The organism is Paenibacillus woosongensis (assembly GCF_030122845.1).
GTDB classification, from domain to species: Bacteria; Bacillota; Bacilli; order Paenibacillales; family Paenibacillaceae; genus Fontibacillus; species Fontibacillus woosongensis_A.
This window is the reverse complement of the sequence record NZ_CP126084.1, coordinates 5,189,215-5,289,572: the sequence shown is the minus strand read 5'-3', so window position 1 is coordinate 5,289,572 and position 100,358 is coordinate 5,189,215. Positions and strand designations below refer to the sequence as shown.

The 100,358-nt window shown below is 48.7% G+C and carries 109 protein-coding genes, 1 tRNA gene and 1 pseudogene (1 of these 111 running past the window's edge); 90 read left to right on the top strand and 21 right to left on the bottom strand.

Going from position 1 to position 100,358, the window contains the following annotated elements; all coding sequences use genetic code 11:
• Nucleotides 1-525: 525 nt before the first annotated feature.
• From gntK to gnd, 3 genes are all read right to left on the bottom strand, one after another.
• The gene (gntK, locus tag QNH46_RS24405; RefSeq protein ID WP_283926416.1) at nucleotides 526-2,067 is read right to left on the bottom strand and encodes a gluconokinase; all 1,542 of its coding nucleotides are present in this window, start codon (nucleotides 2,065-2,067) and stop codon (nucleotides 526-528) included.
• Between the two features lie 73 nt (nucleotides 2,068-2,140).
• Nucleotides 2,141-2,824, bottom strand: a complete 684-nt coding sequence (locus QNH46_RS24400; RefSeq protein WP_283928546.1) for a GntR family transcriptional regulator — start codon at nucleotides 2,822-2,824, stop codon at nucleotides 2,141-2,143.
• A 94-nt stretch (nucleotides 2,825-2,918) separates the two neighbouring features.
• Nucleotides 2,919-3,824, bottom strand: a complete 906-nt coding sequence (gnd, locus tag QNH46_RS24395; RefSeq protein WP_283926415.1) for a phosphogluconate dehydrogenase (NAD(+)-dependent, decarboxylating) — start codon at nucleotides 3,822-3,824, stop codon at nucleotides 2,919-2,921.
• Between the two features lie 339 nt (nucleotides 3,825-4,163).
• Between gnd and rpmH the strand changes: the two genes are divergently transcribed.
• The 12 genes from rpmH to QNH46_RS24335 all read left to right on the top strand — a co-directional run bounded on the left by rpmH (nucleotide 4,164) and on the right by QNH46_RS24335 (nucleotide 16,728).
• Nucleotides 4,164-4,298: a 50S ribosomal protein L34 gene (gene rpmH / locus QNH46_RS24390; RefSeq protein WP_040735642.1), complete on the top strand. Its 135-nt coding sequence runs from the start codon at nucleotides 4,164-4,166 to the stop codon at nucleotides 4,296-4,298.
• 422 nt (nucleotides 4,299-4,720) lie between these two features.
• Nucleotides 4,721-5,071 (top strand): ribonuclease P protein component, encoded by a 351-nt coding sequence (gene rnpA, locus QNH46_RS24385; protein ID WP_283928545.1) that lies wholly within the window; start codon nucleotides 4,721-4,723, stop codon nucleotides 5,069-5,071.
• A gap of 75 nt (nucleotides 5,072-5,146) precedes the next feature.
• Nucleotides 5,147-6,025: a YidC/Oxa1 family membrane protein insertase gene (locus QNH46_RS24380; RefSeq protein WP_283926414.1), complete on the top strand. Its 879-nt coding sequence runs from the start codon at nucleotides 5,147-5,149 to the stop codon at nucleotides 6,023-6,025.
• Nucleotides 6,022-6,735 (top strand): RNA-binding cell elongation regulator Jag/EloR, encoded by a 714-nt coding sequence (gene jag / locus QNH46_RS24375; RefSeq protein ID WP_283926413.1) that lies wholly within the window; start codon nucleotides 6,022-6,024, stop codon nucleotides 6,733-6,735. The genes QNH46_RS24380 and jag overlap by 4 nt, the downstream gene beginning before the upstream one ends.
• 809 nt (nucleotides 6,736-7,544) lie before the next feature.
• The gene (mnmE, locus tag QNH46_RS24370; protein ID WP_283926412.1) at nucleotides 7,545-8,924 is read left to right on the top strand and encodes a tRNA uridine-5-carboxymethylaminomethyl(34) synthesis GTPase MnmE; all 1,380 of its coding nucleotides are present in this window, start codon (nucleotides 7,545-7,547) and stop codon (nucleotides 8,922-8,924) included.
• A gap of 125 nt (nucleotides 8,925-9,049) precedes the next feature.
• Complete coding sequence (mnmG, locus tag QNH46_RS24365) at nucleotides 9,050-10,936, top strand: tRNA uridine-5-carboxymethylaminomethyl(34) synthesis enzyme MnmG (protein ID WP_283926411.1); 1,887 nt, start codon at nucleotides 9,050-9,052, stop codon at nucleotides 10,934-10,936.
• A gap of 4 nt (nucleotides 10,937-10,940) precedes the next feature.
• On the top strand, nucleotides 10,941-11,663 hold the full coding sequence (gene rsmG / locus QNH46_RS24360) for a 16S rRNA (guanine(527)-N(7))-methyltransferase RsmG (protein WP_283926410.1): 723 nt from the start codon (nucleotides 10,941-10,943) through the stop codon (nucleotides 11,661-11,663).
• A 586-nt stretch (nucleotides 11,664-12,249) separates the two neighbouring features.
• On the top strand, nucleotides 12,250-13,068 hold the full coding sequence (gene noc / locus QNH46_RS24355) for a nucleoid occlusion protein (protein WP_283926409.1): 819 nt from the start codon (nucleotides 12,250-12,252) through the stop codon (nucleotides 13,066-13,068).
• A 238-nt stretch (nucleotides 13,069-13,306) separates the two neighbouring features.
• On the top strand, nucleotides 13,307-14,068 hold the full coding sequence (locus QNH46_RS24350; protein ID WP_155613253.1) for a ParA family protein: 762 nt from the start codon (nucleotides 13,307-13,309) through the stop codon (nucleotides 14,066-14,068).
• Nucleotides 14,061-14,900, top strand: a complete 840-nt coding sequence (locus tag QNH46_RS24345) for a ParB/RepB/Spo0J family partition protein (RefSeq protein WP_213591789.1) — start codon at nucleotides 14,061-14,063, stop codon at nucleotides 14,898-14,900. The genes QNH46_RS24350 and QNH46_RS24345 overlap by 8 nt, the downstream gene beginning before the upstream one ends.
• Nucleotides 14,901-15,121: 221 nt before the next feature.
• Entirely contained in the window at nucleotides 15,122-16,204 is a 1,083-nt protein-coding gene (locus tag QNH46_RS24340) for an aminotransferase class V-fold PLP-dependent enzyme (protein ID WP_283928544.1), read from the top strand.
• 23 nt (nucleotides 16,205-16,227) lie between these two features.
• Nucleotides 16,228-16,728, top strand: coding sequence for a DUF4446 family protein (locus tag QNH46_RS24335; RefSeq protein ID WP_283926408.1), 501 nt, complete (start codon nucleotides 16,228-16,230; stop codon nucleotides 16,726-16,728).
• On the opposite strand, the gene yyaC is transcribed toward QNH46_RS24335, so the two are convergent.
• Nucleotides 16,700-17,308, bottom strand: a complete 609-nt coding sequence (gene yyaC / locus QNH46_RS24330; RefSeq protein WP_155613257.1) for a spore protease YyaC — start codon at nucleotides 17,306-17,308, stop codon at nucleotides 16,700-16,702. The genes QNH46_RS24335 and yyaC overlap by 29 nt on opposite strands.
• A gap of 147 nt (nucleotides 17,309-17,455) precedes the next feature.
• Here yyaC and QNH46_RS24325 point away from each other — a divergent pair, with 147 nt between their 5' ends.
• From QNH46_RS24325 to QNH46_RS24290, 8 genes are all read left to right on the top strand, one after another.
• On the top strand, nucleotides 17,456-17,707 hold the full coding sequence (locus QNH46_RS24325) for a putative Se/S carrier protein (RefSeq protein WP_283926407.1): 252 nt from the start codon (nucleotides 17,456-17,458) through the stop codon (nucleotides 17,705-17,707).
• 10 nt (nucleotides 17,708-17,717) lie between these two features.
• Entirely contained in the window at nucleotides 17,718-18,617 is a 900-nt protein-coding gene (locus QNH46_RS24320) for a mechanosensitive ion channel family protein (protein ID WP_283926406.1), read from the top strand.
• 100 nt (nucleotides 18,618-18,717) lie between these two features.
• Nucleotides 18,718-18,954: a DUF951 domain-containing protein gene (locus QNH46_RS24315; protein WP_283926405.1), complete on the top strand. Its 237-nt coding sequence runs from the start codon at nucleotides 18,718-18,720 to the stop codon at nucleotides 18,952-18,954.
• A gap of 112 nt (nucleotides 18,955-19,066) precedes the next feature.
• Nucleotides 19,067-19,157: transfer RNA gene (locus QNH46_RS24310), tRNA-Ser, on the top strand.
• A 141-nt stretch (nucleotides 19,158-19,298) separates the two neighbouring features.
• Nucleotides 19,299-19,718, top strand: a complete 420-nt coding sequence (locus QNH46_RS24305) for a phage integrase SAM-like domain-containing protein (RefSeq protein WP_283926404.1) — start codon at nucleotides 19,299-19,301, stop codon at nucleotides 19,716-19,718.
• A gap of 10 nt (nucleotides 19,719-19,728) precedes the next feature.
• A complete protein-coding gene (locus tag QNH46_RS24300; RefSeq protein WP_283926403.1) occupies nucleotides 19,729-20,340 on the top strand; it encodes a tyrosine-type recombinase/integrase in 612 nt (203 codons plus the stop codon).
• Complete coding sequence (locus QNH46_RS24295; RefSeq protein ID WP_283926402.1) at nucleotides 20,340-21,128, top strand: helix-turn-helix domain-containing protein; 789 nt, start codon at nucleotides 20,340-20,342, stop codon at nucleotides 21,126-21,128. The genes QNH46_RS24300 and QNH46_RS24295 overlap by 1 nt, the downstream gene beginning before the upstream one ends.
• A 577-nt stretch (nucleotides 21,129-21,705) precedes the next feature.
• Nucleotides 21,706-22,314, top strand: a complete 609-nt coding sequence (locus tag QNH46_RS24290) for a hypothetical protein (RefSeq protein WP_283926401.1) — start codon at nucleotides 21,706-21,708, stop codon at nucleotides 22,312-22,314.
• A 266-nt stretch (nucleotides 22,315-22,580) separates the two neighbouring features.
• Here the strand turns inward: QNH46_RS24290 and QNH46_RS24285 are convergent, their stop codons facing one another.
• The 3 genes from QNH46_RS24285 to QNH46_RS24275 all read right to left on the bottom strand — a co-directional run bounded on the left by QNH46_RS24285 (nucleotide 22,581) and on the right by QNH46_RS24275 (nucleotide 23,569).
• Nucleotides 22,581-23,051, bottom strand: a complete 471-nt coding sequence (locus tag QNH46_RS24285) for a DUF3102 domain-containing protein (RefSeq protein ID WP_283928543.1) — start codon at nucleotides 23,049-23,051, stop codon at nucleotides 22,581-22,583.
• A 165-nt stretch (nucleotides 23,052-23,216) separates the two neighbouring features.
• Nucleotides 23,217-23,423: a helix-turn-helix domain-containing protein gene (locus QNH46_RS24280; RefSeq protein WP_283928542.1), complete on the bottom strand. Its 207-nt coding sequence runs from the start codon at nucleotides 23,421-23,423 to the stop codon at nucleotides 23,217-23,219.
• Complete coding sequence (locus tag QNH46_RS24275; protein ID WP_283926400.1) at nucleotides 23,381-23,569, bottom strand: hypothetical protein; 189 nt, start codon at nucleotides 23,567-23,569, stop codon at nucleotides 23,381-23,383. Before QNH46_RS24275 ends, QNH46_RS24280 begins: the two co-directional genes overlap by 43 nt.
• 110 nt (nucleotides 23,570-23,679) lie before the next feature.
• On the opposite strand from QNH46_RS24275, the gene QNH46_RS24270 reads away from it, so the two are divergent.
• Genes QNH46_RS24270 through QNH46_RS24260 form a run of 3 tightly spaced genes read left to right on the top strand, consistent with a single transcriptional unit; the run spans nucleotide 23,680 to nucleotide 24,839 of the window.
• Nucleotides 23,680-23,889: a hypothetical protein gene (locus QNH46_RS24270; protein ID WP_283926399.1), complete on the top strand. Its 210-nt coding sequence runs from the start codon at nucleotides 23,680-23,682 to the stop codon at nucleotides 23,887-23,889.
• On the top strand, nucleotides 23,873-24,460 hold the full coding sequence (locus QNH46_RS24265; protein ID WP_283926398.1) for a hypothetical protein: 588 nt from the start codon (nucleotides 23,873-23,875) through the stop codon (nucleotides 24,458-24,460). Before QNH46_RS24270 ends, QNH46_RS24265 begins: the two co-directional genes overlap by 17 nt.
• A complete protein-coding gene (locus QNH46_RS24260) occupies nucleotides 24,453-24,839 on the top strand; it encodes a phBC6A51 family helix-turn-helix protein (protein ID WP_283926397.1) in 387 nt (128 codons plus the stop codon). The genes QNH46_RS24265 and QNH46_RS24260 overlap by 8 nt, the downstream gene beginning before the upstream one ends.
• Nucleotides 24,840-25,298: 459 nt before the next feature.
• On the opposite strand, the gene QNH46_RS24255 is transcribed toward QNH46_RS24260, so the two are convergent.
• A complete protein-coding gene (locus tag QNH46_RS24255) occupies nucleotides 25,299-25,496 on the bottom strand; it encodes a YjzC family protein (protein ID WP_155613260.1) in 198 nt (65 codons plus the stop codon).
• A 199-nt stretch (nucleotides 25,497-25,695) separates the two neighbouring features.
• Between QNH46_RS24255 and rpsF the strand changes: the two genes are divergently transcribed.
• From rpsF to QNH46_RS24140, 23 genes are all read left to right on the top strand, one after another.
• Entirely contained in the window at nucleotides 25,696-25,980 is a 285-nt protein-coding gene (gene rpsF / locus QNH46_RS24250; RefSeq protein ID WP_155613261.1) for a 30S ribosomal protein S6, read from the top strand.
• Nucleotides 25,981-26,061: 81 nt separating this feature from the next.
• Complete coding sequence (gene ssb / locus QNH46_RS24245; RefSeq protein ID WP_283926396.1) at nucleotides 26,062-26,541, top strand: single-stranded DNA-binding protein; 480 nt, start codon at nucleotides 26,062-26,064, stop codon at nucleotides 26,539-26,541.
• A 20-nt stretch (nucleotides 26,542-26,561) separates the two neighbouring features.
• Nucleotides 26,562-26,831, top strand: a complete 270-nt coding sequence (gene rpsR / locus QNH46_RS24240; protein WP_018750422.1) for a 30S ribosomal protein S18 — start codon at nucleotides 26,562-26,564, stop codon at nucleotides 26,829-26,831.
• A gap of 175 nt (nucleotides 26,832-27,006) precedes the next feature.
• Nucleotides 27,007-27,228 (top strand): uberolysin/carnocyclin family circular bacteriocin, encoded by a 222-nt coding sequence (locus QNH46_RS24235; protein WP_213591781.1) that lies wholly within the window; start codon nucleotides 27,007-27,009, stop codon nucleotides 27,226-27,228.
• 348 nt (nucleotides 27,229-27,576) lie between these two features.
• On the top strand, nucleotides 27,577-29,022 hold the full coding sequence (locus QNH46_RS24230) for a hypothetical protein (protein ID WP_283926395.1): 1,446 nt from the start codon (nucleotides 27,577-27,579) through the stop codon (nucleotides 29,020-29,022).
• 67 nt (nucleotides 29,023-29,089) lie between these two features.
• A complete protein-coding gene (locus QNH46_RS24225) occupies nucleotides 29,090-29,548 on the top strand; it encodes a stage II sporulation protein M (protein ID WP_283926394.1) in 459 nt (152 codons plus the stop codon).
• Nucleotides 29,549-29,561: 13 nt separating this feature from the next.
• On the top strand, nucleotides 29,562-30,239 hold the full coding sequence (locus tag QNH46_RS24220) for an ABC transporter ATP-binding protein (protein ID WP_283926393.1): 678 nt from the start codon (nucleotides 29,562-29,564) through the stop codon (nucleotides 30,237-30,239).
• A 1-nt stretch (nucleotide 30,240) separates the two neighbouring features.
• Nucleotides 30,241-30,513 (top strand): hypothetical protein, encoded by a 273-nt coding sequence (locus tag QNH46_RS24215; RefSeq protein WP_283926392.1) that lies wholly within the window; start codon nucleotides 30,241-30,243, stop codon nucleotides 30,511-30,513.
• A gap of 246 nt (nucleotides 30,514-30,759) precedes the next feature.
• On the top strand, nucleotides 30,760-31,764 hold the full coding sequence (locus tag QNH46_RS24210) for an ABC transporter ATP-binding protein (protein ID WP_283928541.1): 1,005 nt from the start codon (nucleotides 30,760-30,762) through the stop codon (nucleotides 31,762-31,764).
• 12 nt (nucleotides 31,765-31,776) lie between these two features.
• Nucleotides 31,777-32,712 carry an ABC transporter ATP-binding protein gene (locus QNH46_RS24205; RefSeq protein ID WP_283926391.1) on the top strand — a complete coding sequence of 312 codons (936 nt, stop codon included), beginning with the start codon at nucleotides 31,777-31,779 and terminating at the stop codon, nucleotides 32,710-32,712.
• Between the two features lie 5 nt (nucleotides 32,713-32,717).
• Nucleotides 32,718-33,680 (top strand): oligopeptide ABC transporter permease, encoded by a 963-nt coding sequence (gene opp4B, locus QNH46_RS24200; protein WP_283926390.1) that lies wholly within the window; start codon nucleotides 32,718-32,720, stop codon nucleotides 33,678-33,680.
• A 29-nt stretch (nucleotides 33,681-33,709) separates the two neighbouring features.
• The gene (locus QNH46_RS24195; protein WP_283926389.1) at nucleotides 33,710-34,618 is read left to right on the top strand and encodes an ABC transporter permease; all 909 of its coding nucleotides are present in this window, start codon (nucleotides 33,710-33,712) and stop codon (nucleotides 34,616-34,618) included.
• 15 nt (nucleotides 34,619-34,633) lie between these two features.
• Complete coding sequence (locus QNH46_RS24190) at nucleotides 34,634-36,463, top strand: oligopeptide ABC transporter substrate-binding protein (RefSeq protein WP_283926388.1); 1,830 nt, start codon at nucleotides 34,634-34,636, stop codon at nucleotides 36,461-36,463.
• Nucleotides 36,464-36,746: 283 nt separating this feature from the next.
• A complete protein-coding gene (locus QNH46_RS24185; protein WP_283926387.1) occupies nucleotides 36,747-37,799 on the top strand; it encodes an LCP family protein in 1,053 nt (350 codons plus the stop codon).
• 155 nt (nucleotides 37,800-37,954) lie between these two features.
• Nucleotides 37,955-38,383 (top strand): CBS domain-containing protein, encoded by a 429-nt coding sequence (locus QNH46_RS24180; RefSeq protein ID WP_283926386.1) that lies wholly within the window; start codon nucleotides 37,955-37,957, stop codon nucleotides 38,381-38,383.
• A gap of 86 nt (nucleotides 38,384-38,469) precedes the next feature.
• Nucleotides 38,470-38,772, top strand: a complete 303-nt coding sequence (locus tag QNH46_RS24175; RefSeq protein WP_196427303.1) for a MazG-like family protein — start codon at nucleotides 38,470-38,472, stop codon at nucleotides 38,770-38,772.
• A gap of 6 nt (nucleotides 38,773-38,778) precedes the next feature.
• Complete coding sequence (locus QNH46_RS24170) at nucleotides 38,779-39,705, top strand: DUF2232 domain-containing protein (RefSeq protein WP_283926385.1); 927 nt, start codon at nucleotides 38,779-38,781, stop codon at nucleotides 39,703-39,705.
• Nucleotides 39,706-39,716: 11 nt separating this feature from the next.
• A complete protein-coding gene (locus QNH46_RS24165; RefSeq protein ID WP_283926384.1) occupies nucleotides 39,717-41,705 on the top strand; it encodes a DHH family phosphoesterase in 1,989 nt (662 codons plus the stop codon).
• The gene (gene rplI, locus QNH46_RS24160; RefSeq protein WP_283926383.1) at nucleotides 41,702-42,145 is read left to right on the top strand and encodes a 50S ribosomal protein L9; all 444 of its coding nucleotides are present in this window, start codon (nucleotides 41,702-41,704) and stop codon (nucleotides 42,143-42,145) included. Before QNH46_RS24165 ends, rplI begins: the two co-directional genes overlap by 4 nt.
• Nucleotide 42,146: 1 nt before the next feature.
• Complete coding sequence (gene dnaB, locus QNH46_RS24155) at nucleotides 42,147-43,508, top strand: replicative DNA helicase (protein WP_213591763.1); 1,362 nt, start codon at nucleotides 42,147-42,149, stop codon at nucleotides 43,506-43,508.
• A gap of 246 nt (nucleotides 43,509-43,754) precedes the next feature.
• On the top strand, nucleotides 43,755-45,041 hold the full coding sequence (locus QNH46_RS24150; protein WP_283926382.1) for an adenylosuccinate synthase: 1,287 nt from the start codon (nucleotides 43,755-43,757) through the stop codon (nucleotides 45,039-45,041).
• Nucleotides 45,042-45,211: 170 nt separating this feature from the next.
• On the top strand, nucleotides 45,212-45,958 hold the full coding sequence (locus QNH46_RS24145; protein WP_283926381.1) for a hypothetical protein: 747 nt from the start codon (nucleotides 45,212-45,214) through the stop codon (nucleotides 45,956-45,958).
• Between the two features lie 239 nt (nucleotides 45,959-46,197).
• Complete coding sequence (locus QNH46_RS24140; protein ID WP_283926380.1) at nucleotides 46,198-47,739, top strand: peptidoglycan DD-metalloendopeptidase family protein; 1,542 nt, start codon at nucleotides 46,198-46,200, stop codon at nucleotides 47,737-47,739.
• 95 nt (nucleotides 47,740-47,834) lie between these two features.
• Here the strand turns inward: QNH46_RS24140 and QNH46_RS24135 are convergent, their stop codons facing one another.
• The 4 genes from QNH46_RS24135 to QNH46_RS24120 all read right to left on the bottom strand — a co-directional run bounded on the left by QNH46_RS24135 (nucleotide 47,835) and on the right by QNH46_RS24120 (nucleotide 54,134).
• On the bottom strand, nucleotides 47,835-48,887 hold the full coding sequence (locus QNH46_RS24135; protein WP_283926379.1) for an efflux RND transporter periplasmic adaptor subunit: 1,053 nt from the start codon (nucleotides 48,885-48,887) through the stop codon (nucleotides 47,835-47,837).
• Entirely contained in the window at nucleotides 48,884-51,997 is a 3,114-nt protein-coding gene (locus QNH46_RS24130) for an efflux RND transporter permease subunit (protein ID WP_283926378.1), read from the bottom strand. Before QNH46_RS24130 ends, QNH46_RS24135 begins: the two co-directional genes overlap by 4 nt.
• Before the next feature lie 104 nt (nucleotides 51,998-52,101).
• Entirely contained in the window at nucleotides 52,102-53,451 is a 1,350-nt protein-coding gene (locus QNH46_RS24125) for a sensor histidine kinase (RefSeq protein ID WP_283926377.1), read from the bottom strand.
• On the bottom strand, nucleotides 53,448-54,134 hold the full coding sequence (locus QNH46_RS24120; protein WP_283926376.1) for a response regulator transcription factor: 687 nt from the start codon (nucleotides 54,132-54,134) through the stop codon (nucleotides 53,448-53,450). The genes QNH46_RS24125 and QNH46_RS24120 overlap by 4 nt, the downstream gene beginning before the upstream one ends.
• A 215-nt stretch (nucleotides 54,135-54,349) precedes the next feature.
• Here QNH46_RS24120 and yycF point away from each other — a divergent pair, with 215 nt between their 5' ends.
• From yycF to QNH46_RS24095, 5 genes are all read left to right on the top strand, one after another.
• Nucleotides 54,350-55,063: a response regulator YycF gene (yycF, locus tag QNH46_RS24115; RefSeq protein ID WP_213591755.1), complete on the top strand. Its 714-nt coding sequence runs from the start codon at nucleotides 54,350-54,352 to the stop codon at nucleotides 55,061-55,063.
• A gap of 1 nt (nucleotide 55,064) precedes the next feature.
• A complete protein-coding gene (gene walK / locus QNH46_RS24110) occupies nucleotides 55,065-56,888 on the top strand; it encodes a cell wall metabolism sensor histidine kinase WalK (RefSeq protein ID WP_283926375.1) in 1,824 nt (607 codons plus the stop codon).
• Nucleotides 56,885-58,165: a YycH family regulatory protein gene (locus QNH46_RS24105; protein ID WP_283926374.1), complete on the top strand. Its 1,281-nt coding sequence runs from the start codon at nucleotides 56,885-56,887 to the stop codon at nucleotides 58,163-58,165. The genes walK and QNH46_RS24105 overlap by 4 nt, the downstream gene beginning before the upstream one ends.
• Before the next feature lie 90 nt (nucleotides 58,166-58,255).
• Complete coding sequence (gene yycI, locus QNH46_RS24100) at nucleotides 58,256-59,005, top strand: two-component system regulatory protein YycI (RefSeq protein ID WP_283926373.1); 750 nt, start codon at nucleotides 58,256-58,258, stop codon at nucleotides 59,003-59,005.
• A gap of 8 nt (nucleotides 59,006-59,013) precedes the next feature.
• Nucleotides 59,014-59,820, top strand: coding sequence for an MBL fold metallo-hydrolase (locus QNH46_RS24095; protein WP_213591748.1), 807 nt, complete (start codon nucleotides 59,014-59,016; stop codon nucleotides 59,818-59,820).
• Here QNH46_RS24095 and QNH46_RS24090 read toward each other — a convergent pair.
• Nucleotides 59,789-59,992, bottom strand: coding sequence for a hypothetical protein (locus QNH46_RS24090; RefSeq protein WP_283926372.1), 204 nt, complete (start codon nucleotides 59,990-59,992; stop codon nucleotides 59,789-59,791). The genes QNH46_RS24095 and QNH46_RS24090 overlap by 32 nt on opposite strands.
• Before the next feature lie 336 nt (nucleotides 59,993-60,328).
• Between QNH46_RS24090 and QNH46_RS24085 the strand changes: the two genes are divergently transcribed.
• From QNH46_RS24085 to rlmH, 4 genes are all read left to right on the top strand, one after another.
• Entirely contained in the window at nucleotides 60,329-61,636 is a 1,308-nt protein-coding gene (locus tag QNH46_RS24085; protein WP_283926371.1) for a S1C family serine protease, read from the top strand.
• Between the two features lie 163 nt (nucleotides 61,637-61,799).
• The gene (locus QNH46_RS24080; protein WP_283926370.1) at nucleotides 61,800-63,755 is read left to right on the top strand and encodes a glycerol-3-phosphate dehydrogenase/oxidase; all 1,956 of its coding nucleotides are present in this window, start codon (nucleotides 61,800-61,802) and stop codon (nucleotides 63,753-63,755) included.
• A 133-nt stretch (nucleotides 63,756-63,888) separates the two neighbouring features.
• Nucleotides 63,889-64,056 (top strand): CxxH/CxxC protein, encoded by a 168-nt coding sequence (locus tag QNH46_RS24075; RefSeq protein ID WP_019639440.1) that lies wholly within the window; start codon nucleotides 63,889-63,891, stop codon nucleotides 64,054-64,056.
• A 378-nt stretch (nucleotides 64,057-64,434) separates the two neighbouring features.
• On the top strand, nucleotides 64,435-64,914 hold the full coding sequence (gene rlmH, locus QNH46_RS24070) for a 23S rRNA (pseudouridine(1915)-N(3))-methyltransferase RlmH (RefSeq protein WP_019639441.1): 480 nt from the start codon (nucleotides 64,435-64,437) through the stop codon (nucleotides 64,912-64,914).
• Between the two features lie 127 nt (nucleotides 64,915-65,041).
• Here the strand turns inward: rlmH and QNH46_RS24065 are convergent, their stop codons facing one another.
• The 3 genes from QNH46_RS24065 to QNH46_RS24055 form a co-directional block, all read right to left on the bottom strand.
• Complete coding sequence (locus QNH46_RS24065) at nucleotides 65,042-65,905, bottom strand: CPBP family intramembrane glutamic endopeptidase (RefSeq protein WP_283926369.1); 864 nt, start codon at nucleotides 65,903-65,905, stop codon at nucleotides 65,042-65,044.
• A gap of 155 nt (nucleotides 65,906-66,060) precedes the next feature.
• Entirely contained in the window at nucleotides 66,061-66,273 is a 213-nt protein-coding gene (locus QNH46_RS24060; RefSeq protein ID WP_283926368.1) for a response regulator transcription factor, read from the bottom strand.
• Between the two features lie 195 nt (nucleotides 66,274-66,468).
• Nucleotides 66,469-67,320: an aldo/keto reductase gene (locus QNH46_RS24055; RefSeq protein ID WP_283926367.1), complete on the bottom strand. Its 852-nt coding sequence runs from the start codon at nucleotides 67,318-67,320 to the stop codon at nucleotides 66,469-66,471.
• A 176-nt stretch (nucleotides 67,321-67,496) separates the two neighbouring features.
• Here QNH46_RS24055 and QNH46_RS24050 point away from each other — a divergent pair, with 176 nt between their 5' ends.
• The 17 genes and pseudogenes from QNH46_RS24050 to QNH46_RS23970 all read left to right on the top strand — a co-directional run.
• Complete coding sequence (locus QNH46_RS24050; RefSeq protein WP_283926366.1) at nucleotides 67,497-67,946, top strand: MerR family transcriptional regulator; 450 nt, start codon at nucleotides 67,497-67,499, stop codon at nucleotides 67,944-67,946.
• Nucleotides 67,947-68,053: 107 nt separating this feature from the next.
• Entirely contained in the window at nucleotides 68,054-71,755 is a 3,702-nt protein-coding gene (locus QNH46_RS24045) for an AAA family ATPase (RefSeq protein ID WP_283926365.1), read from the top strand.
• Nucleotides 71,752-72,207 (top strand): hypothetical protein, encoded by a 456-nt coding sequence (locus QNH46_RS24040; RefSeq protein WP_283926364.1) that lies wholly within the window; start codon nucleotides 71,752-71,754, stop codon nucleotides 72,205-72,207. The genes QNH46_RS24045 and QNH46_RS24040 overlap by 4 nt, the downstream gene beginning before the upstream one ends.
• A gap of 14 nt (nucleotides 72,208-72,221) precedes the next feature.
• Entirely contained in the window at nucleotides 72,222-72,854 is a 633-nt protein-coding gene (locus tag QNH46_RS24035; protein ID WP_283926363.1) for a hypothetical protein, read from the top strand.
• 264 nt (nucleotides 72,855-73,118) lie between these two features.
• Nucleotides 73,119-73,349: an IS3 family transposase gene (locus QNH46_RS24030; RefSeq protein ID WP_283926362.1), complete on the top strand. Its 231-nt coding sequence runs from the start codon at nucleotides 73,119-73,121 to the stop codon at nucleotides 73,347-73,349.
• Between the two features lie 165 nt (nucleotides 73,350-73,514).
• The gene (locus QNH46_RS24025; protein WP_283926361.1) at nucleotides 73,515-74,969 is read left to right on the top strand and encodes a methyl-accepting chemotaxis protein; all 1,455 of its coding nucleotides are present in this window, start codon (nucleotides 73,515-73,517) and stop codon (nucleotides 74,967-74,969) included.
• Nucleotides 74,966-75,229, top strand: coding sequence for a hypothetical protein (locus tag QNH46_RS24020; protein ID WP_283928552.1), 264 nt, complete (start codon nucleotides 74,966-74,968; stop codon nucleotides 75,227-75,229). The genes QNH46_RS24025 and QNH46_RS24020 overlap by 4 nt, the downstream gene beginning before the upstream one ends.
• A complete protein-coding gene (locus QNH46_RS24015) occupies nucleotides 75,219-75,485 on the top strand; it encodes a GNAT family N-acetyltransferase (protein WP_283926360.1) in 267 nt (88 codons plus the stop codon). The genes QNH46_RS24020 and QNH46_RS24015 overlap by 11 nt, the downstream gene beginning before the upstream one ends.
• Nucleotides 75,486-75,822: 337 nt before the next feature.
• Nucleotides 75,823-76,173: a GNAT family N-acetyltransferase gene (locus QNH46_RS24010; protein WP_283926359.1), complete on the top strand. Its 351-nt coding sequence runs from the start codon at nucleotides 75,823-75,825 to the stop codon at nucleotides 76,171-76,173.
• 17 nt (nucleotides 76,174-76,190) lie between these two features.
• On the top strand, nucleotides 76,191-76,346 hold the full coding sequence (locus QNH46_RS24005; RefSeq protein WP_283926358.1) for a hypothetical protein: 156 nt from the start codon (nucleotides 76,191-76,193) through the stop codon (nucleotides 76,344-76,346).
• A 194-nt stretch (nucleotides 76,347-76,540) separates the two neighbouring features.
• Nucleotides 76,541-77,512 (top strand): hypothetical protein, encoded by a 972-nt coding sequence (locus QNH46_RS24000; RefSeq protein WP_283926357.1) that lies wholly within the window; start codon nucleotides 76,541-76,543, stop codon nucleotides 77,510-77,512.
• 28 nt (nucleotides 77,513-77,540) lie between these two features.
• Complete coding sequence (locus QNH46_RS23995) at nucleotides 77,541-78,263, top strand: ABC transporter ATP-binding protein (protein ID WP_283926356.1); 723 nt, start codon at nucleotides 77,541-77,543, stop codon at nucleotides 78,261-78,263.
• Nucleotides 78,260-78,985, top strand: coding sequence for an ABC transporter permease (locus QNH46_RS23990; RefSeq protein ID WP_283926355.1), 726 nt, complete (start codon nucleotides 78,260-78,262; stop codon nucleotides 78,983-78,985). Before QNH46_RS23995 ends, QNH46_RS23990 begins: the two co-directional genes overlap by 4 nt.
• A 3-nt stretch (nucleotides 78,986-78,988) precedes the next feature.
• Complete coding sequence (locus QNH46_RS23985; protein WP_283926354.1) at nucleotides 78,989-80,455, top strand: sensor histidine kinase; 1,467 nt, start codon at nucleotides 78,989-78,991, stop codon at nucleotides 80,453-80,455.
• A gap of 14 nt (nucleotides 80,456-80,469) precedes the next feature.
• Nucleotides 80,470-81,186 carry a response regulator transcription factor gene (locus QNH46_RS23980; protein WP_283926353.1) on the top strand — a complete coding sequence of 239 codons (717 nt, stop codon included), beginning with the start codon at nucleotides 80,470-80,472 and terminating at the stop codon, nucleotides 81,184-81,186.
• Between the two features lie 203 nt (nucleotides 81,187-81,389).
• Entirely contained in the window at nucleotides 81,390-81,620 is a 231-nt protein-coding gene (locus tag QNH46_RS24675) for a MerR family DNA-binding protein (protein ID WP_283926352.1), read from the top strand.
• A pseudogene (locus QNH46_RS23970) lies at nucleotides 81,584-81,676 on the top strand (DUF4260 family protein); the annotation flags it as partial. The gene QNH46_RS24675 and the pseudogene QNH46_RS23970, both read left to right, overlap by 37 nt.
• A gap of 107 nt (nucleotides 81,677-81,783) precedes the next feature.
• Here QNH46_RS23970 and QNH46_RS23965 read toward each other — a convergent pair.
• The 3 genes from QNH46_RS23965 to QNH46_RS24480 form a co-directional block, all read right to left on the bottom strand.
• Nucleotides 81,784-81,975: a VOC family protein gene (locus QNH46_RS23965; RefSeq protein ID WP_430691862.1), complete on the bottom strand. Its 192-nt coding sequence runs from the start codon at nucleotides 81,973-81,975 to the stop codon at nucleotides 81,784-81,786.
• A gap of 324 nt (nucleotides 81,976-82,299) precedes the next feature.
• Nucleotides 82,300-82,917, bottom strand: coding sequence for an NAD(P)-dependent oxidoreductase (locus QNH46_RS23960; RefSeq protein WP_283926351.1), 618 nt, complete (start codon nucleotides 82,915-82,917; stop codon nucleotides 82,300-82,302).
• Between the two features lie 223 nt (nucleotides 82,918-83,140).
• Nucleotides 83,141-83,338, bottom strand: a complete 198-nt coding sequence (locus QNH46_RS24480) for an antibiotic biosynthesis monooxygenase family protein (RefSeq protein ID WP_347342943.1) — start codon at nucleotides 83,336-83,338, stop codon at nucleotides 83,141-83,143.
• Nucleotides 83,339-83,709: 371 nt separating this feature from the next.
• Between QNH46_RS24480 and QNH46_RS23950 the strand changes: the two genes are divergently transcribed.
• Both QNH46_RS23950 and QNH46_RS23945 read left to right on the top strand, forming a co-directional pair.
• A complete protein-coding gene (locus QNH46_RS23950) occupies nucleotides 83,710-84,306 on the top strand; it encodes a TetR/AcrR family transcriptional regulator (RefSeq protein WP_283926350.1) in 597 nt (198 codons plus the stop codon).
• 534 nt (nucleotides 84,307-84,840) lie between these two features.
• Entirely contained in the window at nucleotides 84,841-86,967 is a 2,127-nt protein-coding gene (locus tag QNH46_RS23945; RefSeq protein WP_283926349.1) for a bifunctional metallophosphatase/5'-nucleotidase, read from the top strand.
• A 209-nt stretch (nucleotides 86,968-87,176) separates the two neighbouring features.
• Here QNH46_RS23945 and QNH46_RS23940 read toward each other — a convergent pair whose 3' ends face one another.
• Together QNH46_RS23940 and QNH46_RS23935 are read right to left on the bottom strand one after the other, a co-directional pair.
• Nucleotides 87,177-87,467, bottom strand: a complete 291-nt coding sequence (locus tag QNH46_RS23940; RefSeq protein ID WP_283926348.1) for an alcohol dehydrogenase catalytic domain-containing protein — start codon at nucleotides 87,465-87,467, stop codon at nucleotides 87,177-87,179.
• Nucleotides 87,464-87,805, bottom strand: coding sequence for a winged helix-turn-helix transcriptional regulator (locus QNH46_RS23935; protein ID WP_283926347.1), 342 nt, complete (start codon nucleotides 87,803-87,805; stop codon nucleotides 87,464-87,466). The genes QNH46_RS23940 and QNH46_RS23935 overlap by 4 nt, the downstream gene beginning before the upstream one ends.
• 107 nt (nucleotides 87,806-87,912) lie before the next feature.
• Between QNH46_RS23935 and QNH46_RS23930 the strand changes: the two genes are divergently transcribed.
• The 16 genes from QNH46_RS23930 to QNH46_RS23855 all read left to right on the top strand — a co-directional run.
• Complete coding sequence (locus tag QNH46_RS23930; RefSeq protein WP_430691861.1) at nucleotides 87,913-88,302, top strand: RidA family protein; 390 nt, start codon at nucleotides 87,913-87,915, stop codon at nucleotides 88,300-88,302.
• Nucleotides 88,303-88,330: 28 nt separating this feature from the next.
• Entirely contained in the window at nucleotides 88,331-88,558 is a 228-nt protein-coding gene (locus tag QNH46_RS23925; RefSeq protein WP_283926346.1) for a hypothetical protein, read from the top strand.
• A gap of 477 nt (nucleotides 88,559-89,035) precedes the next feature.
• Entirely contained in the window at nucleotides 89,036-90,652 is a 1,617-nt protein-coding gene (locus QNH46_RS23920; RefSeq protein ID WP_283926345.1) for a hypothetical protein, read from the top strand.
• A 3-nt stretch (nucleotides 90,653-90,655) separates the two neighbouring features.
• The gene (locus QNH46_RS23915; RefSeq protein ID WP_283926344.1) at nucleotides 90,656-91,405 is read left to right on the top strand and encodes an ABC transporter ATP-binding protein; all 750 of its coding nucleotides are present in this window, start codon (nucleotides 90,656-90,658) and stop codon (nucleotides 91,403-91,405) included.
• 2 nt (nucleotides 91,406-91,407) lie between these two features.
• A complete protein-coding gene (locus QNH46_RS23910; protein ID WP_283926343.1) occupies nucleotides 91,408-91,560 on the top strand; it encodes a hypothetical protein in 153 nt (50 codons plus the stop codon).
• Nucleotides 91,561-91,609: 49 nt separating this feature from the next.
• Nucleotides 91,610-91,816: an uberolysin/carnocyclin family circular bacteriocin gene (locus tag QNH46_RS23905; protein WP_283926342.1), complete on the top strand. Its 207-nt coding sequence runs from the start codon at nucleotides 91,610-91,612 to the stop codon at nucleotides 91,814-91,816.
• A 74-nt stretch (nucleotides 91,817-91,890) separates the two neighbouring features.
• On the top strand, nucleotides 91,891-92,406 hold the full coding sequence (locus QNH46_RS23900) for a stage II sporulation protein M (protein ID WP_283926341.1): 516 nt from the start codon (nucleotides 91,891-91,893) through the stop codon (nucleotides 92,404-92,406).
• A 19-nt stretch (nucleotides 92,407-92,425) separates the two neighbouring features.
• Nucleotides 92,426-93,136, top strand: coding sequence for a YIP1 family protein (locus QNH46_RS23895; protein WP_283926340.1), 711 nt, complete (start codon nucleotides 92,426-92,428; stop codon nucleotides 93,134-93,136).
• A 15-nt stretch (nucleotides 93,137-93,151) separates the two neighbouring features.
• Nucleotides 93,152-94,270 carry an efflux RND transporter periplasmic adaptor subunit gene (locus QNH46_RS23890; RefSeq protein WP_283926339.1) on the top strand — a complete coding sequence of 373 codons (1,119 nt, stop codon included), beginning with the start codon at nucleotides 93,152-93,154 and terminating at the stop codon, nucleotides 94,268-94,270.
• A complete protein-coding gene (locus tag QNH46_RS23885; RefSeq protein WP_283926338.1) occupies nucleotides 94,263-94,940 on the top strand; it encodes an ABC transporter ATP-binding protein in 678 nt (225 codons plus the stop codon). Before QNH46_RS23890 ends, QNH46_RS23885 begins: the two co-directional genes overlap by 8 nt.
• Nucleotides 94,940-96,148, top strand: coding sequence for an ABC transporter permease (locus QNH46_RS23880; RefSeq protein ID WP_283926337.1), 1,209 nt, complete (start codon nucleotides 94,940-94,942; stop codon nucleotides 96,146-96,148). Before QNH46_RS23885 ends, QNH46_RS23880 begins: the two co-directional genes overlap by 1 nt.
• A 195-nt stretch (nucleotides 96,149-96,343) precedes the next feature.
• A complete protein-coding gene (locus QNH46_RS23875) occupies nucleotides 96,344-97,303 on the top strand; it encodes a sigma-70 family RNA polymerase sigma factor (protein WP_283926336.1) in 960 nt (319 codons plus the stop codon).
• A gap of 65 nt (nucleotides 97,304-97,368) precedes the next feature.
• Complete coding sequence (locus tag QNH46_RS23870; RefSeq protein ID WP_283926335.1) at nucleotides 97,369-97,794, top strand: SRPBCC family protein; 426 nt, start codon at nucleotides 97,369-97,371, stop codon at nucleotides 97,792-97,794.
• Nucleotides 97,795-98,133: 339 nt separating this feature from the next.
• A complete protein-coding gene (locus QNH46_RS23865) occupies nucleotides 98,134-99,525 on the top strand; it encodes an MATE family efflux transporter (protein WP_283926334.1) in 1,392 nt (463 codons plus the stop codon).
• Nucleotides 99,526-99,660: 135 nt separating this feature from the next.
• On the top strand, nucleotides 99,661-100,182 hold the full coding sequence (locus tag QNH46_RS23860; RefSeq protein WP_283926333.1) for a hypothetical protein: 522 nt from the start codon (nucleotides 99,661-99,663) through the stop codon (nucleotides 100,180-100,182).
• 110 nt (nucleotides 100,183-100,292) lie between these two features.
• A protein-coding gene (locus QNH46_RS23855) for a hypothetical protein (RefSeq protein WP_283926332.1) crosses the window boundary here: on the top strand, nucleotides 100,293-100,358 show its beginning. The gene runs 129 nt beyond the window's last position; 66 of the gene's 195 nt are visible here — the first part of the coding sequence; the start codon lies at nucleotides 100,293-100,295; the stop codon falls past the right edge of the window.

Here is a 100,358-nt window from a genome sequence, read left to right as displayed (position 1 = left end):
AGACTGTCACTCCTTTTAAATCTCACATTTGTGGCTTGAGCCATGCAGAACGAGTCGAAAAAAAGCATAAATAAAGGGGACTGTTATCCCCATTGGTCAGAAGGCTATAATAATTATAAACGTGGATAATTTAAAATTGTTCACAATGTTATCCACAGTCTGTTGATAATTATGTTGTTAACATCTAGATATTCACATCAAAAGCAATCTAATCATAGCAAAATAAGCCTTGTATTTCAATGTTCAGCACCAAATTATCCACAAATTCAATAACTTGTGTATAATTTTAATCCACACCACTACATATTGTTTATAAATTGTTCAGTATTCGACATAATGAGTGAATTATCGCTAAAAATTATGCACAAGTTGTTAAATAAAAGGTTGGAATTTGTGGAATCAATTTCTGGGGAACTTGTGAGTTACTCTGAACGATCCTCTTAATACATATGAATGTCGAGAAAAAAATAGGGAATGAGCAGGGGGGACCCTGATTCATTCCCTATTTTGCGTGCTGGTTTGTTGTTAGTTATCTGACGGGCTTGAAGAGCAATTTCTTTGAAAACGGGCGATCGCCTCGTAATCCTCCTCCAGCTTACGCGAAATGCGGATATAGATCGGCAGCAGCTCCTTATACACGGCAGCATGGTCTTTATTAGGCGCATGTTCATGCGTATCGCCGATCATTTCTTTGACGACGTTGAAAGAATCGATTTTGCCCAGAGCATATAAACCGAGAATTGCCGCGCCCAGGCAGGAGCTTTCGATGCTTTCCGGGATGACAACCTTCTGGTCAAAAATATCGGCCATCATTTGACGCCATAGCGGAGAACGTGCGAACCCGCCAGTGGCCTGAATTTTCTGCGGCTGGCCGATTTGTTCTTCCATAGCGAGAAGAACTGTATATAAGTTGTAAATAACACCCTCTAGTACGGCCCGGATCATATGCTCCTTCTGATGATTGAGCGTTAGGCCAAAGAAAGAGCCGCGGGCGTTCGGATTCCACAGCGGAGCCCGTTCCCCGGACAGAAAGGGGTGAAAGAGCAGCCCGTTTGACCCTGGACTTACCCGTTCGGCAATTTTCGTCAATACATCGTATGGGCTGATCCCCAGCCGGTTGGCCGTTTCGATTTCCGAGGCGGCAAACTGGTCGCGTACCCAGCGGAAAATGACGCCGCCATTGTTGACCGGGCCGCCGATGACCCAATGTTTGTCTGTCAGCGCATAGCAGAAGATCCGTCCTTTGGGGTCGAACACAGGCCGATCGACGACGGTGCGGATGGCTCCGCTTGTGCCGATCGTAACTGCTACGACCCCAGGATCAATGGCATCGACACCGAGATTGGACAATACTCCGTCGCTTGCGCCGACAATGAATGGGGTAGAAGCGGAAAGACCCATCTCCCGTGCATAGGCTTCCGACAGTCCCTGGACCACATGCGTGGTCGGCACGAGCTCAGAGAGGCGGTCGGCCGTAATTCCGGCCAGGGCAAGTGCTTCGGTATCCCAGTCCAGCTTGTGCAAATTCAGCAGTCCTGTTGCCGAGGCGATGGAATAGTCCACAATATATTGATTGAACAGCTTCTTAAATACATATTCTTTAATAGAAATAAATTTATCGGCCGCTTGAAAAATTTCCGGCATATCATGACGAAGCCACATCAGCTTTGTCAGCGGCGACATCGGATGAATTGGCGTTCCGGTACGCATATAAATGTCGTGACCGCCTAGCTCGTTCTTCAGCTTATCGGACCAAGGCTGGCTGCGGTTGTCAGCCCAGGTCAAGCAGCGCATAAGCGGTTTACCGGCCTGATCTACCGGAATAACGCTGTGCATGGCCGAACTGAACGAGACGAACATGATCTGATTGGGGGAGATTTGGCTGTGCGCCATAATTTGCTTGACGGATTGAATGACAGCCGCAAAAATCTCCTCGGGATCCTGCTCTGCGACGGAAGCGGATGGGGTATAGAGGGGATACCCCTCGTTGCTGGAAGTGATAATCCGGCCATTTTGCTCGAATAAAACGGCTTTGGTGCTAGTTGTTCCGATATCTATACCGATCATATACAAGGGATGATCCATAATAATTACCTACCCTCTATTATTAATGACTTGAAAGCTGGAAAATAAGTTCTTTCTAATTAGTATTACCCTTAATGCTGGCCTGCAAAGTTCGCCGCGAATCTGCGAAATAGTCCTCGATGCCGGATTGAATGACGGACTTGTCCCGGGTCTGCAAACTGCTTAACAGTTTCCGGTGCTTGTTGATTACATATTTCGTCTGTTCTTCACCGCGCGAGAGCACTTCCTCGTTCGTGATCAGCATGACCGTAAGGACGATAGGGCGTATGCTCGCCCATAAGTGCATAATTCGGGCATGCTGCGAAGCCTGAATCATCGTCTCATGGAAGCTGATATCCTGGGAAGTGAATTCTACGTAGTCCAGGTGCTTTGCCGCAAGCTCCATTTTGTCAATCATTTGTTCCATACGGGACAGAAGATCCGCGGAATTCGTCAGGTCCGGCTGCTGCCAGGCAAAGCTCTCGATCAAGTAACGCACATCATACAGCTCGATAATATCTTTGAGCTGAAGGCCCGTGACGACGGCACCCATCCGCTGCAAGGCAATGAGGCCTTCAGCGGACAGCGTCCTTAGTGCTTCACGCACTGGGGAGCGGCTCGTTCCGAAATCGGAAGCGATGCGGTTCTCGGATAAAATCTCGCCACTTTTGATTTGACCCCGGATAATTTGCAGACGAAGTTGGCTGGCGATGGATTCGCCCAGTGAATTTCCTTTTAACCAAGCAGCAGGATATTTCATCATACATTTAACCCCTATCTTAAAGAGAAAATTTCCATTTTAAGCATTCTTAAGCTTAATCATAGCATGGTTTTCCTTAAGCGGGCCCGCATATTTATGGTTTGTCGGCGGTTACTACTGCATGTCCACCGAATTCATTGCGGAGTGCAGCCACTACTTTGCCATGGAACGCATCCTGATCAAGGGAACGGTAACGCATAAATAGGGACAGGGCGATGACCGGTGCGCTTGCCTGCAAGTCCAGGGCGGTTTCGACCGTCCATTTGCCTTCGCCGGAGGAGTGCATGATGCCGCGGATATTTTCAAGTTTGGGATCTTTGGCAAAAGCTTGCTCCGTGAGCTCCATCAGCCAGCTGCGAATGACCGAGCCGTTCGACCAGACTTTGGCGACTTGTTCGTAATTGAATTCGAAATTGCTTTTGTCCAGAATTTCGAAGCCTTCGGCGATGGCCTGCATCATTCCATATTCGATCCCGTTATGCACCATTTTGAGAAAATGCCCGCTGCCGGCTTTGCCGGCATATAGATAGCCGTTTGTGACGGCAATATCCTTAAATATTGGTTCAATATTCCGAAAAATTGCTTCATCGCCGCCAACCATGAAGCAAGCCCCGTGCTCGGCGCCATCCACTCCGCCGGATGTGCCGACGTCGAAGAAATGAATTCCGTGCTGCGAAAGCCTGGCAGCTAGCTTTACGGAATTTTTATAATGAGAGTTCCCTCCATCGATCACGATATCTCCTGGACTCAACAGGGGAGTTATAGCAGTAATAGTGGATTCCAGCGGATCGCCGGCGGGAACCATAACCCAAATGATGCGCGGAGTCTGAAGAGAAGCGACCATATCCTCTAAAGTAGACGCAGGAATGGCTCCATTGTCAGCCGCTTTTTTAACAGCCTGTTCATTTACGTCGTAGGCTACAACCTCATGCTGATGCCGCAGCAAATTAAGCACCAGATTATATCCCATTTTGCCAAGACCGATCATGCCAAGTTTCATTGTTGTGTTGCTCCCTTCCTCAATTGGTATACTTGTATACAACTTGAATCTGATTATACTTCTCCATCTGCGAAACTGTAAACATTATTTCAAAATAGTTTTCCACATGTGTATAACTATTATTCGAAAAATGGAGGATTTGAAGCTGTGGACAAGAAATTTTTGTTTCGGGCTTGGGGATTGTGCATAATTTTAAAATAGCTCAAAAAAGATGATCAAAAAGAAATGCCGGGCCCGGTTGACTTTACTCAGGGTTTTATGGTTAAATGAAAAAAGGCATTTTCTGTGGATAATGAAAATGGTGAATATAGAAGTTAGACCTGTAAGGGGGTGCGATAAATGAAACCGACTTTCAAACCGAATGTGAGCAAACGTAAAAAGGTTCACGGTTTCCGTAAGAGAATGAGCACGAAAAATGGCCGTAAAGTTCTGGCTGCTCGTCGTCAAAAAGGCAGAAAAGTACTCAGTGCGTAATGACAGCGTGAAGACCACTACGGTGGTCTTTTTTTAAAATTTAATGCGCTGGATTGCTGAAGAGTTTATGTGAAGTATATTGCTCGTTAAGGCTCCCTGCAGTGAACGTTCCGCTTGTTCGTTTCCGTCCTTCGGTTGTGGTACCGCATGATATTTGCCGGAAGTGATTTCGAAGCGCTCTTGTTGCTGCGGGGTATTTTTGTTGCTGTAATATCGCACAAAGACATATGGAAATTCCCTCGGAATCCATCGGCATTGCGATGAACATTATGATTTTCACGTGCAGAATCAGGAATATGGTTTATTCATGGAACGGGACACCTATTTGAAAATGAGGTTTACCGTTTTTGGCGTTGGTTTATAATACAAAGAAAGTGAAGCCCTGCATCCTCTTTCGCAGGGTTCAGAGCAAGGAGATTGTCGTGCATAAGAAGCTGCGATTAAGGAACCGGGCTGATTTCAGCCGAGTGTATCGGTTCGGAAAGTCATTTGCGAACCGCCAGCTTGTCGTCTATTGGTCGAACAAACCGGAGGTAGAGCGATTTCGGCTTGGCGTCTCAGCCAGCAAGAAAATCGGAAACGCGGTCGTCCGCAATCGGATGCGCCGGTTGATCAAAGAAATCGTTAGACTGCATGAATCAAAGATCAGGGATCATGTGGACATTATTTTCATCGTGAGAAAAGGCGCTGTCGGGATGGAGTATCAGGAACTGGAGAAAAGCGTGCTTCATGCTCTGCGTAAAGCCTCGCTGCTCAAGCCTTTCAGACCTTAGGGATGCTTGTTTATTTGTCCTTTTAAATATGTTATGATTTACGATGAATGGATAGGTTAAGAGAGGGGTTTTGAAGTGTCGCGTTTTAACAAGAACAGAAGCAAGTGGCTTCTCCTCATTTTAGCGATCGGCCTGGTTGTCGTGCTTGCCGGTTGCGGACAAGTTACGAATAATGCTACGACGACTGAAAATATGCGTAACAGCGGTTCCTGGTGGACGGCGAATGTCGTTTATTACTTCTCGCTTGCTTTGGATACGTTTGCGGATTGGTTTGGCGGGGAATACGGGCTAGCGATTCTCGTCCTAACTATTATTGTACGTACGCTGATTTTGCCGCTGACGCTCAAACAGGTCAAGAGCTCGAAAGCGATGCAAGCCATTCAGCCTGAATTGACGAAGATTAAAGAAAAGTATAAAGATAATCCGGAAATGCAGCAGCAGGAGACGATGAAGCTGTTCCAGGAGCATGGCGTCAATCCGATGGCCGGCTGTTTCCCTTTATTAATTCAAATGCCGGTATTTATCGCGCTGTATAATTCGATTTACAATAACTCGGCGATTTCGACACATTCATTCTTGTGGCTGCAGCTCGGGGAACCGGATAAATTATTTATTTTGCCTGTCATTGCTGCATTAACGACATACATTCAAACGAAAATGATGTCGAGCATGAACCCAGCAGGCATGCAAGGGCCGATGCAGTTCATGATGCTGGTCTACCCAGTGTTGATTTTCATCATGGCCTACAACTTCCCTGCAGCACTCCCTCTTTACTGGGTGTACAGTAACCTATATACGATTGCGCAAAACTATTTCATTTATCGCAAGAAAGACCCTGTCGTTGCTACAGCGGGTAATCAAGGCGGCGGTGGAACGAAGTCGAAAAAGGGCGGTTCCAATTTGAAAGCCGGTCATCCCGGCAAAGGAGCCAAGGAGGCCAAAAAGTCGAAATGAATAAAATTGTGACGTCAGGAAAAACCGTTGAAGCAGCTGTAAAACAAGGATTGGCCAAGCTCGGCACTACCGAGGATAAAGTCGCCGTGAATGTGTTGGAGCAGCCATCAAAAGGATTCCTGGGGCTGATCGGTGTCAAGGAAGCCAAGGTAGAATTGACCTTGCTGGAGGAGACCGTATCAGAACCGCTTCAAGGAAGCCGTTCGAGCCATACTGTTCCTGTAGCTGATCTAGAGGATGAGGTTAGCAACGAACGGGATCCTTATGAGGAGGCGGCGTCATTTGTTCGAGACGTCGGCGAGAATATGGGTCTTCAGGTAAATGTGGAAATTGAACATAACAAGGATAACACCGTATTGAACATTTCCGGCAGTGACTTGGGATTACTGATCGGGCGGAGAGGACAAACCCTTGATGCCCTGCAATATTTGGCGAATATTATCGCTAACCGTTATTCCGATAGCTTCGTTCGTATCGTACTTGATGCGGAGAATTTCCGGGAACGCCGGAGAAAGACGCTCGAGGATTTGGCCGTCAGGCTTGCTGGCCGGGTGGTTCGAACCCGAAAAGAGCTAGCGCTTGAACCGATGTCGCCGCAAGAGCGCAAAGTGATTCATTCCAAACTTCAGGACCATCCGGAGGTTAAGACTTACAGTAAAGGTGAGGAGCCTAACCGGCGTGTGGTGATCGCCCTGAAGCAGAGCAAATGAATGGGGACGCAATGACGTTGTTTCGGCAAATGTCATTGCGTCTTGTTTGTTGTTTAGGGATCTCAACCCTCCCAAACCCTCCCTTACCGTAAGGGAGGGCCCCCAGGGCTCGCAGCCCTCGGGACTCCCGCAAACTGGAGTAACGTGGGAGGTACAGAGGCGCTCCTGCCCGCTGTCCCCTTCGGGGATGCGCTCTACTTTTGGTGCGTGGAACGCTTTTCCCCCTTCGGGTACGTCTTACTTTTGGAGCTCCCGGGCAGCCTGAAAACACGTTGCAGACACTTCTGCTGTCGGTGCACCCGAGTTGGGTTGGCTGAAGGAGTCGCTTTCGCCCTATCGGGCACGCTTTACTTGCGGCGCTCCTGCGGGCGTAGGAGTGGGGTTGGTGTTGTATGTGGCTAGTGCGTGCAAGGAGGCGCTGTCCCTCCGGGATGCGCTTTAGGCTGGTGCAAGGCAATGTTGGCGGCTCTTGGGAGCAGAAATGGTAGTTAGGGTAGAGGCCATTTATTGTTGCGGGCTGCAAGGAGCGCCGCTGTCCCTCTGGGATGCGCTTGGGTTGGTGCGGGAATTATAGTGTTTGAATGTGGTAGGTGAAAAGAGTAGCAGAGCAGGCCGTTTGAATTCGGAGAAGCGGTAGCGGTCGCCTTTGTCGGCGGATTATGACCTCTTACGAATTTATCAGATCATCATAATCTGGCGACAACAGCGATCGAAGGATCAAACGGAATGCGGCGCGGCTAAAGTTTTCATCACGGGTTTTTTAGCTAAACAAGCGAATTTTATTCTATAAATCATGAGGTGAATGAACCATGTTGAGCGATACAATTGCTGCCATATCGACGGCAGTAGGTGAAAGTGGGATTGCGGTAATCCGGGTCAGCGGGCCGGAGTCGATTGCTGAAGTGGGAGCATTGTTTCGCTCCAGGAAGCCGCTGACTGAGGCAGAAAGCCATACCGTTCATTACGGCTTTATTATCAATCCTAAAACACAGGAGAAGCTGGAAGAGGTTCTGGTTTCGGTGTTCCGTGCGCCTCGCTCGTTCACGACGGAGGATGTCGTGGAGATCAGCACGCATGGCGGGATTATTTCCGTAAAACGGGTGATGGATCTGCTTCTGCTGCAGCCAAATATCCGGCTGGCTGAGCCGGGGGAGTTTACCAAACGTGCATTTTTGAACGGGCGGATCGATTTGTCGCAGGCAGAAGCGGTCATCGATTTGATCCGCTCGAAGTCGGATCGGGCGTTCTCGCTTGCTCTCAAGCAGGTGGAGGGCAATTTGTCCCGGAAAATTACGGCGCTGCGTCATACATTGGTGGAGACGCTGGCGCATATCGAGGTTAATATTGATTATCCCGAACATGACGTAGAGTCGATGACGACGCAGTTCATCAAGTCGAAATGCGCGGAAGTGACGGAGGGGATCGATGAGCTGCTGAAGACGGCCAACCAGGGTAAAATTTTGCGGGAAGGCATTACGACAGCGATTGTCGGACGGCCCAATGTCGGCAAATCGTCGCTGCTGAACGCATTGGCGAGAGAGAATAAAGCAATCGTCACCGATATTCCGGGGACTACTCGGGATGTGATTGAGGAGTACGTGACGATTAACAATATTCCACTGAAGCTGCTGGATACGGCGGGCATCCGCGAAACGATCGATGTTGTCGAGCAAATTGGGGTGGAGCGTTCTCGGGCTGCGGTGCATGAAGCGGATTTGATTCTGCTCGTACTAAACAATGCTGAGCTGCTGCATGAAGACGAGATCCATCTGATGGAGCAGCTTAGAGGGCGGCAGACGATCGTGTTAATCAACAAAATTGATTTGCCTTCGCAGTTGAACAGGGAAGTAGTCAACCGATATTTCCCGGAGGAAGCGATCGTAGAATTGTCAGTGAAGACGGAGGAAGGCCTCAATCACCTGGAGGATGCCATCTCGAAGCTGTTCTTCGGCGGACAGCTGGAGTCGGGGGATTTGACCTACGTCAGCAATGTGCGTCATATTGCGTTGTTGAACAAGGCGAAGCAATCGCTTGCGGACGCTTACGAGGCAGCTGATACGGGTATTCCGATCGATATTCTGCAAATTGATGTGCGGCTCGCTTGGGAGCAGTTGGGTGAGGTGATCGGCGATGCTGCGCCGGATGCGCTGATCGATCAAATTTTCTCCCAATTTTGTCTCGGAAAATAAGATCACTTACGTATGGACGGCGTTCATTCATGGTATGATGAAAAAGAACGTTTTAAGTAGTTGAAATTTTAATGAATATGACGTTTCTCTACTATATAATCATGGATTTTAAAGGGGGTTTTAGGATGGGATTTGAAGCAGCAGAATACGACGTCATCGTCGTCGGTGCTGGACATGCCGGCAGTGAATCTGCCTTGGCCGCAGCACGCATGGGCTGTAGAACATTGCTGGTGACGATTAACCTGGATATGGTGGCATTTATGCCGTGCAACCCTTCCATTGGAGGGCCCGCCAAAGGTCATGTCGTTAGAGAAGTTGATGCAATCGGCGGGGAGATGGGCCGCAATATCGATAAGACATTCATCCAAATGCGGATGCTGAATACGGGAAAAGGCCCCGCTGTTCATGCGCTTCGCGCGCAGGCGGACAAGGTGCTGTATCAGCATACGATGAAAGAGACGCTGGAGAAGCAGGACAACTTGACGCTGCGTCAAGGCATGGTTGAGGATTTGATTGTGGAGGATGGCAAGTGCGTAGGCGTCATTACCCAGTCGGGCGCGAGATACCGCAGCAAGGCAGTCGTCTTGACGACGGGAACTTATTTGCGCGGCAAAATCATCATGGGCGAGCTGGCCTACGAGAGCGGGCCGAACAATCAGCAGCCGGCCGTAATGTTGTCTCATAGCCTGAAGAAGCTTGGCTTCGAGCTAGTTCGCTTCAAGACGGGAACGCCGCCGCGGGTTCATCGCGATTCGATTGATTTTTCCCAAACGGAAATCCAACCGGGGGATGACAATCCTAAATTTTTCTCGTATGAAACGAAAAGCTCGGATAACGAGCAGCTGCCATGCTGGCTGACTTATACTTCGCCTGAGACGCATGAAATCATCAATGCTAATTTACATCGCGCACCGATGTTCTCGGGGATTATTGAAGGAACGGGAGCCCGGTATTGTCCATCCATCGAGGACAAAATCGTTCGATTTGCCGATAAGCCGCAGCATCAGGTGTTCCTTGAGCCGGAAGGCAAGAATACGGCGGAATACTATGTTCAAGGTTTGTCGACGAGCATGCCGGAAGAGGTACAGGAGCAAATCGTTCGCTCGGTTCCTGGGCTGCAGAATGCCAAAATTATGCGAAACGGCTATGCGATCGAATATGATGTTATCGTTCCGACGCAGCTATGGCCGACGATGGAGACGAAGCAGCTTCCCGGCTTGTTTACAGCAGGACAAATTAACGGGACGTCAGGTTATGAAGAGGCGGCAGCTCAAGGCGTCATGGCGGGCATCAACGCCGCTCGCAAGGTTCAGGGCAAGGAAGGCGTCGTACTGGATCGCTCCCAAGGATACATCGGGGTGCTGATCGATGATTTGGTGACTAAAGGCACCAATGAGCCGTACCGCCTGCTTACCTCGCGCGCAGAATACCGTCTCCTGCTTCGCCACGATAATGCGGATCTGAGATTAACGCAAATCGGCTATGATATCGGACTAATCTCACCGGAGCGGTATGCGGCATTCCTCGACAAGAAGGAAAAGGTAGAGCAAGAGGTAGAGCGTCTGCGTACGAGCAAGGTACGCCCTGCGGATATCAATCCTTTGTTGGAATCAATCGGTTCGGCGCCAATCCAGGATGGCAGCAATTTACTGGCGATTTTGCGCCGTCCAGAAGTGACCTATGATCTGATCCATCAATTTTCCCCGGCCGGGGTGGATTTGGATGAGGAGATGAGGGAGCAGGTCGAGATTCAAGTGAAGTATGCCGGATATATCGAGAAACAGCTGCTTCATGTTGAAAAATTGAAAAAAATGGAAAAGAAAAAACTGCCTGAAAATATTAAATACGAGGATATTCAAGGTTTGGCCATTGAAGCTCGCCAAAAGCTGGCCAAAATCCGGCCGCTTTCCATCGGGCAAGCCTCACGAATTTCCGGAGTTTCGCCAGCTGACATTTCCATTTTGCTCGTTTATTTGGAACATTATAATCGGGTTACCGCTGCAGGAGGGTAAGTGATTGGATCAAGTACAATCTGAATTTCAATCCATGCTCCGCGATCATGGGATCGAGGTGAATGTGGAGCAGTTGACCCAGTTTGAAACGTACTTTAAGGAATTGGTGTCTTGGAATGAAAAAATGAATCTGACGGGAATCACCGAACGTGAACAGGTATATGTGAAGCATTTTTATGATTCGATCTCCTTGGCATTTCATATGAATATGAGGGATATTCAATCTTTGGCGGACATCGGCTCTGGAGCAGGATTTCCAGGCATTCCTTTAAAGATATGCTTTCCCCAATTGAAGTTGACCATCGTAGACTCGCTGAATAAACGAATTCATTTTTTGCAAAATATCGTGGATCAGCTTTCGTTGGACGGTGTAGAGCTCATCCATGGCCGGGCTGAGGATATTGCACGCAAACCACAATATCGCGATCAATTCGATTTAGTTACAGCCCGTGCTGTTGCTAGGATGGCTGTACTAAATGAGTTCTGCCTTCCATTTGTTAAGGTGGGCGGCGTGTTTGCAGCGATGAAGGGAAGCGATCCTCGAGAAGAGGTAGAGGAAGCGGCCCGAAGCATGAAGGTGCTTAACGGCAAGCTGATTGGCAATCACCACTTTAAGTTGCCCATGGAAGACGCTGATCGCCATATTATTCTCGTCAAGAAAACTGCTGCTACGCCAAAGGCTTACCCTCGGAAGGCAGGCACACCTTTAAAATCACCGATTGTTTAGTTCATTGGTTTTTTATTGCGTATTTTGATCCTTCCAGCAAATTGTTCCACGTGAAACAATCTATGCTGGGGGATCTCTTATTCATGTCAAGAAAAGCGAAAAAAATGCTGAATAAGAGAATAGGATTATAGAGAAAAAAGTGGTAGAATAGATATATCGATCATCATTTGCCCGATGTAGTTGAATTCTACGATCAAGCACCATTCTATCTGTTTATTGTAGAATGAATTTTTCTGAGAATGTTGCTCGAGAATTCACCTTGAAATATAACCAGCTATGAGATAATTCACCTTGAAGGTATACATAGGTGATCGATTTTCTCGGTGGGACTATTTCAAGAAGAAAATTACCGCTACTTGCGGTTCTGTCTTCTTAGAGAGTACGTCGATAGACGTTTTTCTCCGTTTATTGTGCAGCTTTCCCGTTAATTTTGAAGATTATAGAATTAGCAGTTTATCAGTTATGCTAATCCTCTATGATCGAAAAGGAACACAACCGTAAGTAGCGGTCTGTCTTCTTAAGCAAGGAAATGCAGCCCATAAGGCTTCGCCTTATGACACTATCAAATTAGGTGGTAATTTACGGAATGAAAGAACAATTTTCTAAATTGTTTGGTTTTACCGAACGAAGCAGCGGAGATGAAGTGAAACAAATTCCGGTTGGTGAAATCGTAAGCAGTCCATACCAACCCCGGACTATTTTTGACGATGAGAAAATCGAAGAGCTGTGCCAAACGATCAAGACGCATGGGGTAATTCAACCTATCGTAGTTCGTTACCGAAATGATAAATATGAACTGATCGCAGGGGAGAGACGCTGGAGGGCAGTCATAAAGTTAGGCTATGAGACAATCCCGGCTATTTTGCGGGATTTCAACGACTCACAGGCTGCTTCGATTGCTTTGATCGAGAATTTACAGCGGGAAGGGCTCACATCAATCGAAGAAGCTCTGGCCTACCAGAATTTGATTGATCTGCATCAGCTCACCCAAGAGAGCTTGGCTCAGCGGCTGGGGAAAAGTCAATCCACGATTGCCAACAAAATTAGGCTGCTTCAATTGCCTGAACAAGTAAAAACTGCGCTAATGGAACGTAAAGTTACAGAGCGTCATGCACGGGCATTATTGTCTCTCGATACCGAGGAACTGCAATTGAAGGTACTGGATGAAATCATCAGTAAAGAGTTGAATGTGAAGCAGACCGAAGCCCGGGTAGCCTTTTACAAGGAGGTTGCCAAGAATAAGAAGTCGCCAAGACGAATTTCGTTCTCGAAGGATGTCCGGCTGGCTCTGAATACGATCCGCCAATCCATTGATATGGTAACCGGATCGGGAATGCAGATTAAGACTTCGGAGAAAGACCATGAAGATCACTATGAAATTGTGATTCAAATTCCTAAAAGATAATGTATGTTGCTCGCTGACCATGACCGCGAGGTTAAGAGGTCAGCTTCTTTTTCGGCAAAATGGCTTGAGTCTTCCAGGGTCATTTCCATCTAACCGAACTCGCAGCTAGCGGGAATGATCATTCATGCAGAGTGCATGCATAGGATGACTTTGTTGTCTTTTTGTAGCTTCAGCTTAGTTGTAACTGCCTAGAAATACACTACAAGAAGATTTTTAACGGATACTGAGGTGAAATAGATTGTCTAAAATCATTGCCATTGCTAACCAAAAGGGAGGGGTCGGTAAAACGACGACTTCCGTCAACCTCGGGGCAGGACTTGCTGCGATCGGTAAAAAAGTGCTGCTCATTGATATTGACCCACAAGGAAATACGACAAGCGGTGTCGGGATCAATAAAGCTGATGTTGCCAATTGTATTTATGACGTGCTGATTAATGAAGTAAATCCAAAGGAAGCCATCGTTTCGACGGAGGTTGAAGGATTGGATATCATTCCTGCTACTATTCAATTAGCAGGGGCGGAAATCGAGCTTGTGCCTACGATCTCGCGTGAGGTCCGGCTTAAGAAGTCGATTCAACAAGTGAAGCATATGTACGATTATGTTCTTATTGATTGCCCGCCATCGCTTGGTATTCTGACCATCAATTCGCTTACGGCGGCTGATTCTGTATTGATTCCGATTCAATGCGAATATTATGCCCTGGAGGGTTTGAGCCAACTTCTAAATACGGTTCGTCTCGTTCAGAAGCATTTAAATACGTCTCTGCAAATTGAGGGTGTGCTGCTTACGATGTTTGATGCCCGTACTAATTTGGGGATTCAGGTCATTGAAGAGGTCAAAAAATATTTTCAGCAAAAAGTTTACAAAACAGTTATTCCACGTAACGTTCGCTTAAGTGAAGCACCATCGCACGGTCAATCCATTATAACCTACGATCCCCGGTCTAAGGGAGCGGAAGTATATTTAGAGTTGGCAAAGGAAGTGGTCTCTTATGAGTAAACGATTGGGGAAAGGTCTGGATGCGCTGATACCATCACTCTCCATTCAAGAGGATGATAAGGTGGTAGATATTCCACTGAATCAGCTCCGTGCCAACCCGTATCAACCACGAAAAACATTTGACGAGGATGCAATTCGCGAGTTGGCGGAATCGATTCGCCAGCATGGTGTAATTCAGCCAATCATCGTTCGCAGCGTGTTAAAGGGATATGAAATTATTGCCGGTGAGCGGAGATTTCGGGCTTCTCAATATTGCGGCAATGAAACGATTCCGGCTGTTGTAAGATCTTTTTCCGATCAACAGGTTATGGAGATTGCTTTAATAGAGAACTTGCAGCGTGAAAACTTGAACGCCATGGAAATAGCGGTGGCTTATCAAGGGTTAATGGATCAGTTCCAGCTTACACAAGAAGAACTGTCGATGAAGGTTGGCAAATCTCGTTCCCACATTGCAAACTTTTTAAGGCTGTTGTCTTTGCCGGAGGAAGTGAAGGAATATGTTTCACGTGGAACATTATCCATGGGACATGCCCGGGCTTTGGTTGGATTGAAGGATTCGGCAATGATTAAGGACCTTGCCAAGCAATGTATCGATCATGAATGGAGCGTAAGGGAGCTAGAGGATGCTGTCCAGCAGCTGGATCGTAAGAAAAAGGATAAACAGAAGCCGGCATCGCAAAAACGTGATCCTTATATTGAAGAGGTTGAAGGAAGCTTAAGAGAAAAGTTCAAGACAACAGTAAAAATCAAAGCGAGTAAAGAAAAAGGTAAAATAGAAATCAACTATTATAGTCAACAGGATCTGCAAAGATTACTTGATTTACTCTCTTAATTCAGGGTTCATTGCGAATGACATATTCGTCTTGCCTGAGAGATGATTAATCTCTGCAGCGGAGGGATATGTCATTTGTTGATCTATAGGAAAATATGCGTAGATGATGAATGAACATATACAGCTTGATTTAGGAGGGGAGTTCACTGAAAAAGCAAGCCGTCATTTATTTGGATCATGCGGCAACGTCTTGGCCTAAGCCGCCAGCCGTAGGGGAGGCCATGATGTCGATTCTCAATGGCCAGGCCGCCAGTGCCGGGCGAGGAAATCATAATATGGCGCTTCAAGCAGGGCGGATTATGTTTAATGCTAGGCAAGCATTGGCAACGTTGTTTCATGTTTCTAATCCAAACGATATCGTATTCACCTCCAATACGACATCCGCTTTGAATTTGGCCATCAAAGGATGGCTGAAACCCGGAGATCATGTGATTGCAACAATGGTGGAGCACAATTCGGTTAGAAGGCCGTTGGAGTTTTTGAAAAGAACCATCGGGATTCAAGTGGACTATATAGCGATAAATGAATGGGGACAGCTTGATTTGAACGAGGTCAGGAACTCATTCCGTCCGGAGACGACGCTGGTTGTTTGTTCACATGGATCAAACCTGCTGGGCAGCATTTTGCCGCTGCAGGAGCTTGGGCATCTAGCTCACGAGCATGAGGCGATTTTTCTAGTTGATGCGGCACAATCTGCAGGGACGTATCCGATTGATGTTGCTGAGATGGGAATTGATTTGCTGGCTTTTCCTGGACATAAGGGTTTGCTCGGCCCACAAGGCACAGGAGGGTTATACATCGCTCCCCAGGTAGATTTGGAGCCTTTGCTGCATGGAGGGACAGGAAGCCAATCCGAGGAGCTTGAACAACCTGCTGTGCGCCCTGATCGCTTTGAAGCCGGGACGGCAAATACGGTCGGCATAGCGGGGTTGGCTGCAGGTGTACATGCTGTGCTTGAATATGGGGTAAAACAAATATATGAACGGCAATGGATGCTTATCCAGACGATGATGAAGGAGTTAGCGAAATTGCCAGGCATATCCTTGATTGGGCCAAAGCTTGGAGAGCCGCGAATGGGGCTTGTGTCCTTTAATTTGGAAGGCCGGGATGCTGCGGAGATTGCTTTTGTATTGGATAGAGAATATGGAATAGCTGTGCGCGCCGGTTATCATTGTACGCCCTTAGGACATATGACAGCGGGGACATCGGCCGGCGGGGCGGTTAGAGCCAGCGTAGGGTTTGATACGACGGAGGAAGAGGTTGAGTCATTCGTACTAGCCATGCGGCAAATTTCGGCTCAATGATTTGAACATAGGGGAGAGGAAGCATGCAAGAATGGAATGAGCTCATTCTGGAGCAGTTGGTTTGGGTTGTAATCGGGTTAGTTATCGTCGTGGTTTGGCTGCTCATATGGAATTTGCTTCAAGGCAGCAAGCTCCGGAAGATCCGTCGGAAATATGAATTAATGATGCAGGGAACAGGTGTTGAGGATTTGGAGGGCTTGCTCATCGATTTGAAGCTGCAGCAGGGCAAGCTGGAGGATGCACAGGAACACCAACAACAGATACTCAAACAGCTTCAAAGTCTGTTGCCAAAACAAAAAGCAAAAATCGGCATAAAGCGTTATAATGCTTTTGCCGAGCGTGGAAATGACCTGAGCTTCTCCATCGCATTTATCAATGATGAGAAGGACGGAGTGGTCCTTACTGGTATTTATAATCGGGAAGGCTCTTATGTATATGCCAAACCGCTGACCAAAGGGGAATCTTCGCATGCTCTCTCGACGGAAGAGCTCGAGGTTATTGCTCTTGCCGCGCAAGGGGAATAAACCCTTTGTTCCATTCTTTAATAGCGGAATAGAGGCTGCTGGCAATGATCTCAGATAAACGCATGACTAGGCTGAGCCTTGTATTCTGTAATACAAAATATTCCATGAAACCGCCGACGTTAACGATGCCTGTCAGATGGATATCGCCAACCGGCGGTAATTCTTTATTTACGCCCGCACCGGGACGAAGCGGCCCTTGAACGACTTGAATCGAACCTACGCTGGTCGTTTGGCCAAGGCAAGCGTCAATACCAATGATATAAGGGTCTATAAATGTGGTATTAATTTGGTGGAGGGTATCCTTCAAATTCATGGCATGGACCGGATCTTCCAATGTACCATACAAGTGAAAGTATGGGCATTTGTATTTAGCTAAGGCAGTTCCTACAAGAGGACCCAGGCAATCGCCGGTTGAGCGGTCGGTGCCAATACAAACGACAACGATTTCCTGACCAGGCTCGACCTGGGCTAGATGAAGCAGCAGTCGATGAATAATGGCGGAATGTATGCCCGGTTCGGTATGGGGTATTTTTAAATAGGGAATTTCTTGTCCTGAGAAAGAAGGGTTTAGCTGAGACATAGAAATCTTCCTTTCCGCTTGAAATTATCGTTATAGCTGCCGGGTTCGGTATATCTGCTATAAGGAATAATAGATAGTATATGGAAAAAAGAGCATTTCTATACTCCGACTAAAGTATCGCTTATATTAGGGGAGGGACTAAAAGCTGTGGATGCATGGTTAGTGATGGCATTTGATTCGACGCAGCAAGCATTGCGAGCTGAGATGCTGCTGGAATATGCAGAAATAGAAATCGACCTGTTTCCGACACCGAAGGAAATCACGGCAGGCTGCGCTCTATCGATTCGTTTTCCTGAGGAGTCCTTATCCGCCGTAAAGGGGATTGTGATTCAGGAGAACGTAGTCATTCGGGGGATCTACTCCCAATCGGAATCAGGTTATGATAACATCGAATTATAGGAGGGAGCAGATGACATTTCTAACAATGAAAACAGATAATGCTATTGATTCCCCCGAAGATGCAATTAAAGCCGCAATAACCTGGAAAGATAAGCTGTGGGCATGGGTGACGAACATCGATATGTGGGAAATGGTCATGTTCTCGGCCTTGCGGATTATTCTTATTTTCATCCTTACTCGAATATTTATAAAAGTCATATATCGGATTATCGACCGTTCTCTGGAGAAGAGAGAAAAAAGTCGTTTAAAGGTCAATCCTCGGAGGTTCATAACTGTAGGCGAGCTTCTTAAAAATGTTACCTGGATTACTAGCAACTTCATTATGGTGATGCTCGTGCTGGGTGAAGTCGGCTTCCAGCTTGCGCCGCTGCTTGCCGGGGCCGGGGTACTGGGGCTGGCCATCGGTTTTGGCGCTCAGAGCCTGGTGAAGGATGTGATCACAGGATTTTTCATTATATTAGAGGATCAGTTTGCCGTAGGCGATGTCATTCAAACCGGCAGTCTTAAAGGCACGGTCGAGATGATTGGACTCCGTTCCACGCGCCTTGTCAGCTGGACAGGGGAGGTGCACATCATTCCAAATGGCATGATCACTAATGTGACGAACTATTCGTTGAACAATGCGATGGTCGTTGTGGATTTTCCATTCAGCAATGCTAAGAAATTGGAAGAGAGTATTGGCTTGTTGAAAAGGGCGATGCTAAAAATGAAGGAAGATCATCCCTATGATCCGGAAGTGCCGCATGTGCTTGGCATTCAGTCGCTGTCAGCCAGCGAGTTCGTCATCCGAATAGCGATGGAATGTCTGCCTGCGGCCAGAGAAGAAGTCGAGCGGCGAATACAGACATATGTTAAGCAGGCACTGGAAGAAGCTGAAGCGGATAATCTGGCTTTGACTGAGGGCAAATAAATCACAGAGTTAAGCTGTTATGCAGCATAGGAACGATTTAGTCAATCCAAATTGACTGATGGGATAGAATAATTATGGAAGAAGTAGGAGAGGGATATACATGGAGCGTAAATCGTTTGGGCTGGGCGATATTGTGTTGATGAAGAAAAATCATCCTTGCGGCAGCAATGAAATGGAAATCATCCGAATGGGTATGGATATCCGAATTAAATGCGTGGGCTGCAAGCACAGCGTACTCGTTCCAAGAGCAAAATTTGAGAAAAATATGCGTAAGGTGATTCACTCGGCAGCATCAGCCGGGGAAGAGGCCACGGACTCGCAGAACCAGTCATCATAACCTGTGAAGTGACGGATAACTCACCATGCTTGAGGTTCAGCATTATACCGATCAAAGGAACATAAGTTCCCTTGATCGGTGGCGTGTTTTATGATATACTCAATTGTGCTGTGGAAAGGTACCCAAGAGGTCCAAGGGGGCTGACTCGAAATCAGCTAGGCGTGTCAAAGCGTGCGTGGGTTCGAATCCCACCCTTTCCGCCATCTCTCGTAAACCGCGTCATTATCACGTTTTCAGTACGTTATGTGTACGGAAACTGGACGCAGAGAGCGCTAGATGATCCGAACATACCTGAATGATTCCGAAGTCTTCTACGTTAATAACGCGTAGGAGGCTTTTTTGTTATGGATAAACGTACGGGCAAGAAAACGGTAGGTCAGCGGACTCCAATTGCGGAGGTAGGCCTGCCGTCTTATACGCTTGATGAGGCGGTTGATTTCGTAGTTAAGGTAAAGCGCGCCAATAACTTAAAAGAACGGACTATCGAAGGTTACGTTAAGAATATGCGCTATTTTATCGAATGGGCCGAGGATCGTCACGGGGAGGTAACGATTATGGACGTTACTGCGGACATGCTTCGCGACTATGTAATTTGGTGCGCGAACGATAAAGAATATTACGCTGGTCATCCTTTTAAGGCGGAATTTATGAAGGGAAAGCGCGGCCTGTCTCCGGCATCAGTAAACGTGCGTATTCGCGTTCTAAGGACGTTCTTTGCCGTGTTGTACGACGAGGAGGTAATAGAACCGCAATCCAGCCGCTAACCTGTCTCTAATGCGCCAGGACGTCGATACAGTTACGCCGTTAACCGATGAGGAGCTGTACCGCTTCTTAAAGGCACCGGATCGGCAACAGTGGGCACAGTGGAGAGACGCGATTATTATGACGTTAATTTTGGATACCGGTCTCCGCCTGAATGAAATCTGCGCATTAGAAAAACCGGAGATTGATTTCGTGCGGAAACTTATTGTACTTCCAGCCGCGAAGAATAAGAACCGCAAGTCTCGCGTATTGCCTCTCTCAACTGAGACGGCGCGCCTATTGAAGCAACTAATTACGGAGTCCGAGCAACACTTCGAAACTACATATGTATTTACGACCAACTATGGCGAGCAATTGAGCGAGAAGACGATTCAAAAGGCGTTTGATAAATACGCGGAAAAGGCGAAGCTCGGCCGTAATGTATCGCCACATGTCCTGCGACACAATTTTGCAACGATGGCCGCGGAGAATGGAATGAGTATCTTTCACCTTCAAAAAATTATGGGTCACGCGGATATAGCGACGACTCGCAAGTACGTCCAGATTAGCGAGGAAAGCATTACGGACGAGCACCGGAAGCATTCGCCTCTTGCGCGGATTATGAAACGGGAGGGCATGCGCTAATGTCGACGTCCAACAAAGGCGGTATTGTCCGCGTCTCGAAGCGCGACTCGTCATACGCTATCATTGACCCGTTCTTCTTATCGGACGAGCGGCTGTCCTGGAAAGCGAAGGGACTGCTCGGTTATTTGCTATCTAAGCCCTACAATTGGCGTTTATATGTATCGGACCTCGTTAAACGTTCAAAAGACGGCAAAGACGCGGTTTATTCGGCGTTGAAGGAATTAGAGGCCGCCGGCTATATTGAACGTCGTCAGATGCGCGATCCAGAGACGCAGCGCATTACCGGATATGAAACGGTCGTATTCGAGAGACCGGTCGACCCGATCGAGCCAGAAGGGCCGGAGCCAGGTACGGCTATTCCACATACGGAAAATCCGGATATGGAAAACCCATCTACGGCAAATCCGCCCCTAGTAATTAATGATTTAAATAATAATGACTTTAAGGATGGTTGTATGAATGACGCGCGGGAAGATGACGGGTCAGATTTCGTTATGGCTGCGCTCTACCGCCGTCTATCTGCGATCCCCTTAAACGACACGCACGCGGTCGGTGATTTCTACTTCGCGGACATATATGCGGCACTGCTGCGCCATTTTCCCGGTCGCCTCGATCCGGAAGTTATCGACCTGGCTGCGGAACAATACGCTATGATGACGGTTGACATAAGCACTAATTTGCCGCGGATCAACGTTGACAATCCGGTAGGCTTATTTGTTGACGCATATAAGACAGCATTAGCGCAATATAAGGCGCTCCGGTACAAGCAGAAGAGAGTTGCGAAATGAAAAAATAATTAAATCTCGTAAGTTATCAACAGGTGGTCCTTTAACGTTACATTAACATGGTATAGTCTGGTATAATATAACTGCAAGGTAAGAGGCTCGGTGGTGATACCCTGGACACTTATCAAGTTATAACTTTAATTATAGCAGCAATGATGTTAATGCTATCATTAATGAAGTTTGTTCTCGATTTGATTAAGGCATTAGAAAAGAAAAAGTAGCCGGTCTCTTGGCGGAGAAACCGACTACTATGCGTCTTGCACTCTACGTTTTTTAAATCTAATACCCTTACCTTGCAAACCTGCCGATAGCGATAAATTCGTTATCGGTTTTCCTATGTTCATTGTAAACTTAACCTTTACAGATGTAAAGCAATTTGATATATTTTTATGTTGGCACAAGCATAGACAGGAAATTACGGCGCTGAGTGAGGCGCAGATTCGCGGGAGAGATTCCGTTGAGTCTGCGCCTTTTTTTGCGTTAACGTGTTTAGATCCGGATAGTTACCCGCGCTTAGTATGTAGCATTGAGACAATAAATTTATTTGTCTAATCTGATATACTATAATGGAGGTGATATTATGAAAGCCATTGTTTCACATAGAGAATCTAAAGAACCCCTTTCGGAACAAGAACTGAGGATAATTGCATTGGTAATGAACTTAGAATACTGTTCTGTCTTTTTAAAACTCTTTCAACAGTCACCAAAAGGCACGCCCCTTTTGGTATATATGTATATTTCCAATGCACTCTCTAGTCTTTATGAATCTTTAAAGATATTTGACGTAATAAAAAAAGATATTATTTTGCTAATTCAGGATAAAAACATGCCGGATGAGGTTGTCGAAGCATGGAATTACTTAACCTCAAAAGAAACCAATCACTTTAAAAGTAAAACCCTTGCAAACATCCGAAATAAAATTACATACCACGTTGATCTTTTAAGTATCCGAAAATATTATGAAATAGCAGGTCGAGGGAACTTGCCTCCTCTTTGGGAGTACAACAATAATGATGAATTTCATTGGCACTCACCTATTGCTCATGAAATAATAAAAGTAAGTTTAGGTACATACCTTGTTGAAGAAAACGATCATATTGATCGGATATTAACTACTTATTCCAAGCTTTCTTTTTTGACACTATCTATATCAACCCTATGGGTCGGCGACCGCTTTCAAAAAGAATAAGTACGATGGGTATTATCACTAATATTGCCAGCCAAGCGGAACCCCCCCGTAAGCTGGCTTTTTATTTACGCAATTTTACCGCTTCAACTCGGCAACCCTTCCGTTTATACTCCTCCGCAACCAGAATGCCTAATTTCCCGTGAATTTTGCGTAAAACGCGCGGTAAAAATAGACTTGATATGTTATGATTGAGGAGAGGGGAGTCAGCCCCTCCGTGGAACCTATTTGCGTTTGGTTCCGATAAAAATTTAACGTTACCCAATCTTTCAGGCGCAGGCCCGCGGATGTCCTCCGTGGGTTTGCGTCTTTTTTGCGAACCTCAACGTATTCAATTTGCGGAGCCTGGTCGCGCATTGCGCTAAGAGTGCCGCGGACCAGTTCGTAGTCAGCTTCCGCTTTCTGTGCGCGTACTTCCGCTTGTTCCCGCGCTCACGTTCTTTCTTTAACGCCGCTTTTACTTCGCGTAGCTCTCGTACGGTCATTTCGTCTACCGTTTTTGTGACTCCGGACTTGAGCGTGTGTTCTCGCGTGCGTTCTTCGGGTGGGAGCGTTGCTATGAGATACAGAGCATCCAACCCCATTTGCGAGGACGTCCTCGTTTTTAGACCGGGAGTTTCCGCAACCTTCATATGCATTTGAGCGACCCTCGGGTGGATGTCGACTTCCTCCCGCAACCAACGTTCCCACTGTCCGTGCGCCAAGTCGTTCTCCTTAACGTGTTTGAGGCGTCGTCCAATCTCGAATATGGCTTCGCCGGCGACGCGCTTGTATGCGTTGATTTCGGCGGTGATTGTTGGTAGGTCGGAACACGAACAGTATTCGGGTTTGGGACGTCGCGAAAACGAAAAAAGGCCGCAAACCTCAACGGTCGGCGGTCGGTATGTGTTCGGTGCTCTGTCGCGTTAGATATCGTCAGAAATATACTCGATTAAATCCCCTACTTCACAAGACAGCGCCTTACAGATTTTATTTAACGTATCAAATTTCACACCGTCTGTATCCTCGTTATAAAGCTTAGTAATTCCGTTTCTATGTAGTCCTGTAATACGCGAAAGCTCCGCGATATTTACTCTTTTCTCTCCCGGGCTTCTTCGTCTTTGATTTCGGATTCAAGCGTCTTAATGTACTCATTCTCTGCAGCTAAAAACTGCTTGTAACTGTTTATATCTCCTTGAAGCTTCGCAATTCGGTTTGTCAGCTCCAGTGCTTCGTCGCTTAACGCATTCCCTTCCGACCTAACCGTTTGAGTTCCCATAGTTATCGTCTTCCCTTCAACGTTTAACGGAATCCCTGTCGCATATAACGCAACGAAACGTAAGGAGCTCGCTAATACAGCGGGCTCTTTTCTATTACGGAGGGATCGAAATGGAACAACGCAATTTAATCGAATGCACGATCGATGTCGCGCAGCGACTATCGGAACTAACCGCAGTAATCAGCGCGGTATTGGGCGCGGTACCTGACGTTGAGGCGCGTCTTGCCGTGTTACAGGCGCTTAATGACGAGATTACAACCGCACTATTTACGATTGAGGATGAGATCGAAGGGGGAGACGCGGATGACTCACATGACTAACGATGAGCTGCGCGTCGATATCGCGGCATTAACGGAGTGCTTGCGTCAAATACGGATCGAGAAGGGACTGCCGCCGGACCCGCCAGAACGTAAACAACGCGTCGAAATGCCGCTATCGCTTGCGTTGGTCGAGCGTCTGCAGCCGTTTCGGGCAATTGCGGTCAAATATGCGTCGATTATAGCGGCCGGCCAGGTTACGCGGATTGATACGGACAGGCTTGCGGAGTATGCGGAGCTCGCGCGGCTCCTTAGTCACTCGGTCGGATTCTTCTCCGGGATACATGCGTTAGGCGCTAGGGCTGCGCTGGACATAATGAATCACATTAACGAATTGATAGACGCGGGGAAAAGTGATGAGATCAACATTAGCGATGAAATGCGAAAGCTTCATATATATATCGGCTTCATGACGAAGGATGACGGCTTAGGTCACGACCTGTTCGATCAAGGCGGTAAACACGATATGGATGCGCGGAAAGAGGCCGAACGCTTAATATCCGATCCGGCCGCGTTACAGGCTGCGATTGATGCCGCGAATAAGATTATAGAGGAGGACGTTATTTATGAGTAGACAACGCAAAGTATTAGAAGCGCAACTAACACCGCAACAGCAGAGAGCCGCGCAGTTGTTCGTACTGAACGAATGGGGCGAACTGTTAGGCGCGGAAGGAAAGAAGAAGACAATGCAGGAGCTCGCGGATGAGATTGGGATCGCGCGGTCAACACTGTTCGAATGGAAATCGCAGGAACATTTCGCTGCTTACGTTAATTATTTATCTGAGCGAAATCTTGACGCGATGAGATCGGAAGCTTACATTCAGTTAATGCGGTTGATTCGCGGAGGAGCAAACGGAATTCCTTCCGTTAAGGCGCTCGATTTATTCTTCCGTAGATACGGATTGCTCACCGATCGAACCGTCGTTGAAGATATGCGACTCGAAATCAGCTAGGCGTGTCAAAGCGTGCGTGGGTTCGAATCCCACCCTTTCCGCCATCATAGTCATCAATTGAAAACAAGAATAAATCCAAGAATCCCCTGATATGTGTAAGGGGATTTTTTTGATGTTAAATTTAGGCCTGTAGACCTGTCTTTACAACAAAGGAGAACCCATACGGGTTCTCCATTTGCAGACGGGATGCGGATTGGAATTCTTCTCTCACGACTAAGAAACATCTGATCTTCGCCTAGGCTTTAACGAAGTGATAAAGAGGGGTCTTTCTCAATTCGCGATCGTTTGCTTCTAACGGGTAGTGAATAAGACTCCAGGCAGCTGTGTTGCTCGTGGATGATCCAACGGAACCACACCTCTCTTTGCATCGCCGTCTGAGTGTATTATGTGCAGAGACTTGTGTTTTATACACCGGATTTGTAATTAATATTTTCGTGACTAAGGGTTGGTACGATTGGATTAGTGAACGCGGGCTTTTTCGGCTTTTTTCCACTTGCGGTTCTTGTTTGTCGTCTCGGGGAATGTGTCGCCGCGTTCCAATTTGACTCGCTTGGGGTTGTTGATTTGCGTATGGAAGCTGCGCGCCTCGCCTACTTCCGTGTAGATGCCGGGATTTGGTGCTTTGTCCCCAGGCTCGAATTCGGTTTGTTCACCCATGGGTAAGGCCTCCTTTCGGTTTAAAATGGGGAAGCTGCGATAAAAGGCATGAAGCACGTTTATTGTATGGAGTTCCTTTAGGTTTCATACTTGCAGGGAGTACGCGGATTTGATATAATATTTTGGTGCGAGTTGAAGCTCGCTCCTTGCTCCCATGGGTAAGAAGGTGGGGGCCATAGTCCAAGAGGAGGTGACATATATGCGCAAATATGAAGTGATGTACATCATTCGTCCTGAACTTGAACAAGAAGCTGTTCAAGCCGTAGTTGACAAATTCCAAGGCATCATCCAAAACGGCGGTGAAATTACAAAGCACGACCTAATGGGCAAACGCCGGCTTGCGTATGAGATCAACAAAATCCGTGACGGTATTTACGTCCTGGTGAACTTCACAGCGACTCCTGATGTCGTTGCTGAGCTCGAGCGGATTCTGAAGATTTCCGACGAGGTTATCCGTTATCTCATTACGAAAGACGTAGCCTAATTTTAGGGTGTTCAAGAGGTCCCTGGGACTTGCTTGAACTCTGAGTACTTTGTAAGCATTAGCCCGGAGGAGGGGATTGGATTGTTGAACCGTGTCATTCTGATCGGACGTCTAACTAGAGATCCCGAGCTGCGTTATACGCCGTCTGGCGTAGCGGTTACTCAGTTCACGATAGCCGTGGACAGACCGTTTACATCGCAAGGAGGAGAACGCGAAGCGGATTTTATTCCGGTCGTAACTTGGAGACAACTGGCTGAGACGTGCGCGAATTACTTGCGTAAGGGCCGCCTCACAGCTGTTGAAGGACGCATTCAGGTACGGAATTACGAGAATAACGAAGGCAAACGTGTATACGTAACCGAAGTCATTGCTGATAATGTCCGTTTCTTGGAGTCTAATCGTGAAGGTGGCAGTGGTGGCGGACAGCGCGAGGAGAATCCATTCGGTGGAAGCAGCGCGGGCGGCAATAGCAACCGCAGCAGCAACTTCTCACGCAGCCAAGATCCATTCTCTGACGATGGGAAACCGATCGATATATCGGATGACGATTTGCCATTTTAATATAGGAAGGACTGAATAGCATGAGCTTCAAGCAAAGAGAAGGCGGAGACGACAAAAGACCGGCACGCCGCGGCGGCCGCAACAAACGTCGTAAAGTATGTTTCTTCACTGTGAACAAAATTACTCACATTGACTATAAAGATACTGAACTGCTTAAGAAATTCATCAGCGAGCGGGGCAAAATTCTGCCACGTCGCGTGACAGGAACAAGCGCGAAGTATCAACGTCTCTTGACGATTGCGATCAAACGCTCCCGTCAAATCGCATTGCTTCCGTACACTACGGAGTAATCGCCAATCATTAAAAAGCCAGTTGCCGAAATTTGTCGGTGACTGGCTTTTTTGTTATGAAATGAAGCAAATTGTCCTTTTGGGGACAAATTGACTTGATAGAGTACCTATGCTAAATTTTGAAACGAGAGGTATATGTATATATTTCCATATAAACCAATAAGAAGGTGCTTTTATGTTTGATATTATGGCTTATTTAAGTATCGATAAGTCGCTTGCGACACAAATTGTAAATCTGATCGATACGATGGGTTATGCGGCAATTGCAGTATCTGCAATTATGACTCTTCTATCTGCTGGTTCGCTCGCCGTAACTAGCGTGATGATCGACGCTGCAATTCTTTATGTAAAAGACCTCCTGAAGAAGAACCTGAAGGCTCAAGCTATCGCTTGGTAATATAGTAAAGGACGGAAGAGACTGGCCATCTCTTCTTTCTTTCATTACTTGAACTTAATGCTACTGATATACATAAATTAGAGGTGAGTTCGTGCGTAAATCCTTTGGCATTTTATCGAAGAGTATGATCCTTGATCAATTTAGACAGGATTTTGCAGGTGTCACTCAGAAAATAAGGGAGAACTTGGGTATCAAGCTTCCTAATGCGCTTTGTTGGGTCATTGCAGGAATTCTTCAGTTAACTTTACTATTTTTATTTGCCATTTTTTAGAGAGCATTTCCCATGAGAAGATCCGAAATATTATTATTTTTTTCGTACTATTATTCAATGTGCTACTTCCTCGAGTTATGGCCCGACAAAACTCGAGCCGAGTCAGCAATCACCCGATTCAGGAATTACTTTGGCAATCCGGACGCAATGGGCATCAGCTCTTAAATGTCGTTTTAGTGACAGAAACCATCATGTTTTGGATCCATGAATTTATGTTTGAGGCTATCGCCATTTATGCAATTCTTAAATCTCCTCTTCATTGGGCGTCTTCCTTACTGCTAATTGCATTGTGGATACTACTGGTATCGACGATTTATTATACAACTCTGAAAAGAAGCGTATTAAGAAATTGGGGAGTAACGGCTATGCCGGCATTTCACCAAAACTTCCCGCTATATATCCTGAAGGTGGTATGTTTGACAGTACCCATTTATTTTATAAGCAAATTGCTTTTTTCACCGTTAATCAATCATCCCATTCCCGCTGAGCGCCTTGGACAAGGGTTAGGTGCAGTGCTGCGTGAATTTTCGGCAAATATCAAAGCAACGATAACATCACGTTTTAATCATATACTGGATTGGTTTCAGTATGAGTGGATCTATATCATTTTGGCGGCCTCCTTGGTCGTTTATGCCATGTTTACACTTGGTTATCTTTATTATTCGTCAAAGCTATCATTCTATCGAAAGAGACTTTCCCCTCAACTAGACAATACCAGAAGCTTATATTTTAAGTTTTATCATGGAATCGTTAATATGCTTTGGCGTAAAAATCCTTGGCTCAGCAGAGACTTATGGATTATGGAAAGAACGATCGGACAAACAAAGCTGCCACAGAAATTCATACTTGTATTTCCTCCGGCGATCAGTTCTATTGTGGGGCTATCTTTCTTTTTAATCCATGGGTTAGAGTCGTTCACTAATTTTGTTCTTGCCTTTTGGTTCATTTGCTGTTTTGCGTTATACCAGACCGCTTGGCTATGGGTATGGAACTATCCGATTCTTCATCCTTCCAGTGAATTAAGACAGATTGACTTAGTGAAGTTGTCTGCAGAGTATTCTGTTCAAAAATATATGCGCAGCAAAACGATGTTGCTGCTAGTTCTGTTAGTTCCACTTCAGCTTATTATGAACCTTATTCTGGTGGTTGGGGCGATCAAGCTTAAGGGAAGTCTGCCTGAAATAATAGTAGGAATTATAGGGACATGGCTGCTGTTTGTCATGATAGGCATAATGTCTTCATATTGGCTAAAATACTGCAGCCGGTTTGACTATGCGAACATGTTTTTAATTCGGATGGACACTTACGAGACTAGAATCGTTCAACAGTTCTATACCATTCCCAAAAGGTTTATCACGGGGGCCATGTTTGTATTGTTCTTTGTTGCCGTTTTTTTTGAAACCTCAGTTGGCCAAAAGCTGGTATACGACGCAATCTTGGTTTTTGTAATTGTAACGGGATTTACTCTGTATTTTTTCTTTAAAAATAAAAAAGGAAAGAGAGCGTCTTTAGTGAGTGAATAATTTAATCATTAGGCCATTTCGGCACACAATATTTAACTTGTATCGGGGGAAATTAATTTTTATATCCTTGGTATTTCTGGCATCTGTTATTTTCGGATTTATTGTCCAGAGTTATGATAAACCGCTCCCTTTTGAGGCTTCAGGCATTGTGTGGTGGAAATATCTTTTTCAAAACTTAAAGCAGTCTGTAATCGTTATATTGATTGGAACGGCCACTTACGGGATTGGGAATATTATTTTGCTAGCTTTAAATGGGATGGTTGTAGGGGTTGGGCTGGAGTTAACCATTCAGAACGGACGGGCTGACACGATCATCACGGCTTTCCTTCCGCACGCGGTGTTCGAAATACCCGCCATACTCTTGGCCTGCATTTGCCCGTATATTATTTGGGGAATAATAAAGGAGTCTATTCGACAGCATAGAATACAGACCCATTTAATTAAAAGCCAGCTTATGCCGGTGCTATTAGCAATTATCGTCTTTTTGGTGGTCGCTGCTGTATTGGAGGATGTATTCAGTTTGTAGAAGGGGTGAGATGATGCTGGCAGTACGCAATTTGAATTTTGGCTATGAGAAAGATAAACCCCTTTTTAAGGGAATATCCTTTGAGGCTCATGAGGGAGATATTATATGGCTAAGAGGACCAAATGGATGCGGCAAAACGACCTTATTACGAATCATTGCCCAGCTAATCGAAGCGGATTGCGAAATATATTATGAGGGCCGTAACTTAACGGATGGAAGACAAATTTTATCACAGCTAAGTTATATTCCTGTGGAGCCTTACTTATTCGACTATTTAACCGGTCAAGAGAATGCTAATTTCATTCGGGCATTGTTCGATATACCCGAGGAACAGTTCAACCAGGAATTCGGCAGAATGATTGACGGGTTCCAGATGAACCATGCCCTTAAGCAGTTTGTTCAAGAATATTCGTTAGGCATGCGGCATAAATTGTATTGGTCTTCCGTATTGGCCCGGAAAACGTCCATTATCCTGTTGGATGAGCCTTTCTCTTCCTTTGATCCAGAAGCTCAAGCCATGGCCAGCCAAATGCTTACCGACCGGGCAAAGGCTGGAGCACTAATCATATTTATTTCGCATCTTAAGGATTTAAGCCGTGAAATTGCAACCCGCACTTTGGAAATACAAAACGGTCTATTATATGAGTCATCTAAAGAATACGCCAAGAAAGAGGCAGAAAATTATGTTTAAGATGAAACAATGGATTGGATTACTTGCTGGATTGATTATGCTGTTAGCCGTCTTATCCAGTATAAAAATAGGCGAGGACCGATATATCGCCAGTTACGCTTCTGATCTGCTTGGATTAACCCATAATCGATTCGCCATCATTTTGATTTTTATAGCAGCCTGGTGGGTATGGGGAAAGACGATGAAGGATGTTAAAGCCATATGGCTGAATTGGTCGCGGCTTTTGCTATCGCTCCTGTTTCTCATTGCCTTTATATCATTTTTTATTGTGTAACTTAATATAGCACCAAACGGTGCTTTTTTAATTTAGGCGCCTAAATTTACTGACTTTGGAAAAAATGCTTGGAAAAAAAGGCTCAATAGGATATATTTATAGAAAATAAAGTATTTTCCATTAAATCCACTTTATATACATTATTCTCACAGAGGACAAAAATTAAAACCGAGTAAATATATGCGCTTTGTTTGCAATGATTGCCATTCTTATAATGTCATTAAATAACTTGACAGGGTGATGAATGTGAATGAAGAACTCTTGAAAATCGAGAATTTATCGACCTCATTTCGCATATCCGATGAATGGTATGCCGCTGTGGACGACCTTAGTCTAACGGTTAAGAAAAATGAAATATTGGCTATCGTCGGTGAATCTGGCTCGGGTAAAAGCGCGTTGGCTTTTTCCATTATGGGGCTGCATACGCGTGCTCGTATGGAGGGCAAGATTTACTACCATGGCCAGAACCTCGCAGCAATGTCTCCTGCTGAACTGAACAGGCTTCGTGGTAACGAAGTCAGTATGATCTTTCAGGATCCTCTATCTGCACTTAATCCTCTAATGATTATTGGAGAGCAAATTGAAGAAGTGCTGCTTCTTCATGAATCCAAACCATCTTCGTCAACTAAGAAATCCAGAAAACACAGAAGAGAACAAGCTATCGAATTATTGCATAAAGTAGGGATCCCCCGCCCGGAATATACATACGGGCAATATCCTCATGAATTATCCGGCGGCATGCGGCAGCGGGTAGTCATTGCGATCGCCATCGCAAACGAGCCGAAGCTGTTAATTGCCGATGAGCCGACGACGGCTCTTGACGTTACGATTCAGCTGCAAATTTTAGAACTGATCCGGCGCCTTAAAGAAGATATGGATGCAGGAATTATTCTCATTACGCATGATTTGGGTGTTGTGGCGGAGATGGCGGATCGGGTAGCGGTCATGTATGCCGGCCAGATTGTTGAAATCGCTTCAATTTATGCGCTGATGACAAATGCGAAGCACCCCTATACCCGTTCCTTAATGAGCTCCATACCTACCGCGAGCGACGAGAGGACGAAGCTGCATGTGATCCATGGCGTGGTACCGTCACTGAAGCACTTGCCCCGTCAAGGCTGCCGCTTTAGATCACGTATTCCATGGATCAGTGAATCGAAGCACGAGGCAGATCCTCAGCTGCATGAGGTCGAACCGGGCCACTATGTGCGCTGTACATGCTATAAGGATTTTCACTTTCTCGATCACTAAGGAGGAATACGTATGGCACTTCTTGAGGTTAGAGATTTGAAGGTGTATTTTCCGGTCTACGGCGGGGTGTTCAGAAGGGTCATCGATCGGGTAAAGGCAGTGGACGGCGTCAGCTTGAGTATAGAGCCTGGGCAGACCTATGGTCTCGTTGGAGAGTCCGGCTCAGGGAAGACAACGACAGGGCGAGCGATTATCGGTTTGAATCCGGTCACCGCGGGACAGATCTTATTTCAAGGGGAGGACATCGGCAAAGGCATGCGCCGAAGCCGTTCAAAGTTCCGCAGAGATATTCAGATGATCTTCCAGGATCCGTATTCGTCATTGAATCCGAAGAAGCGGGTGCTGGATATCGTGGCGGAACCGCTGCGCAATTTCGAGCGATTGTCGGCTGGGGAGGAGAAGCGCCGCGTACAGGAGCTTTTGACCCAGGTCGGCTTAAGCGCAGAGACGATACATAAATATCCGCATGAATTTTCCGGAGGACAGCGTCAGCGGATCGGCATAGCCCGGGCAATCGCTTTGAAGCCTAAGCTCATTATAGCCGATGAACCGGTATCTTCGCTGGACGTCTCCGTGCAGGCCCAGGTGCTGAACTTCATGCAGGACATCCAGAAAGAGCTTAATCTCACCTATTTATTCATTAGCCATGATCTCGGGATAATCCGCCACATGTGCGATTATATCGGCATTATGTACAAGGGGCGGCATGTAGAACAGGGCACTACGAGGGATATTTTTGAGCATCCTCAGCATATTTATACGAAGCGTCTCCTGGCAGCCATTCCGGATCTGGATCCGAGGCAGCGGGAGAAGCGTCAGCGGCTGCGTCAAACGATCCGTCTGGAATATGAGGAGGCGTATTCCCGTTACTTTGATCAAGAAGGACTGGCTTATGATTTAAAACCGCTCTCCACCACTCACTTTGCGGCATTGCCCGAAAGGGGGTGAAGCTGATGTGGAAAACGATTCTGCGCAGGCTGCTGATCATGATTCCGCAAATTATCCTGCTGAGCGTTCTCGTTTTTATTCTTGCGAAATCATTGCCGGGGGATGCCTTGACTGGAATGCTTGATCCTAGTGTCGATCCGTCGATGTTAGCCGAGCAGCGAGAGAAGCTTGGGCTGAACAATCCTTGGCATATTCAGTATTGGGATTGGGTGAAGAGGGCAGTTCAGGGCGATTTTGGCCAATCTTTCCGGTTCAAAATGCCCGTGACAGATTTAATCGGACAACGGATCAGCAATACGATTTGGCTGTCTTTGGTTACGTTAGTAATTACTTATCTCATCGCCATCCCGCTTGGGATCATTAGCGGTCGTTATAACGATACCTGGGGAGACCGGATTATTACCGGTTATACCTATCTGGGATTCGCTGCGCCTTTGTTCATTTTCTCGCTCCTTATGCTGTGGATTTTCGGATTTCATTTCCGGGCGTTCCCCACGGAAGGAAGCGTAACTCCCGGGCTTGTTCCGGGCAGCTTCGACTACATGGCCAGTAAACTATACCATTTACTGCTCCCCGCATTGTCTATGGCTCTGATAACTACCGTGTCTACTGTACAGTATTTACGCAGCGAGATTATTGATACGAAGCAGAAGGATTTCGTTTTGCTGGCTAGAGCGAAGGGAGCATCGGAATCTCGCGTGTATACGCATCATATTTTGCGAAACTCGCTTTTGCCAATCGCCGCATTTTTTGGTTATGAAATAACGGGGCTCATCGGGGGAACTGTGTTCATCGAATATATTTTTAGTTATCCGGGGATGGGACAGCTGTTTCTAAATTCTATTTTGATCCGTGATTTTAGCGTCGTTACTGCCCTGGTTCTTCTTTATGGCATTGCTTCCATTTTAGGTTCTTTAATTTCCGATATCATTCTGGGCATCGTGGATCCTCGCATTCGTATTAAATAATGCTTAGAACGCATAGGGGTGATGATGAAATGAATAAGGCAAGCGGGCTAGCGGAGGACGGAGCCTATGAGCCAGCGGCCAGCCCCTCAAGCTGGCAGATTTTATGGCGGGAAATCAAGCGGGATAAGCTGGCTTTGGGATCCTTGATTTTATTGGGGCTCGTCGTCGTTGCGGTCTATGGCATATCTTTGATCCTGGATCAAAAACAGATTGTTACGGTCGATCTATTTGCATTGTATCAGCCACCGTCCTCCAAGTTCTGGTTAGGCACAGACTATGGCGGGCGGGACGTCTTCGGGCAATTGATTATCGGTACCAGAAACTCGCTGTCGATCGGGATTATTGTAACCTTACTCACCGGATTGATCGGTATTTTGGTTGGACTTATATCCGGTTATTTCGGCGGGACGGCAGATAACATCTCGATGCGCGTGGTTGATTTTTTTATGATTCTGCCAACGCTGATGATCGTCATTGCCTTTGTGGCTGCAGTTCCGAAATACAGCATTATATCTTTCTCCTTGATCATGACGGCATTTCTATGGATGGGGATAGCCCGTCTCATAAGATCGAAGGCATTGCAGGAGAAGGAGCTTGAATATGTGAAAGCCTCAAGGACGCTCGGTTCATCCCATCTAAAGATTATGTTCACCCAGGTCCTGCCCAATTTAAGCTCCATCATCATTGTGACGATGACGTTGAATTTAGCGGCCAATATCGGCCTGGAGTCAGGTTTGTCTTTTCTGGGATTCGGTTTTCCGGAGAGCACCCCTAGTCTCGGAACCCTGGTCAGCTACGCCCGGAATCCGCAGACGCTGGAATATCGGTGGTGGATTTGGTTGCCGGCATCACTACTCATTCTTGTATTGATGCTTAGCATAAACAATGTCGGTCAAGCGCTCAAGCGTGCGACGGATGCAAGACAAAGAAGAGGATAAAAGGGAGGAAATTTGATGAAAAAAAGGGTTAGCTCCAAAATGCTGCTGCCGTTATTGTTTGCATTCATGATTGTTCTTTCCGCCTGCACATCCGGCAAAGGGAACGATGTGACTCTGCCCAGTCCCACGAACACGCCAAACCAGACGGACGGCAACAAGAAGCAGACAGAGGAAGGCTTATACTCCATTGAGGATTTCAGCAATGTGAAGACGAATGAAGGGGAAGCAATCAAAGGGGGGACGATTACATATGGCCTTGTCTCCGATACGCCGTTCGAAGGCATCCTCAACTATGTTTTCTCCTCGGGTATTCCTGACGCCAAGGTTCTTGGGTGGTTTGATGAAGCGTTATTAACATGGGATAAGAACTATGTGTTCACGAACGATGGTGCAGCGACCTATGAGGTATCGGAGGATGGAAGGACTTTTACCTTCACGATTCGCGACAATGTCAACTGGCATGATGGTAAGCCTGTAACTGCGGAGGACTGGGAGTTTGCCCATGAGGTCATCGCTCACAAGGATTATGATGGCCCGCGCTACGGCGCTGATTTCACGAATATTGAAGGGTTGGTCGAATACCGGGAAGGCAAAGCAGATAAGATTTCCGGCATCAAAGTGCTGAGCGATAAGAAGCTGCAAATTACGTACATTAAATCAACGCCATCATTATTGACGGGCAGCATCTGGACGTATCCGCTAGCGAAGCACATTTTCGGAAATATGGAGGTCGCTAAGATGTCATCCTCTTCCGCAGTGCGCGAGAAGCCGATCAGCTTCGGTGCCTTCAAGGTGGAGAGTATCGTACCGGGGGAATCCGTGGTTTTTGCCAAGAACCCGGATTATTGGCGCGGCGAGCCCCATCTGGATAAAGTCGTGCTCAAGGTGATCAATCCGACGACGATCGTACAGCAATTGAAATCGGGCGGGGTTGATCTGGTGGATTCGTTCCCGATTGACCAATTCCCTGACAATGCAGACATGTCCAATGTAGAATATTTAGGAGTTGTCGATCGGGCATATACGTATATCGGCTTTAAGCTGGGCAAGTGGGATGAAGCCAATAAGGTCGTCGCCCCGGACCCCAATGCCAAAATGGCCGATGTGAACCTGCGCAGAGCCATGTGGCATGCCGTGGATAATGACCAGGTGGGCAAACGCTTCTACCATGGTCTGCGCTGGAACGCAACGACACTGATCCCTCCGTCGCATCCGGAGTTCCATGATGCCAGCAATCCAGGAATTGCGTATGACGTGGAGAAGGCCAATCAAATTCTGGATGAAGCCGGTTATAAGAAAAACGGTGAATTCCGCACCAAACCGGACGGCAGTGAGCTGGTGATCAATTTCATATCAATGACGGGCGGAGATATTGCGGAGCCGTTGGCCCGTTATTATGTGCAGTCCTGGAATGCGATCGGGCTGAACGTTAACATGGAACTGGCTGAATTCAACTCATTCTATGATCGCGTAGGAAACAACGGAAAGGATGATCCAAACGTCGATGTTTATATGGGCGCGTGGAGCGTGGGCATCGACGTTGACCCGACGGGCATGTATGGGCGGGATGCGCTGTTCAACTTTCCGAGATACGCCAGCGAAGAGAATGACCGCCTGCTAGCAGAGGGGATCTCCGAGAAGGCTTTCGATGTGGCTACTCGCCAAGCCATCTATAAAGAGTGGCAGCAGTTAATGGTCAATGAAATTCCGGTATTCCCGACGTTATACCGTTCCGTAATTGTACCCGTCAATAAACGTATTCTTAATTATGCCATCGGCGACGGCACCGGCCTCTATCTTCATGAGCTTGCCGTATCGCAGGATAAGCCATTTGTAGCGGAGTAGAAGAGTTTACGGCTATAAGTGATGTAATGAATCAATCCCCCCGGGCAGGGGGGATTTTTTTGATGCTCTTCCAACAACATATTTGTGCGGAAAAACCCGTTTATGGTATAGTACGAAGCGATAGAGTTATTTGTTTTGTATCTGTTAAATTACTATTTTGTAGTTTTTTGCCGAGGGCAACGGTTTACAATTAATTGAAGACGCCTGGTATTGCGGCTATTTCCCGTGAAGAGAAAGACACTGCGAAGGAGAGCCGTATAGTACAAACCATGGGAGGCATATGATGTTAGAACGAGGAAATAGAGTAAAGGATATAAAGAAAAAGCGCAGCAGACTTAAGGGCCTGCTCATCACGCTGCTGGTTCTGATTATTGTCGGAGCCGGCGCATATACATTCCGCAAGCCATTGGCTCTGATGGCCTTTGATTTGTTCCTGTCTGGGCAGGTGGAGGAGAAGCTGGAGAAGTCGTATTCCCCTATCGATGGAGAGAAGCCCAAGCCCGTTGCAGCGAAGCAAACGGAGCCGTTCACCGCTTTGCTGCTGGGAGTTGACCAGCGTGACAACGAGCCGGCTCGCTCCGATACGCTGATCTACGCCGTCGTACGTCCGGAAGATTCCAAAGTACTGCTGGTTTCGATTCCGCGGGATACGTACACGGAAATCGTAGGCAGGGACAAGAGCGATAAAATCAACCATGCCTATGCTTTTGGCGGGGCCAAAATGTCCAAGGATACGGTAGCCAATTTCTTAGGATATCCTGCTGACTATTATGCAGCCATCAATTTTGAGGGGCTTCGGGAAGTTGTCGATGAACTGGGCGGCATTGAGCTGCCGATCGATAAGGATATCGTCAATAAACACAAGGACCACGAGAAATTCACCATCAAGGCAGGCAAGCCGTTGTACGATGGGCAAGAAGCGCTTAATTTCGTCAGATACCGGGAGGATAGCGACTTCAACCGGACGAAGCGGCATCAGATTTTCTTGAGTGCGCTGGTAGACCGCATGCTGAAGCTGGATCAAATCGGGAAAATCCCCGATCTGATGAATATGCTGGGTGAGAACTTCAAGACAGACATGACCCCTAGCTTTATCATCGATCTCTCCAAGCAACTGCTGACCAATCAAGCGCCGCAAATCAGCGGGTTTACCATTATGGGTGAAGGGATGCGCAAAAACGGAGTCTACTATATTCAGGCGAATGAAGAAGATGTGACTTTTGCCGAGCAGCTGATCGAGAACTGGTCGGATCCGAATACGAAGACGGAGGATTTGCTGAATCCTAATGCACAGTCCGCCCAAGAGGGGCAAAATAGCGAGCAGCCTTCGTTATAAAGATTCTATATATGTCCTTATTAAATCCATCCTTACTAAACTTTATTCGGCAGTCCGGTTCCCGGCTGCCGATTTCGCACCTGTAGTGGAACAAAACCTTCTTTGAATCGTAGTCAATAGGAGAGTCTGAAAAGGGCAGAGGAGGACTTTTATCTATGAATATCGCATTTTTTTTACTTCCCAAAAAGGATGTCGTTTCCGTAACGCTGGATTCTACATTAAGGCAGACCTTGGAGAGAATGGAGTATCACAGGTATACCGCTGTGCCGATTATCGGCAAGGACGGGGTGTATGTCGGTACGGTAACCGAAGGTGATCTCCTATGGTATATGAAGAATTCCGGAGGCAGGGTCACTTTTGAGAACGCTTCTAAATATTTGCTCAAGGACGTTCCGCTCAAGATGAACATTAAGGCGGTATCGATCGATGCGGATATGGAAGGCTTGATCAATTTGGCCAAAGTGCAGAATTTTGTGCCTGTAGTGGATGATATGGGCCGATTTATCGGCATCGTGCGCCGCAGCCAGATTATTGAGTATTGCGAGCGTTTTGTGACTCGGGATGTATCCGTTCCCAAAAATTAGACGCAAGGTTTGCTTCAAGGGAATGAATTGCTTTATGCTATAATGAAGAATAAAGCCTTTTTCAGGGAGGGTGGAAGCTGTCCGCCATGCAGAAAGAAATGGATGTGGCCAAACGCGCCAAAGTGATTGAATGGCTCAAAACGGAAGTGGTCGATCACGTATCCCGTTTATTCAAGGCATTGTGGGAAGGCAGCACGACACGGGTAAGTGATAGTCTTGCCAGTCTGGTCGTCAGTTGTTACATATTGGGACGCAGGCTTGGCATATCCTATAAGGATATGGACGATCATATCTTGGAAAAGCTAAAGAAACATGAGCAAGAAGGGCACCAGTTGGAAGATTGGTATCAGGATATTTCTACATTGCAAGAACATATGCGCAAGAGGTGAATCCATTTGAATTTACGCTGGACCTCGGTGGCATGGAGCGTAGTCTATCTGCTGCTCCTGCTGTCGTTTGCAACGCCTTTTTCTTTTATAACTATTTTCGTTCTGCTATTGCCCGGCGTAATCCTCTACGCAACGTTATCGGTAAGAGCATTTGCATTTCACATCGCGATCGTATGGATGGCAGCGGCTCTGCTCCTGTCTAATCCCGTAATTATTCTATTGGCCGTATTTTTTATGGTTCCGGCCTTGGTCATGGGGCATTTGTATAAGACACGGGCCTCTGCGCTCAAGGTCGTTGTGATGGGAACGGGAACGCTTCTGCTGGAGTTTCTGCTGGCATTTCTCGCTGTTACTGTTATCTATGACTTCAATTTGGCCTCTTCGATTGAAGAGACGCTAAATACGATGATGTCTCTGATGCAGAATATGGCTGACAATGAGTTGATCGCCTCGGATCTAGTCTGGTCTCCGGAAATGGCGCAGCAGCTTTCCAGCCTGGCGGCCAGAATGACGCCATTTACGATGATCATGTGCTCGTTTCTGCTTGCAGCTGTAACGCATCTGATTGCCCGGCCAACGTTGAATAGTCTTGGACATTCGGTGAGAAGCTTCCCGCCGCTGCGCGACTGGAGACTGCCGAGAGCGCTGATCTGGTATTACCTGGCTACGGTATTGATCATGCTGTTTGGCAGCGCCGCTGTCATGGAAAGCTTCGTCGGGACGGTGCTGCTGAATTTGTCGCCGCTGCTCAATTTCTTGTTTATGATTCAGGCAGCCAGCTTTTTCTTCTTCTTGGCTTATCAGAAGAAGTGGAATCCGGCGATTCCGGTGTTGCTGATCATAGCGATGCTATTTATTCCGCCTCTGAAAATTGTGGGAATCCTGGATATCGCTATGCCGCTGCGTGAGATGATTACGAGATCAAGACGATAGGGTGAGAAATCATGCCTAATTTACTTCAAAAACGTTGGCACGGCTATCAGACCGTGTGGGTGTTCGCGCTGCAGCTTCTGCTCGTCATATTCATCTCCTATTACAATTGGGTGCTCGGCCTGATCAGTTTATGCCTGGTCTGCGGCTTAACTTATGTAATGCTTCGGGCGGAGCGGCGCTTCCGCAAGGAGCTCGTTCGTTATGTGACCGATCTAACGTACCGAATTAAACGGGTAGAAGGTGAGGCGGTAAGCCGCCTGCCGTTCGGGATTATGCTGTATAGCGAAGAACGGACGGTAGAGTGGCATAACCGCTTCGTGAACAAAATGTTCGGCCAGGATTCTGTCGTTGGACAACCGCTATCGGAGCTGCTTCCGGCGCTGCCTCCCTATCCCTCCCGGGATAAGAAGGACGCTGCTGCAAATACAATCTCTACGGTCGAAGCGGCCGTAGCAGACCGGCATTACGAGTTGACGGTGCTCCATGATGAGCGCCTGATTTACGTTCACGACATTACGGAGTTCGCCGTTCTGCGTGACCGGTACGAGGACGAGAGGGCCGCGCTGGGCATCGTGATGCTCGACAACCTGGACGAAGCGACCCAGGGGATGGACGATCAGCAGCGTACCGCGCTCATCGCGCGCGTGGCAACAGCTCTGACCGAATGGGCGAAGCAGTACAGGGTCTATCTGCGAAGGCTGTCCTCAGAGCGGTATTTGATGATGCTGAATCAAAAATCGCTGAACGAACTGGAGCAGAGCCGGTTCGTGATCCTGGACGAGGTCCGCGAGATGACCGCGGACCTGAAGGTGCCGATGACGCTGAGCATCGGCCTCGCCTTCGGCACCGAGCGCTTCAGCGAGCTGGGCGAACTTGCCCAGTCGAGTCTGGATATGGCGCTCGGGCGCGGGGGGGACCAGGCCGCGGTGAAGGCCGGTCAGCGGCTCTCGTTCTATGGCGGCAAGTCGGGCGCCATAGAGAAGCGGACGCGCGTGCGGGCGCGCGTCATCGCCCATGCTCTCCGCGATTTGATGCAGGAGAGCGACAGAGTTATAATTATGGGCCACCGCATGCCGGATTTGGACGTCATCGGGGCCTCTATCGGCGTGCTGAAGGCCGCCGATATGTTCCAGGTCGAGGCGCATATTGTGCTCGACGATAAGAATCCGGGCATCGACCGGCTAATGGAGCGGATCGAGAAGGAAGAGCCCTTGCGGCGCCGCTTCATTACGTCGGAGTATGCGCTCGATTTGATGACCGAGCACACGTTATTAATCGTCGTTGATACGCATAAGGCTTCGATGACGATGGAGCCGAAGCTGGTTGAAGAGGCCAGCCGGGTCGTGGTCGTTGACCACCACCGGCGGGGCGAGGAGTTCATCAATGATGCGGTGCTTGTCTATCTGGAGCCTTATGCTTCCTCGGCCAGCGAGCTCGTTACCGAGCTGATCCAGTATATTCACGAGAAGGTGGAGCTCAGCCCGCTGGAGGCGACGACCTTGCTTGCCGGAATTACGGTGGATACGAAGCATTTCGCGCTCCATACGGGATCGCGTACGTTCGAGGCCGCGGCATTTCTGCGGCGCATCGGCGCGGACAGCGTGATGGTACAGCGGGTTCTGAAGGAAGACCTGCAGGAATATATCGCCAAAGCCGATATTATAAAGCATGCGCGCATGATTCATAATCATATCGCGCTGGCGGTGACGGAGCCGAACCGCAAAATTCCGCAGCTGCTGATCGCCCAGGTGGCGGACACGCTGCTGAATATGACGAATGTGCTGGCATCGTTCGTGATTAGCGAGCGGCCCGATGGCCTCATCGGCATCAGTGCCCGTTCCTTGGGGAACATGAATGTGCAAATCGTAATGGAGCGGCTTGGCGGAGGCGGCCATCTGACGAACGCTGCGGTACAATTGGAAGGAACCCAGGCGGAGGCGGAGAGAAGGCTGCTCGAAGTACTGGATGAAATAGAAAAGGAAGAGGGGTTATTCGAATGAGAGTCATTTTCTTAAAGGACGTAAAGGGTCAAGGCAAAAAAGGGGAAATTAAAAACGTATCCGAAGGTTACGCACAGAACTTTCTGATTCCGCGGGGGCTGGTTCGTGTAGCTACCGAAGGCAACGTTAAGACGCTGGAGGTTCAGAATGCGGCGGAAGAGAAGCGCAAGGCTCAGGAGAAGGCAGAAGCTGTCGAGCTGGGCAAAAAGCTGGAGGAGATGACAGTAACACTGCAAGCCAAAGCGGGAGAGGGCGGCCGCCTGTTCGGAGCGATCACGAATAAGCAAATCGCCGAAGCCTTGGCGAAAGCGGGCGTGAAGATCGACCGGCGCAAAATCGAGCTTGCCGAGCCGATCCGGACGCTGGGCGTCACTCAGGTGCCAGTGAAGCTGCACCCCGACGTGAAGTCGACGTTGAAGGTTCAAGTGACGGAGGAATAAAATGGCGGGAGATCAATTTTTCGACCGTATTCCCCCGCAGAATCTTGAAGCGGAGCAGGCGGTGCTTGGGGCAATACTGCTGCAGTCGGAAGCGCTGATTACCGCCATGGAACGGGTGCGGACGGAAGATTTCTATGATCCTCCTCACCAATTAATCTATGAAGCCATGGTGCAGCTTGGCGAGGAAAGTCAGCCGATCGACCTGGTTACGCTAACCTCGAAGCTTCAGGATCGGGGGGAGCTGGAGGATATCGGCGGAGTCAGTTATCTGGCGAAGCTGGCTAACGCGGTGCCTACGGCGGCTAACGTCGACTACTACGCTCGCATCATAGAAGAGAAGTCCATGCTTCGCCGACTTATCCGTACGGCTACGCAAATCGTTAGCGAGGGTTATGCGGGCGGTGAAGATGTCGGCGGCCTGCTGAGCGATGCGGAGCGGAAAATCCTCGAAATTTCCAATAGCCGATCCGGCAGCGGCTTTATTGCAATACGCGATGTTTTAATGGAAGTGTTCGAAAAAGTGGAGGAGCTGCACCAAAATCGGGGCAATACCACGGGAATCCCTTCGGGCTTCGTCGATCTCGATCGGATGACGTCCGGCTTCCAGCGGAATGACCTGATTATCGTGGCGGCTCGTCCATCTGTCGGTAAGACGGCGTTTGCCCTGAACATTGCCCAGAACGTGGCCGTTCGGGCCAAAGAGACCGTCGCCATCTTCAGTCTGGAGATGTCGGCGGCTCAGCTCGTTCAGCGGATGATTTGCGCGGAGGCGAATCTGGACGCGGGAGTCATGCGAACAGGGGACTTCAAAAACGACGACGATTGGTCCAAGCTGACGATGGGGATTGCCGCATTGTCGGAATCGGAGATTTATATCGATGATACGCCTGGGGTAACGGTAGCCGATATTCGGGCGAAGTGCCGCCGGCTCAAGAAGGAGAAAGGCCTTGGCATGATCGTGATCGATTACCTGCAGCTTATCCATGGGCGCGGCAAGCCGGGGGAGAACCGGCAGCAGGAGGTATCGGAAATATCGCGTACGCTGAAGCAAATCGCCCGTGAGCTTGAGGTTCCGGTCATCGCCTTGTCCCAGCTTAGCCGGGGCGTAGAGCAGCGGCAGGACAAGCGGCCGATGATGTCCGACTTGCGGGAGTCGGGTTCGATTGAGCAGGATGCGGATATCGTCGCATTCTTGTACCGGGATGATTACTACAATCAGGAGACGGAGAAAAAGAACATCATCGAGATTATCATTGCCAAACAGCGTAACGGCCCGGTCGGTACCGTAGAGCTGGTGTTCTTGAAGAACTTCAATAAGTTCGCGAATTACGAACGCGCGCATACTGACGCGTTTGCGGGGTGAATTATAAACTAAATAACGGCATTGTCCTTATATTACAGATTTTCATGCCAGAATCCGAACAATCACGTATCGAAATACGTGATTGTTCGTCTTTTAATTTGACATTGAAAATCGCGCTTGTTACACTTGTATTGCTGCTGCTCTGGATCGAGCAGATCCACAGTGGCTGAAGGCAAAAATGAATCTGACGTATGGAATCCGAGCAAGGCAAATTTAGGTGCCTTACGCACCGACGGGGGAATGTACATGTCAACAGTAGTCGTTGTCGGAACGCAATGGGGAGACGAAGGTAAGGGCAAAATCACCGATTATCTGGCGGAAAGCGCAGAGGTGGTGGCGCGTTACCAAGGCGGAAACAACGCTGGTCACACCATACTTATTGACGGGAAGAAGTACAAACTGAGCTTAATTCCATCGGGTATTTTTTATAAGGACAAAATATGCGTTATCGGTAACGGGATGGTCGTAAACCCGGCAGCCCTTATCGAGGAAATCCATTATATTCATGACAACGGATTTACGACGGACAATCTGGTGATCAGCGATCGCGCGCATGTCATCATGCCTTACCATACGGTCCTGGATGCGCTGGAGGAGGACCGCAAGGGGCCGAACAAGATCGGTACAACTCGTAAAGGGATTGGCCCGGCTTACATGGACAAAGCCGCGCGCAACGGCATCCGGATCGCCGACCTGCTCGATCCCGAGGAGTTCGAGACAAAGCTGCGCCATCTCATGAAGGAGAAGAACCATATTATCGAGCAGGTATATGGCGCTGAGCCGCTGGACGTTGAGGAAGTGCTGAAGCAATATTTAGGGTATGCGGAAATCGTCCGGCCATATGTTCGGGACACGTCAGTCATTCTGAATGATGCTATCGACGCGAAGCGCAAAGTGTTGTTTGAGGGCGCCCAAGGCGTCATGCTGGATATCGACCAGGGCACGTATCCGTTCGTGACTTCCTCGAATCCGTCGGCAGGCGGGGTTTGCATTGGCTCCGGCGTTGGCCCGTCGAAGATCGATCAGGTCATCGGCGTGGCGAAAGCCTACACGACCCGTGTCGGCGACGGTCCGTTCCCAACGGAGTTAAACGATGCCGTCGGCGACTCGATCCGCGAGGCCGGGCATGAGTATGGCACCGTAACGGGACGGCCGCGCCGTGTTGGCTGGTTCGACAGCGTCGTCGTGCGCCATGCCCGCCGGGTGAGCGGCCTGACCGGCCTGTCCCTGAACTCGCTGGACGTGCTGACCGGCCTGAAGACGGTCAAGATCTGCACCGGCTATAAGTACCGGGGCGAAGTAATCAGCCATTACCCGGCCAGCCTCAAGATGCTTGCAGAGTGCGAAGCGGTCTACGAGGAACTCCCAGGCTGGTCCGAGGACATCACCGGGGTGAAAACCCTCGATGATCTGCCGGAAACGACGCGGAATTACGTAAAGCGTGTATCCGAGCTGACAGGCATTCCGATCGCGATCTTCTCCGTGGGACGAAACCGCGATCAGACAAACCAAGTGCTGCCGATTTATGAATAAGGTTGCTGTATGATGGATTCGATAGCGTCATAACATTTAGCCGTCCGGAGCGTTCGTGGGGAACGTTTGCTCCGGGCGGCTTTTTTGCGTTTCTTTTTTCCTTTTATGAAGGTTGAAATCTTCCTCTATCGTCCATACTGATAGGTAGAAGACGTAGAAGGAGGTATACGATGAAGTGGGTTGCTTGGCTGGTAAAGCTATCGATCACAGTCGTAATGGTCAGCGTATTAACCGTTGCCACGACTGGTTATGTCGTGAACTGGTATATTCAATCACTGCTGGGCAGTTATAACATTCCTCTTGAAGTACAATCGCCTAATCTTGGAAGCATGATGAAGGGCATGCTGGGTTTTGGAGGCCAAGGAACCGGCAGCAAAAACCCGGGCGGCAGGAAGGCGGACGAAACAGATCATAAAAATATGAATGCAAGCGCGAATACAGGAACCGGTGGGAATAGCGCTGGAAACAGCAATGGAGATCGTGCGGGGAGCGGTAGTGAGAATAGCGAGGGCGGCGTCAGCAACGGCAATGAGTCTGATCGTCCCGCCGAAGATGGCGTGAATGTGGAAGAGGGAATTCCAGAGGACGCGCTTCCGGTGATGGGAGGGATGGCTTCCGGCCAATCGCAACAACAATCGCAACAACAGTCCCAGCAGGATGCACTCGGGAACCAGGATCAGGCGGTCGTCATCTCCCCGGATGATTTGTTGGCTAAAAAGGATGAGCTGCCCGACCAGCAGAAGGAAGAAATATTCAATATCCTGATGTCCAAGCTTCCGGAGGACGAAATGCAGAAGATGACGGTGGCAATGGAGGGCGGGTTGACCGAATCCGAAATGATAGAGATTCAGCAAATTTTGTCCAAGCATTTAGATAAAGAACAATATGCCAAGGTCATGGCTATGCTCAAAAAATAATGGAAAGCCTTTCTACCAAATCATCATGATAGCGTTACCATTCACAGGATTGTAAATAAAATACTCCCTGGATATTTTAGCAAAAACATGTTAAACCCGCTCTCGCAGCGGGTTTTTGCCATTTGTGAACAGAGTTGAAATTCGGGAGGGTCGTATGCTAAAGTAGACGATAGCGACCAAAGGTTAAAATTTTGAAACTATTTATTGTCGAATAGAGTCAAATATAAAGGAGATTTACCATGAAGGGTTTCAGGGGGAAAATTGGGCTTGATTGGCTTACGGAGCGGTATCAGTCTGCGGTTCAGCGTATCAGGCCAAGCCATAATCTACCGGAAAATGAGCAAGATGATATAGATAGCACGGATATAGAGCAGAAAACGCGATCACGCAGAGTCAGAATTGGGGCAATCGCTGCCGTACTTGCAACAGGCATGTTATTGGCTGGTTACCAGTATGCGCAGGCGCATACGGTGACCTATTACCGCGTCATGCTCCATGATGAGGAGATCGGAACGATCGATAGCGAGGATCAGCTGCAGGCGCTCTACAAGCGCAAAGAGCAGGAGTACGCCGAGAAGTATCCACAGGCGGATATGGTGGTTAATACGAAGGGCATAACAACGGTCGAGGCGAAGAAGTATAAAGCCAGGATTGATACGGAGGTTACTCTGGACAAGCTGTATGAGAGGCTGACGGGTTATTCCCGCGGGGTAGAGCTGAAGGTCGACGGCGAGACCATTGCGGTCGTGAAGGATCAGGCAACGGCAAACGCGATTCTGGAGCAAGTGAAAGGGAAATACATACCGGGCACTTCATCCAATAATGCGGCTTCTAGAATTAAATTAGTGAGCAGCAATCCGAACGCGGCCAAGAAGCAAAACGGTGTAACCGTGGAATCCGCAGAGATCGTGGAGGACGTAACGCAGGTTGCGGTAAAGACGGATCCGAACAAGGTGCTGAGCGCCGAGGAGGCGGTTCAGCGCATCGTAGAGGGCAGCGAGGCAGCGATCACTTATGTCGTTCGCGAAGGGGATACGATCTCATCCATTGCTAAGCGGTACGGGGTGACTCAGAAGGAATTGTTCGCGAATAACCCTGGCGTTCAGGAGAAGACAATGCAGATCGGTACGGAGCTGAACGTAAAGGCGTTGAAGCCTGCTCTAACCGTAAAGACGGTTGAACTGGTATCCGAGGAAATCGTCACCGAACCGGAAGTGATTATTCAGAAAAATGCGGATATGAAAGCCGGTCAGTCCAAGGTTGTTGCGGAAGGGCAAAGCGGTCTGAAGATTATGGAATATCGGCTGACCAAAGAGAATGGCGAGGTGGTCACCGAGGAATGGCTTGGCCATGAGGTCATTAAGGCATCGTCGCCGCGCATCATTATGAAAGGAACGAAGATCGTCGGCGAGGGCAGCGGCCAGTTCGCGTGGCCGGTATCCGGCGCACGAATGACGAGCAGCTACGGCGAGCGTTGGGGCCGAACTCATAAAGGCGTCGATCTGGTCTCCTCGAATCGGAACATTCTTGCCGCGGATGAAGGAGTTGTCAGCTTCGCAGGCGTCAAGTCCGGCTATGGCAATGTTATTATTATTAATCATAATAACGGATATGAGACGCTGTATGGGCATCTGAGCAAGATCAGTGTCAAGGAAGGCGAAGTCGTCGAGAAAGGTTCGAAAATCGGGATTATGGGCAGCACGGGACGTTCCACCGGTACTCATCTGCATTTTGAAATTCATAAGAACGGTACCGTCCAAAACCCGATGAAATATTTATAGTATAGAGGTAGTTCAACAAGTCATGTTCAAATAAAAATGGCCCGCGCGTCCGGCGTTCCTGATGGAACACCGTCACGCAAGGCCATTTTTTTATATCAATTTGCCGCAAGGACTTCGACCTCTTGATTGTCTTTCAATTGGTGTTGGCCCGATACCACGACCTGATCTCCCGTGGCCAAGCCTTCGATGACCTCCTGATACAATTCGTTAAGGCGTCCGAGTTCCACTTGCCGCTTCTCGACTTTGCCACCGGAGAAGAGGTAGACGTAGGTGTTGCTCTCTTCCCGGATAATCGCCGTCGTTGGGATGGTGAGCACTTCCTGCTCTGCTTCATCGGTCAGCCGCAGCTGCACTTTGGTTCCCGGCTTCAGGGCCAGATTGGCGTTGTCGGCTTGCAGCTCCAGCTCATAAGTTCTGTTCATCGTGTCCATGATGTCGGCGAAATAGACGATTTTCCCTTTAAACAGCTGGTCCGGCCGATCGGCCGCATAGAACGAAAGCTCGGTTTTGCCTTTAAGGAGCTTGGCGTTTTCTTCCGTGATGTTCGCCTTGATTTTGACCGGGTTGATCTGCTGAATTTTGCCAACGATCCCTTGGTTTATGGTCATGCCGGACTCAATCGAAAAATCGGTCAGAATGCCGCTGATTGGAGCGGTCACTTTATAATTGTCCAAGGTGCGGTTGATTTGCTCGATATCGAGTTGTGCCATTCGAATTTGATCTTTCAGCGGCTGCAGGGCATCCGGATCGTCTTGCGCAGCAAACTGGCCCTCTTTCAGATTATTCTGGGCCGTGCGGAGCCCGATTTCGGCCTTTTGCTTCTGCAGCAGCACATCGGCTGGATCCAGTTCAAACAGCAGTTCCCCCTGTTTTACCTGATCACCACGCTTTTTCAACGCTTTTAGCACGTCACCGCTTGCTTTGACCACGACATCTCTTTCCGCTGAAGCTGTCACTTCGGCTACCGTCTCCTGAGGAGCGCCAATGCTTCTCTTTTGAGCTTCACTGATCTTGACAGCGGGCTTCTGTATGGTCTTCTGCACTTCCATTTGCGTTTCCTGAGGGGCATTGCAGCCGGCCAGAGCTGTTCCGCCCACGGCCAGCAATGCGCTGCCCATTATAATTTGTATCCATCGTTTGTTTCTCATTGACTTACCACTCCCTCACTGATGTCGTCGGATGATTTATCGACTCGGCCCCTTCTTCGGAACAGACGGCCCATCCGGTTCTTGAATGATTCCAGTAATTCGTAGACGACCGGAACGACGACCAATGTCAGAATCGTTGACGTAACGAGTCCGCCGATCACGACGACGGCCATGCCTTTCGAAATGATCGCTCCGCCTTCGGTAAACCCAAGCGCAAGCGGCAGCATGGCGACCATGGTTACGACTGCTGTCATGATGATCGGTCTTAGGCGAAGCATGCCCGCTTCGACCAAGGCGTGGCGAACGGTGTAGCCTTCGTCGCGAAGCTGCTGCGTCCGGTCGATAAGCAGAATTGCGTTGGTCACGACGATCCCGATCAGCATCATGAAGCCGATCAGCGAGGTGATGCTCAACGCTTCGCCGCTGATCAATAGACCAAGCAAACCGCCGATTACGGCAAGCGGCAGCGAGAACAGGATGACAAACGGTGCGCTCAGATTGCCGAAAGCAATAACCATGACGAGATAGACGATAAATACGGCGGCCCCCATGGCGACAAACAGCTGGGAGAAGCTTTCTCCGATATCTTCGTTAATCCCGCCGACTTCGCGCGATACACCGTCAGGAAGCTCAACCTGATCCAGAGCCATCGCGACTTGACCGGCAACACCGCCCTTGTTTTGGCTGTCGATTTTGGCGGTAATGTTCACGACCTGTTCCTGGTCGTTGCGCTGAATGCTGGAGGCGGCGTTAATGATGTTCAGCTTCGCCACCTCTTTCAGATAAACGATGGAGCCGCTCCCTGTACGGAACGGGATATCCCCCAGCTTGGACAGCGTATCGATGCCCGATTTATCCAGTTGGACCGTTGTCGTGTAAGTGATGTTATCCAGCTTGACATCACCGATTTCATCCTCGGCCAGCCAACCGGCGACGGTCTGCTGTACCGTAGAGGCGCTCAGTCCGTATTGCCAAACCTTGTTCTGATCGACTTCGATCTCAAGCTCCTTCTTGGCATCGCTGAGGGAGTCTTCCACTTCCTTAATTTCTGGAAAATCCTTCAGCTTCTCCTTCAGCAGCGCAGATGCTTCAACCAACCGATTGAGGTCATCCCCTTTCAGGGAATATTGGAAGTCGGTGCCGCCCGCCGAATTACCCTCCAAGGATCTAACGTCCAATTCAGAGTCTACCGGTAATTCGGCCATCAAAATATTTTTGTATTGATCCTGTACAGTTTTGACATTGCTGCCTTCGCTAACTTCGGTGAAAATCTGCGCCCGGTAAGGCGTTGCCTCCGTGGAGCCGTCAAATCCGATCAGTGCTTCAGTAAAGGTAAATTGCGGCTGGCCATCGGCCGTCTTCGCAAGATGCAAAATCTCTTCCATATCTTTGATTTTGGCATCCATAGTTTTCAAAGAAGTTTCGTACGGCATCTTAACGACGAAGTAAAACTGCCGCGGAGGCTCTTCCTCCGGCATCAAGGTGATCGATAAAAACGGTAGCGTTCCGATAATTGACGCGATAAACAGGAATCCTGCTGCCAGCAGCGTTTTGATCCGGTGGCGCAGCGACCATTCCAGGACACGGCGGTAAAAAGCTGTCGAGCGTCCTGCCTTCTCTTCATGGTGCTTGATCTTGGCTCCGCGGAGCACCAGCACCTTCGCCAGCATCGGGATCACCGTCAATGCTACGAGCAGCGAAGCTAACATGGCGGTGGACAGCGTAATCGCAAACGGCTGGAACAATTGCCCGACCATACCGCTGACAAATGCGAGCGGGGCGAAGACCCCGACCGTCGTTAGTGTGGATGACGTAATGGCTGCGCCGACTTCGCGGGTAGCCAGCTTAATGACCGATTCGCCGCGCTCCTGCGCTTTCTGCAAATGTGAATATATATTTTCGATAACGACGATACTGTCGTCCACGACCCGTCCAATCGCGATGAACATACCACCGAGCGTCAGAATGTTCAAGGAAATGTCCAAGGAATTCATAACGAGCAGTGTTATCAGGATCGAAAGCGGAATCGAGACCAGAACGATCAAGGTCATGCGTATATTCCGCAGGAACAGCAGGATGACGAGCGCTGCCAGCAGCGCGCCGGTGAGCCCCTCATGCACCATTCCGCTAATGGAGGAACTGACTAGTTCCGAAGTGTCATAAATCGTCTTAAAGCCGATATCAGGAAGCTGCTGCTCCCATTTAGAGAACAGGGACTCGACTTCCCCGGCGAAATCGACGGCGTTGGCATCGCTCGTTTTGTACAGCTGGATGCCGATGGCTGGCTGCTGATTCAGGCGAGCTACAAAATCGGATTCCGAGATCGATTCGACCTTGCCCAGCTGATTCAAGCGAACCCGGGTGCCGCTCTGGGTCAGCAAGTCCATATTTTCCAAGTTATACACGCTGTTGGTGTCGCCCTTTACACGGGCCATCAAGGAGCTGCCATCGAGATCGACGGCTCCTGCCGGCAGCGAAGTGAGGTTTTGGCGCACCTGGCCGGATACTTGTCCGGGAGTAAGGCCGAAATCATTCAGCTTCCCGGCATCAAGCTTGATGGTAAGCTTCGTTTCCCGCGCTCCGATTTCGTCCATGTGGTCGTAGCCCGGGATCGATTCGAGTTCGGGTTTGATCTCGTTCGCATACCATTGATCCAGTTCTGACTGGCTCATGCCATTCTCGCCATAGATGGCGAAGTAATAAGCCGGAATTGAGGCGAAACCGAAGGTGGCCACCTTCGGAGTGCTGGCCGAAGCGGGAAGATTGACCTCTTGCAGCAAGCTTTCAATATCCTGCTTTTTCTTTTCAGGGTCAGCCTTATCGGTCAACATGACTATAATGGTCGCAAAGTTGTCGCTTGACGTAGAGTCCAGCGAGGTAACTCCCTCCATGTTGGCTATTTTTTTCTCTATCGGCTTGGTTACTTGTTCCATGACGTCGCTGGGAGACCCGGGATATTGGGCCGTTATGTATACCATGGGAATCGAGATGTCCGGCATGATTTCCGTCTTTAAATTCCCAGCCGCATATAGGCCGCCGCCAAACAACATGATGATCATGATAAACAAGGCGCCTATATTCTTCATGGAAAAACTAGTTAGTTTGTTCATGGTAATCCTCCTATCTTAAGAAAGATTACCGTATAAATGTGAACTGAATATGAATAAGAAGCCAAATTTACAATTATCTTGGCAGGGCAAAAGAACTAAATTGTTCAAGATGGCAGGGTGACCGTGATTTCCGTTCCGGTTCCGGGCTCGCTGCGCACTTCGATATGGCCGTGATGCAGGTCTACGATTCTTTTGACGATCGCCAGGCCCAGACCGTTGCCATTATATACCCGGTTGCGGGAGCGGTCCGCCTTGTAGAACCGTTCGAAGATTTGGGCCTGGTCCTCTGGTGCAATGCCGATTCCCGTATCTTTGATTGTCACGGAAACCTGGTGGATGCCCCGCCGAACGTCAATGGCGATTTTGCCGCCTTCCGGCGTAAAGCGGATGCTGTTTCCCAGCAGGTTGATCCACACCTGGTCCAGCTGGTCCCGGTCACCGCAAATTTTGACGACCGGCAGTTCCAGATCGATCGCAATCGATTTGGCGGCCCATTGCGGCTCCAGAGCAACAGCCGTTTGCCGGATCTGTTCATCGAGCCGGAATGTGACGGGATGGAACGGATGGTGCTTCGACTCAAGCGAGGCCAAATGCAGCAGGTTGTCGCTCATTCGGGACATTCGCTCGCTCTCCGCAATAATGATGTCTAAATATCGATCCCGGTTCTTATGGTCAAGCGTATCGTTCTCCTTCAGCGCCTTGGCAAATCCGCGGATGGACGTAAGCGGCGATTGAATTTCGTGCGAGACGTTAGAGACGAAGTCCTGGCGCATTTCCTCAATTTGCTGCAGCTGCCGACGCATTTCGTTAAAGCTCTGCACCAGGACACCCAATTCGTCTTTACGCCGCGCTTTCAGCTCGCTGCTGAAATCCCCTTTGGCCATCCGCTTCGTCGCTTCCGTCATTTTGCGCAAAGGCTGGATCAAAAAAGCGGCTTCCACAACGAAAAACAGGCTGCCGCCCACCAACAGGACAGTGATCCCGGTGAGGATCATGCCGCCGATCGGATAACCGACCTGGCTGTTCGAGCTTGGCTCGATAAACATGGCATAGGTTTGGCCTTGATGCCCGAAAGGCAGCCCTACATAGGTATGTCCTTCAGAGGTAGTGCCCTTCAAGGTCTCCCCTTGAAGCACGCGTTCGACTTGCTCCCGGCTTACTTCGATTAGGGAATCGGAGCCGTATTTTTCCTCGGACAGGGAGCCGTCGAAAACTTGCATGCTGACCATATTGGCCAGATCCTTGATGTCGTCCATCACCAGGGCCCGGCGGTCGTATCCGACCCGCTCGAAAATCCGGATCAGGCTTTGGCCCAGAGTAATCATGTAGTCCTGGGTTTGATCCTGGATCTGACGCTGGTATAAATAACCGATAACCATCGTAGAGGTCAGCAGGCTGACGAGAATGGCTACCAGAAACATCACAACAATACGGACATATAGCGATTTGATCATTTGTCCACCACAAGCCGGTAGCCGAGCCCGTATACGGTGGCGATATGAAAGGAGTGTGCCTCCTGGCCGCTTGCGGGGAAGCGTTCGCGCAGCCTTTTGATATGGACATCGACCGTACGGTCATCCCCTGTATAGTCCAGACCCCAGATTTGTTCGATCAGCTGCTCGCGGGTAAAAATCTGCCCGGGATAGCTTCCTAGCTTGAATAGAAGCTCGAATTCCTTAGGCGGGAGCATGAACTCTTCGGAGCCGCGGATCACTTTATAGCTTTGGCGGTCCAGCAAAATGTTCCCGAGCTGAATGCTTTGGGAAGAAGCGATTTTGTATCGCTTGAGCAGCACTTTGATCCGGGCCACCAGCTCGAGCGGCTCAAACGGCTTCACGACATAATCGTCGGCGCCCAGATCAAAGCCCTTGATTTTTTGCCCAGTTTCGCCCTTCGCAGTAACCATGAGCAGCGGCGTATCCGGGTACAGGCGGCGCAGCTCAGCGCACAGCTCCCAGCCGTCCATGACCGGCATCATGATGTCGAGTACAACCAGGTCGGCGATTTCCTGCTCCATCATTTTCAGCGCCACGGCGCCGTTTTCGGCCTGGATGGGGCGGAATCCTTCCTTCGATAAATAGAGACAAATCAGTTCGCGTATATGGGGATCGTCATCGACGAGCATAATGGTGGCCATAGGGTTAATTATCCTCCTTAAGTGACTGGTAAAAATAAGTAAATGTATGTATGATCTAAAGCGAACGGGATCTTCACCGTCAATGATAGAGTAACAGTTTTAGGCGAGGGCATTCAATACTTGCCCTAGGCTTCCCGATAGCTGATGCTGCTTAGGATATGGTAAGATAGAGGAAGATCAAAGCCATGATCGAAAGTTTGGGGTGAATCGCAATCATGCTAGGTAAAATTTTAGTCGTGGACGATGAGCGTCCAATTGCCGATATTTTGAAATTCAATCTAGAAAAAGAAGGGTACGAGGTAATCCTTGCTTTCGATGGAATCGAGGCTGTGGAGCTGGCATTCAACGAGCAGCCGGATCTCATTCTGCTTGATTTGATGCTGCCCGGCAAGGATGGCATGGATGTGTGCAGAGAGGTGCGCGCCAGACTGCAGACGCCGATCATTATGCTGACCGCCAAGGATGGCGAAATCGATAAAGTGCTTGGGCTGGAGCTTGGAGCCGATGATTATGTGACGAAGCCGTTCAGCACGCGGGAGCTTCTTGCCCGGGTGAAGGCGCAAATGCGGCGGCAGCAGAAGCCGGCTCAGCTGGAAAGCGCCGAGGGCAAACAGGGAATCAGCTTGTTTGAGCTGTTTATCGATACAGATATGTATACGGTATACAAAAATGGCGAACCGTTGGATTTGACTCACCGGGAGTTCGAGCTGGTTCATTATCTGGTGAAGAATGCTGGAAAAGTAATGACCCGAGAGCATCTGCTGCAGGCGGTATGGGGTTATGACTATTTCGGAGACGTGCGGACGGTGGACGTGACGATTCGCCGGCTGCGGGAGAAGATTGAGAGTGATCCGAGCAAGCCCGAGTATATTTTGACCCGGCGCGGGCTTGGCTATATGATGCGCAGCTCCAAGGCGGGTGGATTCTAGGATGAATCTGCCCTCCTTCTTCCGTACGATCCAGGCTAAGCTGATCATGATTTATGTGCTCCTGATCCTGATCGCGATGCAGTTGATCGGGGTCTATTTCGTGAGCGCCATGAAAACCTCGCTGACCAGCAACTTTACGAAGGAGCTTCAAGAGCGGGCGGCATTGCTATCGGTGCTGGCTGCGCAAAACTTGGGGGTTACCGGAGAATCGGCAGATGCATCGCTAGACAATTTAAGTGTCCTCGTCAACAATTTATTCAATATTAACGGCGCTGAGATTCAGGTGCTGGATGCGAGCGGCCGGGTTCTGACGACCTCCAAGCCATCGCATGCCGATTACGTCGGCACGAAGAATACGCAAACGGTAGTCAGCCGGGCATTGCAGGGCATACGCGACAATGAAGAGTATATGATCGATGAAGATAACGTTCGCAAGAAGGTGGTAGCCAAGCCGGTCGTAAGAGACGGAAAGACGGTTGGCGCCATTTATATCGCGGCATCGATGACCGAGCTCTACGATACGATGGAGCGGATCAATAGCATATTCATTTCCGGCTTATTGCTGGCCCTTGCTTTGACCGCTGTATTGGGCGTTATCCTCGCACATACGATCACATCGCCGATCAAGGAGCTGACCCGGCGGGCGACGGCGGTGGCGGAAGGACGGTTCCATCAGAAAATGCCGGTGCTCGGCAACGATGAGATCGGCCAGTTGAGCAAGGCGTTCAACTATATGACAAGCCGGCTGCAGGATGCGCTGGCACAGAATGAGGAAGAGAAGGAGAAGCTGGCCTCTATTCTTACCAATATGAGCGACGGCGTTATCGCCGCGGATGAGAAATATCAGGTCATTCTGATGAACCGGAGAGCCAGCGAGATGCTGCGGGTTCAAGAGGAGGCAGTCAGCGGCAAGGATATTATGACGCTGCTGCATTTGCCGCTGGAGGAACGGGCCGTACTGGAGCGGGGAACGATGCACTCGGCTATTCTGGAGATCGATTCTCCGGAAGGGGACATGTTTCTCATCCGCGTAACGTTTACGCCGATTCACCGGCGGGAATTCGGCATCAGCGGGACGATTGCCGTACTGCAGGACGTGACGGAGCAGGAGAAGCTGGAGGCGTCCCGAAGGGAGTTCGTCGCTAACGTCTCCCACGAATTGCGGACGCCGCTAACGACGATCAAGAGCTATACCGAGGCGCTGGAGGACGGCGCGCTGCAGGACCCGGAGCTTGGTCCGCGGTTTGCTTCCGTCATTCAGAATCAGACGGACCGAATGATCCGGCTTGTTACGGATCTGCTTCATTTATCCCGTCTCGATTCGAAAGAAGCTCTGCTGCGCAAGCAGTCGATTGGTGTTCTGGAAATGCTGGAAGAGGTCGTGGATCGATTCTCCTTCCAAATGCAGGAGAAGGAAGTTCATCCGGAAATCTTTATTGAGGAAGGTGTCGATACCGCCTGGATGGACCGGGATCAAATCGATCAAGTGCTGGACAATTTAATATCCAATGCGATGAAATATACGCCAGAAGGCGGAAAGATTGCTTTTGAGGCGCGCCGGGTGGATGACGGCATGATTGCCATATCGATCCAGGACAACGGAATCGGTATTCCGAAGCGCGATTTAGAGCGTATTTTTGAGAGGTTCTACCGAGTGGACAAGGCTAGAGCCCGCAATATGGGTGGAACCGGCCTTGGCCTGTCCATTGCCCGGGAAATTGTGAAGGCCCATGGCGGTACGATTAATTTGGAATCCGAGCTGGGGGAAGGCACCAAAGTAACCTTTACACTGCCTACACAGGAGCAAGGAGGCGAGGGACGGTGAAGGAAACGGTGAAATCTTTCCTGCTTACTTTGCTTGTAGTCTGCAGTCTGGTGCAGAGTTATTTTCTGATTTACCGGCTCCCGGGCAGCGATCCAGTGGTCAAGACGGAGAATGATTATATCAAGACGGAGAATATGGGGGCAGAGATGCGGGCTGAGGAGCTCATATTTCCGGCGCAAATATCCGTTCACATGGGGGAGAACCAGCACACGGTGTTTTACCCGGATTCGATGTTCTACGATTTGATATATTCCCGCCTGAAAGGGCGGATGTTCGAAGGATTTCAGCGCAACGCCGTAGACAATATGAACTGGACTGAAATCCGCAGCAAATATCCGGGCGTAGAGCTTCAGTTCGGCAGCGGCGTGCCCGTATCGCTTCTGCGAAAGGTGATGCAAATATCCGCTGATCCGCTGTTTGAGGAAGAGAGTATCCACCGGATATTGATCTATACCGGGGAAAATGAGGAACGGGCGCGCGTCTTCTTCTTCAGCTCGCACGGGGATGTCGTGTATGAGGCAACGAAGGCCGATTTGACGGTGCAGGACGTGAGGCAGCAGGTCGATTTCGGCAAGGACTGGATCCCGTACACGCTGAAGGATGGCTATTATATTCCGGAGAAGCCCATTGATATGGTAGAGACCCTGCTGAAGGTAGGCGTGTTCTCGACCGAGCAGATTCAGGGCAGCCTGTTCTTTGACCCGAGTATTACGAGAATCATACGCGAGAAGGACGGTTCAGAAATTTATACGGACAGTAAGCGGAGCCTGCAGGTAAGGCAGGATGGGAACTGGATTAACTATACCGATCCGGCGGCGCCGTCTGCAGGCGAGAACAGTCCGGCAAGCAATGCGTTATCCTCGATCGACTTCGTGAACCAGCATGGCGGCTGGAACGGCAGCTACCGCTTGGAGCAAATGGACGGTTCGGATGAGATGGACGGGGTGGTATTCCGCCAGTATTTCGGGAATGGGCAGTTTGGGGCTTTTCCGATCATGGATTTCCGGTCGTTCCGTTTCGGAACCATTTCGCTGGCCCTGCGGCAAGGCACGATTACAGGATATGAACGTTCCTTGCTATATGTCAAAGCGGGAGATTGGGACAAGCAGGTCGTTCAGCTGTCCGGCGGCCAGGAGCTGAGGGACAAGATCGAGAAGCTGTCTGACGTCATCAACCTGTACCCGGCGTATTTGCCTTCGCTGAGCCAGGAGGGGCTGCTGCTGAAGCCGACCTGGATCGTCGAGCTGAGCAGCGGCGCTGTACATGAGCTGAATTAGGGTACAGGCGAAGGGCAAGGCAAGCTGCGTCACTTCATGTGCAGCAGGAAAGAACAAGCGCCGTTTATTTATTAAGGGAGGTTGCGGAACATGGATTGGGGCAGAGCTAAAAATGTGCTTATTTACGCCTTCTTGCTGCTGAATTTAGTGCTTGGCTACCAGCTCTGGAATGACCTGAGGGAGCAGGCCGACTCCAATCCGGACCTTACTTCCCTGGAGAGCAGCACGCAGAAGGTGATGGAGAGCAAGCGAATCAAGGTGCTGGCGCAAATTCCGAGCGATTCGCCACAGCTGCGCAAGATATCCTACCGCTTTGTAGATGGGCAGCAGAGCCATAAAGTAACCGATCTGCCGGTTCCTGTGGACAGCAAGCTGATTTTTACGCCGAAGGAGCTGGCCAATGCGCTGAAGCAGAGCCTTCCCGACATCGGAAATTACCGTTATGACGAATGGGCGGGAAACGAAAATGTATTCGTTCTCCATCCGCTTGTGGACGGGAAGTGGCCGCTCTTCAAAATCAATTTAGAGCTGCATTACGCCAATCAGAAGATCGTGTCTTATCGTCAGGACATTATTGAAATTAACGAATCGGCCGATGAGAAGGAGCAGCAGGTGCTGTCCGCTTCCAAGGCTCTGGGCAATCTTATTGAGAATTTCCTGCCGGAGGGCTCGGTAGTAACGAGCATTGAGCTCGGATATTATGGCCAGGTGTTCGATTCGGACGCCGACCTGCCGGCATCGCCGGCATGGCGCTTCTTGCTGGAGAGCGGAGAAGAGTATTACGTGCAAGGCATTAGCGGGGACGTCATCAGTCCTAACACGAAGGAATCGAAGGAGTAATGGGGAACATGGGTTTACGATTTACGATACTGTCGAGCGGATCTACCGGGAATGCTACGGTAGTGACGGACGGAGAGATTACACTGATGATCGATGCGGGGTTCAGTGCCCGCCGTATAGATGAACTGCTGCTGGAGCGCGGATTGACCGGAGAGAATTTGACGGGCATTCTGGTGACGCATGAGCATTCCGACCATATTAAAGGGCTTGGGGCCGTAGCAAGAAAATATAACTTGCCCATTTATGCCAATGAGAAGACATGGCAGGCGATGGAGAAGTCGATCGGCAGCATTCCCGAGGAGAACCGCTGCCTTCTGGGTACCGGGGAGGCGCGCGATTTCGGGTCAATGCGGGTGGAGTCGTTCGGCATTTCGCATGACGCGGCCGAGCCTGTCGGTTATACCTTCAGCGATGGCCGGGAGAAGCTGAGCGTTTGCACGGATCTGGGCTACGCAAGCGATAAAGTGAAGCAAGCGATCGCCGATTCGGACGTGCTTGTGCTGGAGGCCAATCACGATATCGAAATGCTGCGGATGGGGCGTTACCCCTGGAATATTAAGCGGCGCATTCTTGGCGATATGGGGCATTTATCGAATGAAGCCTCGGGCGAGGTGCTCAGCGATCTGCTTAACGGCCGTATGAAGCGCACCTATCTGGCCCATCTCAGCAAGGAGCATAACATGCTGGATCTGGCCAAAATGTCGGTTCGGAGCGCTATGGAGGACCGCGGCTGCTTCTATAAGGACAGCGAGTTCCGCCTGTGCGACACCTATGCGGATCGTCCTACGCCGTGGGATAGGGTGGGCGAGCCTTAGAGCTGTCCAGTTCAGTGGACTTCTGAGCAATCTCTTCGCTGCTGAGAACGCCCTTCTCAATGAGCAGCTCCATCATAGCGCTTAGCGTTAGCAGCTGATGATAGTGCTCCTCCTTAAGATCGGCCAGCTTGGCCAGGATATTCACCTCGTCCATCGGGGAGAAATAATCCATAATCATCCTCCTTAAGTTGAAATTCCCGGTATTTCCCTCAATGGAAAAACCTTCAGGAACGCTTCGTATATGGTAAAATGAATCTATGAATCTATCGCTTTAACATTAGTTTAGTCTTGTATGAGCAGAAACATTCCTAACACTTTGAAAAATAAAAAATTACAGGAAGCCAGCAACTTCATACTGAACCATCTCGTTAAGAAGTAAGGGGTTTGTACGGACATATGGCTTTGCCTACCGGGAATAAGGTGAAGTAAGAGCTTCGCTTTAATTGCAAGCATGAGACGAGTCGGAAGCGAGTAGCCTAGGAGCAAGTCACGGAGGGAGAGAGTTCGGATGGGATTGTTTGATGACGATTTTTATTCCACGAAAATATCGCGGCGGCATGATCGGAGAGCGGAGAGCCGGCGCGGGTGGAACAGAAGGAAACGCGGCTCGGGGTGGTCCACCCTGCAGGTGTCGATCGTTTCTTCCGTGCTGAGCGCGATTGTTGCAGTGCTGCTCTTCAGTTTCATTACGGGGCTTCCCTCTTCCAAGGCCAGATTTGCTGCAGGGGGTACCGTGTTTGGCGGAGATCTTGACCCGTTCAGCCGGATCAGCACGGCGGCGGCAAAGGTCGGGCCCACGGTCGTTAGCATTCTGAACCATAACGAGCTGTCAGGCGGAGATCCAGAGCAGGCGGCGCTTGGATCTGGTGTTATTTTTAAGAAAGAGAAAGGCAAGGCCTTCATCATTACGAATGCGCATGTCATTCAAGGAGCCAGTGATTTGGAAATCTTGACGAGCAGCGGGGATTCGAAGGAAGCCTCGGTGGTAGGTCAGGACGTCATCAGCGACATCGCGGTTCTGGAAGTGGATGACAGGGGGATTACCTCCGTGATATCGCTTGGGGATTCCACGAACCTGCGTCCGGGAGAGACCGTACTTGCCGTAGGCAATCCGCTGGGGCTTGGGGGTACGCTGACCTCGGGCATCGTCAGCTATACGAGCCGGGTAATCCCGGTATCGATCAACCAGGACGGCAATTATGACTGGGAGCAGGAAGTTATTCAGACCGACGCGGCGATCAACGACGGCAATAGCGGCGGAGCGCTGGTCAATCTGAACGGCGAGCTGATCGGCATCAATACGATGAAAATTGCGGATATGGGCGTGGAAGGCCTGGGATTCGCCATTCCGGTCAGCGAGGTCATGAAGACGGTTGACGATTTGATGGAGCACGGAAGGGTGGCTCGTCCGTACTTGGGCGTATATACTCTTGATTTAAACAATCCGTTCTCCATATTTAGCGACGAGGATCATCGGGAATTGATGCTGCCGGAGGAGGTGAAGGATGGCGTTATCGTGCTGGAAGCACACGGCCCGGCAAAATCGGCAGGGCTGAAGCTCAATGACGTCATCGTTAAGCTCGACAAGCAGCCGATCCAATCGACCCTTGATCTGCGCAAGTATTTGTACGGACACAAGAAGATCGGCGAAGATATGGAGGTCAGCTTTTATCGGGAAGGCGAGCTGCAGCGTGTCAAGGTCAAGCTGGCGGATAAGCCTGAAGATGCAGAGCTGGAGGAAGATACGTACGATATGCCTGGTGAGGAGCATGATGCCGGGGACTCTGGCTTCGGCGAGTTTGAGCTTGATCATTAGGGTTGCTAGGACCGCCGGAAGGCCATTAGGAATCTATGGGGATTATAGTCTGAATTGAAGCAAATGAAGTCAATACGCAGGGGAGCACATTACAAGGCAGCCGAAGGGAAACGGTGAAGGGTAATTGTGCTCCCTTTCTTGCAATAAGAGGAGGTAGACGAAGATGACAGCTCCGTTTGCAAGCAGGATGAGAATGCATTTACTTCAAGAAATGGAACAGGCTCCGCTTGATTTGTTAATTATTGGCGGCGGAATTACAGGCTCTGGCATTGCTCTGGATGCGGCTGCCCGCGGAATGAGAGTCGGGCTTGTTGATATGCAGGATTATGCGGCAGGCACGTCCAGCCGTTCAACGAAGCTTGTCCATGGCGGGCTGCGTTATTTGAAGCAGCTCGATATCGGCGTCGTGGCCGAGGTGGGCAAGGAGCGGGCGATTGTATATGAGAACGGGCCGCATGTGACGACGCCGGAGTGGATGCTGCTGCCGATATATAAGGAGGGCACCTTCGGCAGGTTCAGCACTTCGCTTGGACTCAGAGCCTATGACTTTCTGGCCGGCGTGAAGCGGGAGGAACGGCGCCGGATGCTGAGCGCGGCACAGACGCTGGCAAAGGAGCCGCTGCTGCGCCGCGAAGGGCTGCAGGGCGGCGGATACTATGTGGAATACCGCACGGACGATGCCCGGCTTACGCTGGAGGTGATCAAGGAGGCAGCGGCGCACGGGGCGCTTGCGGTGAATTATGCCCGGCTGGAGCGGTTCGATTATGAGGCTGGACAGATTACAGGGGCAGAAATCGTCGATGTTCTTAGCGGCAGGCAGTATGCTGTAAAGGCCCGGTGCATCGTCAATGCCGCCGGCCCTTGGGTTGATACGCTGCGGCAGCTCGATGGGTCGCAGCAGGGCAAGCGGCTGTTGCTGACGAAGGGGATCCATCTTGTGGTGGATCAGAGCCGGTTTCCTTTGCGGCAGGCGGTGTATTTTGATACGCCGGACGGTCGCATGCTGTTCGCCATCCCCCGGGACGGCAAGACCTATGTGGGCACGACGGATACGGAGTACACCGGGGATATGGTGCATCCCCGCATGACGGAGCGGGATCGGCAGTATGTTCTCGATGCGGTGAACGGCATGTTCCCTGAGCTGCGGATTACGACGGAGGATATCGAGTCCAGTTGGGCCGGCATTCGTCCCCTGATTTACGAGGAAGGGAAGGGCCCTTCGGAGATTTCCCGCAGGGATGAGATCTGGCAGTCCGAGTCCGGCCTGATCACCATTGCCGGCGGGAAGCTGACGGGCTATCGGAAGATGGCGGAGATGGTGGTGGATCGGGTTGCGGCTCAGTTGAAGGAGAAGGCTGGCCACGGCAGCGGGACGGACAGGGATAGAAATGGGCGTGCTGAAGAAACGGGAGGTTTCCGTAAAGGCGCTTCGGGCAGCGGAGTTGAAACAGGCGGCGTGGCTGTACCTGTTGTGGGTGCCGGTGGGAAATATCCGCCGTGCCGGACGAAGGAGCTGCCGATTTCAGGCGGCCATGTGGGGGGAGCGGCCTCTTTTCAAGACTATGTAACGAATAAGACTTTGGAAGGGACCGGCCTCGGCTTGCCTCGGGAATTGGTGACCAAGTGGGCGGCCTGCTATGGGTCCAACGTGGATCGGTTGTTTGAGCTGGTGCGGGAGATGGGGAATGAGCCGGCTGTGGAGGTTAAGGCTGCTAGGGCAGCGGGAGAACTACGAGCATTGGGTGGCGCTGGAGTGGCAGACACTGCAGAAATGCCCGAACCGGCGGAGATCAGTAAAGCGGATGATAGCACTGAGGTTGAACAGCCCGCTGCGCTAGGCGTGTCCGATGAGGGTAAGCTTCCCTTGGAAGTCAGTGTGCCGCTGAGGTATGCGATGGAGCATGAGATGGCGGTGACACTGGAGGACTTTTTCGTCCGCAGGACGGGGGCGCTTCTGTTCGATATCGACTGGGTAAGGAAATGGAAGGGACCCGCCGCCGCATATATGGCTTCCTATCTGGGCTGGAGCACGGACGAGCAGGCTCGTTATGCGGAGGAGCTGGAGAGTCGGCTGTATGAAGCGGTCGTGCCGGAGGATGCTGCGGAAGTGGACGGTTAGAGAGGCGATATTTGTGGGGAAAATGGTTCCTTTTTGCCCTGGAGTGTGGTAGAACTGAAAAGGGTATACTGTGTTTATCGTGGAACCGAATGGCGGATCGTGAGACGAGCTAGAGAAAGGATGCTTTCATTTTATGTATGTAGTTTGCAAAGATCATGTGGAATTAGCGATCGATATGTTCGTGGACGAGTTCGAGGAGGCTCCGGACATTGTCGATTTGGATCAAACGAAATTTATCGAGTGGGATCCTCCAGTGACCTGCCAGGAATGCGAGCAGCGGGCGAAGTTTTTGATTATATGACGTGCGGCTAACCTGGGAGTGAATTGTGGCCATTTCGGACGGCTAAGCAATGTGCATAGGGTTAGAGTCGATGGCACGGACTTATTGGAATGATAGATTAAGTGCAGAGGGCGGCTTCTTCATCCTTGGGTGTGGAGAGCGGCCTTTTTGCGTAGATTAGCGATGATGGGTAAAATGAGTGGGGAAAGCGGAATTACTTAGGGTATGTAGGTTCAATAGGAATCAAACCAATGGTAACGCCAGTCAGGGTGTTATAGGGTGTTATAGGGGAATTATGGGGAAATTACATAGAAGATATACGTAATGTGAACAAGCGCAATGGATTTCAAAAATGAGGTGCCGCTCTTTTCGGGGCAGGCTGAATAGGAGAGGCTTAGGATGTTTATTCAAATTGTGGCTGTCGGTAAATTGAAGGAGAAGTATTTGGTGCAGGGGATCGCCGAGTATGCGAAGCGGCTGACCCCGTACGTGAAATTTCAAGTCGTGGAGGTGCCCGACGAGAAAGCGCCGGAGACGATGAGTGAGGCGGAGGTGCAGGCCGTGAAGGCACGCGAGGGTGAGCGCGTGCTGGCCCAGGTGAAGAGCGATGCGCATGTCATCGCTCTGGAAGTAGGCGGCGAGCTGTGGAGCTCGGAGGAGCTCGCCGCCACGTTCGACAGGCTCGGCACGTATGGGACGAGCCATGTCGTGTTTGTCATCGGCGGGAGCCATGGGCTCGCCGATGCGGTGCTCCGCCGCGCGCAGCAGCGGTTGTCGTTTGGGCGCATGACGCTGCCCCATCAGCTTATGCGCCTGGTGCTGGTGGAGCAGATTTATCGCGCGGTGAAGATTAATCGGGGGGAACCGTATCACAAGTAGGTCGAAGTCAAGAGGCACCTCAACAGGTGCCTCTTGACTGCCGAGAAGCTTCAGAAGTTGCTTTTTTTAGTATTTGTCCAGTCTGTTTGCAATCCTTAAATACGTACTGTCCGTCATCAAGGCTTTCCTAACGTACCCGATTCCGTGCAGCTCCAATCAGCATGGGAATGACAATCAGAAGGCTGACCATAACCGGAACGATAGAGCCCTCGAGTCCAAAATCCCCCCCTGTGAGAATTGCTGCACCGTTCACTTTCACAGTAAACAGACCTGCTGTAGAGTGTCCAGAAACAGGAATACCAAGTAAACCCTCAAGTGCATTCCAGGCAAAATGTAGCCCCATGGGAAACCATAGATTCCGTCGCCACAAGAATGCGGCTCCGAGCAGAATACCTGCTTCTATGGTAATGGCAAACGCGCTCCATAGTGTTGCCCCTGTATTCCCAAGATGGGCAGCTCCAAAGAATAGTGAGGTCACAGCGAGTGCGAGCCAGTTTCCCGCCAATTTATTAATGGCTTGAAACATAAGCCCACGAAAGATAAGCTCCTCAATAATGGCTGCGTTTAAAGCTGTTGTAATAGAGGATATTAGAACAGAACCCGTGTCCGCAGTACTCGCCCATTGAAAGGAGTAACCTCCCGCAGCAACAATAATTAAAGTGGACACTGTGATAAAGATGGCTCCAGTTAGTAATCCCATGCCAGCTTCAATTCCTGCGCGTTTTCTTGATATCTCAGGAATTGACCGACGAGCCAGGTATTTCATCGTTAGCCTAAAGACCATGATGGCTACAATGACAGCCGTTAGTGTCAAAAGAAGGGAAGCAACTCCCTTTGCTTGCTCTGCTAATGGCCGGAAAAGTGTATCCACGAGAATAATGCCGATGGTCCCCACAATCATCCAGATGATTGGAAAGCGCCACAATAGACGCCCTGTACTTAATTTCCCACCAATATGCTGCTTCTCTTTATGTGCAGACATTTTCTTCATGTGCTGCTTCAGCCTCCTCTATTACTTGATAGACATGAGTATAGGCTGAAAAAGTAATAAAGAGAAAGTACGCTTTTGTCATGATTTGGTCATATGAACATGTTCAAAAAAGCTAGCGACTATTATAAGTTGCCAGCTTCTTGGGTATCGGCTTCTTAGTGATCCATGAATCCCGAATCTCGGGCTTTACGAATAGCCTCCCGCCTTCCCCTCACATTAAGCTTCGAATAAATCGTTGAGATGTAATTTTTAACCGTTCCTTCACTTAGAAACAGCGCCTCAGCAATGTCTTGATTGCGCAAGCCAGAAGCCAGCTTATGTAGCACTTCAATTTCACGAGCGCTCAGCCCGTATTCATTACTTAACATGCATAGAAGGCCATCGAGGTAATCGGTGGCCTGAACGAACTTGGTTCAACTATCGTTCTCCGTTAGTTGTGCGAGTTCGCCCACTCTGCCATTTCAAAATTTCTATTCAAGTAAAGAAAGGACAGGGGCACCCGCCCTGTCCTTTCTTAAATAGATGAGGATAAACGCGTAATGAGTTTATGTTTCGACCGAGGTTTACAGCTCGACTCTCCAGTTGCCCATCATCTTGGCGACTTCCGGGTCACGGTACGATAAGAAGAGACTTTCCCGTGTATCGAGGGTCGAAATTTGTTCCATATCGTCTGCACTTAACTCAAAATCGAAAATGTCGAAGTTTTCGACGATCCGCTCTTTGCGCACCGATTTTGGAATGACAACGACTTCACGCTGAACAAGCCAGCGCAACACAATCTGGGCGACGGACTTGTTGTGTTTTTCAGCAATCGAGGTCAGCACTTCGTTTCCGAACATGTTGCCCCGTCCTTCAGCGAACGGCGCCCACGACTGGTGTTGAACTCCCTGCTCTTTCAAAAGAGCGCTGGTCTCCGTCTGCTGGTACAACGGGTGCGTTTCGATCTGGTTGACGGCAGGCACGATTTCGTTATGCACGATGAGGTCCATCAGACGGTCGGGCAGGAAGTTGCTGACACCGATCGCTTTGATCTTGCCTTCGCGGTACAGTTCTTCCATCGCGCGCCAAGCGCCGTAGTAATCGCCGAACGGTTGGTGAATCAGGTATAGATCGAGATAGTCGAGCTGCAGCTTCTTCAGGGATTTGGCAAACGCCAGCTTGGCACTCTCGTAGCTGGCATCCTGAACCCAGAGCTTGGTCGTGATGAACAGCTCCTCACGCGGTATGCCGCTACGCTTGACCGCGCGTCCGACCGCTTCCTCGTTCAAATAACCAGCGGCGGTGTCGATCAGGCGGTAACCGGCCATCAGTGCTTCATATACGGCGTTTTCGCATTCTTCAGCGTCGGGAACTTGGTAGACACCGAAGCCGATGATCGGCATTTTCACTCCGTTGTTCAATGTTACGGTTTGCATGGTAATTCCTCCTATTGTTCAAATGTATAACAGCAAACGGCTGCGAATCCCGGGGGATCGGCGCTGCAGAGGGGGGATTCCGCTTAAAGCCGATTTGCATTACAATCAGCTTAGAACCTTCGTGTTACACGAAGTCAAGCCGTGTTTAAAAAATTATTTTCCAAGGAGGATTTCACATGCATACGGTCAAAGAAGCTGCTCAGATCACGGGACTTACCGAGCACGCCGTGCGCTTTTACACGGATAAAGGCCTGGTGCCAAGCGTACAGCGCAATGAGAATAACATCCGGATGTTCGATGAAGAATCGATCAACTGGCTGCATGGCGTCAAATGCCTCAAGCAATCCGGGATGCCGATTGATGTCATTAAAAAGTACGTCGATTTATGTCTCGAAGGGGATGCGACCATACCACAACGTTACACACTCATGATGGAGCATAAAGAAGCGGCGCTCGCCAAGCTAGAAGAAGCCAAACGGCACGTTGCCCACTTGGAGGAAAAAACCGATCTATATCAGGCTATTCTTGAGCACCGCTCCCCGGACACGACCAATCCCGGCAACTGGGACAAAATTCAGCATATGCATAGTGACGTATTTTACTCGCTCTCTGCTCGGAAGGCATGAGGGATACGAATACACATTCCAGGATTTAGGAGCAAATATAGTAGAGACATAGTATAATATTAGGAAAATAGAATGAATAGTAGGCCCCAGGAGGGATAACGGGAAGTATGAGAATCAACCGAAAAGGTATGGTGAAAACACTCAAAGGTGTGGTTAAAGTACTCAAATTTATTTTTCCGGAGTATCAGCTTATTGAATTAGTTCGGGAAAAAGGATTTATCGCACCAAAAGAAGACGAACCAGCTCCAAAGAGGCAGGAACAGCAGCCGAAGCCACAATATAGTACAGGATCGCGAGCCAGAAGTGCAGGTCCGAGCAATTCCACGCAGACGTTTATGGGACAGAGTACTTTTTCGTCGACTTTCCGACCTGTTCAACCTCAAGCATTTACATCACAGGGAGTAAGCCAAAATGATGCGCAGAGCGCTTACTCTCCCAAGCAATTGGATCAACTTTTCCGAGAAGTGGAGAAGAACATCAATAGTCAAGTAATCGGACAGCCGTTCTTCATAAAAGATTTGGTTGCGGGATATAAACAGGGATATATGAATGGACGTCAGATTAATAAACCAAGAAATGTGATTCTGCTGGCTGGAGCTCCCGGAACGGGCAAGAAAACAGCCTTGGAATGCCTAGTTCGAGAGATGCATGCATATCGGCTAACCTCTAGGCCCCATTTTTCAGAAATTGACTTGCAGCGATATGAGGCAGATGAAATATCCGGGAACTTCATTATTGATATGGTGGAGGCTTTCCAATACTCTGAGGGCACGGTGTTATTTAAGGGGGCTAAAGGGGCTGATCAGGCTATTATTAACCTGGTTGCTCAGCTTGCCGGAGAAGGCAGCTTCCGAACTAAGGAAGGGTTGCGCATAATCGCAGACGGTTTTTTCATCATCTTCTATATCGATGAACATGCAGAGAGAGGAAGCGAATATGGCCAAGTTCCGTCCGGGTTGGCAAGTCATCTCCCAACCTCTATATTGCAAACCATTCTTGCAGCGGCTATCTCTTCACCGTTAGAGTGGGAGACGATGCGGCAAATCGCAGAGACCCTGTTGGGGAAAGCAGTACATGATCTGTCAAGGGATATGCAGACGAGGATTGCCGTCCATCCTTCCACCTATGAGGCATTGGCCGATATCGCCGCAACAAATAAAACGTTTGGTGAGGCAGTGCAGCACTGGATTGATAAGGAGCTTACTGTCGTATTATCCGGTCTACGAGCCCGTAATGAGATTCGAGGCAATGAGAGTGTACGTATTCGATTCAAAAATGATTCTTTTTATGTGGAGTCGAACTCGCTTGAAATTCCGATCAAAGCACTATCCTTCGTTGGTCAGGAGTCGATTGACGATGTCCTGGAAGAGTTAAATGCGTTAACGGGCCTGGAACCCGTGAAGAAGTTTGTCTATGAGCTCATGGAGATGGTACAGGTGAACAAGCTGAGGGCTAGGGCAGGCGAAGGCTCTGTACCGATGTCGCTTCATATGGTGTTTACCGGAAACCCCGGAACCGGCAAGACGACGGTCGCCCGCTTAATTGGCCGCATTCTGAAGGCGCTAGGATTGCTGCCGCAAGGTCAGTTAGTAGAAGTGGCGAGGCAGGATCTTGTAGGACAATATGTGGGCTCTACCGCCCCGAAAACGATGGCACAAGTCAATGAGGCCTTGGGAGGCGTCTTGTTTATCGACGAGGCCTATACGCTCGCCCGTCACGATAACGATACATTCGGTACGGAAGCAATCGATACGATTGTCAAGGCGATGGAGGATCATCGGGATGATTTGGTTGTTGTGCTGGCAGGCTATACCCAGGAGATGGAGACCTTTTTGCGATCAAATCCAGGTTTGCGTTCAAGATTTCCGTTCATCGTGGAGTTCCCGGATTACAAGGCGGAAGATATGCTGGACATTATGATTCAAATAGCGGACAAGAATGGTTTCCGAATAGATACGGATGCCTATGAGGGTTTGGTCGAGCTGTTCGATCAACGGCAAATCCCTGGTCGCAATGACAGCGGCAACGGCCGGCTCGTCCGCAATCTGTTCGAGGAGGCTGTCCGCAAGCAAGCTGCTCGGCTTAGAGGGCTGATGACAGAGGAAATCGCAGATGCAGACTTGCAATTATTGACCGGGACAGACTTCGGAATCGGTGAGAAAGAAGTATTTAATATCGAGAACCAACTTGCTGGAATTGTCGGATTGGAGAAGGTTAAACTATTCGTCCGAACGTTGGAGAAACAGCTTATTGTTGATCGAAGGCGGAAGGAAGCCGGGATTCATGTCGATACCGGCCAGACTCTTAATATGATTTTTTCGGGCAATCCCGGCACGGGCAAGACGACGATGGCGCGGCTGGTGGCAGAGATGCTCCGATCCATGGGTTATTTGAAAAAAGGACATCTGGTTGAAGTGGGGCGATCCGATCTGGTAGCGGAGTACGCTGGTCAGACAGCCAATAAGACCAAGCTGGTTGTCGAATCTGCTCTTGGCGGCGTGCTCTTCATCGATGAAGCCTATGCGCTTGCGCAGGATGGGGTGCAGGGCGGGGGCTTCGGGAAGGAAGCCATCGATTCGCTGGTTCGTCTTATCGAGCTCCATAAAGACAATCTGGTTGTCATTTTGGCGGGATACACAGAAGATATGCAGCGGTTTGTTCAGGTCAATCCGGGGCTGTCCTCGCGCTTCCCGCTACAGATCGAATTCCCTGACTACACGGCCGAGGAAATGCAGCAAATCGCCTTGATCATGGCGAAGGCGCGAGGGTTTACCTTGGCTTCGGATGTGCCAGGCTTGCTCGAATCCTATTTTAATGAGAAGCAAATTCCGGGTAGGAAGGACGGAGGCAACGGTCGGCTTGTCCGCAATACGCTGGAGGAGGCAATACGCAAGCAAGCGGAGCGATTGGCCGATCATCCTGATATTGCGGCGGATCAGTTAAATGAGCTGACTGTGGAGGATTTTGGGCTGTCTGTATATGTAGACCTTGCGGCGAAGCGGGCGAATGCGCTTGGAGCGCTCGATGCCGTTGTCGGTCTGTCCTCTGTTAAGGAATTTGTGAGAAGCTTATCGGCACAAATTGAGGTGGCTAAGCGCCGTCAGGAGATGGGGCTGCCCAAGGCTTCCGCTCAGGCTCTCCATATGGTGTTTAAAGGAAACCCGGGTACCGGAAAAACGACGATTGCCCGTATTTTGGCCCAACGATTTAAAGAACTGGGCGTGATCAAGACCGATACGCTGGTAGAGACTGATCGGTCCGGCCTGGTTGCTGGTTATGTAGGGCAAACTGCGCTTAAGACGAAAGAGGTTATCGAACGCGCTCTTGGCGGGATCTTGTTTGTGGATGAGGCTTATGCCTTGGCGGAAGGGGATCAATTCGGTCAGGAAGCGATCGATACGCTTGTCAAAGCGATGGATGATTACCGGGACAGGCTCATCGTTATATTGGCCGGTTACGACGAAGATATGGAGCGTTTCTTGAACCGCAATGCGGGACTCCGCTCCAGATTTCCCAATATCATTACATTCCCCGATTATACAGCCGAGGAAATGCTGCAAATCGCGCATTTGCAAGTGAAAGCGCAAGGATATGTGATCGGCCGGGAGGCTGAAGCCACGCTGCGTTCCATTTTGAAGACCTTTGAAGGGGATATGACCGCGGGCAATGGACGGCTCGTGCGAAATTTGGTCGAGAAGGCGATTCGAGCCCATGCTTTGCGTATGAGCAAGAACGCCAATGCCACAGCTGAGGAATTATCCACTTTGGCGCCTGGAGATTTCCAAGAACAGATGGGGGTGATGGGATGAAAGTTCTCAAGTCGTTGCTAAAATGGCTGCTCGCCATTATTTTTTATCATCCGTTTATGCTCTTGGTTATTATCACCATGCCCTTCATCCTTTTTTTAATATACGGCGATATAAAGAGTATTCTGATTAGCGAGACTCCGGTTAATAGCGGCAGCATGAGCATTATAGGCATATACGGGTTTTTTATTTACTTGGCCACGAGAATCCCATTTTTAGGTATACCCTATCGTAAAATAACGATATTGCTTCCTTTCCTACACTTATTACTCTATAACTTGACCGCTCTATCGGTAGGGATCGTCATTCTTAACAAATGGGCTGATGAAGGACTGTATTCCAAAGGATGGGCCATTACGCTAATGCTGCTTGCAATTGTGGCAATCCGATTATGCATGTCGCTGCTGTACTGGAAGTACCCGGTTGTTCAGCGAGCAAATCGTTATAAGGAATAGTGGGGGGAAGGAAATTGGCAAATTACCGAAAAAACAAGCAAAGGTCGAAGTCACACGCTACAAACGAATATGATGAGTTTCAACAGCCGGAAAATAGTGATGTTTCATTGGAGTATACAGAGTCATCCGTCAACCGCAATTCATCTTCTACCCAAAAGGTAAGGGGTAAGCATCGATTTTGGATTGGGATTACGGCGCTGATCATGTTCGGGACGGGCATATATTTTCAGAGTTCAGTTAGCACTATAAAAGATGTTCAGTCGGATGGGATCGGTAAAGGGATGCAGGCCGGTGTCCGCTTAGTTTCATCAGATGATTTGGCGGACCTCGTAGCCAGAGACTTCAAGATTGAGATGAAGCAAAATACGACGACAAGCCGCATGCTGATTTGGGATTTCGCCGCGGAAGACGGGGATGTCGTTACGGTGAAGGTGGATGGTAATATTCTTCAAACGAACATAAATATTATGAATAGCCCGGTAGCTCTTGATATTCCAGTTCCAAGTGTGGTTGAGATATTAGGTGTCAAGGATGGCGGAGGCGGGATTACATATGCAGCTAAGTTCCCGGGGGCCGTTCAGAATAACGTTTATTTCAACGCGGCAGAGGTAGGCTCCTCTAACGTCTATACGATAACCGTACAGTAAGACAACCGATTTGATTGACAAGATGAATCGTTTTGCTGAACTACAACCATTGCTGACTTTCATGTCATCAATGGTTGTTAGTGGAAAATACCACCTTCACTTCGTCAATAGAAACGGTAGATGCGATCATTTAAAACGGGACGATAGAATAAAGAGACAATAGGTGAAAAAGAGCAGTATCTGGTATTATCCCCTCATGGTAGACAGTGAAAAAAGAGTCCATGTATTATGGATTCAACACAGTTGACCGGAGGGGATTTTTCTATGCCACCAAAGAAGGGGCAGACGTTTGCCAAATACAGCGAGGAAACAAAGAAAGAAGTGGTACGGCTACGTACAGAAGAAAACTGGTCCCTGCATTTAGAAAAGCCTAAATCGTTCGGCGAGGCTCAAGAGCTTATCGCCCAGTATATCGATTATTATAATCACGAACGGTTTCAGAAAAAACTCGGCGACCGCTCCCCAGTGGAGTACCGGGAAACGATCGCCGCTTAGCACACTCTTTTCTTACTGTCTACTTGTCGGGGCTATGACCAAATAGGCAGCTCTTTTTATTGTTATGCCGGAATTGAATTAATTTGTCGATTTACGAAGGATTATGTCAAATAATATCGAATATATCAAGCAACAACTATAGTTGTCAACATGGAGGAATGCTCATTGGACAGACTTGATTCGGTATTTTTGCAAAGAAATAAGCTGCTTACGAATGTGTTATGGGGAATTATTGGTATTTTTACGATTTTCCTTGTGTCAACAGGAAACTATGAAAGTATTTGGATTTTGGGTGTTGGCGCATTGCTTGCTGCTTCCCTTACCGTCCTCAATCGAATTCGGAAATGTATACGATTAACGCCATATCTGTTTGGCGGGCTCATGATTCTCCTGCTCATTTTTGGCATATATGACGTTCAGAATCCTGTATTAGACGTATATTTCATTCTCTCCGCTTTTCTGCTTATTTATCCCAACTATAAACCGATCTTGCTATTCAACATAGTGAACCTGGTTGGTCTCAATGCCAAAGTATGGCTAGGAGGTGGCGATGTATCCGCTATGATATCCTCGAATATCATGTTGATTTTTTATGGAATCATGACAATCGTTGCAGCCAGATTGAACGAGCGGCTATTTGTCGGGGCTGAACAGCGCAGCCAGGAGGCCATGCAGGCCAAATCGATAGCAGATTCATTACTGCAAGAGCTGAAGCATTCCATCCAAGTATTGAATGAATTTTATCGTAATCTCAAGCATCATGTCGATCACTCGGGCCAATTAACGAAGGAAATAACAATTGGTTTCTCGGAGGTTGCGAAAGGCATTGAATCCCAAGCGGCAAGTATTACCGATATTTCAGATACGATTCAAGAATCACATCGGGATGTTCAAATGATGACGGATAGTTCAGAGGCCATGAAACGGCTTTCTGACCAAACGGTTGAGGCGACGGTGACAGGGAATGAGCAAGTACAAAAGCTGAACGATCAGATTTCTCAAGTGAACGATATATTCCAGGACATCATTGTGGAAGTGAAGGAATTAAACGAGCAAATTATGAAGATTGATGAGATGTCTAACACCATTGGGGAAATTGCCAATCAAACCAACTTGCTGGCGCTGAATGCGGCGATCGAAGCAGCCCGGGCGGGAGAGCATGGACAAGGATTTGCGGTCGTATCTACGGAAGTCAGAAAATTGGCTGAGCATTCACGTCTATCAACCGAGAGCATTTCGAATATCATTAAAGAAATCGATGTAGGCATGAAGGCGCTAACCGAAAAGGTCGCCATAGGGAATGCGGCAGTAAGCGAAAGTATGATATCTTCCTCGGAATCGGAACAAGTATTCCATCGTATTGCGATGGATGCGCGCGAGGTTTCGGCGCAGGCATCCGAGGTAGAAGAGAAGTCCAAATCATTCCGGGCTTCATCCAATTCCATCGTCACTGAAGTTGCCTCCATTTCAAGTGTGACCGAGCAATCTACAGCGGCTGTACAGCAAATCATGGCCAGCATGGATGACCAACGAGCAATGGTTGAGGAAATCATTAAAAGTTTCAATGAGCTGGAAATGCTTATAGGTAAACTTACGGAATTTACGGAATTTACGGAATGACGCACAAGAACCGTATTGGCGAACGATACGGTTTTTTGCTGGTTACGGTATGGTGGAGGAACAGAGGCGTATTTCTTTATGAGGAGCGGCTCGGCGTTTTGAAAGGCGAGACGAAGGTGAGCCCTGCCGAGCAGCCTGTAAGGCTATATTTTATCGACAAGTTCTGGGCTGACCATCTGGCATACGTTTCTTACATTCGCGAAAGCATCCATTTGACGAGCCTTGTTGGCTGTTTTTCCAGAGCCTCTGATGGTATGTGACGATACGCTGCGAGCTTGCTATTTGGGTACGGTATCGATCCATCCACGGGCGCGTGGCGAAGGGCATATGAAGGCGCTCATGGACATGTGGCTTGAAGAACTGCGCAACACATGTGATATGGTTGTATTATATGGCCAGCGACAGAGATATGAGTATTTCGGCTTCACTCTTGGCGGTGTAAAGTTCAAGTATTTCGTAGGAGGGGCTAACGTGCGCCATGGTTTAAAACAGGTGAAAGGCTTATCTAACGCTTAAGTTAAAGACTACAGGAATTGCGCATGGGGAATTCTCCGCAGTTATGGACGGTCAGCCGATTACTGCACGAGTGGATGAGAGTGGCGTGACTGTCGAGCGGACTGCTAAGCCCGATGCCGTTGTCCTTGATAAGATGCAGGCTCAGGCGCTTCTGCTTACACAACACAGTCGTTATATGTCCGTTACTGCGCCCTTAGGATGGTTCCCGTTACCCCTATTCTGGTACAAGGTTGATAAATTCTGACTGGAAGTCTGATCCGTATCATAAGTAGGAGGAAAAGCCAGCTTACCTTAATAAAAGGAAGCTGGATTTTTTGGATAAAAGCGATACTTTGAAATGTTGAAGGAGCAATCCTTTTTGCTGGCACAGGATCGAGAGAAAGTGATCGGATTCATGTCCTTTCGCCCGCATTATATGTATGAAGATTTGAACGACCGTGTTGAAACGATCTATGTTACGACAGTGATCGTGGATCAAAAGTATCGCGGCCAAGGAATCACGACGCACTTGTATACGGAAATAGAGGAAATAACAAAGCAAAGGAAACTGCCCATCATGACTAGAACTTGGTCAACGAACGACAGCCACATTCGAGTCTTGCATAACATCAGGATGCAGGAAGTCAACAGAATCAAAGACGGACGAGGTCGTGGTCTTGACACCGTTTACTACCGTAAGGATGTATAGGAGGAAGAAACACAATCATGAACAGCAAACGATCCTTATGGCAGAAGCTTCAGGCATACAAGCTTCACAACAATGTGTATGTCGTTATTATGTTAGCCGCAAGCGTGCTGGGTTCCATCCTAGTGTACGTATCCCCTTTGCGAGAGAACCGCTTCGTACCGGGGAGAAAATAGAGCTCATGAAAGATGCTTGCCAGCCGATTGGTTTTATTGAGGAAATAAGAGGAAAGGTAGGGTAATGTCACGTTCCGGATGCTACATTTTAGAAATATTTTATTTTTCCTTTCGAGGGACTTTAGACTCCTCCTCTAAACTAAGGTTGTAGGCACGAAAGAGAAGCCATACAACCTTAAAGGAGCGAGTTGGAAATGAAAAAGAAAAGTAAAGTATTGATGATCGGTGCATCGTTGGCTGCAGTAAGTATGTTTTCGGTGGCGGCATTTGCCTCCACGCCGGAGATGGATGGTTACAAGGCCTTCAAAGAGGTGCTGAAAGCGAACCAGATGTCGGAGCAAATGATTGAGAGTGCAACGGTGAACGGAACCTTCGCGGTTACGCTGAATGGCGAGACGGTACTGGAGGCGGACGGCTTGACGAAGTTCAAGGCAGCGGGAGATAAGCACAGCGTAAGCAGCGACTTTGACTTCACCCTCAAGGGCGTTGAACGCAGCGGCAGCGTGTATAGCAGTGGCGATGACACGGCCTATCTCGTAGACCGGACGCACGGTTTGGACTATCAGGTGATTAACCTGGACGATGAGCATGCCGGCAAGCACCATGAATGGAAGGAAGAGGGGGACTTCGATCATCGTCCAATGAATAAAGCGGAGGAAGCGCTTCTCGATTTCATAGTCGGCGATCTCAAGGATAATTTCAGTGTAGTGAATCATGCGGATCATTCAAAGACGATTTCGGTCGACGTTAGCAAAGAGGAGGTTCCGCTTGTGGTCCGTTTGTTGATGGACGTGGCATCGGCTGACGGCAGAAAGGAGCACTCGAAAGCTTCGGAAGTGCCGGCGGAGTGGGAGAGTCTGAAGCAGATTCCTTTCTTTCAGGGTTTTGAAGCAGCAAATCTTGAGGAGCAGCTGCCGGAGCTGACAGAGGAAGTCACAATTGAGCATATGCATCTGCAACTGACGGTCGATGCGGACAACAGGCTGCAAGGGGTGCAAGGCAAGCTTGAGGTGAGCGGCAAGGACAAAGCGGGCGTTATCCATCGCGTGAAAATGGAAGGCGAAGGCGGCATCAGCGGTATCAACGCCACGACGCCTGATGTGTATCAACCTGCTGGCAAGTCCATAGAGATCATTGACGCCGAAGCCTTCGAAGGCTGCAGCTAATAGCTCAATTCGGGGGAGGATCTAACTTATGTTTGAAGTCTGCGATCTTACAAAGGTCTACCCCGGCGGCCGAGGCATCCAGGGGCTTAACCTCACCGTACATCCCGGTGAGGTTGCAGCCTTGCTGGGGCCGAACGGTGCCGGGAAGACGACAGCGCTGCAGGCGATGGCCGGCTGGGTCACAGCCGACCGCGGGGAAGCGCGCTGGAACGGCGTCTCCGTCGCGGAGCGGCCGGATCTGACGAAGCTGCACATGGGCCTGATGATTGGCGAGCCGGCCCCTTACGGCTACTTGACAGGAAGCGATTATCTGAAGCTGTACTCCAGGCTGTATCCGGGTATCGACGAAGCGCGTGTCCAACAGACGCTGGAACTCGTGGGCATGTCCAGGCACCAAAAGATCAAGATCAAGAAATACTCCACCGGCATGAAGCAGCGGATCGAGCTTGCCAGCGGGCTGCTCCACCGGCCGAAGCTCCTGATGCTGGATGAGCCGTTCTCCGGCATGGACATCGAGGGACGCCGGGAGATGACGGCCATGCTGCGAGGCCTTGTGGCCGAGACGGGTATGAGCGTGGTCATCTCTTCTCATCAGGTACACGAAATCGAAGATTGGATTACGCATGCTTGCATTATTTATGAGGGAAAACAGATCGGTACCTCAAGCGTTGCCCAGATTCGAGAGTCGTTCGCCAGCGTTGAGGACTACTATTTGTACTGTACAGCCAAGGAAAGGGGCGGAGCCGCATGATGGCACCCATTATTTATCTCACTGGAGAAGAGCTGCGCAAGCTGTTCCGCGGAGGCAAGCTGAAAGTACTGCTGACGCTCTCCTTCCTGATCGGTGTGATCTTCGTCTTGATCGGCGAACGCGTCGGACTGAGCGGGAACCTGCCGGTGACCGCGCTGGAGCTGCTGCTGGCAGTCGTTCTGCCCTTGTTCATGGTTTCGCTTGGCAGCGACCTCATGGCGGGCGAATTTAAGGATGGCACCATCAAGAATGCGCTGAAGCTTCCGGTCAGCCGGGAGGCCCTTTTTATAGGAAAAATACTTGCAGGATGGACGGCGGGCGCCTTGATTGTCCTAAGTGTGTTTGTCCCAACGTTTATCGTAAACATCGTGCTTAAAGGCATGTCTTCCCTGTCCACGCTTGGGGTGACTATGGCCGAGGTCGGCGGCGCGATCCTCTTCTGCGGCTTGTTAGTGGTGCTGGCTAACAGTGTGTCCTTGTGGACGGGGAGCGGCGGGGTCGGAATGGTCGTCGGCATTGTGCTGTGGATGACGATGGGCCTCGTTGGATTTTTCCAGCCGCAGTTGAACCGGTTCTTCCTAACAGACTTCGCGGATTGGTTGCATCCGCTCCTGTATAGAGGCGATTTCGGACCGTCTGTAACGGCATTGCTTTTTATGACAGCTTACTATATTATGGGCATTATTACGGGCTTGCTAGCCTTTCAAAAGAAAGAAGTCTAACTCATGTCCATTCGGCTTAAGCTTATTTTAACGTATATAATCGGCATCATCCTGACTGCAGTCATCGTTACGGCGACCGGGATCGGTGTCGTCACGGCCTTCCTATCTTATTTCGCGAATAGTATTGTAAAGGAACAGACTGCAGGGGACGCGATCCATCGAGGCATCGATCTGTTCGTAGACCTGCGTTATGCGGAGCGGTATATGCCAGAAGAGCTGGCGTCCCCCTCGTTCGCTGAACAAATTGGAGATCGGCTGGAGCCGTTCGGGGGCTTCGTTGTTGTTCAGCAGGGAGATCAATGGGCAAGCTACGGTAAATTGAGAGAAGGGGAAGCGTTCCTGGCGCAGATGCAGAAGAACATTTCAACTGCTGGGAAGCATGCGGACGAGGCGTTCGTGATGAGTGAGTGGAAGGGCCGCAATCTGCTCTCCGTGCGCTACGATTTTCCTGGAATGGACGATCCCTTATCGTATTATCTCATCGCCGATGTGACGGAGACGGGGACCAGGGACAACCAGTTCCACATCCTCGTATTTCTAGTCATTGCGGTTATATTCGGTATTATTCTGGTTCCGTTGATCTGGATCACGACGAAGGATATCGTAAGGCCGCTGCGGCAGCTCGAGCAGGGCTCCCGCCGTATCGCGGAAGGGGATCTGAACTTCAGTCTGCACTCGGAGGTTCGCAACGAGGTGGGTAGCGTCATTCGCTCGTACGAGAAGATGCGCAGTGAGCTGCAGCGGGCGATCGGCGCCCAGTTGGCGATGGAAGAGAGCCGCAAACAGCTGATTTCGAATATTTCGCATGATCTGAAGACGCCGCTGACCTCGATTAAGGGATATGTGGAGGGAATTCGGGAGGGCGTAGCGAATGATCCGGAGAAGCTGAGAAAGTATATTGACGTAATTCATTCGAAGACGCTCGACATGGACCGAATGATTGACGACCTGTTCCTGTACTCCAAGCTGGATCAGGAGCAGGAGAGGTTCGACTTCGAAGCGGTGCCGCTCCAGGAGTTCTATCGGCAAACGATAAATGAGCTGTGCATGGAGTACGAGAGCGCCGGCGTTCGTTTGACGGGCGATTACGAGGCGGGGACGGGCGCTGTCGCGACGATGGATGCCCAGAAGATCAAGCGCGTCATCCTCAACATTGTCGGCAATTCGGTGAAATTTATGGATAAACAGAATCCAACGATCCACGTTCATTTCGGCCAGCAAGCGGGGGAATGGGTTATTGCGGTGACGGACAACGGACCCGGGATGGATCCAAGCGAGCTGGAGCAAATCTTTGACCGTTTCTACCGCGGGGATGTAAACCGGAATCAGAACGTGGCTGGCACGGGATTGGGCCTGGCGATCGCGAAGCAGATTGTCCGGCACCATGGTGGCATGATTTATGCAAAAAGCGAGCCGGGGCGGTTCATGACTGTGATGTTTACCATCCCGATGGTTCAGAATAGAACGTGACTGGAGTGTGAGAGATGTCGAAGCGGAAGGTGTTAATCGTCGAGGATGACCAAGCGATCGCGGAGTTGGAGCGGGACTACCTCGAAGTTCATGGTTATGAGGTTACCCTTCGGGCAGACGGCAACGAGGCGCTCAAGGAAGCGCTGGAGCAAGAATACGACCTGATCATTCTGGACGTCATGCTGCCTGGTATGGACGGCTTTGATCTGTTGCGGCGGATCCGGGAAACGAAGTTTATTCCGGTACTAATGGTCTCCGCCCGCAAGGAGGATATCGACAAGATCAGGGGATTGGGGTTAGGCGCGGATGATTACGTGACCAAGCCGTTCAGCCCGTCGGAGCTTGTTGCGCGGGTACGGGCACATCTCGAACGGTATGACCGTTTGACGGGGGTTGCGGTTGGCGCCGGTGCCCCGCCGACCCGGAAGCGGCGCGAGCTGAACATCCACGGACTTGTGATTCAGGTCGATGCCAGGCGGGTGACGCTGCATGGGAAGGAAGTCTCGCTCACGGCAAAAGAGTTTGATCTGCTGCTCTTCCTCGCGGAAAACCCGGATCGGGTATACTCCAAGGATGCGCTGCTGGATAAGGTTTGGGGGATCGAGAACTTCGGCGATTCCGCCACGGTCACGGTCCATGTCGGAAAGATTCGTGACAAGATCCAGAAGGACCCGTCGCAGCACCAGTTTATCGAGACGGTATGGGGCGCAGGGTACCGCTTTAAGGTTTAATGTGTGGAGGGTAAAGACGCTTTCAAGAGACGGCCAGGATAAGGGATGGAAAGATGAGGTCCGGTTAGCTTTGTATTGAAGCTAATGAGGACTTTTTTATTTATTGTCGATGAAGTCGAATCTGTGTTAAAATATGGTAAATCATGATGAATTTTCAAAATGGGGTGATGGCGTGGTGAAAGAGGTAACAGACCAATATTCAATTGGGTTTTACAATAAAGGAAATTCAACAATTACTTGTTTTACGAAACGATTCCGTATCAACAGAATGTAACGATGCAACAGTAATGTTAATGAATCAAAAAATAATGAAGCTTGAGGAGAAGGTTCAGTTTTATCAGCATGCATTAAAGGTAACTTATATTTTTCGCAAGATTATCTCCTTATTGGATCTATCATCTGGATCGCTCATATATGTATGGATAGAGCCATAGGTGCTGGATTGAAGTATCAGGACTCATTTAAAAATACACATATACAAAGGCTTTAGTTCGGCTTTGCTGAGATAATGGCGCAGCTGGAGTAGAGTTTATGGCCTGAAAAATATAAAAAGGTCAGCCTAATGGCCAACCTGTGTAATAGGAGTCGCCTATCCGATTAGTTCGATTTAACCTCGTTGGAAATCATCCACAGCACGCCGAATTTGTCTTCAAGCTGTCCGTGCAGGGTTCCCCAGAAAGCAGGTTCTAGAGGGTACTTCACCTTGCCGCCTTCCGCGAGCTTCGTGAAAGCTTCACGAGCTTCGTCCTCCCAGTGCGTTCGTGTAAAACTCAGCTTGCGATCTTGCATCCTCGGATAAAATGTAGGTTGTGTGTTTGGCCATTGTTCGTACATCCTTTCTTCGTCATATTTGAATATTTATGGACTCAGTATAGCATCTGATCCACGAGTACATTTCTTCTGGATTGCTAAGATTTCGCTCATTAGATGTTATGGTGAACCGTATCATAAGTAAGTGCGGTTTATAAAAGGACCACCTAAAATGTTTGAAATAAGGTATTTACTATACTACCTAACCAAAAAGGCTGAATATAAAATTGTTAAAGTAAACAACTTATATTCAGCCTTTCTTTTTTTAAGGTCAGTGAGGGATGCTCCCACCAAAGCATCACTTTAGTTAGCAATACCGACAGATGAGTTTTCGTATTGTTTATCGTTTAATGCTTTCACAATAAAGTGTGCAACATCAGTGCGTGAAATCGATCTTGGTTTATCTGGTACGCTTACTTTTGATTCTCTGTACTTACCTGTTAAGTCATCATTCGTTAATCCCATCGGTCTAACGATTGTGAAATTCAATCCGTGTGCTTCAATATAATTAACGGCGTTGCGATGATCTGTCAGAGCATTTTTTAGCATTTTCATTGCTAATTTACCACTGATGCCTGGAATTTCTTTGTTAATTCCAGCAGAAGCTGTGTAGACGATTCGTTTCACATTATGTGCCTGCATTCCAGATACAATGTTTTTCGTCATCTCCTCAAGCTCTGTCGATTTTTTCATCCCTTGACTTGAGCCTAAACATGACACAACTGCATCATGCCCTGCAATTGCTGCAAAAACTTCCTCTTTATTGAAAGCATCGCCCTGTATAATACTTAACTGCTCATGTACCAAATCTAGCTTTGATGGAGTGCGTACAAATGCAGTTACTTCAAACCCCATTTCCAACGCTTGCTTCACGACAGATTGGCCCACGCCACCAGTTGCACCGAAAACAATAATTCTCATAATGCTCCTCCTTTTTCTATTGTATTTGGTGGATAAATTTGTATAAAAATAACGGCTAAACAAGAATCCTTGTTTAGCCAGTGTGATCCAGAAACAGCCATATTCTATTTTATTGTAAAGTGGAAACAACTTCGGAGATAATGATTGCACTTTCCAGGATAGGTGAATCTTGTTCACCGTTAGCTGGGCCTGTATGTGCTTCTTTAAAAGCATCACTGTTTTTCTATTTAGTAAAGTCTTCGATCGTGTTCCAATACATATTTACATTAAGCTCATCGTATTCTGTAAGATTTTTAGTAATTGAGACTTCAACTTTTACAAAACCATCCATTTTTTGCAAATCCCCTGGTTTTGTGAACATTGGTGCCATTTTTTCAGCAAAATCTAATTTCATTTTGATTCTGTTTGTTACAATAATCATCGATGGTTCCTCCTAATTTTCATTTCAGATGTTTAAAAAAAAAACGAATGTCTCAAGTTTGATCGTTTTCATCTATTGTTATCAGTTACTTCTTTGTGTTAGTTTTTTTGTGCTTTTACTGTGCAACGGGTAGATTTTTTATTTGTGGATTGCCTTGAGCGAATAAGTTTACCTAAAACGGTGCAATGATTAATATATCAGCAATAGGAGCAGTTCATGCTAATTTTTCTTTAAATAATTTCAAATGGATCGCACTCCTTCTCAATTTTAAACATGTTGCTCGGTTACATGTTTATCTTATAATTTTGAAGCAATGAGAGCAATAATCAAAAGTGTACATATTGTTCAATTTTAGTGTGGAGGTGTTTTGTGTGAGTATTTATATTGAAAAAAGTAAAAAAACAAAACAACTTATTCAAAATTCATTTATACAAATTTTAGAGAAGAAGTCATTTGAATCAATAACAATAGGAGACATTACAAAACATGCAGGAATTAATCGAGGGACATTTTATTCACACTATATGGATAAATTTGATTTGCTAGGTAAAATTGAGCAGCAGTTATTTGCAGACTTCGGGAACCATATTGATCAATTGCAATCCCGTTATATATCTATTCAATTGTTTGAAAAAGACCAAGAGCAAATAGCATCTACATTATTCAGCTTTATTAAAATGCAATTGCCGACATTAAAGATTTTTTTTAGCGATCATGGTAGAGCAGGTTTTCACCTTCGATTTAGAGCGGCTTTTACTGAAAAAGTGCGTGTTAATTTAGAGAAAAATGAAAGCTTCACTGCCAATTTAACGGTACCAATGGATTACTTTTTATCTTTTATTACGTCAGCTTTTTTAGGATTAATAGAACAATGGATTCAAAATGGTTTAGATAAAACTCCTCAAGAAATGACAAGATTATATATTGATATTATCTCCTTTATTCAAAGTAATGGGGCTAAACACTAAAAACAGCACGTAGACGAGTTATGGTGAACCGTATCATAAGTAGCGGCAAGTTTCGCCTCACAGCAGCTGCAGCGAAGCTCCGGATTCCGATGCCTCTCAAAAGCTGGCTAAGAAGATGGGGTTAGAATGAGACGATTTCGTAAAATTATCTTGGGTGTGGTGGTTGTAGGCGGCACCGGAACCCGATCTATTATAATTAGAACTCGATAAAACCCCGCCGATTTGCAAAAATTCATCAGGTGCCTGATACATATTTTATAAAATGTCGATGGCTATTATCGCGTGGTCTAATTTTCTAAAATCAGAGCTTTTGTTCGAGTGTTTTGACGTAAGTCGGATTGAAGAAGAGCTAAGTATTAGAGCAGACCGGAACCGCGGGCACTGACTTTGGTGTAGAGCCGGATATAGATAGGCCTTCTTCTCTATTCATTTTTTAACTTTTTTAACATAGATTTGATATATTCTACGATGTTTATGAATTTAATCATGGTAAAGTATTTCAGGATAAGAAATGTGAGAGGGGTTTTATAACGGATGTCATGGACAAAGAATGTGGGTAAAAGCAGTATTCGTGTGGCGGCTGCAGTACTATTACTGTCCCAGCTATTGGGCGCAACAGGTTCTGTCTCTGCTGCAAGCAAAGATGTAGAAGTACACTTGCTCGGAATCAATGATCTGCACGGTCAGTTAGATACGACATCGATAGTTAATGATAAGAAAGTAGGAACAGCACCAATTCTAGCAACCTATCTAAAAGAAGCTCAAGCCAAATATGAACACTTCCTGCTCTTCCATAATGGGGACTCTGTTGGTGCATCTGCCCCGGTCTCATCTCTAGATCGTGATGAGCCTACGATGGAGTGGATGAATATGATGGGCTTTGATGTAGCCTCTTTAGGCAATCACGAATTCGACCAGGGTATCGCTGCATTAAAAGCACAAATCTTTGGTGGCCTTGATCCAAAAGAAGGCAAAGTAACACATGCTGGTGCAAAATTTGATTATGTCAATGCCAACGTCATTGAGACCTCGACAGGCAAAACACTGATTAAGCCCTATGTGATTAAAGAAGTGGGTGGCGTCAAAATTGGATTTATCGGATTAGTCACGAAAGCTACACCTGCTAAAGTATCTCCATCTGCTACAGCTGGCGTGCGTTTCTTAAGCACAGAAGAAGAAGTTGAAGCCGTTAATAAATATGCACAAGAGTTACAAGATCAAGGTGTAGAGACGATTATCGTCTTGGCACATGATCCAGCAACAACCAAAGACGGTGTAACAACGGGAGAAGCGGCTGATTTAGCAAAGGCTTTGCCAGCAGATTCCCCTGTTGACGTTATCGTGGCAGGTGATAATCACGGTTATGCTAACGGTGAAGTGAATGGAAAATTGATTGTTCAGGCTTATTCTTATGGTACGGCATTTGAAGATATCAAGCTGATGATTGACCCAACTACGGGGGATGTAACCGAAAAATCAGCTACAGTTATAACGACTTATCAAGAGGGGGTAAAAGAAGACCCTGAATCTTTAGCTATTATTAAAAAATCATTAGACAAACATCCTGAGCTAACGAAGCCGGTAGGTACAACAGATGGTTCTGTGACTCGTACAGATGCTTATAATAACGAAGCTCCTCTAGGGAACCTCATTGCAGATGCAATGCGTCAGGCAGACTTTGGTGATGACGGGGGCGCTGCCGACTTTGCATTTATGAATCCCGGCGGTATTCGTGCGGATCTACCGCAAGGCAATGTGACCTTTGCTGATCTTGCTAAAATCCAACCTTTTGGCAATACTTTAGTGAAATTAGAGCTGACTGGTGAGCAAATTCAAACCTTGTTGGAGCAACAATGGGGAACAAATGCAGACGGTACACCAAACACAAAAACACTACAAATCTCCGGCTTGAAATATACTGCGGATTTCAATAAGCCAGTTGCAGAACGTGTTACTAGTCTTAGTCTTGAAGATGGCACCGCTATTGATCCTGCAAAAACATATACGGCTGTAGTTAACAACTATATGGCAGCAGGTGGAGATAACTATAAAGTGCTAGTGGATGCTAAATCATCCTTGGCAGGCCCTATCGATTTGGATGTATTCTACCAGTACATTGTAGATACGTATAAAGGCGGCAGTATTAAGGCTAAAATCGAAGGACGTATCACGAATCTTGCTTCATCTACAGAGCAAACAGATATACCTGTAACAACAGATTTCATTTCTCGCGCTGAATTTGTTAGTGCTCTAGTAGATATATTGAAGCTAAACGAAGTAGCTACAGCACCCACATTCAAGGATGTTGCTGCGGACGCTGCTTATGCAGATGCCATCGCTGAAGCTACTCATGCTGGTTTCATTCAAGGCTACGATGGTAACTTCAATCCCGATCATGATATCACTCGTGAAGAAGCTGCTACTATCCTTGCTAAATTGCTGAACAATCAAGCTTCTGATAAAAATGCGGCTACGATCATTTCAGGTTTCGAGGATAGTAAAACCGTTTCTAGCTATGCGGTTGAATCCATGGCAAAATTGATTGACAAAGGTATTCTTGGTGCAGCAGAGGAAAATTTGCTTCAACCTAAACAAGGTCTTTCTATGAATGAAGCAAAAGCTTTAATTCAAAAAGCTGTTGTTGTAGCAAAAGCTTCATAATTTAGCACTTGTTCAAACCTTATACTAAGGCAGGAAAACACATTCTTTTTGGTGAATAAGCTTTCTTCTTCTACATGATAAACCAATTAGTCCCTCAACTTATGAAAAGGTTATCTAGGAGAACGCTATAACTCAATCCAGGATGTGTTTTTCATGCTAACATATACTTATAGCTGTTTTGAGAGGGGCCTCTGAATAAAGAATCAAGGTTAAGATTTCGCCTTATCCCTTAGAAATGTCAATGCGGTGGCGCCTCCGTCACAGACGGCGACGGCTTCTTCAAAGGTGAGGGTGTCCGGTATAACCGCAAGAGGGCTCTCTTCGGAAAGACACTTGTATTCGGCGTAAGCACCAAAGGTTTTGACGTTCATCCCCAAGACGCGGTCCCCTGGCTTAAAAAGCTGTACTTCCTTGCCGACGTCATCGATCACTCCCGCTAGCTCGCATACAAATTCGGAAATAAGGGGAGCTGTTAAACCAAAGATTAGAGGCAGAATCAAGGGTGTTGGTTTTTTGCTCCCCACTCACATAGGCCTTCCAAAATAGGCAGCAGTGTTTTCGCTTTCTCTGTGAGACGGTACTCGACTTTTGGAGGAATTTGCGGATACTCTTTCCGTTCGACCATACCATCCCCCTCCAATTCTTTGAGTTGTGAACTCAGTATTTTATAAGTAATGGCCCCAATTTGTCTCTTCAGATCGTTAAAACGAACCGGTTCATTTTCTGCCAAGAGGTAAATAATCACCATCTTCCACTTCCCGCCAATGACGGATAACGTATAACCGAACGGAGTATCTTGAATATTTTTAACCTTACCTCTGTATTCCGTCATTCCCATGTTTACACTTTCCTTTCTGATAGTATCTATCCATAAAGTGCGTACTACTTTTTTAGTTGCTTCCATTTTATACTAGTCGTACTTTGAGCTAAAGGAGTATAAAAATAATGATGACTAGAACTTATAATCACGGTGTTGCATGGGAAGAAGGCAGCGGTATTTCCCAAGGTTATTCCGTCAATGGCACGATTTACATTTCCGGGCAGTTCTCCCACGATATGCAGAGCGAGTTCGTAGGCGCGGGGGATATTGAGGCACAAACCAGACAGACGCTGGAAAATCTCGATCGCGCACTGGCAGGGTTCGGTGTCACGAAGTCTAACCTCGCATATGTTGAAATCTATCTGACCAATGTGAAGGAACATTTTGAGCCCTGCATCCAGCTGTTTAAAGAATATATGGGGCAGCATCGGCCTGCTGGCAGTCTTATTGGCGTGACCTCGTTAGCGTTCCCTGAGCAGCTGATCGAAATCAGTGCCGTCGCCCATATAGACTGATAATAATGATGTGCCGAAACATACACACATGTCGCAGCGATGGGTGCCTCGCACGAAGGATACCTTGAAGGGCATAGGGATGATCTTCGCCGCGGCGGCTCAGTTCTCGCTCGGAACGATCATTACAGTCCAGGGGATAAATCATTGGATTGCGAAGGCAACGAGCGTCGAGGCAGGCAGAGAGGTCGGGATCGACAGTCTTCCGGTGAAAGGTTCGATCTCCTGGGACCCCAGCCCCGCTGGATTTGATTCGTAGAAGATTTAAAGGCTTTGAAGGAGAAGTGGAACGAGATTCAACAAGTCAGGAAAATCAGCACATAAAATTAAACAAAGATTAAACTTGAGTGCGCCAACTTCTCTGGATAGATAGGGTTATACAACGTTATACCTAAAAGAGGTGAATGTCTTGAGGCATTCGCTAAAATGGGGTGGTACCATGTGAGCGGCTCTCGTCTCTTAGGGATGAGGGCTTTTTGTTATCCAAAATGAGGGAGGCAATCTCCTACCCCAGAACGAAGAGGGAGGTGAGATTATATGGATATACTGCCGGAATTTGGTACATTCATCCTATGTAATAATATTCCATATTAAGATATATTTATATGCAAACGCTGCCTGGGGCCACAAGGTAAGGGGTTGGTGACACATTCCATATTTAACTCGATGGCTCAAATGGAGATTGTATATTCGTTGGAGGAACGAGTGGGGAAGCAGAGCACGGTTATTCTTCCTGATGCTCCTATGGGAACTCATTAAAATGGTTGCCTACTTTTGGGGAACCGCATTCCTGACAAGCAAATATATGAACCCGAATGAAGGCGGCATCGATCATCTGCATTTGATATGGGCGATAGTTAGTTTCCTGATGATCGCGGTATCCACTTTGAGCGGGATTAAATCGGCAAAGTGGGAACTCAATTCGCAAGATGACTTCTTATTGCAGAATGTGTGGTTCTCAGAGCAGATCAAACATTTACTCCTTCGCCTTGAGCATATTCTTTGGGATGCCAAACAGTGGATTTCATTTTTGCTTCCGGTATTAGCCGCCATTCAATGGACAACGCGCATTCCACCTCTCCATGCCATATGGATTCTTGTCTTGTCGTTTCTGGTCTTTACAATTCTCACTCAGGGAATTGCAGCGTTATATTCCGGAATTCTTAAGACAAGAGACCGAAGCCGGGCTGCACTCGTTGGAACGATGGCCGGGGCAGTCATCGCCCGAACGGTTATCGTGGCGTTCTGCACCATAGCGGGAAGAATCGCGGCTCCATGGGTGAATACCTTCCCTCTCACTCAGAGAGAACTGGATGTGCAAGCTTTGGAGACATGGCAGCGGGAAGGTTCGAAACTGTTCATGGAGGAAGTTCAGCATGTTTTGCACTTTCTGCTGGAAGGTTGGTGGCCTTATGTTGCATTGGCCGATCTGTTTATGCTCCAAGCATCCGGTTGGCTGATTCTTTGGGCGATTGTATTCGGCGGCGCTATCATTGGGACAAGACTAAACGCTTTCTCACGCCGAAATCGGCAAGTTGCGCTCAACAAAATATTGGAAACCTTATATGGAAAGTTGCATTCGATTGTACCGGCGAAGGACGCAGGATTGTTATCCGCGCGAATCAAAGTACTTTGCCGTAGCAGTTATACTCTTAGAAATCTCCAGGCTCTATTCGGCGGCATAGGATTCTGGATCCTGATCGGCATATTCTCCGGAATGTTGAGCAGAGTCAATGTTGACAAGATTGAATACGCTGTCTTGAGCTTTATGTCGTTCATGATTATGTACTTCTTGTCGTTCGAGTTATATAGCTCTCTATCAGGCAAGATTTCACTAGAAGCAAGCGGCGAACGAATCATCCTTGACCTCATGGCAGAGAGAACGCTCTGGAATGAATTGCAGCAGCAGTGGAGCATTCACAAGCTGCTTGCTTGGCCCATCTTTGCATTGGGACAGTTGGTGGTTATTTTGCTATCTGGGAAGTTCTCGATACTACTCCTGCTGCTCCTGCCGGTCCAGGCCATCTATGTTCGTTGCTTTACGTTAATCTGCCATATTCCTAGTGTAATCCATCCGAGATTTGACTATTTGAACCCGGAACAAATTCAAGATTATCCCGAAAAGGAAGTTATCAGGGGGATCACGCACTATATCGTACTCGGGGTCATTCTCCCTGTGGCGCTGTTGCCGTTAATCCTATACATGGCGGACTATATTGAGTTCTCCTTGTTCGTCAGCCTGCAATACATCGTAATTCCCGGTCTTATGTTTGGAGTTGCGGCAATTGGTTTGCGTTTGATGAAGGCCAGATTGCACCGTTGGATTGACATCAACGATCTTCATTTGAAGTAGGCGGTGATTTTCATAGCAACGATTTTATCCTTATCCAAGATTTCCAAACAGGCGGAGGAGAAGATTATCCTTTCCGATGTTAGCTTCGATATCCTCCCCGGGTCGATTATCGGTTTCTTAGGTCCGAATGGAGCAGGCAAGACCACAACGTTGAAGATTGCTGCGGGTCTTGTAAAGCCAACCTCCGGGGAGGTCCTCGTTAGGGGCGTTTCCTTAACCGAACAAAGAAAAATCGCGAAGCAAATGATGACGTTCATTCCTGACAACCCGTTATTATACGATGAATTAACCGGCAAGGAGTACATCCGTTTCTTCATGGACTTGTTCGCGGTGGATGTTCCTGCCAAGAAGGTGGAGGACGAGATCGAACGTTTCCGATTTCAATCGGAGTACAATAAGCAGATACTCCACTACTCGTTAGGAAACCGCAAGAAACTCGCATTGCTATGCGCAATGCTGCGGCGTTCTCCACTCCTGCTGCTAGACGAGTATATCTCGGGCTTGGATCCTGTGAACTCTATCCTTATTCGGGAAATATTACGCGAATACGTAAAGGGCGGGAACTCGATTCTTCTCTCTACGCATCAATTGGATATCGTAAAGTCGTTCTGCGATGGGGCGATTTTTATAAACGAAGGACATATTGTGGACCGGCGAACGCTGCCTGAGATTTTACGGGACAACGATTCGATCGAATCGTACTTCTTGTCCCAGCTGCAATCGAGCGAGACTGCGCAAAAAGGAACTAGGTGAATATGAAGTCATCAAAAACTCTTATGCGCATCATGGTTATTTTGTTCGGAGCCCCTCCGCTTCTGTATCATTTGTACTTTGGGAACTGGCTTTTAACGGCTGTTGTTACGGTAAGTCTTGGCATGATGCTTGTCTTAATCGGCTTCAAAAAGTGAAGCGAGCCCTTGTACGAAACAAGGGCTGCTGGAAAGGAGGTGATAAATTATGCTGGAGCTTATCATTGCTGATTTGACTGCATACACGGGCATTTCCACAGCCTGGGCTACGGTCATCGTCAACGCGGTCAATGCTGGTTCTACGGTCATTGCCCTTGCATCCATTTTTGCAAGCGCAGGCCTTAGCGCAGGTCTCATTCTAGTTGTAAAAGAGTTCGTCAAGAAGAACGGTACCAAGGCAGCTATCGCCTGGTAAATACGTTAGCTTTCATCTATGGGATAAGGGGTGCCACCCTTATCCCATTCACCTAAATCAAGGGATGGAAATATATGCGAAATTACCTTCACCGCAATCGGTGGTTTCTTTTGGCTTCGGCAGGCTGGCTTCTATTTTCCTATTTCGCCGGATGGGCTTTCGTAAGTGGAATGTCTCACGAGATCGAGCCTTCCTCTGTGGTCTCCCGGCAAATCGATCATCTGGACAATAGCGTGCTTCCTATATTGTTCCAGAATCTGTTTACAAGCGCTTTGTTGATTTCTGGCTTGTTTTCCTTGTCACTCCCGACGATCATCATCCTGTTTCTTAACGGGTTCTGGTTTGGGGCAAGCTTGACCAGCCGTTATATGGATGGAGTTTCCGCGTTCGAACTAGCTATGAAGATCGTCCCGCACGGCATATTTGAAATCCCGGCATTAATTATTGCCGGATTCGTAGGATTTCAAGGGATTACCTTCTATATTCATAAGCACCGCCCATGGGTGTATTACCTTAAGAGCATCCTTTTGATGTGCTCACTGTTCATCTGCGCGGCGCTTGTAGAAGGATTGATCACATCAAAGTTATAAAAATGGAGGTGAAGTTCCAATGGAGAACGGTCAATTGGTTGTTGTGAATACAAATCAGAGGCAGACGAAGCTCTCTCATCTCCTTTCGATCCTTTATGCACCTACGAATACCTTTCGTGCGCTTGGTCAGTCTCCGAAGCTCAGATGGCTAATTTTTATTCTGTTGACAGCCCATATCGGGATAACGTTTTTCGTTTCCGAAGGCTTACTGGAGACTAGCGAAATGCAAGAGCTTCTGAATCAAAATGATGTGCAAATGCCAGCGACCGTGTTAAATTTGATTAAGTTTTTGATTATCTTGTTCTCGTCGCTATGGTATTTTTTTATGCTGTTTATCGTGTACTTACTACAACTTGCGGTGGTCAAATTTATGAAGCTGCCGCTCGGAGGAAAGGCGCTCGGCGCAATCATCCTGTTATCCCAAGTTCCTCAAATCATCGGAAAAATTCTGCAGTTTCCCTTCTTTAACCCGGACCAGCTCCAGAACGAGGAAGCGCAAATTTCTATCGGCAGCCTTGGCCTCCTTGTATCGCAATTCACGACAGACGGCACGCTTATTCGATTGGCTGCGAATGTGAATATTTTCGAAATATGGAGCTATGCATTAATCGGATTAGGTATCTCTGTGGCCACAGCATGTTCCATCAAGAAGGGATTCCTAGCCTCCTTTGCCATCTGGGCTTTTGTATTCGTTCTGAATACGGCAGTCATATTCCTTCTGCCTCGATAATCTATGGTGAATCGAATGAAAATGAAATGGATCTTCACATCGGCAATCATACTTTTTTTGCTTATCAATACTTACTTAATCATAACCCGGGAAGCTCCGCATAAAACGATTATTTCCAATAATAACATTTTTACCGTTTCCAGCCAATCCCTCTCAGAGACGACGTTGTTTTCAGGCGTTTTTGAATATGAGGAGGAGGAGCTAATTTACGTTGACAAGACGTTGGGGGAAATCCAGAACATCCTTGTCTCGGAAGGACAGTCCGTTAAGATCGGTACCCCCCTATTCGAATATAACAGCGAATCAATTGCGAAACAAAAGAAACAGATCGAGCTAGAGAAGAGACGACTACATCTGCAAACCGAGGTGAACCGTCGTCAGATTTCTGAATTGGAAGCACAGTTCAAGGAGGAAGTTATAGCGAAAGGGCCTGACGAAGCAAAAAGCTATAACTCTGGTCAGCTTCAGGACCTGCAATTGCAGGTGGAACTCTCAGAGGTCGAACTGATGAAGTTAGAGATGGATCTGGAAGAACTGGATGCGAAGGAGTCGTCACTGGTCGTAAAAAGTTCGATTGACGGCACCGTTAGGGCTGTGAACGGTCACCCACGCTCATCCGACGCTCCCCCAGTCGTACATATCACCTCAGATAGTTACGTCATACGCGGTACGATTAACGAATTCGATTCCGTTCGCGTTCGTCCCGGCCAATCCGTATGGATCAAGTCGAAGGCTCTGCCGGATCACAAATGGAATGGAAAGCTGCAGCATATCGGAAGCATCCCAAACAAGCCGGAGAGCGGCGAATCAGGGACCATCTCCAATTACCCCTTTATCGTAACATTGGAGGAGCCGAATTCCTCTTTGCTACCCGGGTACCATGTGTATATTGGGATTGAGGACACCGGACTGCAACAGCCTGTTTCAATTCCAAGCTCCGCAATCGTCCGGAAAGAAGACAGGACTCATGTCTACGTACTGGAAGGTGATAGCATAAGATTGCGAGAGATAACAACAGGAAATGTTAATGGAGAGCATATCGAAATCGTCGACGGCGTACTTGAAGGTGATCGTATCCTTCGCGAGCCCTCCAATCATTGGGACGAAGAAGAGGAAGTTGAGATTCATGATTAATTTCCACAACGTCAGCAAAATTTACCATGTCGACGAGCGACACTTCCATGTTCTCAAGGATATCAGCTTTTCGATTGGCAAAGGCGAATTCGTAGCGATCATGGGAATGTCAGGTTCAGGAAAATCAACATTGCTGCATTTGATGGGGTTATTGGATAAACCGACATCGGGAACTTATAAGTTAAACCAGATTGATGTTCAACAGTATACCGATAAGCAGCGCGCGAAGCTCCGGAACGCGCATATCGGATTTGTTTTCCAGCAGTTTCACTTGCTTCCCCGGCTTACGGCGTTCCAGAATATCGAGCTCCCGCTTATCTACAGAGGCGATTCTGCTTCTTCGCGGACGCGCAGAGTAACCAAAGCGCTGGAAGCCGTCGGACTGACCGAACGGAAGGACCATTATCCTAACCAATTATCCGGCGGCCAGAAGCAACGAATTGCCATCGCTAGGGCGATGGTTACGGAACCGTACCTGGTGTTAGCAGACGAACCGACGGGGGCGTTGGATACCAAGACTGGAGAACAAATTATGGATTTGTTTCGGGTCATGAACGATGTCGGGACATCGGTTATCGTCGTGACACACGAACTGGCCATCGCGGAATGTGCAGATCGCATCTTGGTCATTAGAGACGGAGCATTGGTCGAAGATCGGGGGTTACGCTGATGGTCTGGGAATGTATCAAAATGGCTTATTCCTCCCTGCTGGCTCACAAGCTTCGCTCTCTACTCACCATGCTTGGCATTATGATTGGTGTCGGTTCAGTTATTACGATCGTATCCCTTGGTCAAAGTGGAGATGCCGCATTAAAGAAGCAGTTTGCAGGCAGCAAGAATAACACATTGGAAATTATGCATATGAACACGGATGCCGTCGTCGGCGCTGCCGCCTCCGCCTCAGCTACAATATCCCCGTTCACCGAAGCAGATGTCTTCGACCTTGAGCGAATCGAATCCATCGTCAAGGTCACTCCAACTAGCTCCGCGATGTCCTCAGTCACGGCAGGGGATACCATCAAGCAGATGCAGATCATCGGCGTCTCGGAACGCTTCGAGGAGCTTCAATCCATCGAGATCGTCGCTGGGAGAACTATGACCGACAACGAATTGCGGGGTGGCCTGAAAGCGGCATTAATCAGCGAAGAAGCAGCGCGCTCTTTCGAGCAGGAGAAAAATCCCGTCGGCGAAATCATTGAAATAGAGGGAATTCCATTCTTTATTATCGGTATGTTCGCGTCTAAACAAAGCGGGCTGGCGGAGTTAAGTAAAGAAAGTCTCCTCGTTCCGCAGACCGTATGGCCTTCATTGTTCGGTAACGGAGACTATCAATCTTTGATTATCCAAGTCTCGGACCTGTCTCTGTTGGAAGAGACCGGCCAGAAAGCCTTGGATTATTTTACGCAGAAGGCGGCCAGTACAGGGCTGCCTGGCGAGTATTACGTATTAAATATGGAGCAGATCAAAGAGGCGCTTTCTTCCATTACAACAATCATGACGGCCATCATCGGCGGAATTGCCGCTATTTCTCTATTTATCGGAGGGATCGGGGTGATGAATATTATGCTAGTCTCCGTTACAGAACGGACAAGGGAGATCGGCATCCGCAAAGCGCTAGGGGCGACCCGAGGCATGGTGTTGGCGCAATTTCTCACCGAATCTGCTGCGCTTACGACCATTGGCGGAATGATTGGCGTGGGGCTTGGATTAAGCGGCGCATATACCGTTGCGATGATCAGTAATATGCCCCCGGTTGTCTCGTGGCAGGTGATCCTCCTCGGCGTTCTCTTCTCCATGAGCATCGGCATATTCTTTGGCCTGCTTCCTGCCTATCAAGCTGCGAAGTGGGAACCGGTTGAGTCCTTGCGTTACGAGTAACTACTTCCGGTAATCAGCTATCCTTGATTCAAGCAGCCATTCGAACAACTTGTTGCGCGGCGGATACTTAAGGTATCCGCTTTTTTGTGTAGCCGCGGAATGAATCCATCTCTAAATGAAGGATGATCACCGAACCTTCCTGTGTTAAACTATGACAAAATGCACACTATTTCCCCGCCAAAAGGAGGGTCTAATATGACCGAGACGGCGTTGGACCTGCAATTACTAGAGAGCTTGAAGCCGGGGCTAACATCGTATTGCTACCGAATGTTGGGCTCCATCGAGGACGCAGACGATGCAGTCCAGGAAACCTACATCCGTGTTTGGCAAAGCTGGGATTCATTCAGGCAGGAGTCGTCCTACAAAACATGGATTTATCGAATTGCCTCCAATTTGTGCCTGGACAAACTGAGACAAGCCAAACGCCGTACCCTGCCCGTTGATCTGTCCGATCCGGCGATCACCATCATCGAACCCCGCGAAACGCTGCCCGACTCCTCATGGATATGGCTTGCTCCTGAATTTGGAGAGAATCCCGAAGATGTGCTTATTCGCAAAGATACCCTGCAGATCTGCTTCATCGCACTTTTGCAAACCTTGCCGCCGCGTCAACGTGCCGTTCTTATATTAAAGGATGTTTTCGACTGGTCCTCCAAACAGATCGCAGAAACCTTGGGGATGTCGCCGGCGGCCGTGAATAGCGCTTTGCAAAGAGCCAGGGAGACGATGAGCCGGACCCGGCTCCGTTCCGACGAGCTCAACCGGATGGATAATGAACCTGATCGTGAGCTGCTGTCACGGTATGTGGATGCCTTTGAACAATTTGATATCGATGCGCTGGTCGCATTATTTCATGAGGAGGGCTGCTTGTCCATGCCGCCTTTTGCAATGTGGGTGCGAGGGAAGGACGATTTGTTCAAGTTTTTCTCATTGACTCGCTGGCATTGCGAGGGCTCCCGCTTTATGCCGGTTACGGTAAACGGCGGTTACCCTGCTTTTGCGCAGTATGTGCCGAGCCTTGAAGCATCATCCGTGCTCACCCCTTGGGGAATTCACGTGATTGAAGTCAGAGACCGGAAAATACTCCATGTCCAAAATTTTATTAACGCCAAATTATTTTCCCGATTTGGGCTGCCGGAGCAAATTCACCGATGAATTTTGAATTCGAATGACGTCTATATCATTGAGAAACAAAAAACAAAAGTGAGGTGTCTTTCAAAATGGAAACAAATAATCCGACGAAAGTAACTGTTCAGACAGTTGTTCAAGCGCCTATTGAAAAGGTATGGAGCTGTTGGACGGGGCCGGAACATATTACGAAGTGGAATCAAGCTTCCGAGGATTGGCATGCGCCGAGGGCAGAGAATGATTTGCGGGCTGGCGGCAAGTTTATGACCCGAATGGAAGCGAAGGATGGCAGCATGGGGTTTGATTTTGCTGGAGTATATGACGAAGTCAAGCCGCATGAATGGATCTCATATACGATGGCAGATGGGAGAAGGGTCGAGATCACCTTCACGGATCAAGGCGACGAAACGAAGGTCGTTGAAACGTTTGACGCAGAGAGTACGCATCCGGTAGAGTTCCAGCAAGCAGGCTGGCAAGCGATTATGGACAATTTCAAAAAGTACACGGAACAATTCTAGCATAACTCCTGTTGCCCAATTGTGCGCTTAGATTGTAGTCAAACTCCGTCACAGAACGATGCGCTGCCTGAAGGGGACTTTTGCTTGCGTAGCAAAAGTCTCCTTCGCATTTTTTGAATGAGCCGGGCAGGACTAGGGTTGATAGTTCGAAATCGGTGGGGAGCGCCGCAGGCAAAAAGTCGATGAAAGCTTCACCTTTTACGCGGGAGCAGATATTGAATGAGGATATGTCTTTAGAGCGGATCGTCCAGGAGGAAAATTTAATGATAGACTTGTTGGATTGTGGGCACTACACTAGGTAAAGCGACAGAGAAAAAATAGGGTAGGAGCTTGTTGAACGTGACATTAACCGATCGTACTCCATCATGGAAGAAACTTAGTCTTTTTGCTGTAACTTGGCCGATTCTCATCGATTCCGTGCTGCGGATGATGCTGGGCACAGTGGACGTGTTCATGTTAAGCCGCATCTCCGATAAGGTCACCGGGGCCGTAGGTTTAGCCAACGAAATTATTTACTTCTGTATTCTGATGTTCGGCTTTGTCGGCATTGGCACTAGCGTCGCGGTTGCCCAGTATATCGGCGCCGGGCGGGAGAGAGAGGCAGGCCGAATCTCGGCCAACGCCATTACGTTAAATCTGATATTCGGGGTGCTCGTTAGCCTGGTCCTGTTTCTGTATGGGGAGCCTATTTTGCATTTGATGAAGTTAAATCCCGAGCAAATCGGAATTGCAAGTCATTATTTAAAAATCATTGGCGGTTTTATCTGGATCGAGGCGCTCTCTTATGCGGTTTCGTCAGTGATTCGTTCGACCGGACACACTAAAAGCGTGATGTTTGTCACCCTGGGTGTCAATCTCGTACACGTTACAGGCAATTATCTGCTTATTTTCGGGAACCTGGGCTTCCCGGAGTGGGGCGTGACGGGAGCAGCCGTATCCACGGTCGTCAGCCGTATGCTCGGCATCATCGTTCTATTTATCATTCTGTACCGCCGGAGTCCTGCACCGATTCGTGCTAAAGATTACGTGGTCTGGAACGGCACTTATGTAAAACAGATTTTACACGTCGGCTTGCCAGCTGCAGGCGAGCATCTCGCCTGGCAGTCGCAGTACCTCATGATCATCAGTTTCGTCAACATGATCGGCATCACTGCGCTAAATACCCATGTTTATGTCATGAACATCTCGAACTATTTTATGGCGCTTGCTTTGGCGATCGGAGCAGGTACGGAAATTATTGTCGGACAAATGGTCGGGGCGGGGGAAATGAAAGAGGCCTACAAGCGACTCATGAGAAGCGTGAGGATCAGCTTTGGGTTAACTCTAGGCATTGTGGGTATTGCATCGCTGTTCCGGCATGACCTGATCGGCATGTTCACGAAAGACCCCGAGATCATTGCCGCCGGGGTGGGTATCTTTCTGCTCTCCATTATTCTCGAACCCGGCCGGACGTTCAATATGGTCATCATCAATTCGCTGCGCGCGGCCGGAGATGCCCGCTTTCCCGTATTGATGGGTGTGCTCTCGATGTGGGGTGTCTCGGTGCCGCTTGCTTATGTGCTGGGCGTTCATTTCGGGATCGGGCTGCTTGGCGTATGGATCGCCTTCACGGTAGATGAATGGCTGCGCGGGATGATCATGCTGCTTCGCTGGAGAAGCCGGGCCTGGGAGAAGAAGGCGCTCGTGAAGCCTGTTTCTGCCCCGGACAATGGCATGGGGGCGCAGGCCTAAGATATATTGATATTTTGCGACGGGTCTGGGGTTGCGACACAGCGAAGAGGACTTGCGCACACCCTGCATTCGCACAAGCAGGCAGCCCGCCCCTGGCGTACTATGAACCATAACCAGTGAGCGAGGTGAACATCCATGGCACAACCCAAAGAGGTGCTCGGACGGGCCAAACGTATGCAGGGCAGGCCGGTATGCATCACCCTGCACAGTGGCAAGACCTACGTTGGCTACATTACTGACGTCAACAGCAGCGGTTTGACGCTGGCCAGCGCCGGAGCTCAGCCGAGCCCCTCATCCGGGAAGCAAGGCTCCCGGCCTAAGCAGCACAGAGCCGGCTCCCATGCCCCGGGCAGTCGTTCCAGCCGCCGGCGAAGCGGTGCACGCAAGCCTTCCATGCGTCCGCGTTCACGCAAGCCGATCGCAAAAGTATCGGCCTTTCTGCCGATGTTAGGTTCGCTGTTCGGGGGACTCGGCGGTACCGGCGGGCTTGGCGGTGTGTTGGGCAGCGGCATGAAGCTGTTCGGTATGATCCAGCGATTTGTTCCGGTCGTGAAGTTGGGATACGGTATGATCAAATCCATACGCCCGTTTCTCGGCGCCGTTCAAGGCTTGATGACGCCGGCCGAAGCTGCTGCGGCAGAAAAGAATTCACCGTAAACGAGAAACAGCCCTTCTTAAAACGATCAGATTCCTCATTTATTTACGATCCACGAATAGCCCCTCTGGGCCGTCCAAGAGTAGGAGGCTTTGATGGTTATCTGGGCGGCGTGCTTAGTGACAAGTATGGCTTCCAGTCCATCTTCATCGTTATCTTGGCGGTGGTAATTTTCACC

Bases quoted from the DNA above. Each gene is read 5' to 3' on its own strand.
- QNH46_RS24095 (WP_213591748.1), top strand. From the start codon at position 59,014: ATGGGTTTACGATTTACGATACTGTCGAGCGGATCTACCGGGAATGCT.
- QNH46_RS24265 (WP_283926398.1), top strand. From the start codon at position 23,873: ATGACTCACATGACTAACGATGAGCTGCGCGTCGATATCGCGGCATTA.
- QNH46_RS23900 (WP_283926341.1), top strand. From the start codon at position 91,891: ATGCGAAATTACCTTCACCGCAATCGGTGGTTTCTTTTGGCTTCGGCA.
- QNH46_RS23995 (WP_283926356.1), top strand. From the start codon at position 77,541: ATGTTTGAAGTCTGCGATCTTACAAAGGTCTACCCCGGCGGCCGAGGC.
- QNH46_RS24005 (WP_283926358.1), top strand. From the start codon at position 76,191: ATGAACAGCAAACGATCCTTATGGCAGAAGCTTCAGGCATACAAGCTT.
- QNH46_RS24140 (WP_283926380.1), top strand. From the start codon at position 46,198: ATGAAGGGTTTCAGGGGGAAAATTGGGCTTGATTGGCTTACGGAGCGG.
- QNH46_RS24065 (WP_283926369.1), bottom strand. From the start codon at position 65,905: ATGAAGAAAATGTCTGCACATAAAGAGAAGCAGCATATTGGTGGGAAA.
- QNH46_RS24130 (WP_283926378.1), bottom strand. From the start codon at position 51,997: ATGAACAAACTAACTAGTTTTTCCATGAAGAATATAGGCGCCTTGTTT.
- QNH46_RS24335 (WP_283926408.1), top strand. From the start codon at position 16,228: ATGCAAGAATGGAATGAGCTCATTCTGGAGCAGTTGGTTTGGGTTGTA.
- rplI (WP_283926383.1), top strand. From the start codon at position 41,702: ATGAGAGTCATTTTCTTAAAGGACGTAAAGGGTCAAGGCAAAAAAGGG.
- rpsF (WP_155613261.1), top strand. From the start codon at position 25,696: ATGCGCAAATATGAAGTGATGTACATCATTCGTCCTGAACTTGAACAA.
- QNH46_RS24315 (WP_283926405.1), top strand. From the start codon at position 18,718: ATGGAGCGTAAATCGTTTGGGCTGGGCGATATTGTGTTGATGAAGAAA.
- QNH46_RS24080 (WP_283926370.1), top strand. From the start codon at position 61,800: ATGACAGCTCCGTTTGCAAGCAGGATGAGAATGCATTTACTTCAAGAA.
- QNH46_RS24150 (WP_283926382.1), top strand. From the start codon at position 43,755: ATGTCAACAGTAGTCGTTGTCGGAACGCAATGGGGAGACGAAGGTAAG.
- rlmH (WP_019639441.1), top strand. From the start codon at position 64,435: ATGTTTATTCAAATTGTGGCTGTCGGTAAATTGAAGGAGAAGTATTTG.
- gnd (WP_283926415.1), bottom strand. From the start codon at position 3,824: ATGAAACTTGGCATGATCGGTCTTGGCAAAATGGGATATAATCTGGTG.
- QNH46_RS24195 (WP_283926389.1), top strand. From the start codon at position 33,710: ATGAATAAGGCAAGCGGGCTAGCGGAGGACGGAGCCTATGAGCCAGCG.
- QNH46_RS24215 (WP_283926392.1), top strand. From the start codon at position 30,241: ATGAAACAATGGATTGGATTACTTGCTGGATTGATTATGCTGTTAGCC.
- yycI (WP_283926373.1), top strand. From the start codon at position 58,256: ATGGATTGGGGCAGAGCTAAAAATGTGCTTATTTACGCCTTCTTGCTG.
- QNH46_RS24185 (WP_283926387.1), top strand. From the start codon at position 36,747: ATGTTAGAACGAGGAAATAGAGTAAAGGATATAAAGAAAAAGCGCAGC.
- QNH46_RS23935 (WP_283926347.1), bottom strand. From the start codon at position 87,805: ATGGGAATGACGGAATACAGAGGTAAGGTTAAAAATATTCAAGATACT.
- jag (WP_283926413.1), top strand. From the start codon at position 6,022: ATGAATAAAATTGTGACGTCAGGAAAAACCGTTGAAGCAGCTGTAAAA.
- QNH46_RS24305 (WP_283926404.1), top strand. From the start codon at position 19,299: ATGGATAAACGTACGGGCAAGAAAACGGTAGGTCAGCGGACTCCAATT.
- noc (WP_283926409.1), top strand. From the start codon at position 12,250: ATGAAAGAACAATTTTCTAAATTGTTTGGTTTTACCGAACGAAGCAGC.
- QNH46_RS23965 (WP_430691862.1), bottom strand. From the start codon at position 81,975: ATGCAAGATCGCAAGCTGAGTTTTACACGAACGCACTGGGAGGACGAA.
- QNH46_RS24000 (WP_283926357.1), top strand. From the start codon at position 76,541: ATGAAAAAGAAAAGTAAAGTATTGATGATCGGTGCATCGTTGGCTGCA.
- QNH46_RS24270 (WP_283926399.1), top strand. From the start codon at position 23,680: ATGGAACAACGCAATTTAATCGAATGCACGATCGATGTCGCGCAGCGA.
- QNH46_RS23990 (WP_283926355.1), top strand. From the start codon at position 78,260: ATGATGGCACCCATTATTTATCTCACTGGAGAAGAGCTGCGCAAGCTG.
- QNH46_RS24015 (WP_283926360.1), top strand. From the start codon at position 75,219: ATGGTATGTGACGATACGCTGCGAGCTTGCTATTTGGGTACGGTATCG.
- QNH46_RS23895 (WP_283926340.1), top strand. From the start codon at position 92,426: ATGGAGAACGGTCAATTGGTTGTTGTGAATACAAATCAGAGGCAGACG.
- QNH46_RS24125 (WP_283926377.1), bottom strand. From the start codon at position 53,451: ATGATCAAATCGCTATATGTCCGTATTGTTGTGATGTTTCTGGTAGCC.
- QNH46_RS23890 (WP_283926339.1), top strand. From the start codon at position 93,152: ATGAAAATGAAATGGATCTTCACATCGGCAATCATACTTTTTTTGCTT.
- QNH46_RS24165 (WP_283926384.1), top strand. From the start codon at position 39,717: ATGCCTAATTTACTTCAAAAACGTTGGCACGGCTATCAGACCGTGTGG.
- dnaB (WP_213591763.1), top strand. From the start codon at position 42,147: ATGGCGGGAGATCAATTTTTCGACCGTATTCCCCCGCAGAATCTTGAA.
- yyaC (WP_155613257.1), bottom strand. From the start codon at position 17,308: ATGTCTCAGCTAAACCCTTCTTTCTCAGGACAAGAAATTCCCTATTTA.
- QNH46_RS24400 (WP_283928546.1), bottom strand. From the start codon at position 2,824: ATGAAATATCCTGCTGCTTGGTTAAAAGGAAATTCACTGGGCGAATCC.
- QNH46_RS23885 (WP_283926338.1), top strand. From the start codon at position 94,263: ATGATTAATTTCCACAACGTCAGCAAAATTTACCATGTCGACGAGCGA.
- QNH46_RS24090 (WP_283926372.1), bottom strand. From the start codon at position 59,992: ATGGATTATTTCTCCCCGATGGACGAGGTGAATATCCTGGCCAAGCTG.
- QNH46_RS24320 (WP_283926406.1), top strand. From the start codon at position 17,718: ATGACATTTCTAACAATGAAAACAGATAATGCTATTGATTCCCCCGAA.
- QNH46_RS24020 (WP_283928552.1), top strand. From the start codon at position 74,966: ATGACGCACAAGAACCGTATTGGCGAACGATACGGTTTTTTGCTGGTT.
- rpmH (WP_040735642.1), top strand. From the start codon at position 4,164: ATGAAACCGACTTTCAAACCGAATGTGAGCAAACGTAAAAAGGTTCAC.
- QNH46_RS24075 (WP_019639440.1), top strand. From the start codon at position 63,889: ATGTATGTAGTTTGCAAAGATCATGTGGAATTAGCGATCGATATGTTC.
- QNH46_RS24180 (WP_283926386.1), top strand. From the start codon at position 37,955: ATGAATATCGCATTTTTTTTACTTCCCAAAAAGGATGTCGTTTCCGTA.
- QNH46_RS23910 (WP_283926343.1), top strand. From the start codon at position 91,408: ATGAAGTCATCAAAAACTCTTATGCGCATCATGGTTATTTTGTTCGGA.
- QNH46_RS23905 (WP_283926342.1), top strand. From the start codon at position 91,610: ATGCTGGAGCTTATCATTGCTGATTTGACTGCATACACGGGCATTTCC.
- QNH46_RS24255 (WP_155613260.1), bottom strand. From the start codon at position 25,496: ATGGGTGAACAAACCGAATTCGAGCCTGGGGACAAAGCACCAAATCCC.
- walK (WP_283926375.1), top strand. From the start codon at position 55,065: ATGAATCTGCCCTCCTTCTTCCGTACGATCCAGGCTAAGCTGATCATG.
- QNH46_RS23870 (WP_283926335.1), top strand. From the start codon at position 97,369: ATGGAAACAAATAATCCGACGAAAGTAACTGTTCAGACAGTTGTTCAA.
- QNH46_RS24230 (WP_283926395.1), top strand. From the start codon at position 27,577: ATGGCCCGACAAAACTCGAGCCGAGTCAGCAATCACCCGATTCAGGAA.
- mnmE (WP_283926412.1), top strand. From the start codon at position 7,545: ATGTTGAGCGATACAATTGCTGCCATATCGACGGCAGTAGGTGAAAGT.
- QNH46_RS23880 (WP_283926337.1), top strand. From the start codon at position 94,940: ATGGTCTGGGAATGTATCAAAATGGCTTATTCCTCCCTGCTGGCTCAC.
- gntK (WP_283926416.1), bottom strand. From the start codon at position 2,067: ATGATCGGTATAGATATCGGAACAACTAGCACCAAAGCCGTTTTATTC.
- QNH46_RS24085 (WP_283926371.1), top strand. From the start codon at position 60,329: ATGGGATTGTTTGATGACGATTTTTATTCCACGAAAATATCGCGGCGG.
- QNH46_RS24190 (WP_283926388.1), top strand. From the start codon at position 34,634: ATGAAAAAAAGGGTTAGCTCCAAAATGCTGCTGCCGTTATTGTTTGCA.
- QNH46_RS23860 (WP_283926333.1), top strand. From the start codon at position 99,661: ATGGCACAACCCAAAGAGGTGCTCGGACGGGCCAAACGTATGCAGGGC.
- QNH46_RS24300 (WP_283926403.1), top strand. From the start codon at position 19,729: ATGCGCCAGGACGTCGATACAGTTACGCCGTTAACCGATGAGGAGCTG.
- QNH46_RS24220 (WP_283926393.1), top strand. From the start codon at position 29,562: ATGCTGGCAGTACGCAATTTGAATTTTGGCTATGAGAAAGATAAACCC.
- QNH46_RS23875 (WP_283926336.1), top strand. From the start codon at position 96,344: ATGACCGAGACGGCGTTGGACCTGCAATTACTAGAGAGCTTGAAGCCG.
- QNH46_RS24340 (WP_283928544.1), top strand. From the start codon at position 15,122: ATGATGTCGATTCTCAATGGCCAGGCCGCCAGTGCCGGGCGAGGAAAT.
- QNH46_RS24235 (WP_213591781.1), top strand. From the start codon at position 27,007: ATGTTTGATATTATGGCTTATTTAAGTATCGATAAGTCGCTTGCGACA.
- QNH46_RS23925 (WP_283926346.1), top strand. From the start codon at position 88,331: ATGTCGCAGCGATGGGTGCCTCGCACGAAGGATACCTTGAAGGGCATA.
- QNH46_RS24145 (WP_283926381.1), top strand. From the start codon at position 45,212: ATGAAGTGGGTTGCTTGGCTGGTAAAGCTATCGATCACAGTCGTAATG.
- QNH46_RS24135 (WP_283926379.1), bottom strand. From the start codon at position 48,887: ATGAGAAACAAACGATGGATACAAATTATAATGGGCAGCGCATTGCTG.
- QNH46_RS23930 (WP_430691861.1), top strand. From the start codon at position 87,913: ATGATGACTAGAACTTATAATCACGGTGTTGCATGGGAAGAAGGCAGC.
- QNH46_RS24290 (WP_283926401.1), top strand. From the start codon at position 21,706: ATGAAAGCCATTGTTTCACATAGAGAATCTAAAGAACCCCTTTCGGAA.
- QNH46_RS23985 (WP_283926354.1), top strand. From the start codon at position 78,989: ATGTCCATTCGGCTTAAGCTTATTTTAACGTATATAATCGGCATCATC.
- QNH46_RS23980 (WP_283926353.1), top strand. From the start codon at position 80,470: ATGTCGAAGCGGAAGGTGTTAATCGTCGAGGATGACCAAGCGATCGCG.
- QNH46_RS24055 (WP_283926367.1), bottom strand. From the start codon at position 67,320: ATGCAAACCGTAACATTGAACAACGGAGTGAAAATGCCGATCATCGGC.
- QNH46_RS24480 (WP_347342943.1), bottom strand. From the start codon at position 83,338: ATGATTATTGTAACAAACAGAATCAAAATGAAATTAGATTTTGCTGAA.
- QNH46_RS24040 (WP_283926364.1), top strand. From the start codon at position 71,752: ATGAAAGTTCTCAAGTCGTTGCTAAAATGGCTGCTCGCCATTATTTTT.
- QNH46_RS24030 (WP_283926362.1), top strand. From the start codon at position 73,119: ATGCCACCAAAGAAGGGGCAGACGTTTGCCAAATACAGCGAGGAAACA.
- QNH46_RS24205 (WP_283926391.1), top strand. From the start codon at position 31,777: ATGGCACTTCTTGAGGTTAGAGATTTGAAGGTGTATTTTCCGGTCTAC.
- QNH46_RS23945 (WP_283926349.1), top strand. From the start codon at position 84,841: ATGTCATGGACAAAGAATGTGGGTAAAAGCAGTATTCGTGTGGCGGCT.
- QNH46_RS24260 (WP_283926397.1), top strand. From the start codon at position 24,453: ATGAGTAGACAACGCAAAGTATTAGAAGCGCAACTAACACCGCAACAG.
- rpsR (WP_018750422.1), top strand. From the start codon at position 26,562: ATGAGCTTCAAGCAAAGAGAAGGCGGAGACGACAAAAGACCGGCACGC.
- yycF (WP_213591755.1), top strand. From the start codon at position 54,350: ATGCTAGGTAAAATTTTAGTCGTGGACGATGAGCGTCCAATTGCCGAT.
- QNH46_RS23960 (WP_283926351.1), bottom strand. From the start codon at position 82,917: ATGAGAATTATTGTTTTCGGTGCAACTGGTGGCGTGGGCCAATCTGTC.
- QNH46_RS24010 (WP_283926359.1), top strand. From the start codon at position 75,823: ATGTTGAAGGAGCAATCCTTTTTGCTGGCACAGGATCGAGAGAAAGTG.
- QNH46_RS24295 (WP_283926402.1), top strand. From the start codon at position 20,340: ATGTCGACGTCCAACAAAGGCGGTATTGTCCGCGTCTCGAAGCGCGAC.
- opp4B (WP_283926390.1), top strand. From the start codon at position 32,718: ATGTGGAAAACGATTCTGCGCAGGCTGCTGATCATGATTCCGCAAATT.
- QNH46_RS24050 (WP_283926366.1), top strand. From the start codon at position 67,497: ATGCATACGGTCAAAGAAGCTGCTCAGATCACGGGACTTACCGAGCAC.
- mnmG (WP_283926411.1), top strand. From the start codon at position 9,050: ATGGGATTTGAAGCAGCAGAATACGACGTCATCGTCGTCGGTGCTGGA.
- QNH46_RS24275 (WP_283926400.1), bottom strand. From the start codon at position 23,569: ATGGGAACTCAAACGGTTAGGTCGGAAGGGAATGCGTTAAGCGACGAA.
- QNH46_RS24045 (WP_283926365.1), top strand. From the start codon at position 68,054: ATGAGAATCAACCGAAAAGGTATGGTGAAAACACTCAAAGGTGTGGTT.
- QNH46_RS24060 (WP_283926368.1), bottom strand. From the start codon at position 66,273: ATGTTAAGTAATGAATACGGGCTGAGCGCTCGTGAAATTGAAGTGCTA.
- QNH46_RS24345 (WP_213591789.1), top strand. From the start codon at position 14,061: ATGAGTAAACGATTGGGGAAAGGTCTGGATGCGCTGATACCATCACTC.
- QNH46_RS24120 (WP_283926376.1), bottom strand. From the start codon at position 54,134: ATGGCCACCATTATGCTCGTCGATGACGATCCCCATATACGCGAACTG.
- QNH46_RS23920 (WP_283926345.1), top strand. From the start codon at position 89,036: ATGCTCCTATGGGAACTCATTAAAATGGTTGCCTACTTTTGGGGAACC.
- QNH46_RS24175 (WP_196427303.1), top strand. From the start codon at position 38,470: ATGCAGAAAGAAATGGATGTGGCCAAACGCGCCAAAGTGATTGAATGG.